Origin of the sequence: Nitrosococcus halophilus Nc 4 (genome assembly GCF_000024725.1) — a bacterium.
Taxonomy (GTDB): domain Bacteria; phylum Pseudomonadota; class Gammaproteobacteria; order Nitrosococcales; family Nitrosococcaceae; genus Nitrosococcus; species Nitrosococcus halophilus.
Genome location: NC_013960.1, coordinates 3,977,637 through 4,079,427, shown reverse-complemented (window position 1 = coordinate 4,079,427; position 101,791 = coordinate 3,977,637). Strand labels below are relative to the sequence as shown.

The window sequence follows — 101,791 nt, the reverse complement described above, 5'->3', positions numbered from 1 at the left end:
TTTCGCACGGGTATCTAGCCAGTTATGGCTGTTAAATAGGTTCAACAAAGATGAAGCGTACCTTCCAACCTAAAAACTTAAAGCGTAAACGCACCCACGGGTTTCGTGCTCGGATGCGGACCCAGGGCGGTCGCGCTGTGATCAATAGGCGCCGCGCTAAGGGGCGGAAGCGCCTTAGTGCTTAAAACTCAATTCAAATAGACTTTGTCTCAGCATGAAACAATTCGGGTTCACTCGCTCGATGCGGCTGGTGGACCCAGGCGACTTCAAGCAAGTGTTTGCGGCTGGGAAGCGGGCTAGCGGCAAAGCGTTTACTGTACTTTATCGCTCTAATAGCTTAGATCATCCCCGTCTAGGGATGGCTATCCCCCGCAAACACTTTTCCCGAGCAGTTGATAGAAATCGGATAAAGCGCCTGATTAGAGAGAGCTTCCGTCAATGGCAACGAGTATTGGGTGGGCGGGATCTGGTGGTGTTGTCTAGGCCAGGTATTAACCAGCGTTCAAATTCGGATCTGCTCCGTTGCCTAGAGGGCCAATGGATGCGCCTAATCGAGCGGCGTAATGATTCCTAAATCTTTTTCCTGCAATGTTATGGCTGTTCTATAGGCTGTCATGAAGCAAATAGGCTGCCAATTTTAGTCGTTCTGTTTAATTCATTGAGGTTATCTGCGATAGAGGCTGAATAATCGCTATCGCTGGCATTTAGGGGATATTGTTCTCCATGCCGGAAACCCAACGGAAAAGGTGTCATGGAAAACTATCGGTTGTTTCTATTCTCTGCTTTGATTCTAGTATTGTTTTTGATGTGGGATGCTTGGCAAACGGATTATGGCCCCATCCCGCTTATGCCCCCGCCGCCGCAACAACCCTCGGCTAGTTTGAAAGATTCTTCTCCGGCTCTGCCAGAGGAGGTTCCAGATGCGCAGCTACCTGAGGGGGTTCCCGGTACGACGCCGCCCGAAATGGCGGATATGGATACGACCCCCATCCAGCCAGGGCAAACTATCGAGGTAAAAACGGATCTCCTCACCGTCAAGATTGAAATGGCTAGCGGCGATCTGTATGAAGTACAGCTATTGGATTATCCGGTTTCCCTCAAAAAACCCAACGAGCCGGTGTCTTTATTGCATCAAGCCGATCCTGATCTTTTTGTTACTCAATCAGGATTACGAGCGGTTTCGGGCCCTTCTGTCACCCATGAAACAGCGCAATTTTCAGCGTCCAAGGCCTATTATGAATTGGTACCGGGTGAGGACAGCTTGGTTGTTCCCCTCACTTGGGAGGATGAGAACGGGATTAAGGTGACGAAGACCTACATATTCCATAGGGATAGCTATGAGGTTGATCTAAAACTCAAGATCGAAAATGGAACAGATCAAGTTTGGACGGGACGGCCCTATGCTCAATTTATCCGTACTCCTCCTAAGTCTGACAGTTTCTTTGTCCGCTCCTATATAGGTGCGGTTTTTTCCACAGAAGAGAATGAGTACCAGAAAGTTGATTTTGGTGACTTAGCTTCACAATCCTTTGAGCGCCACAGCTCGGGGGGATGGGCAGCCATGCTCCAACACTACTTCGTGGCCGCCTGGATCCCTCGGGAGGAGGGAAGCAATTATTATTACGGTAAGCATGTGCGAGGCTCCCGCTATATTGCCGGGGTAATGCCTTCCCAGCAGACGGTGGCTCCAGGGGAGAACGGAGAGTTCAATTTGAGTTTGTTTGCGGGTCCCAAGATTCAGGACCGGCTGGCAGCTACAGCCCCAAAACTTAACCTAACCGTAGATTATGGCAAATTGACCATCCTTGCTGAGCCCCTCTTCTGGCTGATGAGCTGGTTCCATAGTTTGGTGGGCAACTGGGGATGGGCTATCGTGCTGTTGACCGTGGTGGTCAAGCTGATTTTCTTCAAGCTTTCCCAGACCAGTTACCGCTCTATGGCCCGCATGCGCAAATTACAGCCTCAGCTTCTTGCTCTCAAGGAACGGCATGGGGATGATCGACACAAAATGGGTCAAGCCATGATGGAGCTATATAGGAAGGAGAAGGTCAATCCTATGGGGGGATGTCTTCCTATCTTGGTGCAGATCCCCGTATTTATTGCGCTCTATTGGATGTTAATAGAATCGGTTGAATTACGGCATGCGCCATTTGTTTTCTGGATTCAGGACCTCACTGCGAAAGATCCTTATTATATCTTGCCCCTATTAATGGGGGTAAGCATGTTTGTCCAGCAGAAGCTGAGTCCAGCACCAACCGACCCTATACAGGCGAAGGTTATCTCTTTGATGCCGGTGATGTTTACTATCTTCTTTGTTCTGTTTCCGGCGGGATTGGTCCTGTATTGGGTGGTCAATAATATCCTTTCCATTGCCCAGCAATGGTACATTACTCGCCAGATCGAAAAGGAGGGCTGAGCGATACCATCGCTGCGATAGCCACCCCACCCGGTCGAGGTGGCATTGGGGTGGTTCGCGTTTCAGGCCCGCTTTGCCGTCAAGTGGCAAAACACATTACGGGGCGGCTTCCTCCGCCCCGTTACGCTGCTTTCTCTCGTTTTCGCGATGGCGAGGGAGAGACCATCGATCGGGGGCTCGCTCTCTATTTTCCTAGCCCACACTCTTTTACCGGTGAAGATGTACTGGAGTTGCAGGGGCACGGAGGGCCTGTCGTGATGGACTGGCTTTTGAGCTGTGTTCTCCAGTTAGGCGTTCGTTTAGCGCGTCCTGGTGAGTTTAGTGAGCGGGCCTTTCTTAATAATAAAATTGATTTAGCCCAGGCTGAGGCGATTGCCGATCTTATTGAAAGTGCCTCTGAGCAGGCTGCCCGCAGTGCCCTACGTTCTCTCCACGGTGAATTTTCAGCCCAGATCCAGGATTTGCGAGATCAGTTAATCGAACTACGCTGTTTGGTAGAGGCGGATATTGATTTTAGCGATGAGGATATTGATTTTATTGAACAAGGGGCAGTGGCAGAGCGTTTACAAGAACTCCAATCCATATTAAGGAGAATCCATCGCAGCGCCCGGCAGGGGGCTTTACTTCGGGAAGGAATAAGGGTGGTGCTGGTAGGCCGGCCCAACGTCGGTAAATCCAGCCTGCACAATCGCTTGGCGGGATTTGAAGCTGCCATTGTTACGGATGTCCCTGGAACTACCCGGGATCTTTTGCGCGAGCATATTACTATCGACGGTTTGCCTATACGCCTTTCTGACACTGCGGGGCTTCATGATTCCATGGATATCATCGAACAGGAAGGAATGCGTCGTACCCGTGAAGAGTTTACTAACGCTGACCATGTGTTGCTGATTGCCGATGATCAGGTGGGTTTAACGGAATTAGAGCAATCGATTCTCGGTGAATTACCTGATAATGTGTCCCATACCCTCATACTGAACAAGATTGATCTGAGTGGCGCGTCAGCAGAGCGCAGAGAAGATTCTCAGAGGGTAGTGCTCCGGCTTTCCGTGCTAACCGGCGCCGGCATGGATTTGCTCCTACAGCGGCTCAAAGAGTGTGCGGGCTTTGATGGGGAAGGGGAAGGATACTTCTTAGCCCGGCGACGTCATTTAGAAGCTTTGCAGCGGGCGGGAGCCGCTGTGGCGGCGGCGGGGGAGATCCTCAAGGAGGAAGGGCCTGAAGAAATGCTTGCCGAAGAGCTGCGTCAGGCTCAAAATGCCTTGGCAGAAATTACGGGCGAGTACCGTTCGGATGATTTATTGGGTGAGATATTCTCAACTTTTTGTATCGGCAAATAGTCCATGAGTTCTTCTTATCAATATGAGGTCATTGTTGTGGGAGGTGGCCATGCGGGCACTGAAGCCGCTTTGGCCGCTGCCCGGCAAGGTGCGCGAACATTGCTACTGACCCACAATCTTGAAACTCTGGGTCAGATGAGCTGTAACCCCGCTATCGGTGGCATTGGTAAAGGGCACCTTGTTAAAGAGATTGATGCTTTGGGCGGGTTAATGGCGCAGGCGGCGGATCGGGCTGGAATTCATTTTCGGGTGCTGAATGCTCGCAAGGGTCCGGCTGTCCGAGCTACTCGGGCCCAGGCAGATCGGGCCTTATACAAGGCGGTGGTGCGCAAATCCCTAGAACAACAGCCTCATCTATCCCTTTTCCAGCAGGCAGTCGCCGACCTCCTAGTGGAAGGGGAGCGGGTGATTGGGGTAAAGACTCAACTGGGGCTTACCTTTTATGCTCCGGCAGTTATCCTTACCGTGGGGACTTTTTTGGGGGGACGCATTCATGTGGGATTAACTCATCATGAAGGGGGGCGAGCGGGTGATCCTCCAGCCAACGCTCTGGCTTGTCGGTTGCGGGAACTTCCCTTCCGGGTTGCTCGTTTAAAGACCGGGACTCCTCCCCGTATCGATGGGCGCAGTATTGACTATTCTCAACTGGAGGTACAACCTGGGGATAAACCGGTACCAGTATTTTCTTTCCTGGGTTCAGCGCAGGATCATCCATCCCAGGTACACTGCCATATTACTCGGACTACTCCCCAGACCCATGAAATTATCCATGCCAATCTGGATCGATCTCCCATGTATAGCGGGGAGATTGAAGGGATGGGGCCTCGTTATTGCCCCTCCATTGAGGATAAGGTGGTTCGTTTTTCTGATAAAGAATCCCATCAGATTTTTATTGAACCTGAAGGATTGGAAACCTTCGAGGTCTACCCTAATGGCATCTCCACTAGCTTGCCCTTTGATGTTCAGGAAGCGCTCGTGCGTTCTATTCCAGGATTTGAGCAGGCCCATATTACCCGTCCAGGCTATGCTATTGAGTATGATTTCTTCGACCCCCGGGATCTAAAGCCTTCCTTGGAAACTTCTTTTCTGCAAGGGCTCTATTTTGCTGGCCAAATCAATGGGACCACAGGTTATGAAGAGGCAGGGGCCCAAGGGTTGATTGCGGGGCTTAATGCTGGCCTTCAAATCCGAGATCAAGCGCCCTGGTGTCCACGAAGGGATGAGGCCTATGTGGGGGTGCTCATCGATGACCTGATCACCTGCGGAACTAGCGAGCCTTATCGGATGTTTACCAGCCGCGCCGAGTATCGCCTGCTGTTGCGCGAAGACAACGCCGATCTGCGTCTGACTCCCAAAGGGCAGGCATTAGGGGTGGTAGACGAGACTCGTTGGAGGCAATTTAATGCCAAGTGGGAAGCAATTGAAAGGGAAAACCAGCGGCTCTCCCAGCAACGAATTGGACCGGATCAGGTTGCCCAGGAAGAGGCAACTACCCTCTTGGGTGAGCCCCTACGCCGTGAGTACCGCCTTATTGAGCTGTTGCGGCGGCCACAAATCAGTTATGAAAAGCTGATGCGTTTGATTGGCGAGCCGGTAGCAGTAGACTTAGTCGTGGCGGAACAAATTGCTATTCAAGCCAAATATGCGGGTTATATCGAACGCCAACAACAGGAGATCAATCGCCAGCAGCGCCATGAAGGCCTACGCCTCCCTTTAGATTTGAATTACCATCAGGTTAAGGGGCTTTCCGCTGAGGTCCAGGAGAAACTGGCACGGGTGCGGCCAGCCACCTTGGGGCAAGCAGCGCGGATACCGGGAGTGACTCCTGCTGCGGTGTCACTTTTATTAGTTTACTTAAAGCGTGCCCGTGTCTTAGAAGAGGCGGAGGTTTAGGTCTTATTGCTAACAAATTTTTTCCCGTTAATGTCCCAATCTAGAGAAAAATAAGCTTAGCTTTAATGGGAACAGATATTCTTGAGAAAGGGTTGTTAATCTTAGGGTTCAAGCTGGAGCAGAGGCAAGTAGGGGGATTGCTGGCCTATGTCCGGTTGTTGGAGAAGTGGAACCAGCGTTATAACCTAACGGCTATTAGAAATCCTGCAGAAATGATTTCAAAGCACTTGTTTGATAGCCTTAGTATTGGGCCCTCTTTGGGAGAGGGCCGAATCCTAGATGTGGGTAGCGGCGCGGGATTGCCGGGTATTCCTCTAGCGATAGCCTATCCTGAGCGTGAATTCGCCTTACTTGATAAGAGCGCTAAAAAAACTCGATTTCTCATTCAAGCATCCATTGAATTAGGATTATCGAATGTCTCGGTCGTTTGTGAGCGGGTTGAGGCCTACCATCCCCCTGACCTGTTTGATGTTGTCGTGACCCGAGCTTTTGCCAAATTGGCTGATTTTGTAGTTCAGGCAGGACATTTATGCAAACCATCGGGGTATTTGCTGGCGATGAAAGGGGCGTTCCCGGAAGAGGAACTTAAGGCATTGCCCGCAACCTTTGAAATTGTAGACGTCTGTGCTTTATCGGTACCGGGGCTTAATGCTCAACGCCATTTGGTAAAGTTAAGACCGAGCAGGGCAGGAGATCATTGAGATGGGCCGTATTATTGCCATTACTAACCAGAAGGGGGGGGTGGGCAAGACAACCACCAGCGTCAATCTAGCCGCTTCGCTTGCTGCCCATAAACGCGGCGTCTTGCTGATTGATATGGATCCCCAAGGGAATGCCACCACTGGCAGTGGTATCGATAAATCCTCCTTATCAGCGACTACCTATGATGTCCTATTGGAAGACTTTGCTCCCCATGATGCCCTGATTAAACTTGAGGAGTCGGGCTATACTGTATTGCCCGCCAACGGCGATTTGACAGCCGCTGAGGTGGAATTGCTTTCAGCATCAAAACGGGAATCTCGATTGCGGTTAGCCCTTGAAAAAATTCGTTATGACTACGACGAGATCCTTGTTGATTGCCCGCCCGCCCTCAATATGCTGACAATCAATGCCTTAACCGCAGCCGATGGGGTGATTATTCCAATCCAGTGTGAATATTATGCCCTTGAAGGCTTATCGGCTTTGCTGAATACCATTGAAGGGATTCAGCAAAGACTCAATCCTGAATTGCATATTGCCGGCTTGCTTCGAACGATGTTCGATCCGCGCAATAATCTTGCCAATGAAGTGTCCAATCAGCTGGTAAGTCATTTTGGGCAACAAGTCTACAGCACCATTATCCCGCGTAATGTTCGTTTAGCGGAAGCGCCAAGTTATGGTAAACCGGTTATGCTGTATGATCGTGCTTCCCGCGGCTCTGTTGCTTATTTGGTCCTGGCAAAAGAGGTACTCATGCGAGAGGTGAGAGAAGAACCCTTACAGGCGGAGGTGAGGTAATTCCACGATGGCAGTAAAAAAACGGGGATTGGGACGGGGTTTAGATGCCTTATTGGGTGCTGCTGACTTGCCTATCGATATCGGTGAAAGTAAGGCCAAAGAGGAATTGCGGCGCCTTCCCCTGGATCAGATCCGGCTTGGAAAGTATCAGCCGCGGATGGAAATATGTCCTACGGCCCTAGAAGAGTTGGCTGACTCTATTCGTGCTCAAGGAATAGTTCAGCCCATTGTCGTGCGTCCAGGAGGGAGTGGCACCTTCGAACTCATTGCTGGTGAGCGCCGCTGGCGGGCAGCGCAGATGGTAGGCCTTGATGAAATTCCGGCCGTAGTACGGGATGTGCCTGATCAAACTGCTGTGGCAATGGCGTTGATTGAAAATATTCAACGAGAGGATCTCAATCCCATTGAAGAGGCGAATGCCTTGCAACGGTTGATTAATGAATTCGGTATAACTCACCAAGAAGCTTCCCAGGCAGTGGGTCGTTCCCGGGCTGCAGTATCTAACTTGCTACGCCTCTTGACACTAGAAAATGAAGTCAAGCACTTGGTGGAGAAAGGGGATCTCGAGATGGGACATGCACGTGCCCTGCTCGCGCTTAGCGACGAAGTTCAGCGGAAAGCAGCACGTACGGTTGCCCAGCAAGGATTATCAGTGCGGGAAACAGAGCGTCTCGTAAAGCGCTTGCAGCAAGCACCCCCCCCCCGGCGTTCTAAAGAAAAATCGTTAGATCCTGATATTCGTCGGTTGCAAGAGGAACTGGCCGAGCGGTTAGGTGCAGTGGTTCGTCTTCAGCACCATCCTAGTGGCAGCGGTAAACTTTTGATTCATTACCATAGTGTCGATGAGTTAGATGGCATATTGGCCCATATCAAGTGATCTTTTGAGTGCGGGATTGTTTTAACAAGGAAAAATAAGTTAGGATAGCTGCCCTAAAACAAAACCTCAACCAATAAAGTAAAGAGAGGTTGCGCGGTTATCATTGACCCTGGCGCTTCCAGTCATTATACTGCGCGCCCCGTAACGGGCGGCAGAAAATAATCAACACTAACGACATCTTGATGAAGAAGCTGGCACCTCAGTTTTGCTGGATTTGTAGAAGATACAGGTTATGAGCTATGCAGCGAAAGTGCTGCGCGCGACTTTGCGCAGACTGCTGGTTGTTCAGCTGTTTTTAGTACTCCCGGTAGTACTGGCTTATGCTGCTATTAAGGGTGGCGAAAGTGCGCTGGCAGCGGGATATGGTGGGGGTATTGCCTTAATCAATACCGCCATCATGGCCTGGCGAGTAAGTCGGACTAACAGCAAGCGAGCTTTAGCTGAACTCTACATCGGAGCGAGCATTCGCTTTGGGGGAACTTTGCTTTTGATGGCAATTGGTATGGGAGTGTTGAAGTTAGATCCGTTAGCGTTATTGCTTGGCTTTGCTGCGGCCCAGTTAGGCTACCTGTTTAATCGCGTACCTATGAATACGCCCCATTAGCATTTTGGGATAGCAAAGAATATTTGTAATAACTCGTTATAACCAACCAGTGGGAAGAAAAAGTTGAGCGCCGAAAGCAACCCCGTAGAATACATCAACCACCATCTCACGAATTTGTGTATTGGCCAATGCGAGAGCATGGGATTCTGGAGCTTAAAGCTCGATACCCTATTTATCAGCCTCGGCTTGGCAGCGCTGCTAGTCTACGCCAGCTACCGTGTCGGCCGTAATCTCAATTTGTCGGAACCTAGCGGTATGCAGAATGTGCTAGAGGCCGTTGTTGAGTTTGTGGATCAGCAGGTTAAGGATATTTTCCCGGGGCGTAACCCACTCATAGGACCGCTTGCCATTACCATTTTCCTATGGGTGATTTTGATGAACGCCATGGATTTAATTCCCGTGGATTTACTGCCTAAGCTTGCTGAGGTAATGGGGATCCATAGCCTTAAAGTGGTGCCAACCACTGAGCTTGATACCACCTTTGCCTTGGCATTGACGGTATTTGCCCTCATTGTTTATTACAACATCAAAATTAAGGGTCCGTTCGGCTACCTCAAGCAATTCCTTTTTCATCCATTTGGTAAGTATTTGGTCCCTGTTAACATCGTCATGACGACCATTGAAGAGGTCGCCAAACCTGTCTCTCTTGGCTTGCGCTTGTTTGGCAATATGTTTGCTGGCGAGCTTATTTTTCTGCTCATCGCCCTATTGTCCTTGGCGGGTTTTGGAGCGGCCTGGTTGCCGCAGATCATGCTGGATACCCTGTGGGCTATTTTCCATATTCTGGTGATCACGTTGCAGGCGTTTATTTTTATGTTGCTTACCATTGTTTACCTGGGAATGGCCCATACCGAGGAAGAACATTAATCAACACCAGTTTTTCTAAATAAACATTTTTTCATCTTATTTCATTACGAGGAGAAATTTCATGAATCCTGAATTGCTTGTTTCTATTTATGCCTCTACTGCGATTGGTGTGGGAATCATCCTTGCTGCTGCCGGTCTTGGCTCCGCACTGGGTTGGGGGCTTATTTGCTCCAAGTATATTGAAGGCATCGCTCGGCAGCCTGAAATGCGCCCACAGTTGATGGGGCAAATGTTGTTTACAGGCGGTCTGATGGAAGCTTTTCCCATGATTGTTCTGGGTATGTCCATGTGGTTTGTTTTTGCCAATCCCTTCACCGGTGCTGCTCAGGCGGCTCTTGGGGGTTAAGTTAATAAAATAGATCAGCCACAACTATACGAAGTAGAGGAGTGCCGCCATGAATGTAACTGCTACGCTCATCGGCCAGATGGTGGCCTTCGGGATTCTAATCTGGTTTGTCAACCGCTACCTTTGGGGGCCTTTGACACGCCTGATGGAAGAACGGAAGAAGCGGGTTGCTGACGGCTTGGCTGCGGCCGAGCGCGGCAAGCATGAGCAGGAGTTGGCAGAAAAACGCGCCAAGGAGACCCTGCACGAGGCCAAAGAAAAGGCTGCCGAGATTATCTCTCAGGCCCAGAAACGCGCCAATGAAATTGTTGAGGAAGCTAAGGAATCTGCTCACGCTGAGGGAGAACGGTTAAAGGCCGCGGCCAACGCCGAGATCCAGCAGGAGATGAATCGTGCCCGTGAGGATTTGCGAGGCCAAGTGGTGTCGATTGCCGTCGCCGGGGCTAGCAAGATTCTCAAACGGGAACTCGACGAAGAGGCAAACCAAGCCTTGGTAAAAGAGTTGGTGGGCCAGATTTAAGGATCTTATAAGTTAATGGCTGAAAAGATAACGATTGCTCGACCGTATGCCAATGCGGTGTTTGAGCTAGCCCAGGCACAGGGGAACTACGATCAATGGTCGGGTGCGCTAAATGCATTTGCGGACCTAGCTAGAGACCCGGAAATACAGATTTTGATCGACGATCCGCGCTACACTTCCGATCAGCTCATTGAGTTGTTTGTTGAAATCGGAGGCGATACGGTCACTGACGCCGCTAAAAACTTTCTCAAAGTATTAGCCGACAATGATCGCCTGTCCGTGCTTCCGGAAATTGCTACCTTGTTTGAGCAGCTGCGGGCTGAAACCGAAGAAACAATAGAAGCCGAGATTATCTCGGCTAAGCCGCTGACCGAAGATCAATTGAATGAAATTGCGACCGCCCTCAAACGTCGGCTAGGACGTGAGGTGACCTTTTCCTGTAAAACCGATGAATCCCTGCTAGGTGGCGTTGTTATCCGCGCCGGCGATTTGGTTATTGACGGTTCTGCTATTGGGAAACTTAATCAGTTGGCCACCTCGTTGCTGCACTAGAGCGGGCCGAATAAGAGGACATAGCCATGCAACTGCAACTCAACGCTGCAGAAATTAGCGAACTTATTAGAAAACGTATTGAAGGATTCGAAGCCAAGGTAGAAGCCCGTACGGAAGGTACGGTGGTCAGTGTGACTGACGGTATTGTCCGTGTTCATGGGCTTGCCGACGTTATGTTTGGTGAAATGATTGAATTCCCGGGCAACACCTACGGTCTTGCCATGAACCTAGAGCGGGATTCAGTCGGTGCCGTAGTACTTGGCCCTTACCAACATATCTCTGAAGGTGATCGAGTCAAGTGTACTGGCCGGATCTTGGAAGTGCCGGTTGGAGAAGCATTACTCGGTCGGGTGGTCGATTCTTTGGGTATTCCCATTGATGGGGGGGGACCTATTGAGGCAGAAGCAACCTCCCCAATTGAAAAGGTGGCACCCGGCGTTATTACCCGCCAGTCGGTTTCGCAACCGGTGCAAACGGGTTTGAAAGCCATTGACTCCATGGTGCCCATTGGTCGGGGTCAGCGGGAGCTGATCATTGGGGATCGGCAAACGGGAAAGACAGCGGTCGCCGTAGATACCATCATCAATCAAAGAGGCACCGGTATTAAGTGTATCTATGTAGCCATCGGCCAAAAGGCTTCCTCCGTTGCGGGTGTGGTGCGCAAACTGGAAGAACATGGAGCCCTAGAACATACTATTATCGTTGCCGCAAATGCTTCTGAATCGGCTGCGCTGCAATTTATTGCGCCCTATGCCGGTTGTGCCATGGGTGAATATTTCCGTGATCGGGGAGAGGATGCCCTGATTATTTATGACGACCTTACCAAACAGGCCTGGGCCTATCGGCAGGTCTCCTTGTTGCTCCGTCGCCCACCGGGGCGCGAGGCGTTTCCTGGCGACGTCTTTTACCTCCATTCCCGCTTATTGGAGCGGGCTGCCCGGGTTAATGCCGAGCAAGTGGAAAAATTAACTGATGGCGAGGTTAAAGGGAAGACCGGTTCTTTGACCGCCTTACCTATTATTGAGACTCAGGCGGGGGACGTCTCCGCTTTTATCCCCACTAACGTTATTTCTATTACGGACGGCCAGATTTTCTTGGAAACGGATCTATTTAACGCCGGTATCCGTCCAGCTATAAATGCGGGCCTTTCGGTGTCACGGGTGGGGGGATCAGCCCAGACTAAGATCATCAAAAAGCTAGGGGGCGGGGTTCGCCTAGATCTTGCTCAGTATCGGGAGCTTGCGGCCTTTGCCCAGTTTGCTTCCGATTTGGACGAGGCAACCCGGAAGCAGCTTGAGCGTGGTCAGCGGGTGACGGAGCTCATGAAGCAAACACAATACTCGCCAATGAGCGTGGGTCAAATGGCGGTGTCATTGTTCGCTGCTAATGAGGGCTTCTTGGATGATATTGAGGTCGAGAAGATCCAGGACTTCGAAGCCGCTTTACAGGGCTATATGAAATCCAGCCATCCAGAGCTCCTGGACAAGATCACCCAAACGGGTGATTACGGTGACGAAATTGCAGCAGAGATTAGAGCTGCCATTGAGAACTTCAAAACCACTAGCACGTGGTAAGCGGGAGCATCATCCATGGCAAGTGGTAAAGAAATACGCGGTAAGATTGGCAGTGTTAAGAATACGCAAAAGATTACCCGCGCGATGGAAATGGTGGCGGCGAGTAAAATGCGTAAGGCCCAAGATCGGATGAGGGCTTCCCGCCCCTATGCGGATAAAGTCCGCAATGTAATCCGTCACTTGGCCCAGGCTCATCCAGAATATCAACATCCCTATCTGATTAGTCGTGAGGTCAAGAAGGTCGGTTTCATTATTGTCTCTAGCGATAGAGGGCTATGTGGTGGTCTGAATACCAATTTGTTCAGAAGCCTTTTGCGGACCATGCGGGAATGGGATGGAAAAGGCGTGCCCATCGAACTTTGCACTATTGGCCAAAAGGCAAGTGTCTTCTTTCGCCGATTTGGCGGCAAGATTGTGGCTCAGGCGACCCATCTTGGAGATAGCCCCCATGTGGAGGATTTGATTGGGACCGTTAAGGTGATGCTTGATGATTACCAAGAGGGGAATATTGATCGCCTCTACTTGGTATTTAATGAATTCGTCAACACCATGACCCAGCGCCCAGGGATCGAGCAGTTGTTGCCTATTGATGCCGGAGAGATGGATGAAAAGCTAGAGCATCATTGGGATTATCTCTATGAGCCGGAAGCGAAGGAAGTTCTGGACCAATTACTCGTTCGATATATTGAATCATTGGTCTATCAGGGTGTGGTAGAGAATATCGCTTGTGAACAGGCTGCCCGAATGGTTGCTATGAAAGCCGCTTCGGACAATGCTGGGAGCCTGATTAATGATCTCCAGTTGGCCTACAACAAGGCCAGGCAGGCGGCAATTACCCAGGAACTATCAGAGATCGTGGGCGGCGCCGCTGCTCTTTAGATCCTGTCCCTGGTTCCAGGCCTAAGGGCAAGCGGGTAACAGAGACACACTATTATCGCTAAGAGGAACAGATTATGAGCACCGGAAAGACTGTGCAGATTATTGGCGCAGTAGTTGATGTGGAATTTCCACGTGAATCTATGCCCAAGGTGTATGATGCCCTGAGGATCGATGACGTGGGTTTGACCCTGGAAGTACAGCAGCAGCTTGGGGATGGTGTCGTTCGCACCATTGCCATGGGAAGCTCCGATGGTTTGAGCCGGGGAATGGCGGTGACCAATACCGGATCGCCAATCTCGGTGCCGGTGGGGGCTAAGACGCTAGGTCGGATCATGGACGTGCTAGGTGATCCTGTGGACGAAGCAGGGCCAGTTGGCGAAGAAGAGCGCTGGGCGATTCATCGTAAAGCGCCTACCTATGAGGAGCTATCCCCAGCCACGGAGTTGTTGGAAACCGGTATTAAGGTGGTTGACCTCATATGCCCCTTTGCTAAGGGGGGTAAGGTCGGCCTGTTTGGGGGTGCCGGGGTGGGTAAGACTGTCAACATGATGGAACTTATCCGTAACATTGCGACCGAGCATGCTGGCTACTCGGTATTTGCAGGCGTTGGTGAGCGTACTCGGGAAGGCAATGACTTCTATCACGAGATGAAGGAGTCCCAGGTTCTCGATAAGGTTTCCCTTGTCTATGGGCAAATGAATGAACCCCCTGGAAACCGTTTGCGAGTAGCTTTGACCGGGCTGACTATGGCGGAATATTTCCGTGAAGAAGGCCGTGACGTATTGTTGTTTATCGATAATATCTACCGCTATACCCTGGCGGGTACGGAGGTCTCAGCGCTTCTTGGCCGGATGCCCTCGGCGGTGGGTTATCAGCCTACGCTGGCGGAGGAAATGGGGGTTCTGCAAGAGCGCATTACCTCAACCAAGACGGGGTCTATCACCTCTATCCAAGCGGTCTATGTGCCTGCGGATGATCTCACTGATCCCTCGCCGGCGACGACCTTTGCCCATTTGGACGCTACGGTGGTGTTGTCCCGTCAGATTGCAGAACTTGGAATTTATCCAGCGGTGGATCCCCTGGACTCGACCAGCCGCCAGCTTGATCCCCTCATTGTGGGACAGGAGCATTATCAGGTCGCCCGGTCGGTGCAAGGCAATTTGCAGCGCTATAAGGAGCTTAAGGACATTATCGCCATTCTCGGTATGGATGAGTTGTCGGAAGAAGACAAACTTATCGTGGCCCGGGCGCGAAAGATCCAGCGTTTCCTTTCTCAGCCTTTCTTCGTGGCTGAGGTGTTTACGGGCAGTCCCGGTAAGTACGTACCCCTCAAAGAAACCATCCAAAGTTTCAAAGGTATTGTGGAAGGTGAATATGATCATCTACCGGAGCAGGCCTTTTATATGGTGGGTACTATTGACGAGGCAGTAGAAAAAGCTAAGAAACTCTAATCGGGAACGCGTGAGGAGAAGGGAATGGCCATGACTATGCATGTGGACGTTGTGAGTGCCGAGAGGGAAATCTTCTCCGGAACGGCCAATATGGTGTTCGCACCCGCAGAGATGGGTGAGGTGGGTATCATGCCTCGCCACACCCCTTTGCTGACCCGGCTTAAACCTGGGGAGGTCCGAGTTCAGCGTCCGGAAGGCCAGGAGGATTTATTTTATGTCTCCGGTGGGTTGCTTGAGGTCCAACCCCACGTGGTTACGGTGTTGGCGGATACTGCCCAGCGGGCCACGGATATTGATGAAGCCGCTGCCCTTGCCGCTAAACAACGGGCAGAGGAGGCGCTCCGTAACCGAGAAGGGGAAATGGATTATGCCCGAGCCGAAGCCGAGCTTGCTGAGGCTATTGCCCAACTCAGAGCCATTGAGCGGGTGCGCAAAAAGCTCGGCCAAAGAAGGTGAGCAAATTTTCTTAAGGAAATAAAAAAGGCCGTCAATTGACGGCCTTTTTTATTTCCATATCCTGGCCTAATATAACACTCAAGAAACATAAAAATGATAATTCATAATGCTGGTTTTCAATCTTGAGTAAACGCTCAGGGGGAAATAAGTACTCTCCCATCAAGCCTAATTAGAGGGGAAATAGTGGCTGTTAGCGTTATTATCTTGGCAGCGGGGCAAGGAACCCGCATGCGTTCAACCTTGCCAAAAGTGCTCCATCGACTCGCGGGTCGGCCGCTATTGAGTCATGTGATTGCAAAGGCACGCCAGCTCAATCCAGAGCAGATTAGTATAGTCTACGGTCATGGCGGAGAAACCGTTCCAAAGGCTATTGGGGTAACCGATATTGCTTGGGTGCGGCAAGAGTCCCAACTTGGCACGGGCCATGCCGTGGCTCAGGGATTGCCCCATGTCAACCCGGAAGCATTGCTACTAATCCTTTATGGGGATGTTCCCTTGGTCGAGGTTCAGACCCTCCAAAGCCTGCTTGCCACGGCTGGCGAGGGGGGAATAGGGCTACTTACGGTTGAACTGCCGCATCCTAAGGGCTATGGCCGAATTATTCGGGACAGGTCGGGAAGGATATCTAAAATTGTTGAGGAGGCTGATGCAAGCCCGGAGCAACGGAAAATCCGGGAAGTCAACACGGGCATCATCGCTATAGAGGCTGGTTATTTAGGACAGCTCATTCCCAAGCTTAGCAATAACAATGCTCAGGGAGAATATTACCTGACAGACATTATTGAGCACGCTATTGCCGACAATCATAGGGTTGAGGCAGTCTCAGCAACCGATCCAGTGGAGGTGATGGGTATCAATGATCGCGGGCAGCTGGCTCGTTTAGAGCGCGCTTACCAGGCCCGAGAGGCGGCCCGTTTAATGGGGGAAGGGGTTAGCCTCAGTGACCCAGCCCGCTTTGACCTGCGAGGAGAGCTGGAGGTGGGACAAGATATTGATATTGATATTAACGTAATTTTTGAGGGTCGCGTAGCCCTTGGTGACGGAGTGACAATCGGGCCTAACTGCTATATCCGCAATGCAGTGCTGGGGGAAGGGGTTGAGGTGCTGGCGAATTGCGTCATTGAGGACGCCACCATTGATGCCTATGCTCGGATTGGTCCCTTTGCTCGTATCCGCCCTGAAACAAAGTTAGGTGAGGGGGTACATGTGGGCAATTTTGTGGAAATTAAAAAATCCACCATCAACCAAGGTTCTAAGGTTAATCACTTGAGTTATATTGGGGATGCTACTATCGGCAAGGATGTCAACATCGGCGCGGGTACCATTACCTGTAATTACGATGGCGCTAATAAACATCATACAATTATTGAAGACCATGCCTTTATTGGTTCAGATACTCAGATTGTGGCCCCGGTGAAAATCGGTACAGGTGCTACCATTGGTGCCGGCGCGACAATTACCCGGGATGCACCTCCTGGTGAATTAACCCTAAGTCGGGTGCCGCAACAAACGCGCTCTGGATGGAAGCGGGCTACTAAAAATAAGAGTGATGGATAATCTGGCCTAAAAACAACAAGGGAGGATGGGGCAATGTGTGGTATCGTCGGAGCGGTTGCGCAGCGGGATGTGGTTCCCATCCTACTGGAAGGGTTGCGGCGTTTGGAATACCGCGGTTACGACTCGGCAGGGATGGTTGTCATTGATGGGGGAAGTGCGGACCTGCGGCGGGTGCGGCGGCGAGGCAAAATAGTAGAACTTGAGCAGGGCCTTTCGGGTGCCGCCCTGAACGGTCCCATAGGTATTGCTCATACGCGCTGGGCGACTCATGGCGAGCCTAGCGAAGCCAATGCCCATCCCCATATCTGTCGGCAGACGGTGGCCTTGGTTCATAACGGTATTATTGAAAACTACGAAGAACTGCGAACGCAGCAACGGACTGCCGGTTTTGAATTTACTTCAGACACTGATACGGAGGTCATTGTCCATCAGATCTATCACTACCTAGAGCAGCATAACAATCTCTTGGCGGCAGTCCAGAATGCCCTCGAAGACCTTAAAGGGGCCTATGCCTTGGGAGTGATTTCAGCGAGGAAGCCCGACCATTTAGTGGCGGCTCGCCGGGGTAGTCCCCTGGTCATTGGGATAGGGATTGGGGAATACTTTATTGCCTCTGATGTAGCCGCTCTGCTTCCGGTGACACAGCGTTTTATCTTTTTGGAAGAAGGGGATATTGCCGAGTTGACCCGGGAGGGCGTGACCATTTACGACGCCAGGGGTCGGCGGGTGGAGCGGCCAATCCGGGAAAATAAACTCCGCGCCGATGCCATAGAGCGGGGAGAATTCCGCCACTATATGCTCAAGGAAATTTTCGAGCAGCCCCGGGCAATCGCGGAAACCCTAGAAGGCCGGATTAGCGAGCAGCGGGTTTTGGATGAAGCCTTCGGGCCTAAGGCAGGAGAAATATTGGACAAAATCCAATCCGTGCTGATCCTGGCCTGTGGGACCAGTTACCACGCGGGTATGGTTGGCCGTTACTGGCTAGAATCCATTGCCAATATTCCTTGCCAGGTGGAGATCGCCAGCGAGTTTCGCTACCGTCGCCCCGTCGTTACCCCTGACACTTTGGTGGTGACTTTGTCCCAGTCAGGGGAGACCGCTGATACGATTGCCGCCCTTAAAGAAGCTCAGCGGTTAGGGTTTGGTCCCAGTTTAAGTATCTGTAATGTTCCAGAAAGCTCGTTGGTTCGAGAATCTGATTTGGTTTTAATGACACGGGCGGGTCCTGAAATTGGCGTGGCCTCCACCAAGGCTTTTACCGCCCAGTTGACAGCATTGCTACTTCTGGTCATCGCCTTGGGACGGCGTCACGGATTAGCTGCGGGGGAGGAAGCGCGCCTAGTTTTCCAGCTAATGCTTCTCCCTGCCCGAGTAGAGCAGATATTGCAGTTGAGTCCAGCTATTGAGGAACTTTCCCAGCAATTTGCAGAGATTCGGAATGCCTTGTTCCTGGGGCGGGGGACCCATTACCCTATTGCAATGGAGGGGGCCCTCAAGCTCAAAGAGATTTCTTATATTCATGCCGAGGCTTATCCTGCGGGGGAGCTAAAGCATGGTCCCCTGGCATTGGTAGACGCAGATATGCCGGTGATCGCGGTCGCGCCTAATGATCAGGTTTTAGAGAAATTGAAGTCTAACCTGCAAGAAGTTCGGGCCCGCGGTGGTCAGCTCTATGTGTTTGCCGATCAGGCTGCAGAGGTCAAATCTGGTCCTGGGATGAAGGTCTTGGAGATGCAGCCGGTAGAGGATGAGACTGCCCCCCTGATTTACACTATCCCATTGCAATTGTTGGCCTATCATGTTGCCGTGATTAAGGGGACAGACGTGGATCAGCCTCGTAATCTGGCCAAATCTGTTACTGTCGAGTAGGCTTTAGGGAGTTCTTGAACTTGGAAATTTAGATTATAGAGACTATGGAAGAGCAACCATTGCCGCGGCCTTTTGTCTTTGGGGAAGTGCTTTTCGATTGTTTTCCCGATGGAGCCCAGGTGTTGGGGGGAGCCCCTTTCAACGTTGCTTGGCACCTGCAAGGTTTGGGATTAGCGCCTCTGTTGATTAGTCGGGTGGGTACCGATGAACAGGGTCAACAGGTGTTGGCTGCAATGGAAAAATGGGATATGGATTGCAGCGCTATTCAACAGGACCCTATTCATCCCACAGGCAAAGTAGAGGTTACCCTCCAGGGGGGGCAGCCCAGCTTCAATATCCTCCCTAACCAGGCCTACGATTTTATTGATCCCGCTTCTCTCTTAAAAGTGTTATCCGGTGAAGCTCCTCCCTTGCTTTATCGGGGCACATTGGCAGTACGTTCTTCTACCTCCAGAAGCGCACTGGAAACCCTGTCAAAGATTGGTAATCCGCCGGTTTTCCTGGATCTTAATCTTCGTTCCCCCTGGTGGCAGCGTGATTCAATGGAGCAAGCCTTGCATACTGCTCGTTGGGCTAAGCTCAATGATGCCGAGTTGTTTACCCTCCTTGAAGAGAGAGCTGAAAACCAGGAAGAGCTGGTAAAGCTGGCCCAGTCGGTTTGCCATCGTTTCCAGTTGGAGTGGTTACTGGTTACATTAGGCGAAAAAGGGGCGTTGCTGGTGACAGCAGACAATCAATCCCATTGGGCCGAAGCCAACTCCGTTAAAGTAGTGGATACGGTGGGTGCAGGTGATGCCTTTAGCGCGGTGATGATACAAGCGCTTCTACAGGATTGGCCACTTAAGCAGGCTCTAGAGAGAGGGGTGGATTTTGCCGCTACGGTCTGTACGATGCAGGGGGCCGTGACCCAAGATCCCCAGTTCTATGCTAGGGCTATGGCCAGCTGGCAGGAGATCTAATGAAGCACCCTGATGGTTTGTACATTGTTTTAATCAGCATCCATGGGCTTATTCGCGGCCATGAGCTAGAGCTAGGCCGAGATGCCGATACCGGTGGACAGACCAAATATGTCATTGAATTGGCGCGGGCGCTTGCGGAAAATCCCCAGGTGAGCCGGGTCGATTTATTAACGCGAAGAGTCATTGATCCTAAAGTAGACAGGGATTACGGGGAATCGATAGAACATCTTTCCTCTCGGGCCCAAATTATACGCTTATCCTGCGGCCCGCGCCGGTATCTACGTAAAGAGGTCCTCTGGCCTTATCTGGGCAGTTTTGCCGATTATGCCCTTCAGCACATTCGTCGCGTCGGCCGCCTGCCCGATGTCATCCACTCCCACTATGCGGATGCCGGTTATGTGGGGTTACGCCTGTCAGGCCTGTTAGGCATCCCCTTGGTGCATACCGGACATTCCTTAGGCCGAGTAAAACATCAACGGCTTCTTGAAGGGGGGACTAGCAAGGAGAGCATTGAGGCTCGATACAATATAAGCCAACGGATCGAGGCCGAAGAGCAGGCCCTCGGTGCTGCCGCTCTGGTCGTTGCCAGTACTCAGCAGGAGGTGGATGAACAATATGCCCTTTACGATAATTATCAGCCAAAGCGGATGGTAGTGATCCCCCCAGGCACTGATCTGGAGCGGTTTCATCCCCCCTCTCGTTTCTGGCGTAATCCACCGATTGAGGGGCAAATCAATCGTTTTCTATCCTACCCCCGTAAGCCCATGATCTTAGCTTTGTCCCGGCCGGATGCGCGGAAAAATATTGCGACTTTAATCCGCGCCTATGGGGAAAACCCGGCCCTGCGCCAGAAAGCTAACTTGGCCGTGGTGGCGGGTAACCGAGATGATATCAGCACCATGGAGAAAGGGCCGAGGACGGTGCTAAAGGAGATATTGCTATTAATTGATCGCTACGATCTTTATGGCAGTATTGCCTATCCCAAGCACCATGATATTAGTGACGTCCCAGACTTATATCGTTTGGCGGCCCGGTCCAAAGGTATTTTTATCAATCCGGCGCTAACCGAACCTTTTGGCCTCACATTGATTGAGGCAGCCGCTAGTGGCCTGCCTGTTATTGCTACCCATGACGGGGGGCCCCAAGAAATATTGGAACACTGCAAGAATGGGAATCTCATCGACCCCTTGGATGCAGATCGCATGGGTGAGGTGCTGCTTGAGGCCCTTTCTGATCGCAGCCGGTGGCAGCGTTGGGCAAAAAATGGCCTTAAGGGAGCCCATCAACATTATTCCTGGCCAGGGCATGTGACAAAGTATTTGCGCGAGGTAGGCAAAGTCATCCGGAAGGCGAAAAAACCGAGGCTCCAGGCGAAAAAAAAGAGCCGCTTGCCCGTTTCCGAAAAAGTCCTGGTCTGCGATATCGATAACACCTTAACCGGAGATAGGGAAGGCCTGCGCAATTTATTTAAAAACCTTAAGGAAGCGGGTACTGAAATCGGTTTTGGCATTGCCACGGGAAGAAATTTCACCAGTACCCTGAAGGTACTTAAGGAATGGGAAATTCCTTTGCCGGATCTTTTGATCACGGGGGTAGGGTCTCAGATCTTCTATGGACCCAATCTGGTGGAGGATCAAAGTTGGCAGCAGCATATCCGTTACCGCTGGAAACGGGAGGCCATCCTCGAGGCAATGGGTGATGTCCCCCATCTCCGTTTTCAGCCCCGTAGTGAACAGTTGCCTTGCAAAATCAGCTATTACGTAGACCCTAAAAAAGGAATCGATCTAGCGGCGATTGCTCGCCATCTGCGGCGACTGGATTTGAGTGCCAATATTATTTACTCCCACCAAGCTTACCTGGATTTATTGCCGGTGCGGGCTTCCAAAGGAAGCGCGGTCCGTTTTTTTTGCGACAAATGGGGCATCCCCCTAGAGCACCTTCTGGTGGTAGGTGACTCCGGCAGCGATGAGGAAATGTTGTCCGGTAACATCCTAGGGGCGGTAGTGGGTAACTATAGCCCTGAGCTTGAACATCTGCATGAGGATCCAAGCATTTATTTTGCCAAGGGGCACCATGCCTGGGGGATTTTAGAAGCTTTAGAGCACTACGGTTTTATTGAACAGGAGAGGGTGGTAGCGGCCAAAGAAAGGGCAATATAATGGAATTGGTTGATTTCGTGGGCAAGCATAGGGACGTGGTTTACTTATTGTTGCGCCGCTATTTGGCCCTCCAAAAGCCTTTTTTGCTGAGATCCGACCTTATCGATGAGTTCGATAACTTCTGTGATGAGAAGGAGGTAGGGTCGGTACTCCGCAATTCCCCCTTGGCTGCTATGATTCAAGCCGTTCAGGAGGCGGCAGTGGATCCCGAGTGGATTTATTTGTCGATACGTCCTGGAATCGCAAGCTGGGAATATTACCGCATTCATGCAGAGGTCATCCAGATTGAAACGGTGACCATTTCCCAATTTCTAGAGTTCAAGGCGCGCCTAGTGCTCGGTCCTCAGCAGGATGAGCCATGGCCGCTGAAGGTGGATATGGGGCCCTTCAACCGGGAGTTCCCCCGCCTTAGTGAGACTCGTTCCATTGGCCGCGGAATGGATTTCCTCAACCGGCATCTTTCTAGCCAGTTATTTAAAGAGCTGGAAACAGGAGGACAATGTTTACTCAACTTCTTAAGTGTCCACCACTGCCGGGGACAACCCTTAATGTTGAATGATCGTATCCAGGATTTACGGGGATTACGCCGTGCCCTGCGCCGGGCGGTGGATTTTCTCGGTGGCTTCCCAAAGGCTGCTGAATGGGAAGCCGTGGGGCATAAATTGCAGGAGTTGGGGTTTGAGCGTGGTTGGGGTGGGACTGTGGCTCAGATGGAGGATTCCTTTAGCCTCTTAATGGATATTCTCGAAGCCCCGGATCCGGGCAATTTGGAACGTTTCCTAGCCCGTATTCCGATGATTTTCAATATCGTTATTCTTAGCCCCCATGGGTATTTTGGCCAAGGCAATATTCTGGGATTGCCAGACACGGGGGGGCAAGTGGTCTATATCTTGGACCAGGTTCGGGCTCTAGAGAAGGAAATGCGCCGCCAGCTAAAAGAGGAGGGGCTTGATATTGAGCCCCAGATTTTAGTGGTGACTCGCTTGATCCCGGAGGCCCAGGGCACCCGTTGCGATCAACGCTTAGAAGCCATTGTCGGGACGGAAAATGCCGCTATCTTGAGAGTGCCCTTTCGCAGTGCCGCTGGCGAAGCACTGCCCTATTGGCTCTCCCGCTTTGAGGTTTGGCCTTACCTTGAACGCTACGCCATGGATGTAGAAAGAGAAATTCTCGCCGAGCTTGAGGGAAGCCCGGATCTTATTATCGGCAACTACTCGGACGGAAACCTGGTGGCTACTCTCCTTGCCCACCGTCTGCGGGTGACCCAGTGTAATATTGCCCATGCCTTGGAAAAGACCAAGTATCTTTATTCCGATTTGTATTGGCGGGAAAATGATGCCCAGTATCATTTTTCCTGCCAATTTACCGCTGATTTCATTGCCATGAATAGTGCTGATTTTATTATCACCAGTACTTATCAGGAAATCGCAGGGGATCGGAGCAGCGTGGGTCAGTATGAAAGCTATGGTGCCTATATTTTGCCCGGCTTATATCAGGTGGTTCAGGGGATTGATGTCTTTGATCCCAAATTCAACATTGTCTCCCCCGGTGCCGATGCGGAAGTTTATTTTCCCTATAGGGAGAGGAAACGGCGTTTAAGGGGATTGCGTCGGGAAATCGAAGAGTTAATATGGGGCAACGGGCGACCTGATGCCCGCGGCAGGCTCCAGGATAAGGGCAAGCCGTTGTTGTTTACCATGGCGCGCCTTGACCGAATCAAGAATATCACCGGTTTGGTGGAATGGTACGGACGCTGTGAGCGGTTGAGAAAACAAGTCAATTTGGTGGTGGTCGCCGGCTATGTGGATGAGGCGCAATCGGCAGACAGCGAAGAACAGGCGCAAATTGCCCGCATGCATCAGTTGATGGAAGAATATGAATTAGATAACCAAGTACGCTGGTTAGGAACTTTGCTGCAAAAAAATTTGGCGGGAGAGCTTTACCGTTTTGTCGCTGATTCCCGCGGCGCTTTTGTTCAGCCGGCACTCTTTGAAGCCTTTGGCTTGACGGTGATAGAGGCAATGAGCAGCGGATTGCCTACTTTTGCCACTTGCTATGGGGGACCCTTGGAGATTATCCAGGACGAAATATCAGGTTTTCACATCAATCCTAACCATGGTGAAGAGGCTGCTGGCTCCATCGCCGACTTCTTCGAGCGCTGTCAAGTTGAGCCTGAATATTGGGAAAATCTTTCCCAAGGCGCATTGCGGCGGATTAGACGCCGTTATACTTGGGATCTTTATGCCGAGCGGATGATGACCTTGTCTCGCATCTATGGTTTTTGGAAATATGTGACCAACTTGGAGCGGGAGGAAAGCCGTCGTTACCTGGAGATGTTCTACAATCTGCAATTTCGCCCTCTTGCTCAACAGATGGAGCACTAACCTCAAAACCCCTTTTTTTCTCCACTACAACCATTAAGAATAAGGCGCTATTTTTCCAGGTGCCGATGTTGTCGTGATTTTCTTAATGGTGATGGTCAGGTGGATCTCTTTCCCATTACGGAGTACGGTAAGATTGATTTGTTTCCCTGCCCGAGATAGACCAATTAAGTTGCGCAGTTGGTCGGCGTTGTGAACCGGCTGATCATCGACGGCCACGATAATGTCGCCTACCTCAAGTTCACTTTCTGCGGCTGCCGAGTTGGGGAGAACTTGAACAACTACCGCTCCCTGACGAATATCGATACCGAAAGCCTTAATCAGCTCAGGTGTCAGATCTTGGACAGCAATCCCGAGCCGACCACGGTGCACCTCACCATACTTAAGGAGTTGTTCCATAATTTCCCGAGCCATATTACTGGGAATAGCAAAGCCGATGCCCACATTGCCGCCATCGGGGGTAAAAATAGCCGTATTGATCCCTACCAGCTCTCCCCGGAGATTGACCAATGCCCCACCTGAATTGCCAGGGTTAATGGAGGCATCGGTTTGAATAAAATTTTCATATCCTTCGATTCCAAGGCCGCTGCGGCCTAAGGCGCTGACAATTCCTGAAGTGACGGTTTGCCCAAGGCCAAAGGGATTGCCGATGGCAATCACGAAGTCCCCTACCCGGAGAGTATCGGAATTGGCCATGGGCAAAGCGGTAAGATCTTGAGCGGGAATCTTAATGACCGCGATATCGCTAGGGGGATCGGTACCGACTACCTTTGCGGAAAGTTGGCGCCCGTCACGGAGGGTAACCGTAATCTCATCGGCTTTATCAATCACATGATTATTGGTGAGGACAAGGCCTTCGCGGGCACTGATGATGACTCCGGAGCCAAGACTTTGCCGGGGAATCGTTTTAGGGGAGTCGGGTGGATTAAAGAAAAAACGGAAAAAGGGATCTTTGAATAAGGGATTTCCAGGAACAGGCGTTCGGTTGCGAGTTGCAATGTTGACCACGGAGGGGGTAGCCTTCTCGAGCATGGGTGCAAGGGAGGGAAGTTCCTCTGAATCCTCGAACAAACTCAAGGGCAAACCAGCGTTAGCGCTGGGGTTCCCAAGGGCGATACTCAGCAGGCCGACTATAAAGAATTTCCCGATCCTCAAGGTTCTTTAACTCCTTCAATTACTTACCTTGCCATTAAATCCACGTCTTATTACCATCTGAAAAACTGTTTGATATCGGCTATCACTCAGAGGTGATGCCGGCAACAGCAGCGGTTGTGGAAAGATAGCCTTCCATCCCCTTCTGGGCTGTGTCATAGTTAATATACATGAGGAGGAGCTTGTAATGGGAAAACATACCGCGATATTTGAACAGCACCGCTCAGCAGGGGGTCGGTTGGTGGATTTTGCCGGCTGGGACATGCCCCTGCATTACGGCTCACAGGTGAGAGAACATCAGGAAGTGCGCCGGAGCGCTGGGATATTTGATGTTTCCCATATGGCGGTGATTGATCTCAAGGGGGAGAAGGTACGCCCTTTTTTACGCCGCTTGCTGGCCAATAACGTGGATCGTTCAACCGTCCCTGGAACAGCACTTTATAGCTGCATACTTAATGAGCAGGGGGGGGTGATTGATGACCTTATTGTTTACTTTATGGCAGAGCAGAAATTCCGTATCGTGTCTAATGCGGGCACCCGGGATAAAGACCTGACTTGGATCGAAACCCAGGCGGATCCTTTTGATGTTCAAGTGGAGGAACGATCTGATCTGGCAATGATTGCCGTACAAGGACCTGAGGCGCGCACCAAAGTCCATGAGCAACTGCCAGAAACCTTAAAGGAAAAGGTTTCTAGCCTGAAGCGCTTTCAGGCGGTGTGGGAGGATGAACTCTTTGTTGCCCGTACGGGCTATACGGGGGAAGATGGTTATGAATTGTTGCTACCTGGGGCCAAGGCCCAAGACTGGTGGCAACGCCTGGTGGCCAGTGGCGTGACACCCTGTGGTCTTGGCGCGCGGGATACCTTGAGGTTAGAAGCGGGCATGTGTCTTTATGGCACCGATATGGATGAGACGACGACCCCTCTGGAGTCGGGTCTTGGATGGACCGTTGCATGGGAACCCACCGAGCGGGATTTTATCGGTCGTGATGCCTTAGAAGCCCAGCAAGCTGCCGGTTGCCCCCGCCAGTTAGTGGGCTTATTGCTCCAGGGAAAGGGCCTTATGCGCAATGGACAGCGGGTAGTCACTCCCGTAGGTGAGGGGGTAATCACCAGCGGCGGGTTTTCTCCTAGCTTAGAGCGATCCATTGCCCTTGCCCGGGTGCCTGCCGAAGCTAAGGGTCCCTGTGAGGTCTATATCCGGGATCGGGCGGTGGCGGCCACTATTGTCAAGCCGCCTTTTGTTCGCCAGGGGCGTGCCTGCCTCCCTCCAGAGCTGATGGGACAAATCGAGGCCAGTTAGGGTTGGGGGCTTAGTTTCCTCCGCGCCCGTTGGATGGCAGCGCGTACTTGGGTAGGCGCGGTGCCTCCTAAATGGTTTCTTGCCGCCACCGAACCCTCCAATGTGAGGACTGAGAAGACATCTTCCTGGATAAGAGGGGTAAAGCTTTGGAGGGTTTCCAGATTGAGTGCGGCCAGATCCTCGCCCTGTTCAATGGCATGGGCGACGGCTTTGCCTACTATTTCATGGGCATCTCGGAAGGAAGCGCCTTTACGCACCAGATAGTCAGCGAGATCAGTCGCAGTGGCATAGCCTTTAGCGGCTGCTTCGCGCATTTTATCGGAATTAGCTTTTATGGCCGGAACCATATCGGCAAAAGCCCGCAGGGATCCCAGGAGAGTGTCAATAGTATCGAATAGGGGCTCTTTGTCTTCCTGGTTATCTTTGTTATAAGCAAGAGGTTGGCTTTTCATTAGGGTGAGAAGACTGATGAGGTGGCCGTTGACTCGGCCTGTTTTTCCTCTCACCAGTTCTGGAACATCAGGGTTTTTCTTCTGGGGCATAATAGACGATCCCGTACAGAACCGATCCGGGAGAGTGACAAAGTCAAACTGGGCTGAGGACCATAGCACTAATTCCTCAGCAAAACGGGACAGATGGGTCATGAGGAGAGCACCAACAGCGGTAAATTCAATGGCAAAATCCCGATCGGAGACTGCGTCCAATGAATTCTCTGTGATAGCCTCAAAGCCCAGCAGTTCGGCCGTATAGGCGCGATCGATAGGAAAGGTGGTTCCCGCTAGGGCCGCCGCCCCCAAGGGCAGGATATTCACCCGGCGGCGGCAATCCGCAAGGCGTTCGTTATCCCTTGCCAGCATTTCGAACCAGGCCATCAAGTGATGACCAAAGGTCACGGGTTGTGCCGTTTGCAGGTGGGTAAACCCTGGCATGATCGTTTCTGCCTCGCGCTCGGCTAGATCTAGCAAGGCTTCTTGCAGGTGTCTCAGTTGGGTTGCAATGGCATCGATGGCATCACGTAGATACAAACGGATATCCGTGGCAATCTGGTCATTTCGAGAACGGCCTGTATGCAGCTTTTTGCCGACGGGACCAATACGCTCGGTAAGGGCGGCCTCGATATTCATGTGCACATCTTCAAGCGTGACGGACCAGGAAAACTGTCCCTTGTCGATGTCTTGGGCAATGGCTTCTAAGCCCTGCACAATGGCCTCGGACTCCTCCGTAGAGAGCACCCCTACTTTGCTTAGCATGTGCGCGTGAGCGATAGAACCCCGGATATCCTGTCGATACAGTCGGCGGTCAAAGCCGACAGAGGCGGTGAATTCTTCAACAAAGGCATCGGTGGGTTCATTGAAGCGACCGGACCAGGGTTTACTGTGGGTAGTGTCGTGACTCATATAAAATAGCATTCTCCGCGTGTTGGAAGTGGAAAAGTTTTGGGTATAGGGGTATCTTGCGGTAATTTTACGCCAAATATCCGTCTTGGTGCTGCATTCGGATAAGGTCTGTATTCAAGCTTTGCAATTCCATACCCGGTCCCATTTCCTCTTTAAAGCAGCTTTAGCCTATTAAATCGATATAAAATGGTGTTTATATTATGAGTGCAAAGACTTGTCTTCGTATTGCCACACGTAAGAGTCTCCTTGCTTTGTGGCAAGCTGAATATGTTGCTGATACATTGCGTCATCACCACCCTGGCTTGAGTGTAGAATTGGTTCGAATGAGCACCCAGGGCGATAAAATCTTGGATACTCCCCTGGCCAAGGTAGGTGGTAAGGGATTGTTTGTTAAGGAATTGGAACAAGGTCTGCTTAGCGGAGAGGCCGATATTGCCGTTCATTCCATGAAAGATGTACCAGTGGTTTTGCCGGAAGACCTCCACATCTCGGTAATTTGTGAGCGAGAGGATCCCAGGGATGCTTTTGTCTCCAACCACTGGCAGCAATTGGATAGTCTTCCGGAAGGTGCGCGCGTGGGAACTTCGAGCCTACGCCGACAAAGTCAAGTACGCGAACGTCGCCCAGACTTCCATGTTTTGGATCTGCGCGGTAATGTTAATACCCGCTTAGCCAAATTAGACAACAATGAATTTGATGGCATTGTTTTGGCGGCTTCGGGTTTAAAACGTTTAGGGCTGACTGACCGAATAACAGAATTGCTGGCCCCTGAGGTCAGTCTTCCTGCTATCGGCCAGGGGGCTATTGGCATTGAGTGCCGAAAGGGCGATACCGCTACGGAGGAGCTATTAAAAGTGCTTGAACATACCCCAACGCGGACTACCATTCGTGCTGAACGGGCGTTAAATGAGCGGCTTGCGGGTGGCTGCCAAGTTCCCATTGCTGCCTATGCTGAACTTGATGGTGAGCGGCTGCGATTACGTGCTCTGGTGGGACAACCGGATGGGGGTAAAGTCATTCGAGGTGAAATGTGGGGAACGCCTGAGGAAGCAGAGGTGTTAGGGGTATCCCTGGGCGAGGATTTGCTGCGGCGGGGGGCGGATAAGATCCTGGCGGAGGTCTACGGTGACTGAAAAGGAGACCCTCTCACGGCAACGGCTTGCGGGTCAGTGGATATTGGTCACCCGTCCTGCAGAGCAAGCTGAAGGGTTATCTCAATTAATCGAAGCCGAAGGAGGGCAGGTTTTGCGCTTCCCGGCGGTGGAAATTGGCGATCCCAAGGAGCCTTTTGCGGTAGAGGAGGTTATTCGCCGCTTAGAGGGTTTTCATTGGGCTGTGTTTGTGAGTGTTAATGCAGTCAAACGGGGGTTGTCGTGGGTACTTTCCCGGCGAGAAGTGCCAGCAGATCTTAAAATTGCAGTGGTAGGGCAAGCTACTGCCCAGGCTTTGGCCGCCTTCGGGCTGCATCCCCACCTTTGCCCTACCTCCGGCTATAACAGCGAAGCGTTGCTCGCCATGGATGAATTGCAGCATATGAAAGGGAAGCGGGTAGTCATTTTCCGCGGCAGTGGAGGACGGGAGCTTTTGGCGGGAACGTTGGCCAAGCGTGGTGCCCAAATTGAATATGCTGAGGTGTACCGCCGCAGCTTACCTCCTCCATCAGTGGCAGCCAATCTCCGCCAAGCCCTGGCGCACCGTCCCCTCGATGTAGTGATTACCACCAGTAAAGCCGTTTTAGAAAATCTTTGTTATCTGGTCGGGGAACCTCTGTTAGAAAAACTTCGCCTGACCCCCCTTGTAGTCATCGGCTCGCGGCAAGCGCAGCAAGCAAAAGAGCTTGGATTTACCCAAATATGGGTGGCACAGGAGCCTAGCGATACCGCTCTTGTCCAGGCCATCATTGAACATGAGGATAAATTATGAGTGATGATAAAGAAGAAAACTTGCCAGGACGTCGACGCGCGAAAGGAGCACACCGCAGCAAAAAGAAGCAAAAGAAGGCCGGCTCATCAGCAGAAACAACATTTAATGAGGTTAACTCAGCGGTAACGGGGGAAGCCAATGCAAAAGCCCCGGAGCCAGAAAGGCCAGAAACCCAGCCTACTGCACCCAAAGCAGAATCCACAGTGGAGAGTCCTGAGGAAAAGGGGGTTTTTTCTTCAGAAACAGAAAGTAATCAACCGGCTTTTGTAGCGCCAGGAGGAACTATGGGTAACTCCTCTGACAAACCTTCACCAGAAGCGGCCTCAGAAGAAAGTGATTTCCAAAAAACAAAGGAGGCGGAGCAGGAATCAAAAACTCTAGAACCAGAACAGCCAATGTCCGAGGGAGTTGCTGCAGGGGCAGCAGCAGAAGCTTCCCCAGCCGAGGGTGAGGATGGCAAGCCGGCGTTTAAGCCTTCTAAAGCGCCGGCAAGCGATGGCCGTGGCCGAGGCAGGTCTATGGCAGGGTTTATGATTCTGGCCGTTGCCCTCATTTTAGTTGCTGCGGGGGATGCCTACTACGCGCGCTCCTTGGCGGAGAAGGAACGGGAGGCGCGAGAGGCCCTCTCTAAGAAATTGACGGAACAACTAGATAGTCAAGTAGATTCCCGAGTAGCCTCCCAGGTGGATGAACGGCTTGCGGGCAGAGAAGAACCCCTCCAGCAAGCGGTTAGCTCCTTGAAGGGAGAACTTGAGGGGAATGCCAATGAGCTTGAGATGATCCAGAAGGAAATGGCCGCTCTGGAATCCGCTCTGCGTATTCTCCGCACGGAAATAGAACAGGGCCCGCAGCCTGGGAATTGGGACATTGCCGAGGCTGCTTACCTCATGCGTATCGCCAATGAACGGTTGCAATTGGAACGGGATGTAAACACCGCGCTTGTGGCCTTGCAGACGGCTGATCAGATTCTCCGCGAGGTGGCCGATCCGGCGTTAACGCCAGTGCGAGCTAAATTAGCGGAAGAAATCAGTTCCTTAAAAGCGGTGCCCGTTCCTGACATTGATGGCATGGCGCTATCTCTTACTAGCCTCATTGATCGGGTAGAAGAATTAGAACTCAAAGAAACGGTGTTAGAGGAGCCGACGTCGACTCCAAAGGTGGAAGAGCAGGCCTCTGAGCAGGCGCCGGAAGCAGAAGGGAATACTTATATCGCTAAGGCCAGGGAGTTTTTGCAGGTTATCTGGAGCGATCTCAAGAATTTGGTCGTCGTCAGGCGCCGAGGTGAAGGGGAAGGGGGAGGTATTCCCATATTACCACCGGAAGAGCGCTACTTTCTCTACCAAAATCTGCGGCTTGAATTAGAATCAGCTCGGCTGAGCCTATTACAAAAAAATGAGGGTAGCTTTCGGCAAAGTCTCCAGCTAGCTCAAAGTTGGTTGCAGACTTATTTCCAAGGGCCTGAAGCTAAGGTTATGGAGGACACCCTCGTTGAGCTGGAACAGACGGCAATTAAACCCGCGTTACCAGAAATTTCTGGATCGTTAAAGGCGTTGGAGCGGGTGCAGGAGCATATTGGGCCGCAAGCTGCCGGAGGTGGCGAAGGAGGTAAGGCATGATGAAAGCAGTGATCTTTGGCTTGATTGTTCTGATCCTGGCGGTAGGTTTGGAACTGCTCACCCATGATGACTCCGGTTATCTCGTTGTCGGATATGGCCAATGGATGGTGGAAACAACTCTGACTCTGGCAGTGATTGTGGCAGGGTTAGCCTTTATCGGAGGATACTTAGCCCTGCGCTTTTTTTCCAACATGTGGCGAGCCCCCCAGCGGCTAGGAGAAACACGGCAACGGCGGCGGAACTCGCGCGCGAGCAAGATGTTGATTGAAGGTTTGATCGACATAGAGGAAGGGAATTGGGATCGGGCAGAGCGTGCCTTGGTTAAGGATATCGCTCATAGCAATACCCCGTTACTCAATTATATTGCCGCTGCCCGTGCTGCCCAGAATCAAGGCGCTTATGAGCGGCGAGATCATTATTTAGATTTGGCCCGAGAGACTACGCCTGCCGCTAATTTTGCCGTCGAACTTGCCCAGGCGGAACTACAGATTAGCAGTGGGCAGTTTGATCAGGCATTGGCTACGATAAGACATCTGCGGGCTTTAGATCCGAGACACCCCCAGCCACTTAAATTGCTAAAATCTCTTTACTCCCAACACCGAGATTGGGGCCAGTTGCTCGGCTTGTTACCAGAATTACGCAAGCGGCGCTTAGTGAATAAGGAGGAATCCCAGTCATTAGAAGTGATGGCCCATGTGGAGCTTTTGCAAGAGGCTGCTCGCAGCGAAAGCGATGCTTATTTGATCGAGGCATGGAAAGCAGTTCCCAACCGCCTGCGGAGACATCCCCGGATTGTGGCCGCCTATGTCTATGCTCTTCTTGAGCGTAATGAGCTAGATCTGGCGGAACAACTTCTCCAGGAAACCTTGAAAAGGAATTGGAGTGATGAATTAATCTATCTTTATGGATTGGTTCGGTCATCGGATCTGGTGGCACAGCTTACGCGGGCAGAAGCTTGGCTCTCCCAGCAAGGAAACAACCCTTGGTTATTGCTCACTCTGGGGCGGCTGGCGCAATATAATGGTTTATGGGGCAAGGCGCGGCAATATCTAGAAACCAGTATTGCTTATGCCCCCAGGCCAGAAGCTTATCGTGAATTGGGGAAAGTGTTGGAAGAGATAGGCGATTCTGAGGCGGCACTTGAGTGTTATAGTAAAGGATTGTCTATGACTACCGGCGGTGTGACGGAGGAAGGCGGCAAATTCAGTTTGCCGGAAGCAGCACGGGAGGTTTCCCTGCCCCTTAGGGAGCCTACTCCTCAGCTGACGGGGCCCGCTAGTTAGTCACGTTTAGGCAAATTCTAAATCATCTTAAGGGTGGCTCCCAATTCCTATAGGTGTGGCGTATGTGAGCTAGAACGATAAGTAAGCCAGGGATATGAAGTCATTTAGGATGTCGTCGTGGGTTTCCTTCTGAGCGAACTGAAGGAATGGCGCGCTCGCAAGAAAAGGTGTGCAGCTTTATGGCAGGCGCTAAACGCCGAGATCGAATTCTATAAAGAACGAGCTAACACATATGCAGTCACTCGGGTGCGGAAATGCTGATGTTGAATCCTAATCATTTGCTCCACTCGGACGCAGCAAAAAGCGCCGCACTAGTAAGTTGGGTCGATAGGGGGAGCCATTCAAAAGATTGCTTGATTAAAAAAAGCGTCGAAATGCTTCTTCGCCCACATGGAAGAGAGGTAAGATTTCAACAACCTGGCAGCCGACTACTTTTGGAATAACCCAAGAAACAGCTGCTTAGACCCCTATCGAAAAGCTACTGCTTAGAGGAGCAATGGCTCTCGGGTAGAGGAGGAGTATCGGGCATATCGGGCATATCGGGCAAGTGGATATTCAAGGCGAGAACATCCATATCGCCCTCCTGTTCCATTTGGATTTTAACGTGGTCTTCATCGACTGAGACATATTTACGAATAACCTCCAGAATGTCTTGCCGTAGTCTAGGTAGGTAAGACGGACCACATCGATCTATTCGTTCATGAGCAATTACAATCTGCAATCGTTCTTTGGCCCTGCGAGCCGAATTTCCCCGTGTTGTTCGAAAATAGTCGAGCCAACTCATTTTTAATTACCCAAAAAGCCGTTTAAAGAAGGGCTTGCGCTGGAGATGGATGAACCGGTGGGGAACATCCTCACCCAAAAAGCGACAGACCACATCCCAATAGGCCTGGCCGGCATCAGTGGCGTCATCCATGATAACAGGTATTCCCGCGTTCGAGGCTTGCAGAACCTCTTTGGACTCGGGAATGACGCCTAGCATGGGAATAGCAAGGATATCGAGTATATCATCGACGCTCAACATCTCGCCCTGCTTGACCTGCTCAGGGCTATAGCGACTGATGATTAAATGTTCTTTGACCGGTTCTTGACTTTGTTCAGCCCGCTGGGATTGACTTTGTAGGATACCAAGAATTCGGTCAGAATCGCGGACTGCTGAAATTTCAGGATTAGTCACCACCAAAGCCTCGTCTGCGAAATAGAGGGCCATGAGCGCCCCATGTTCAATACCGGCTGGTGAATCACAAACAATATAATCAAAATCAAGTTCCCGTAATTCGTCTAAAACCCGGGTGACCCCTTCCCGGGTTAAGGCATCTTTGTTACGGGTTTGAGAAGCAGGGAGTATATATAAATCTTCAATGTGCTTATCTTTAATAAGGGCTTGGTTGAGGCGCGCTTCTTGATTAATGACATTGACAAAATCATAGACTACGCGTCGCTCACATCCCATAATAAGGTCAAGGTTGCGTAGACCTACATCAAAATCAACCACTGCGGTCTTATAGCCTTGCATGGCGAGTCCTGTGGAAAACGAGGCACTCGTCGTTGTTTTGCCCACGCCGCCCTTGCCAGATGTGACGACAATTATTTTGGTCACGTTCGATCCTCCCTCGCCTGTGGATCCGCGTTTTTCATTATAGGGGTGAAATCATTAGGTGATCCTCCTGCAAATAAATTTGCACAGGACGACCCTTGAGTGACGTTTCTGCATCGTCGATTAGTTTGTAATTGCCTGCGATAGCAATCAATTCCGCTTCCAAACTTTGACAAAAGATCCGCACCTCCGTATCTCCATGGACTCCTGCCAGTGCACGCCCTCGTAAGGGGCCGTAAACATGAATGTTACCGTCTGCGAGCAGCTCTGAGCCAGGGCTAGACTGGGCTAGCACCACAAGATCACATTCCCGGGCGTAGATTTGCTGGCCTGAGCGAACGGGCCGGGTGATCATCAGGCTTTTGCGGGGAGGGGGCGGCGGTTCAGGATCCCATTGGCGGCGCTGAGGCCTAGAATTATCAGCATTTCCAAATGAGGAGTATTCAGCAGGATCGTTCCTAAGTAAAGCCAGCCCTGCTTGGATTGCCGCTTCTTGTTCCTTTGCCTCGGCATTACGCACCCCTATGGGCACTAGTCCATGTTTAATGAGCGTGATCTTGAGCCCAGTAAAATCAAGCAGGGCCTCGCTGCTATTCAAGTCCTTAAGGTCAATGATAATGGGGGTATTGGAAAAGAAGCCGGGGGCAATTTTGACTTTGGCCGCAAGCTCACGGGTTATTCGCCCCATGTCCGTATCCTGCAATCGCAGTACGCTTAGGGTACATAGCTCACCTTTAAGTTCAAAAGCACGCTTTGGATCAGAGACCATGGATGACATAAAGCGGTAATTGCAGGTAAGAGCTGCTAGCTCTGCATTTGAAATTACCGGACTGATAAAAAATAAATTTTGAGAGAAGCACTTTTTATACAGGCGTGGATGCTGAAACGCAAGGGGAAAAGCGGAATTCCCATCTCCTGTTTCCCAAGGCTTCCTGCTCCCTATCTGTATTCATCACCTAACGCCGCCAATTGATCGGCTTGGTATTCTGCAATCAATGGATCAATCACCGCATTGAGATGGCCTTCTAAAATTTCATCAAGCTTATAGAGGGTTAGATTGATCCGGTGGTCAGTGACCCGCCCCTGGGGAAAATTATAAGTGCGAATTCGCTCCGATCGGTCTCCGCTGCCTACAAGGCTGCGTCGGGTTGCGGCTTCTTCGGCCGCTAATTTGGTTTCCTCCTTCGATTTTAGCTTAGCCCGCAGTAGTGACATTGCCCGGACGCGGTTCTTATGCTGGGAACGTTCGTCCTGACATTCTACGACGATCCCGGTAGGAAGGTGGGTGATCCGAATGGCCGAGTCGGTTTTGTTGACATGCTGTCCGCCTGCCCCGGAAGCACGAAAAGTATCAATGCGCAGATCCGAGAGATTAATGTCAATGTCATCAATTTCCTCAGCCTCAGGCATAATGGCAACGGTGCAAGCGGAGGTATGAATCCGCCCTTGGGATTCGGTTTGGGGGACCCGTTGGACACGGTGGCCGCCAGATTCAAACTTTAAACGCGAATAAGCGCCCTCGCCCACGATTCGTATAATCACTTCCTTATGCCCTCCATATTCTCCAGGGCTATCACTGATGATCTCTTTCCGCCAGCCCCGCTGTTCGGCGTAGCGCAAATACATACGCAAGAGGTCACTAGCGAACAACGCGGCCTCATCGCCGCCAATGCCCGCACGAATTTCTAAGAAAATATTACGTTTATCATTGGGGTCAGAAGGTAGCAGAAGGGTTTGCAGTTCTTGGTCGAGTTGTTCAAGTTTCCTCTCTGCTTCGGCCACCTCTTCCTGGGCAAGGGTCCGAAGTTCTGGATCCTGATCCTTGAGCAGTGCTTTAGCTTCGTTAAGGGCGTTTTGAGTCTCTTCAAAGTCTCGAAAACAGCCAATGACCGGCTCTAGTTGGGCATATTCCTGGGAAAATTCGCGAAATTGCTTTTGATCGTTAGCTATCTCCGGCTCAGCTAATAGGGCAGCTAGCTCTTGCTGTCGCTCAGCCAAGTTTTCTAGCTTACTCCGAATAGAGTCCTTCATGGACAGATCTCTTTAAGCTTTAAAATGATTAACATCGAAAATTTTAAGTGCGGTTTGTAACGCCAACTCATCGCCTGCCGCACCCAGGCTCCGTAGTTGCCTACTGGGCGCATGTAATAACTTGTTCGTCAAGTTATGGGCCAGCATGGTTAATACTTCGTTAGGGTCATGACCTTGGGCCAAGCGGCGGCGGGCCTTTTCTAAGGCCTCTTGGCGCAGTTGATCGGCTTCCTCACGGACAGCGCAGATGACCGGTACAGCATCTTGGGCTCGCACCCATTCCATGAAATGCTCCACCTGGGTGTCAATAATTTCCTCGGCCTGTAGCGCCGCTGCCTGGCGAGAGCGGAGGTTTTCTTGGACGACCTCTTGCAAATCGTCTACGTTGTAGAGGTAGATGTCCTGCAACTCTCCTACTTCAGGCTCGATATCCCGAGGGACGGCAATATCCACCATAAAAATAGGGCGATGCTTGCGGACCCGCAAAGCTCGTTCCACAGCACCTTTACCCAGAATAGGCAACTGGCTCCCAGTGGAGGAGATAACGATATCCGCCTCCGCTAGGTGCTTCGGTATCTCCGCAAGGGGAATAGCATAGCCGTTGAATTGGCTAGCCAACTGATAGGCTTTTTCAAGATTCCGGTTGGCTACGATGATATGGCCCACCCCATTCGTAAACAGATGGCGCGCTGCCAACTCAATAGTCTCCCCCGCCCCAATAAGAAAAGCGGTGGTGGAACCCAGGTCGCCAAAAATTTGTTTTGCTAAACTGACTGCGGCAAAAGCCACCGAGATGGGACTGGTGCTAATTGCTGTGTCGGTGCGAACCTGTTTGGCTACATAAAAGGTGTGTTGAAATAAACGTCCCAGGACGCGGCCAAGGGTTCCTGCTTCCAAGGCATAGCTATAAGCCGCCTTAATTTGGCCTAAGATTTGGGGTTCCCCAAGGACCATGGAATCCAGGCCGCTGGCAACCCGAAGCAAGTGGCGTACCGCCAAGTGATCGGGATGGGTATAGAGACAGGTCTCAAGGGTCTTGGGCTGCATGTGATGATATTGATGTAACCATTCAATAATGGCCTCCTGCTGCCCCGGTACACAGCCGCAGTAAAGCTCAGTCCGGTTGCAGGTAGATAGAATGGCCGCTTCTTTGGCACCACTGTAGCCCACTAGTTCCGTCAGCGCTGAGGGTAGATGTTCTGGCGTAAACGTGATCTGTTCTCGGATGGCTACCGGTGCAGTTTTATGGTTGACACCAAAGGCAAGCAATTGCATAGGAATAAGAAGAAGCGCTGTTTAGTTCTGGTATTGGGTTAATCTTAACAGAGCGCGTATTCTCATTTAGGTTCGAAATCGTCCTTCGCCTGGAACCAGGGTACGCGCCGGGACTCTCACTTTAAATAAGTTTAATCGCATTCTCATAGGGGACCTTAAGATTAAGTATGCGAAAATATTATGCAAGTTAATCCTATATACTACCAAAAATGAAGCGCATTATTCGCATCTATGGAATATAGTTTCCAGGAGTGATGGAGATATAGATGAAGCAAGCTCCTTACCGATTAGTTATTGGGTTGATGTTGCTCCTGCTTGTAGTAGGCTGTGCTACCCCGGAGGCACGCCCAGTAGCCATAGAGAATAGCACAGGACTGCCGGCAGAAATGGCGGTGCCTGAAAAAAGGTACCCCTCTGTTGAGCTGAGTTCTGAGTTGCTCTATCAATTGCTTTCCGCTGAAATTGCAGGCCAGCGCGGTCAAATCGGTTATGCCATGAGAAACTACCTGCAGGCGGCGGAGGATACCCGCGATCCCCGCTTGGCTGAACGGGCAACCCGTATCGCCCTCTTTGCCCGGGAGATCCACTATGCCACCCGGGCGGCTAGGTTATGGGTGGAGACGGATCCGGGCAATAGGGATGCTCGCCAGGCTTTGACCTCCTTGCTCCTTGGGTTGCAACGATACGATGAGGTTGAAAACCACCTAGAGCATTTAATTCTCTTGAGCCCGGAAGTAAGGGAGCAAATTTTTTTGAAAGTGGCGACCATGCTAGCGGGGAGTGCGGACCCAGAAACGGCGTTAACCTTAATGGGCAATCTTTCAGCCTTTCAAGCTCGCGATCCAGATGCCCTCTATGGTTACGCCTATCTGGCTTTGCAGCTAAATCAACTGGATATTGCCCTGGGCACCGTAGAGCAGGTGATTGCCCAACGCCCGGAGGCAGATAGGCCTCTCATCATGCGGAGTCGAATTCTCCAGCAGCAGGGCAAGGAGGATGTGGCCCTGGAATCATTGGAAACCGTCATTGAGAAGGGAGAAGCAAGCTTTCCCCTACGCTTAGCCTATGGCCAAATACTGATGGAAGCCAATCGGTCGGCTAAAGCTCAGGCCCTGTTCAGGGAGCTAGAACAGGAGCAGCCCGAGAGCCCGGACGTCTTGATAGCCCAGGGCCTTTTAGCTATGGAACAGTTGGAGTATGAACGGGCGAAAAATTACTTTCAGCGGTTACTCCAAATAGGTGAGAGTGCCGCGCAAGCCCGCTTTTACTTGGGACGGTTGGCTGAATTACAGGGCGATCCCCAGAGGGCCATTAAGTGGTACGGCTCAATTACCAGAGGTGGGCTGGTGGTGGATGCCCAGGTCCGCCAAGCGGTAGTGATAGCACGGCAGGGCAATATGCAAGCTGCACGCCAGCGCTTGCAATTATTAAGCAAAAAATTTCCTGAGCAGGCCGCACGCTTTCAGCTTGCAGAAGGAGAGATCCTGGTCAATGCCGAGCGCTATGGGGAGGCGATGACCCATTATGATGACGCGCTGCAAGAGCGGCCGGAGGACACCAACCTGCTCTATGCTCGCGCTCTGGTGGCGGAAAACCTCGGCCGGCTGGATATTCTTGAACAGGATTTGCAACTGATTCTAGAGCTGGATCCCAATAATGCCGAGGCGCTTAATGCGCTCGGCTATACGCTTGCGGATCGAACTGAGCGTCTTGAGGAAGCTTTGCACTATATTTCCAGGGCAATGGAACTACAACCCAACAATGCTTTTATCCTGGACAGTATGGGCTGGGTGCATTATCGCTTGGGGAATTACGATGAGGCGGAAAAATACTTGCGTGAAGCGATAGAGCTTCGTAAGGACCCCGAGATTGCTGCCCATTTGGGAGAGGTGTTGTGGATAAAGGGGGATAAGACGGGTGCTCGCCAGGTCTGGCGTCATTCTTTGAAAACGAACCAAGGCAGTAAAGTGCTCCTGGAAGTTATGCAGCGCTTTCAGGAATGAGCCAGGGCAAGGTTTCACTCATTGGAGTGCTGATGCTTGCACTTCTTGCGGGCTGTATGCCGCTTCGTCAACCTCCTCCTTCTTTTGATCCTGAGCTTACTTGGCAAGAGCGCCGACTTGCTTTGCAAAAGCTTGGTGGGTGGAAACTGAAGGGGCGCTTAGCCATTGATGCCATCCACGAGGCATGGACGGGTACCCTGCGTTGGGTACAAAAGGACGAGAAATTTGAAATTTTATGGATTTCTCCCCTCGGGCAGGGGAGTGTCGAGCTCCAGGGAAACTCGGAAAGGGTGACCCTCCGGGTACCTAAGGAGGCCCCGATAACGGCAGCCTCGGCTGAAGAGCTCCTTGGAATTCGGTTAGGATGGTCGTTGCCTGTGAGTGGCCTGCGCTATTGGCTATTGGGTTTGCCGGCGCCAAATTTGCCCGTGGCCAGTCGGTCCCTCGATTCTTTTGGGCGCCTGCATTCTCTGTCTCAAGGGGGCTGGCAGATCCGCTATCTAGGTTATCAGTCAGTTGAGAATTACCAGCTCCCTGGTAAGGTATTTCTAGACAATCCGAAACTTCGGCTACGTCTAGTCATTGATCGTTGGCATTTGGTGTGAACATTGTATGCTGACCTGGCCTGCTCCCGCCAAATTGAATTTATTTCTCCACATCACCGGGCGTCGTGGGGATGGTTATCATCTCCTTCAAACCGCTTTTCAATTGATTGATTTTTGCGATTGGCTAGAATTTCAGCTCTGTCCGGACGGTAACATCCAACATTTATCACCCTTGCCGGGGGTGTCGGTGGAACAGGATTTGGTGTACCGTGCTGCTCGGCTCTTGCAGCAGAGGACGGCCTGCTCTCAGGGAGCCGAAATCCGTATTCACAAGCGTCTTCCCATGGGAGGTGGGCTTGGCGGCGGCAGTTCCGATGCGGCGACCACCTTGGTGGCCTTGAATCATCTTTGGGCCACTGGGTTATCCACATCACAATTGGCGCAATTAGGGTTGGAATTAGGCGCGGATGTGCCCGTGTTTATCTATGGTCGTGCTGCCTGGGGGGAAGGTGTCGGCGAGCAGTTACAGCCGCTTGAGTTATCCGAGCCCTGGTATCTAGTCTTTACCCCACCGGTCCAGGTCTCCACCCGTGAGATATTTACGGCCCCGGAATTGACACGAGACTGCAAACCTATGACAATATCCAGCTTCCTGAGTGGTGAAGGGCAAAATGTGTGTGAGCCTGTGGTGCGGCAACGATATCCTATCGTTGCTGAAACCCTTGACTGGCTGTCGCAGTTTTCCCCAGCCAGGATGACAGGCACAGGCAGCAGTGTATTTGCAATGTTTGATGAGAAGGCAAAGGCCCTAGAAGCGTTGGCGCAAGCCCCTTCTCATTGGCGGGGTATTGTTGCCAAAGGCTGTAATTATTCTCCATTGTTAGGCTGTTTAGAAGAAGCAGTGGGTAAACAGCGCTAGCATGGTTTTAACTATTTTGGGGTGTCGCCAAGTGGTAAGGCACGGGGTTTTGATCTCCGCATTCCCAGGTTCGAATCCTGGCACCCCAGCCATTTTTATTAACATCATTTTTTCTCCTCTTTGAGAGCAATGGTGCTGACGCGCGCAAGAAAATTTCGTATTTACCCTCCATGGGATTCCAATGCCGGGCCTGAGTCTCCTTCCCGCATGATTATCCTCAGCGGTAATGCTCACCTCCAGTTGGCAAAAGACATTGCTGCCTACCTCAATCTCCCCTTGGCCAAAGCCCTGGTCAGTCGCTTTAGCGATGGGGAAGTGATGGTGGAGTTGATGGAACATGTGCGGGGCAAGGACGTTTTTATCGTTCAGCCTACTTGTGCCCCGACTAACGACAACTTGATGGAATTGCTGATCCTAGTGGATGCTGTCCGCCGCTCTTCAGCGGCCCGAATCACGACGGTGATCCCCTACTTCGGTTATTCCCGCCAGGACCGCCGGCCACGCTCAGCCCGCGTGCCTATCAGCGCCAAAGTCGTCGCTAATATGATTACCGTTGTAGGCGCTGACCGGGTGTTGACGGTGGATCTCCATTCCGATCAGATTCAGGGATTTTTTGATTTGCCGGTAGACAACGTCTATGCTTCGCCGGTCCTTCTGGGTGACATTTGGAAGCATCAATATCCCCATCTAATCGTCGTATCCCCTGACGTGGGGGGCGTGGTGAGGGCACGGGCTCTGGCAAAGCACTTGGAGGCAGATCTAGCGATTATTGACAAACGCCGGCCCCATCCCAATGAGGCAAAGGTCATGCATATTATTGGCGATGTCAGGGAACGGACCTGCGTATTGGTCGATGATCTTGTGGATACCGCCGGTACTTTGTGTGAGGCTGCCCGAGCACTCAAGAGCAATGGGGCCGCCAAGGTCATCGCTTACTGCACCCACCCGGTGCTTTCCGGGCCAGCAGTAGAAAACATTAATAAGTCCGTGTTGGATGAGTTGGTGGTGACGGATACTATCCCGCTCCATGAAGAGGCCCGGGCTTGTAGCAAGATTCGCCAACTCAGTATTGCTGAAATGCTGGCCGAGACTGTGTATCGGATTAGTGCCGAAGAGTCCGTCAGTTCCCTATTTGTGGAATAAGATGCCCTGCATTGTTGCTCGCTACCCTTGGTCGCGGGGGAGGCGAGGGCAGCGTGTAGGGCGCTTTTGATTCGTCGACAGGAGACACTAAAAGACAATGGAAAACCTATTTGAACTCCACGCCGATGTTCGTGGTGAGCAGGGTAAAGGTGCGAGCCGCCGCCTGCGTCGCGCCGGCAAAGTACCTGCTATTCTATATGGTGCCGGGAAAGAACCTGTTTCCCTAACTCTTGATCATAATTTGCTTTTTCAGCACCTGGGCTATGAAGCTTTTTACTCTCATATCTTAACTATCCATGCCAATGGCAAGACGGAAAAGGCTGTGCTTAAGGCCTTACAACGGGATCCGGCGAATCCTAACAAAGTGCTCCATTTGGATTTGCAACGGGTCAGCCCTACCCAAAAACTGTCTATAAGCGTGCACTTGCATTTTATGGGCGATGATGTCGCCCGCGGTGTAAGGCAGGAAGGCGGTGTCGTAGCCCGCCTGTTGAACGATGTTGAAATCACTTGCTTAGCTAAAGACTTACCGGAGTCTATCGAAGTTGATTTGACTGATCTCGGTGCAGGTGAAGCTTTGCACTTATCTGATCTAAAGCTTCCTGAGGGCGTTGAGATTCCAGCCCTGAAACTTGGCGAGGATTACGATCAACCGGTAGTGACCATCCATAAACCACGGGTTGCCGAAGAAGAGGAAGCGGGAACCGAAGGTGGCGCTGAAGCCGCCGAGTAGGCTGCCGCTAGTGAGCCCGGTGGGCACAACTGCTTGGTTGTTGGTGGGCCTAGGTAATCCAGGGGCGAAATATGCTCAGACCCGCCATAATGTGGGGTTCTGGTGGATAGATACTTTCGCTAAGGGATTAGATACGGACTTCAAGCCAGCGGCAAAGTTTTTTGGTGATTTTGCCCGCGTCAGTTGGTGCGGGCAAAATTTACTGCTACTCAAGCCGACGACTTTTATGAACCGCAGTGGTCAAGCGGTGCTTGCCCTTCTGAATTACTACCAACTCCCTCTTGAGCACTTGCTAATCATCCATGATGATTTGGATCTTCCCCCTGGAGGCGCCAAACTCAAGCGCAATGGAGGTCACGGGGGGCACAATGGTCTGCGGGATATTATCAACTGTCTGGGCCGGCGGGATTTTTTACGGCTACGTCTAGGGATTGGCCATCCTGGGAGCGGTCAGGATGTGGTGAACTACGTGCTAAATCGTCCCTCGGCAGCGGATCAACGCGCCATTGAGGCAGCCATTACCGGAGCACTTGAGGTTTTGCCCGAGGTGCTGGCAGATGACATAGAAAAAGCTATGCACCGACTGCACAGCCAAATCTAGGAACCAACCATCCATGGGATTTAAATGCGGAATTGTGGGCTTGCCCAATGTGGGTAAGTCTACCTTATTTAATGCCCTTACCCGGGCGGGTATCGAAGCGCAGAATTACCCTTTTTGCACTATCGATCCCAATGTGGGCGTCGTGCCGGTGCCTGATCCGAGGCTAGATAAAATCGCCGCCATTGTCGGTCCTCAGCAGGTGCTTCCAGCTACCATGATGTTTGTGGATATCGCCGGTTTGGTTGCTGGCGCCTCTCAAGGGGAGGGTCTCGGTAATCAATTCCTGGCCCATATTCGCGAGACGGAAGCCATCGCCCATGTGGTGCGCTGCTTTGAAGATCAAAATGTAGTTCATGTGGCTGGAGAAGTGAATCCCCTGGGGGATATAGAGGTAATCAACACCGAATTGGCCCTGGCAGACCTAGAGACCGTGGAAAAGGCCTTATCCCGCGCAACCCGGGCGGCAAAAGCGGATAAGGAGGCCATTACATTCAAAAACCTGCTAGAGAAAATGGGGGAGCATCTGGATGCCGGTAAACCGGCCCGAGCCCTCGCGCTTGACAAGGAAGAATTAAAAAGTCTCCAGTCTTTGCATTTACTGACCTCCAAGCCGACCCTCTATATCGCTAATGTGGCGGAGGATGGCTTTGAAAATAACCCTTGGCTGCAGGAGGTAGAGGCGTTAGCCGCCAAGGAGGGAGCGGAGGTTGTCCCCGTATGTGCCGCTATCGAAGCGGAGTTGTCCCAGCTGGAAGATACCGAAAAAGAGGAATTTTTAGCAGAGCTTGGCATTGAAGAACCGGGTTTAAACCGGGTCATTCGTGCTGGCTACAAGCTGCTGGGCTTGCAGACTTTTTTCACCGCTGGTCCGAAAGAAGTTCGTGCCTGGACAGTTCCCATTGGCGCAACCGCTCCCCAGGCCGCTGGAGTTATCCATACCGACTTTGAAAAAGGTTTCATTCGGGCGGAGGTCGTCTCCTATGAGGACTTTATCACTTACCAAGGAGAGCAGGGCGCGAAGGAAGCGGGGAAATGGCGCCTTGAGGGCAAGGACTACATCGTTCAGGATGGTGATATCATGCACTTTCGTTTCAATGTATAATCTCTGGCCTTCTGGACAATTTACTGGGAGATAACGTAAAATCTTTCTTCCATCTTGGAGCCGTTTTTAGTTACGGACTCTCATCACAAGTGTTAAAGCTTTTTGGCTATGTAGCTCAGTTGGTTAGAGCGCGGCACTCATAATGCTGAGGTCGGTGGTTCGAATCCACCCATAGCCACCATACGATTTCCATTTAAAAACGGGTAGTTATGGTGGAATCCCATGCCAAAATAAATCTGCCTGTATTCGCCTTAAGATAGCTACAAGTCCACAAGTCCACAACAAGTCCCGCAAGAGTTATTTTCCTGCCCAAAAGAAAACCCCGCCAGGGTAAGCCATAGCGGGGTGTGATGATCTTAACCGCAAGCTCCAACGATGCAGCGCCGTAGTGGGAAAGATGCGGGAGAAGAAAAAAGCGGTTGAAGCCCTGCGCCGGGACGGACACATCCCGCCAGAAAATGCGGGCAGCAAGAAACCCGGACAGCTCTCCATCGCCGATTACCTCAAGCAAAGGGTGATGGGTCCTCGCTTCCTATACCCCCTCCGGGGGCACTCGCAAGGTTTCTAAAGACAGTATAGGTCGGGGTGAAAACGAAAGCCAAGCACTTCGGGCCTGGAATTCCTTTCGAGTAATAGGACAAATCAGCGGGCGTGGCGGTGACACTGCTCCAGCCAAACCGGAGTGGCGCCCGTTTCCGCTGACACTTTCAGTTTAAGGCGGTGGGTTGCCGCGATCAACGCCGGCGATCCTTTCCAACAGACCTTGAAGGAATACAGGGACGTATGACAACCCCCCAGCGAGAGTGCGCAGCGTAGCGGAGCCGCGAGCGCGAGGGCCGCATTATACCATTTCTTTAAATATTTGCATGCTTTAAAGCGGAGAGGATAAAGGGGTAACCGGTTAAAGAACGAATCGTTTGTGGAGTGAGGTCCTGGAGGATTTCCCCGACAGTCTGTCGAAGGGAGTCCAGTGTGCTAAAGAGAACCCAACTGAGCTGATCTTTCATGTGTTGCCAAAGTCGCTCGATAGGGTTGAGCTCGGGGCTATAGGGAGGCTGGAACATCAACACGATATTCTCAGGCAACTCCAGCTTCTTGGCCCAATGAGAGCTGGCATTATCAAGTTGAACGATATGGAGAGCGTGGGGATAGCGTTGAGCGAGGTGATCCAAATAAATCTGAAAACAGTCGCTATCGTGATGAGAGAACTCCAAAAAGAAGCTTTCCCCGCTCAGCGGCTCCACTGCCCCATAGAGATAGAAGGCTTTAAATTGCCATTGCACCGGCGCTAGGGGCTTGGTGCCGGTCAACGTAATCAGTCGCCGAGGGATGGTTTTAAGCCCAAAGCGCGTCTCATCGTAACACCAATACCGCACCGCTAAAGCGGGGTCTTCCGCCCCGTAGAGGACCGGCAAAACTTCTAGGCGCCGCGGGAGTTTTTTTTAAAGTCCACCCCCGCCGCTTCCTCTCGATGAAGGTGGCTCGGGCGCGCCACTTTGAGCTTGGCTTTGAGCCGGTAACGTACTGTCTGATGTACCGTTTTATACTTAATCTGCAACCCGTATTCTTCCCTCAGCCACTGTTGAATCGCCCCATAGCTCTTAAAACCCGGCGGTTCTTTCAAACGCTGCTTTAAGGCCTGCTCCACCGCCGGCGGTATAGCTCGGGCACACCCATTATGCGCCGTCCCAAGCTCAAGCAAGCCTGCTAACCCTCGGGCCCGATACCCCTCAAACCAGCGATAAAGGGTGGAGGGATTGCGCCCTAGCACTTTCCCCAAAGCTTTGAGTTCGGTGACCTGCTCGCTCTTGAGCAAATATAACGCCTGAACTCGTTCTTTGAGTTTCACCTCGCTCTGCTGGTGAAGCAGCGCTTTTAATTCCTCGGCACTCTCCGTGATTTCTAGCTCTAGGCGGCGACTCATCAACCTCGCTCCTCCCCATAAACTCGCTTTCAAACCTCCTCATTATAACATGCGGGGTCAGTACGAATTGGTATTACTTGCGCTTCGCCATGAATTCGCGTTTCGCGTAGTTGCCCAGCACCGTTTCGACGAAGTTCGACAGCGTTCGGTTTTCCCTCTTAGCCAACTCTTGAAGTTGCTTTTTGAGATCGGAATCAACCCGTACATTTAAATATTCCCTTGCCATTGTTATTAAAGCCCTGTTGTATTACGATTGGGATATGGTAACGCAACGGGCCTACAAATTCAGGTTTTACCCAACGCCCCAGCAGAATGGTATGGCCGAGAAGTATTTATCGTGGACCGTTGGGCGCCCACCAGTAAGACGTGCTCTGAGTGTGGCGCGGCGCAAGAGATTCTGCCGCTCAATATTCGTGAGTGGACCTGTAGCTGTGGCGCTACCCACGACCGGGACATTAACGCGGCCAAAAATGTGTTGAGGTTGGGTACGGCGGGGAGCGCCGGAACCGATAAAGCGCGTGGAGCGGTAAAGACCCCAAGGGCCGTGGCCTAGCCACCGCCCAAGGACCGCGAGGAAACGCGAATTCTCCAGACTGACAAGGTGAGGAGGGACCGAACCGCAGTCAGTCATGGCGAAACTCCAAATATGAAGGTATAGGTCCAGCCAAAGGGTTCGGGTGTGGGCTATTAATGGTAAGACGGATTTAATCATGCTTATCAATTCCCATTCCATTGAAGTGACCAGGTGGAAAATTGATGAACGAAATTATTTTTATTGTGGAAGAAGCCCCTGAGGGTGGATACCAATTGCGGGCGCTTGGGGAATCGATTTTTACCGAAGCCGATGATTTGGAAAGCCTGCATGCTCAAGTACGGGAGGCTGTATCTTGCCATTTTGAGGAAGGCGAAGCCCCAAAAATAATTCGTCTCCATTTTGTCAAAGAAGAAGTCATTGCGCTGTGAAGCTTCCTCGTGACGTTAGCGGGACTGACTTAGTAAAAGCCCTCCATCGAGTTGGCTATCGAGTGACTCGGCAGACAGGTAGCCATATTCGACTGACCAGAGAAGGAGAAGGTGCTCGACAACATCATATTACTATCCCCAACCATAGTCCATTGAGGGTGGGAACGCTATCCGCCATTATTACTGATGTTGCCACGCATTTAAGGATTTCCAAGGATGAGGCGATAAAGTATCTATTTGGCTAATTATTTAACTATTAGTGGATGGATCCAATATGCTTTCGCCTCTCAAACCGATCGCTATGAAAGAACGTGTATCTCTCTTATTTATTGAATATGGTCAAATCGATGTATTGGACGGAGCCTTTGTTGTCATCGATAAAAACGGGGTCCGAACCCACATTCCAGTGGGCAGTATTGCCTGTCTGATGTTGGAACCAGGTACCCGGGTTTCTCATGCGGCGGCGGCTCTGGCGGCACGGGTAGGTACGTTGCATAGACCAGTTACGCGGTATCGAAGGGGTACGGGTCCGTAAGATGTATCAATTGCTTGCTCAGCGTCATGGCTTGAAATGGAGTAAGCGCCATTATGATCCCAAAAACTGGGAGGGCAGTGATATGCTCAACCGCTGTGTCAGCTCGGCTAATGCCTGTCTGTATGGCATCACTGAAGCGGCCGTGCTGACAGCAGGTTATGCGCCAGCAGTTGGATTCATCCATACCGGCAAGCCACTTTCATTTATCTACGATGTTGCTGACCTGTTTAAATTCGATACGGTAATACCCATGGCCTTTCAAGTTGCTGCTAAGGATCCAAGAGAGCCCGAGCGGATGGTGCGTCTGGCATGCCGCGATGTTTTTAGGCAGACTAAGCTCTTAAAGAAAATTATTCCCAGCATTGAGGAAGTCTTGGCCGCTGGGGAACTTAAACCACCTTCGCCTCATGAAGAGGCTGTTCCTGTTGCTATCCCTAATCCAAAGAGCCTTGGTGATGCTGGTCATCGTGGCTGAAAATGCTCCTCCCAGGCTGCGTGGTCGATTGGCGTTGTGGCTATTGGAGGTGCGGGCTGGAGTGTATATAGGTGATTTGTCTTCACGAGTCCGAGAGATGATCTCGAATCAGATAGAAGAAGGTATCGAAGATGGCAATGTTGTTATGGCGTGGAGCACCAATACAGAATCCGGCTTCGATTTTGTCACCCTGGGTAAAAATCGGCGTATGCCAGTTGAGATGGATGGTCTAAAGTTGGTTTCCTTTTATCCGCCTGAGCAAGGTGAAGAGAAGGAAAGTGCTCTTTAACAATAGGGGATATTATGGTAGTTCGATTTTTAATTGATGACTAAAGCACTGGAGATTCGTTGGTAGAAATAAGACTACTATTTTTTTCTTATTTTAATAGATAGTTACAGGAAGTGTGTTCCCCTCAGGCGCGGGGATGAACCATGCTTGGCATAAGGTTGCCAGGGCTTGGTCATAGCTCCACGGCCTCCTTCAATATCTGGTCACGAAGATGGCGATTGAGTTCATGCTCCGTGATCACCTCCACCCGCCGCTGGAGCAACGCCTCTAATCGCTCCGTCAAGGGCAAGCGTTGCGCGAATAGATCATAGCCCCGGGGAAACTCCACCAGAAAATCCACATCGCTATCGGGCCGTTCCTCGCCCCTGGCGACGGAGCCAAAAACCCGGATGTGGCAGGCCCCATACTGATCCCCCAACGTGGCGATGACCTCTTTTTTAGCACGCAGCTCATCCAGTAACATGGCAGTCCCTGATTGATCTACCTTATTCACTCCTCATTGAAGCGACCGAGGAACCGGATTACTTTGGTTTCTATTCACCGGATCTCGAGGGTTTCACGGGTGTGGGCCACTCCGTGGAGGATTGTCTTTATAAAGCGAAGTGGGGGATGAAAGAGCATGTGGAATTGCTAAAGGAGCAGGGATTACCGATACCGCCGCGAAATCCCGATCCCAAGATCACTATCCAGAACGAGCGCAAGGTGGCTTAGCACTTGAGCACACCCCCCACAGGACGAAGATGATTGACCCGAAACGCCTTCTCGATGATCTGAAAAAGTTGCTCAAACATCTGGAGATAGTTTCTTGTGTCCATGCGTAATGGTCTTAGTTTGGGTTGGTCATCTCACCGCCTCCTGTCCCGCGATCCTCATAGGACATTAAGGCACGTACCGCCGTGCCCCGACTAAAAACCCTCTAAAGAGGGTAAGCGCGTCGTCTCTCTTCAACCAGAGGGTAAATGGTAGGATTCCAGATCGCCCCTAATTCCTGGCTTCTTTCGAGATTCTCATGAATTTTAGGCCAGTTTTTCTCCGTTATATTGAGCATCCCATAGGCACTGAACATTGAGTTTAAAAGGGTGTTGTTTTTCCTTCGAATAGCCCACTTCCGCCATAGCCACCAGCCGGTGATCCCTATCCAAATGAGCGGTCCTATGGGTGAAGCGGGGGAGACGGCAGCAAATATGATGAACCAGGCAGTAATTTTCAGTATCAATAAAGCCCCTCTCCAGACTTCAGCTAACATTCTGAAGCTGGTTTTGCCTGATTTTTTGGATTCATAACGACTGAAAGGCATGGTGCGAGCGCGAACTGTATCCAGCGTCGTTAGATAATCCCCGTAGACTAAAGTGTTGAGCAACAGCCAATCCAGCTCTGGAAAATGGAGCCACGGAGCTTGCAAATAACGTTCAGCAGCCTGTTGCAGCTCTTCTTTGTCGAAGTTCAAGTAGCGCCAATCAGTTTCCCGGTCGCTCATGGTCCGATGGTGCCAGGCCGTGAGGGGTTTTTGGGGGACCTCTGGGTCATTCTCGGTGTTTCTCCAATGGATGGAGCGAAAGATGTCCGCGATAATTGCTTGGGCTTCGGTTTGAAGTTGTTCCTTCGCGGAATTGCCCAAATGGCGCTTATTGGCCTCTATTAACGCTTGGTGAGTGGCTTGTTTAAGGAGTTCTGCTTTGGTGACCATTGAGTCATCCCCTTGGGGAGTTTGCGATTAATCAACGATTGCCTGGTTATTATGCTCGGGCATTTTCCCCCATGAGGGGAAAGTTTTCCATGGGGCGTGGGATAGTACGATTTTTCCCTAATGGGGGCATTGGAAACACTGGACGGGCAAGGTGCCTATGGAGATTATTTCAAAGAAGGGTGAGGGGGACAGTGGTTTGGATTGTAGCTGGAGGGCTATGAGCACAAAATTATGGAGAGCCCAGGCCAGATGGCCTTTGTCTGGGAACTGTTGCTGGGGCGTAGTGTTATTGGTTGGTGCTTGATCCCGAGTGGGCTAAGAAATATCCCACCAAGGTTCCAAACAATGCCGCCAATGCCTCGGTATTGAATTCTGTCACAATCGCCAGGATTAATAGCGTTGGGACAAATAAAACGATGCCTATGGCGCGCAAAGAGCTTGGCCCAAAGCTTTGACCTTTTGCTTTTAGCCTGGAGAAGATAAGGAATAGGCCGGTAATCATCGCCGTAATGGCGCCGATGACCGCTAATAATTTGGCTAGTGGTTCCATTGTTTTATCGCGCTTAACTCATTCATGCTTTCTTTTAGTATTTTTACCCCATTGTAATCTAAAAGTTCCCGAATGGGATATGGTAAGGAGGCTGGTAGAATGGGCTTTAGCATATCCTACCAGCCTAATTTTAGACTCTTCTCTAAGGTATTTGGTGAAGCGAATACCTAGGGGCTGCTTACCTCGTTCATCAAGGGCGGGAGCTGGGTGCTGGTGACCGTGAAGTTGTATTGGTGCCATGGAGGCTCAACAATCAATATTCTCTCATCAGGGTTAGGACAATCTTTTAGGGGCATGGCAGGATCAATGGCACAGACATAAGTTATTCCGCTGCCTTTACCACCTTCTTCATCCAATCTTGGGGCAACACCAATTCGTATAAAGTACCTGCCTGGGTTGCGGATGCCGAGATCAAACCTTTTTTCCATATCAGTCCGCATATCAACCAAGGTTAGTTCATTTTCATCGAGCACAGTCACTTGCCAAGCGCTGCCCTGGCAGTCCTTGCGGACACAGAATTCTACACTCAGAATTTCATTGCCCTCTGTTTCATAGACAAACCAATCCTTCTCGAATTCAAATGCTGGAACTCCCGGTATTGGGGTACCTGAAAGTAGCCCTACCATAGTGACATTGGAAGCTAGTGGACTAGAGAAAGATAATGGGTTGGCCTCAATACGGAAATCATTGGGCTCCACTTCCGCATCAAAAAAGTTGACATCGATGGGTTCTGTGGTGACTTGAGAATTTCCTATAAAAGCGGCTAGGCGGTAATCATGGGGCAGGTGCTCATAGATCAAATCGGCTTCGCCGTTTTGGTCCGAAGATCTTGTCTCCTCCTGGGCTTGCTTCAAGGATTTTACCACCACATAATAGGTGCCCGCACGGGATAGGATTGTCTGTAATAGGCTTTCTGGCGCGAAGTCAAACCCGGTATAGACCTCCGAGAAAATGTTACCGCCGCTATCCCGTACGGAGATATTCCACCCCGTGATGTCTTCTAATCCAGGGACGTTAAAATTAACGGTGAGTATTTGATTGGGTTCCGTGGTGGTGATGTAGAACCAATCCTGGTCCTCTGGGCTATAGAGTTGACCCACATATTCAGCGCCAAATTCCATGGGGTCGGCACCCATGACATGGTTGTTGGGTTCGGTCTCGCCAAACCCGGTGCTGTCTAGAAAACTGGATAAAGTAACCCCGCAGCTTGCAGGATCGGCGGCACACTCAGCTTTGGTTGCAGCAACGATTTCATCGGTGCTTTTCGGGGTTGCCCCGCTGGAATCGATATTAGCATCCGAGTCGTTGCTAAAATTCTGAGTATTTCCTTGGTTGGTATTATTGCTGTTATTATTTGAATCCGAATCGGGAAAGGCGTTTAAACCGGCCGATCCGATGCTAGGAGCAAGAATCAAGCACAAAAGAAAAAAACAGTGACGGGCTAAATTTTTCACCATGACTACTCCCTACTATCTTGAGCCCAATGCAATTTAAGTCCCGGTGGTAGTACGGCCAGCCCTGTCCTGCCTCCAGAAGGGGTTGCTGGACTTTATAAATGGGGGCCATCCTCTCTCTGGGGGTTAAACTTCTAAGCCAAGGTAGCGGTTGGGGGTTGAATTTCTTGAGCCTTGAGCAAGGATTATGATGATTAGTTATCCTAATATTGACCCAGTTGCCTTTTCCTTGGGCCCCCTCAAGGTTCACTGGTATGGCATCATGTACCTGATCGGCTTTTTGGGGGCCTGGGGGTTGGGCCGCCTTCGCGCCAAGCGCCCTACCTCAGGTTGGCGCCCTGAACAGGTGGATGATCTGATTTTCTATGGGGCCCTCGGGGTCATCCTCGGGGGTCGGCTCGGCTATGCGCTTTTCTACGATTTTGACAATGTCCTGGCTGAACCCCTCCGTATCTTTAAGATTTGGCAGGGGGGGATGTCTTTCCACGGGGGGCTATTAGGCGTTTTGGTGGCCCTGGCCATCTATGCCCGCAAAGTGGACAAGCGCTTTTTCCAGGTGACGGATTTTGTTGCCCCACTGGTGCCGATTGGGTTGGGGGCAGGCCGGATTGGCAATTTCATCAATGGTGAGCTCTGGGGAAAGGTCACGGACGTGCCTTGGGGGATGGTGTTTCCTGATCCCCGGGCCGGCGGCCTGCCTCGGCATCCCTCGCAGCTTTACGAGGCGGCCTTGGAGGGCGTTGCCCTTTTTCTTGTTTTATGGCTGTTCTCGAGCCGTTCTCGGCCCACCATGGCGGTATCGGGCCTGTTTCTGCTCTGCTACGGGCTATTTCGCTTTACCGTGGAGTTTGTGCGTGTGCCTGATGCCCATTTGGGCTATCTTGCCTTTGACTGGCTGACCATGGGGCAAATTTTAAGCCTGCCCATGATCTTAATCGGCGTCACCCTGCTAGGGTGGGCCTACCTGAGGGCCAATCGGCTGGAGAAAGCTTAGCGGTGAAACCCTATCTTGACCTTATCCAGAAAATACTCGATACGGGGGTCGAGCGGGATGATCGGACCGGTACCGGGACCTGGTCCATCTTCGGGCATCAGATGAGATTTGATCTTCAGCAGGGTTTCCCTCTGGTCACCACCAAAAAGCTTCATGTTCGCTCTATTTTCATCGAGCTACTGTGGTTCCTTCGGGGCGACACCAATGTGCAATACCTCCATGATCATGGAGTGACGATTTGGGATGAGTGGGCCGATGAGCAGGGGGAGCTGGGCCCCATTTACGGCTATCAATGGCGCTCCTGGCCCCTGCCCGATGGGCGGCATCTAGATCAGATTTCGAAAGTGCTAGAGCAGATACGACATAACCCCTATAGCCGGCGCCACATGGTGGTGGCCTACAATCCCTCCAATGTGGATGAGATGGCACTACCTCCCTGTCATGCGTTGTTTCAATTTTATGTGGCCCAGGGCCGTTTGTCTTGCCAGCTCTATCAACGCAGCGCCGATGTTTTCCTGGGGGTTCCCTTCAATATTGCTTCTTATGCTCTGCTGACCCATCTAATGGCCCAGCAATGTGATTTGGAAGTAGGGGAGTTTATCTGGACGGGAGGGGATGTTCATTTGTATCGGAATCATCTAGAGTTGGCACGGTTGCAACTCACTCGGGAGCCGCTTCCCCCGCCCCGTCTCCGGCTCAAGCGCAAACCCCCTTCTTTGTTCGAGTATCAATACGAAGATCTGGAGGTTGTAGGCTATCAAAGCCACCCCCATATTAAGGCGGAAGTTTCGGTGTAAGCTGAGAAAGATGATTATCTCGTTCGTCGTCGCCATGGACGATCACCGCTTAATTGGCGCCAATTGCCGGCTGCCTTGGCATTTATCGGCGGATCTCAAATATTTTCGTCGCCTTACCATGGGTAAACCCATTCTGATGGGACGTGGCACCCATGAGTCCATTGGCCGCCCCTTGCCGGGGCGGCATAATATTGTGGTGACCCATAAGCTCCATTATAAAGCGCCGGGATGCACCGTAGTCCACTCGGTGGAAGCGGGTTTGCAGGCCGCAGGAAAAGCTGAAGAGGTGATGGTCATCGGTGGGGCTTCCCTTTACCAGCAACTGTTTCCCCAGGCCCATCGCATTTACCTCACTTTGGTTCGGGGGACTTTCCGGGGGGATACTTGGTTTCCCGACTTCGATCCTGCTGATTGGGCCGAAGTCTGGCGAGAGGACCATGATCCGGATTCCCAAAACCCTTATCCCTATAGCTTCATTCGCCTTGAGCGGGCCACTGGAAAACAGCAAAGGGAAGGGGAAAATCAGTGTTAAGAAGCTGTTTTCAAAATTTCTTAGAGGAGGCCTCGCTCGGCAAAGGAGAGGGTTTCTCCATCTCCCACAATAATGTGATCGAGAACCCGAATGTCCACCAGCGCCAAAGTCTCCTTGAGCCGTTGAGTAATCAGCTCATCGGCTCGGCTGGGTTCTGCCACCCCAGAGGGATGGTTGTGGGCCAGGATAACGGCCGCGGCATTATGGGCGAGGGCGCGCTTGATCACCTCCCGAGGGTGAACGCTGGCGCCATCGATGGTCCCTCGGAATAGTTCTTCGAAAGCGAGAACCCGGTGGCGGTTGTCAAGAAAGAGGCAGGAGAAAACTTCGAAAGGATAGGCCCGCAAGCGTGCCACGAGGTAGCGCTGTGTGGTTATCGGATCGGTTAGGGCGTCACCCCGTTTGAGGGTAGCTTCTAGATGTCGGCGTCCCATTTCCAGGCAAGCTTGCAATTGCGCATACTTGGCTAGTCCTAGTCCTGGGGCACGGCAGAACTGGTTGAGGTCCGCCTCAAGCAAGGCTCGTAGGCTGCCGAAGTCTTCTAGGAGCTCTCGCGCCAGGTCGACAGCGGTTTTCCCGGTGACCCCGGTACGGAGAAAGATGGCTAAAAGCTCCGCATCAGACAAGGCGCCGGGGCCCCGCTGGAGTAGTTTTTCTCGGGGCCTTTCGTGGGCAGGCCAGTGGTTAATTGCCACGGAAATGGTTTCTCCAAATAGTGAGGGAGATCTTTAATATATCAGCCTATATTAAATAAGTAGCCCTGGATTGTGTCCTAGTTCGCTCTTGTCATCGTAAGCTTTGGGTGGGGTCGAAGAGGGGGGCTGGAACTTCAAGACGGAGCGTAGTATTGTGAAGTGTGTATTAAATGGCGATTGGAGGAATCGGTAAGCATTTTCATGGCCAAGAAGCTTTATATTAAAACCCATGGTTGCCAGATGAATGAGTATGACTCCACCAGGATGGCGGATGTACTCAGGCAGTCCCATGGGCTGGAGCTCACTTCTGACCCTGAGCAAGCAGAGGTGCTATTGCTTAATACCTGCTCCGTGCGGGAGAAAGCCCAAGAAAAAGTCTTTTCTCAATTAGGCCGATGGCGGCAATGGAAACAAGCGCGCCCCGAATTGATTATTGGCGTGGGCGGCTGCGTTGCCAGTCAAGAAGGGGAAACGATTCGTGCTCGGGCGCCCTATGTGGATCTGGTTTTCGGGCCCCAGACGATACACCGGCTCCCCGCGATGCTGACCCAGGTCAGTGGCAATCACCAGCCGGTGATTGACATCTCTTTTCCCGAGATCGAGAAATTCGATAAATTACCTGAACCCCGCGCTGAGGGTCCGATGGCCTTTGTCTCCGTGATGGAAGGGTGCAGCAAATACTGCTCCTTTTGTGTGGTCCCTTATACCCGTGGCGAGGAGATCAGCCGGCCCCTCGATGATGTGATCGCCGAGATCGTGGATCTGGCGGAACAGGGGGTGCGGGAAGTGACCCTTTTGGGCCAAAACGTCAATGCTTATCGGGGGCCGATGGGGGAGGGTGATATTGCCGACCTGGCCCTATTGATTACCTATGTGGCTTCTATTGAGGGCATTGAGCGCATCCGTTTTACCACGTCCCACCCGGTAGAATTCTCCGACAGCCTAATCCAGGCCTTCGCTGAGGTGCCAGAGCTGGTTAGCCACTTGCACTTACCCGTACAGAGCGGCTCGGATCGGATTCTCAGTCTAATGAAACGGGGCCACACTGTGCTAGAGTATAAAGCAAAGCTGCGGAGATTACGCCAAGTGCGCCCTGATATCAGCATTTCAAGCGATTTTATTATCGGCTTGCCCGGGGAGACCGAGGCTGATTTCCAGGCGACGTTGGCCTTAGTGGATGAGGTAGGGTTTGACCATTCCTTCAGTTTTATCTACAGTCCGAGACCAGGGACGCCAGCAGCGAGCCTTCCGGATGAGGTGCCGATGGCAGTTAAGAAAGAGCGGCTTGGGATCTTGCAGGAACGTCTACGTGCTTCGGAAATGACTATTAGTCAGGGAATGGTGGATACCGTGCAGCAGGTACTCGTTGAACGTTCCTCGAAGAAGGATCCTGCCATGCTAGCGGGGCGTACGGCGAATAACCGGGTAGTGAATTTTCCCGCTACTCAAGGTCTAATTGGTAAATTTGTTAATGTGAGGATTACAGAGGCATTGCCTAACTCTTTACGGGGTGTAGTCATTGACAACGAAAGGCAATGTGCTTGATGGGATGGGAAATAGGCGGCGCGAAGCGCCGGTCTAGCTTAGAGCTAAGGTCCAAGCTGCCGACTATTGTGGGAACGCTTTCCCCTAGCCTAATGTTGCCAATCCATCTTGAAATAAGATTGAAATAAGCAAGTATTTTAATAGATAGAGCTATTGCAATTATTAAGTAGATAAGCAAGCAACGAAATATGCTTACGCTGGCTTTTTCTGTTTCCCTTCTCCTGTTTTGGTGTCTGAGTTCGACCTGCGTTTCCATCCTGGGCCCTAGGTGGCGCAAGGGATCAGGAACCTCTTATAGTGTTTGAGCTATTGATATACCCTTGAACGAACACCCTCCTTCTGATCATCCTGAAAGTAACGATTTTGTCCTGGAACCCCTGGACAATGAACGGTTGGCCAATCTCTGTGGGCAGATGGATGAGCATCTGCGCCAGATAGAGAGAGGTTTGGGAGTAGAAATCAACAACCGGGGAAATCTTTTTCGGGTTCTCGGCGACAGTCCTTCGGTGCAAACGGCCGGTGATGTGATAAGGCGTCTTTATGATGATGCCGATGAAGCTCGGGTGACTCCGGCTCGGGTCCATCTTCTCCTGCAAGAGGCGGGGCACCAAGAATATCCTCTCTTGGAAGAGCAGGAAGAGGTCCTGATTCGAACTCGGCGGGGGACGATTAAAGGCCGTAGTCCGCGGCAAATTCGTTATTTACGCAATATTCTCACCCATGATATTAATTTTGGCATTGGTCCGGCGGGAACGGGTAAGACTTACCTGGCCGTGGCCTGCGCGGTGGAAGCTTTGGAGAAAGAGCGAGTGCGGCGATTGCTTTTGGTGCGGCCTGCGGTGGAGGCCGGCGAGCGTCTAGGTTTCTTGCCAGGGGATTTAGCTCAGAAGATTGATCCCTATCTTCGCCCCCTCTACGACGCTCTTTATGAAATGCTGGGTTTTGAGCGAGTGGCTAAGCTTATTGAACGCCATGTGATTGAAGTGGCTCCTCTGGCTTACATGCGTGGCCGGACGTTAAACGAGTCTTTTATCATTTTAGATGAAGCCCAGAATACGACCATTGAGCAGATGAAAATGTTTCTCACCCGTTTAGGGTATGGCTCAATCGCTGTGGTGACGGGGGATGTTACCCAAATTGACTTGCCTAAAGGTCAACCTTCAGGTTTGCGTCATGTCACTGAGGTACTAAAGGATGTCAATGGGATTAGCTTTACTTTTTTTCAAGCTCGCGATGTGGTGCGGCATCCGTTGGTGCAGCGAGTTGTGCAGGCCTATGAGCGTTTTGGTCGTGGCAATGGGCCGGGGCTATGAGTATCGCCGTCCAGGTTCAGTATGCTGTTTCTAGAACGGGCATTCCTCTGCAAGTGGATTTCCAGCGCTGGGTAGAGGCGGTGTTGGTAAACCAATCAAAAGAGGGGGAAGTGACTATTCGAATCGCAGATGAAGCTGAGGTGGCAGAGCTTAATTGGCGGTATCGCTACAAGGAGGGGGCAACCAACGTCCTTTCCTTTCCCTTTGAGCTTTCCGCGCCCCTGCCTTTTCAAATTTCCCTTTTAGGGGACTTGGTAATTTGTGCTCCAGTGGTAGCGCGTGAAGCTCTGGAACACGCTAAAGAGGAAAGGGCCCATTGGGCTCACTTGGTGGTCCATGGCGTACTCCATTTGCTTGGTTTTGACCACCAGCAAGAGGCGGAGGCACAGCAGATGGAGGCTATGGAAATTACCATACTTAAATCATTGGGTTATCCCAATCCTTATGAGAGTGCATAAAGAGGATTTATGAACGAAGGCCGACCTAGTCATAGTCTAGCAGCCCGCTCTTGGCGAGAACGCTTGGGGCAGGTGTTGCTGGGCGAACCCCAAGACCGAGAACAACTCGTTGAATTTCTGCGTAATGCTTCCGACCGCCGTCTCCTTGATCCAGAGACTCTCAGTATGATTGAAGGCGCCTTAGTCGTAGGTGAGATGCAGGTGCGTGATATCATGGTGCCCCGTTCACAAATGGTGGTTGTGGAGCGAGATAACCCTCCAGAAGAAACCCTGGAGGTCATCACTCAATCAGCCCATTCCCGGTTTCCAGTGATTGGCGAAAGCCGTGATGACATTGTGGGGATCTTGCTGGCTAAGGATATGCTTCTTTATTGCCAGCAGCGGGAAGCGCGCTCTTTCAATATTCGAGATATTTTGCGCCCGGCGGTCTTTATCCCAGAAAGCAAGCGTCTCAATGTGTTGCTAAGGGAGTTTCGTGCTAGCCGTAATCACATGGCTATTGTCGTGGACGAATACGGGGGAACCGCAGGTCTTGTGACCATTGAGGATGTACTGGAGCAGATTGTGGGCGAAATTGAAGATGAGCATGATATTGCCGAAGATGCCTTCATCTTTCACCGGGGGGATGATAATTATACGATAAAGGCCCTCACGCCCATTGAAGATTTCAATGAATATTTTGGGACCGATTTTAGTGACGAGGAATTCGATACCATTGGCGGTTTGGTGCTAAATGGATTTGGGCGAGTCCCGGAGCGAGGAGAAGCCATTTCTATTAGCGATTTTGAGTTTAAAGTCCTGCGCGCCGATAGCCGGCGCATCCACTTATTAGAATTATACCTCTTGTCGAAAGCCGATGGCATTGAAAGCTCGGCAGTGAAGGTAGGCGGCTAATCCCTCGATAGCGGCCGGCTATTTTATTAGAGGGATGCCAATAGGGGGTTGGCAGGGGAGGTAGTATGGGCCGTTCGCCTGAGCAAAATCCATCTTATGATAAGGCGCCGCAGGAAAAATCTTTTTCCGTGCTTGCAGTGACAAAGGCATGGAGCGGCGATGCCTTAGCCTTGACAGGGGGGCTTCTCGGTCCGCTCGCTTTTTCTCCTTACGATCTCTATCTTCTAGCGATTATCGTTCCTGCGTTGTTATTTGCCGCTTGCCGGAATCTGTCCATTCAACGGGCCTTTTGGCGCGGCTGGTTGTTTGGATTGGGGTGGTTTGGCGCGGGGATCTCCTGGGTCTATGTGGCCATTCACGATTTTGGCTATGCCAGTGTGCCCCTAGCCTTGTTATTGACGGCATCGTTTGTGGCCTTTCTGAGCCTTTTCCCGGCGGCATTGGTGGCTCTGGTTACCTTTTGGTTTCCCCAGGAGAATAGGTACAAATACCTGTTGGTATGGCCGGCGGCTTGGGTAATGATAGAGTGGTTCCGGGGCTGGTTTCTCACGGGTTTTCCCTGGCTGAATCTGGGGTACAGTCAAATTGAAAGCCCCCTTCACGGGCTGGCTCCAATCCTTGGAGTCTACGGGTTATCTTTAGCTGCAGCCCTCAGTGCGGGATTGCTCCTGGTCGTTTGGTACAAACCGGGTCGAGGGCGGTTCGCCGCCCTCAGTGGGTTGGGAGTCCTATGGGGGGCAGCGGTGTTGCTTTCCTACGTGCCTTGGACAATGCCGGTGGGCAAGCCGCTGCAAACAAGCCTGATTCAGGGGAATATTCCCCAAGCGGTAAAATGGCAGCCGGAGCAAGTAAAGTCCACCTTAGAACGGTACTGGCGATTGACGGTCAAGCATTGGGAAAGTGATCTGATTGTCTGGCCGGAAAGCGCCCTCACTGTGTTTTACCACCAGGTGGCCGACGGTTACCTGGCTGATTTGGCGGCTGAGGCTCAAGCCCATAAAACGGATCTGCTCATTGGTTTGCCAGTCTTTCACCAAGAGACGGGAAAGTATTTCAATGGCATGTTAAGCCTTGGCTCCCAGCAAGCTTTCTATTATAAGCAACATTTAGTTCCTTTTGGTGAATATGTCCCTTTGGAAGAGTATCTAAGGGGGCTCATCCGTTTTTTCGATTTACCCATGTCTTCCTTCAGTGCCGGACCCCAGGGGCAACCATTGCTGCAAGCGGCGGGCTATCCGGTGGCCACCTCCATTTGCTATGAGGACGCTTTTGGGGAAGAAATTATTGCCGCATTGCCCGAGGCCAATTTATTAGTGAACGCCACCAACAATGCCTGGTACGGGGATTCTTTGGCGCCTCATCAGCATTTGCAGATTTCTCGCATGCGCGCCCTAGAGACAGGACGGGATCTGGTTCGAGCCACCACCAATGGCATTTCGGCCATTATTGATGCCAAAGGCGCTTTGCAAGCCACCACCCCCCAGTTCCAAACGACTGTCTTGACGGGGAGTGTTCAACCGCGAGCAGGGGCTACTCCCTATGTCCTCTGGGGTAACGGGCCGATCCTAGGGCTATGCCTGTGCATGTTGGCCATCGGCAGGTACGCTCAACGTTCCAAAGGGAACTAGGAGCGTTATGCAACTTGTTGTCGTCCAGCGGATTTTGGGGTTATTGCTAACCCTATTCAGTACCGCCATGCTCCCGCCAGTGATAGTGTCTCTATTTTACCAGGATGGTGCGGCGGAAGAGTTTCTAAGCGCCTTTGGTCTGATTCTAAGTCTTGGCCTGTTGTGCTGGTTACCCGTGCGTCATTATCAGCGAGAGCTGCGATTGCGGGATGGATTTGTGGTGGTCGTCATGTTTTGGGTGGTGTTAAGCCTCTCTGGGGCGCTTCCTCTCTTTTTAACTACTGAACCCCGCTTGTCCTTTACCGATGCCGTATTTGAGTCTGTTTCTGGCCTGACGACTACCGGAGCTACGGTGATTACTGGATTGGATAGCCTACCCAAGTCGGTATTATTTTATCGTCAAGAACTGCAGTGGCTCGGAGGCATGGGCATTGTCGTTTTGGCTGTGGCAATTTTACCCATGCTGGGTATTGGGGGGATGCAGCTTTACCGGGCGGAAACTCCAGGCCCCATGAAAACCACCAAGCTTACCCCCCGTATTGCTGAGACAGCGAAGGCGCTATGGTTGATTTATTTGGGCTTGACGGTGACCTGTGCGGCCGCTTACTGGGTAGCGGGTATGACACTTTTTGATGCGATTGGTCATAGTTTTTCAACCATCGCCATTGGTGGCTTTTCTACCCATGATGCCAGCATAGGTTATTTCAATAGCCCCCTGATTGAGATGATCGCCGTATTTTTTATGTTGCTTGCGGGAGTCAACTTTTCTCTTCACTTTCTTGCCTGGCGGCATCTGACAGCCCGCCATTACTGGGAAGATGAGGAGTTTCGCGCCTATTTACTGGTGCTCACCGGGGTAGCGGTACTGACTTCCGCTTACCTTTGGATAACGCATCGTTTTGACGACCCCCTTTTGGCTCTCCAGCACGGTATTTTCCATGCGGTCTCTATCGGCACCACCACAGGATTTACTTCTAGCGACTATTATAGTTGGCCCGGCTTTCTCCCTATTCTATTGTTGATGACCAGCTATATTGGAGGGTGTGCTGTTTCTACCGGTGGCGGTATGAAGGTCATCCGGGTTTTGTTGCTCTACAAACAGGGCGCACGGGAGATCAAGCGCCTGATTCATCCTAGCGCCATCGTACCCATTAAGATTGGGAATAAAAGTTTACCGGATCGGGTAGTAGAAGGGGTGGCGGGCTTTATGGCCGTCTACGTGGCCTGTTTTAGTGTCATGTACCTCCTTTTGCTGTCCACCGGGCTGGACATGATTACCTCGTTTTCTGCAGTCACCGCGTGTCTTAACAATTTAGGTCCCGGATTGGGGCAAGTAGGCGCCCATTACGAGGGTATTAACGCCACCTCCAAATGGATTTTGTGTTTTGCCATGTTGCTTGGGCGTCTGGAGATCTTTACCCTCCTTGTTATCCTGAGTCCTACTTTTTGGCGTCGATAGGGCTATGGCAGAAAATACTCGCCAAAGGTTTTCGTAACCAAGCGATGTTGATTGGCGAAAAAGCCCTCTAACCTAAAGTTAGGACTTGTAGCAGGAAGGGTAGCCCGGTAAAATTTTGTAGCTTAATATAATCGAAAGCAAATTTTAAGTCTTTAGAGAACCCCTATGAAGCAGGATATTCATCCCCGATACAGTGAAATTACGGTGACTTGCAGTTGCGGTAACAGTTTTACCACCCGCTCCACAGCGGGTCATGACCTTCATATAGAAGTTTGTTCCGCCTGTCATCCCTTTTACACCGGTAAGCAAAAGTTGCTGGATACGGCGGGTCGCGTCGATAAGTTTCGCCAAAAATATAAATTGAAATCATAATATTAAAATCCCAATAAACTGTATCCTACCCTAGCCTGATCCAACGCTACCTGCGGTTGGGTACCGCTGTTGCGGCCTCCGCTTTTTGATCGTTGGGGCAGGTCAGTCCTGGGCTTGTTTAAGCGCTATTGTCATTGACCAAACATAGGTTTGATATGCATCTGTTGAATCAACAGGAATTGACATCCTCTAGTACGGACTTAGAAACGCCTTCTGGAGATGTTGCGAAAGAGCAAAAGCCAGCACAGGATTTAACCGCTACCGCCCTAGCCTATCATGGGGAACCGCGACCGGGAAAATTAGAGATCAGTATCACCAAGCCTTGCGCAACTCAGCAACAACTTAGTTTAGCCTATAGTCCTGGAGTTGCCGCGCCGGTTGGGGCCATCGTGTCCGATCCTGAAGCGGTTTACCGTTACACGGCCAAGGGTAATTTGGTTGCGGTTGTTACCGACGGCAGTGCGGTGTTGGGCTTGGGAAATACTGGGCCTTTGGCAAGCAAACCCGTGATGGAGGGCAAAGCGGTCCTGTTTAAATCTTTTGCCGGGTTAGATGCCATTGATATTGAGGTGGAGGCGGAATCTCCAGAGGCATTTGTGGATACGGTAGCTCGTATCGCACCTACCTTTGGGGCAATTAATCTGGAGGATATTGCTGCTCCTCACTGCTTTAAAATTGAGCAAGCACTGATTGAACGCCTCGATATTCCCGTCCTCCATGATGATCAGCATGGTACGGCGATTACCATTGCTGCAGCCCTTCAAAATGCCCTGGAATTGCAGGGGAAAGTTTTGCCAGAAGTCCGAATCGCTTGCGTCGGTGCTGGCGCGGCTGGAATTGCTACGCTGCGGCTGTTGACCGCCTTAGGAGCGCCCAAGGAAAATATTTTGCTCATTGATCGCCAAGGGGTTATTCGTGAAGAAGAGCGACTGCTGCATCCCTATTGTCGTCCTTTTGCCTCTTCCACGATGAAGCGTACCCTCGCAGAGGCAGTCAAAGAGGCGGACGTCTTCATTGGAGTGGCAGCCCCCGACCTGTTGACTGTAGAGATGCTAAAATCCATGGCCCCACGGCCTATAGTCTTTGCCCTCTCCAATCCAGATCCGGAGATTGATCCAACCTTGGCTCATAGGGTTCGGAGTGATTTAATCTTGGCTACAGGACGCACTGATTATCCTAATCAGGTGAATAATGTCTTGGTCTTTCCTTTCCTGTTCCGTGCTGCCCTGGATGTTCGCGCCAGCTGTATCAATGATCCGATGAAAATTGCTGCTGTCCAGGCTCTGGCTGAGTTGGCCAAGGAACCCGTTCCTGAGCAAGTGCTGGAAGCCTATAGCGAGAGTCACCTTGGTTTTGGGCCAGCTTATATCCTTCCCAAGCCGCTGGATCCCCGTTTAAGAGAGTTTGTGACGGCTGCTGTCGCCCAGGCAGCTGTTAAATCAGGGGTGGCGCGAATTAACCACCTATAATGGCGTTTCTGCCTCTAATAAAGACTGGACTTCTTTGCGGTCTGCTCGGCACATGGGTTTTCCATCTATAGGGCTAAGTGGTGCGTGGCGAATACCCCTAGGGGGAAATACAGTGAGTTCCACGGTGACTTCTCCCGCTACGAACCGAAAAACCGGCAAGCTTTGAAGCATCTTAGGGGAAAAGGATAACTGCCGAGATTTCAGTTGGAAAGGAATTCCGGCTTCTGTGAGAAATAAGGCAACCTCTTCTTCTGTCTCAGCAAAGAGATGAAGATTGATATCCGAATGCTCGGAAGCTAGTCCGCTGAGTACCGGTCCAACCAAGTGTGGATTGAAGCGGTGAAAAAAATCCATCGCTTCTAAAGCTATCTGGCGTAATTTTTCCAAGGTAGCAGGCTGAGAATCTGATTTAAAGAGGCGTAAATAAGCCCCTACAGCCTGCTCTATTTCTTGATTAGTGGGCAAATTTCGGGTATCTGCGGCCCCTAAAACCGTGGCTGCCTTGCGCTTGGCTTGATAGTAGCTTTTAATTCCGTGTTCGACCATAAGCCGGGCCGCTTCTGTGGCGATATATTCTCTCATCTGCTGGTCTTTTTTAGACATAAGCCCTGCTATCCTATTTTGTTTAAAATAGCTGCTCGGTAATAGGTGTGTCTGTTTTCGCGCTGCTGTCGCTCTGGCGGCTTGAGGTGGCGTACTTGACAGGAGCATGCTCGGCGAGAAAAGTCTCAAAAATAGCATTAGGGGTATTGGGCCTTGCAAGCAATCCAGTTTCAGGATCAATGCGCACCGTAACGATGCCCTTCGGGGGGATAAGCGGTTTTTCTGGTTCGCCGTCAAGCACGGCATCCATATAATTTATCCACATTGGAAGTGCTGCCCGTGCGCCCGTTTCGAAGCTTCCTAAGGACTTCGGTTGATCAAAGCCTACCCAGCAGACAGCAACGAGTTCCGAATTAAAACCTGAAAACCAAGCATCGTGTTGATCATTGGTGGTTCCTGTTTTACCTGCTAGATCATTTCGTCCGAGTTGTTTAGCCCGTCTCCCTGTGCCGTGGCGAATAACGTCTTGTAGCATGCTATAGATAAGATAAGCATTTTGAGGGGTGATTACCTGCGGGGCTGGGAGAGGCTGGCTGATAAGTTTGGCATCTTGGAGAGGAAGCGATGTTAGGTTGGGGATAGGGGCTTGTTCTGCTTCCAGTTCTTCGCAATGTTGACAAACTTGGGGAGAGCGTGCTTGGAAGATGATTTGCCCATTGGCGTTCTCAATTCGTTCAATCAAATGGGGTTTGATGAGATGTCCCCCGTTGGCGAAGACGGCAAAGCCACGGGCCATTTCAAGGGGAGAAGCACTACCACTGCCTAGTGCTAGGGATAAGCTCTGGGGTAATTGTTCCGGTTCAAATCCAAAACGTTGGATATATTCGATGGCATAATCAATGCCGATGGCACGCAGTAATCGGACAGAAACCAGATTTCTGGAATGGATTAAAGCTACCCTGAGGCGGGTCGGGCCGTAAAAACGTCCGCTATAGTTCTCTGGCCGCCAGACATTCTCTAGCCCAGGTTCATCTAATACTATCGGTGCATCATTGATAACGCTGGCAGCGGTATAGCCTTTATTTAGGGCAGAGGAATAGAGAAATGGCTTGAAACTGGATCCGGGTTGCCGTTGAGATTGAATTGCCCGATTAAATTTGCTTCGATAAAAATCGAAGCCCCCACTGAGGGCGGTGATCCCCCCATTATCAGGGGAAAGGGAGACAATGGCACCCTCCACTTGGGGTGTTTGCGCTAATCGCCACCCCCCTTCAGGTAGCGCTTCTAGTCGAATGAGATCTCCCGCCTGGAGAATATCCGCAGCTTGTTTTGGTTTTTTCCCTAGGGCGTTAACGCCTAGATAAGGACGGGCCCAAGATAAGCCCTCCCAAGAAAGGAGAACTTCACCATCAGTTTTGGTGTAGACCTGGCTGGTTTGCTCCTCAGTAGCAAGCACCAGGGCAGGCACTAAGCCGTTGGCTATTCTGTATTGGGATAGGACCTGACGATAAAATGCCTCATCAGCCCCTTCCGGTAACTCAACCTGCTGTTTTGTCCCCCGAAAGCCATGTCGTTGATCATAAGCAAGCAGTGCGGAGCGTAAGGCGTTAGTCGCGGCTTCCTGATGTTCAGCCTTGATAGTCGTATAAACGTTATAACCGGCCGTATAAATATCTGGGCCGTATTCCTCAAACAATTGACTTCGCGCCATTTCTGCCACAAAAGGGGCCTCTAGTTCGACGGGTAAGCCATGGAATTTTGCCGTAATCGGTTGGGCCACGGCATTTTGGTAGGTTTTATCATCTATGTAACCAACTTCATGCATGCGTCGGAGCACGTAGTTCCTTCGTAGTAAGGCTCGCTCCGGGTTTGCTAGGGGATTGTAACGGGAGGGAGCTTTGGGTAAGCCTGCCACCATGGCCAGTTGTGATAATTCAAGTTTATCCAGAGTCGTGCCGTAATATACCTGGGCAGCGGCTGCAACTCCGTAAGCGCGGTTGCCTAGATAGATCTTGTTTAAATAGAGTTCGATGATGTCCTGTTTACTAAGCTCTCGTTCGATCTGTAGAGCTAGCAGAATTTCATTGAGCTTACGTAAGTAGGTTTTTTCCCTACTTAAAAAGAAATTGCGGGCAACTTGCATAGTAATAGTGCTGCCGCCCTGGCCCTTTTTACCGGTCTTTATCAAATATAAGGCAGCGCGGAGGATACCTTGATAGTCGACACCAGGATGCTCATAGAAGCGATCATCTTCTGCGGCTAGTACGGCTTTAACCAGCAAGTCTGGAAATTGTTCAAAAGTTAAAGGAGTGCGGCGTTTTTCTCCATATTCGGCAATAAGCTTTCTTTCCTGGGAATAAACGCGTAGAGGAACCTGAAGCTGAACATCCTTGAGCGCTTCAGTAGAGGGTAGTTGGGGTACCAGATAGAAGTATATCCCTAGGGCAATAAGGATACCAATTGTTGTGGCAGTAAGCAACAAAGCCACCATCCAGCGGAGCAGGCGAGGGAAATATGTCATGAAAGTTAATGGACAAACATGTGATTTATATCAAAGGAGCATGGTTAGGAACAGTATAAAACGTGTATCCAACTTAAGCTACGACCTTGGTCTACCACCTGAGTTCAGCACAAGCAGAGCTATTCAGTCAACTCGTTGTTGTAATTATCAAAAGTCTTCATAGGACTTAGGTGAGGTAAAGAGGTTGTCTTGGGGTAAAGGCAGGCAATATCGACGGGTGCACTTATGCTAAATTCATTGGATCGTGTTAGTAATTCACTTGACTTCGGGAAAAAATCATTAAGCTTGTTTTCTCGGAAATCCCCTTTTCTATTGGGGATAGATATAAGCTCATCAGCCGTTAAGCTGCTTGAACTTAGCCGAAAGGGAGAACGCATTTGTGTAGAAAATTATGCGATTGAGCCTTTGCCACCTCACACTGTAGTTGAAAACAAGGTTGAGGATGTGGAAGCCCTGGGCGAGGCGATAAAAAGGGCGGTTAAACGTTCGGGAACCCGAATTAAAAAAGCGGCGGCTGCAGTCGCCGGCTCAGCAGTCATTACCAAGATTATCTCCGTTCCAAATACCCTTTCAGAGCGGGAACTCGAGAGTCAGATCGAGTTAGAGGCAGGACAGTATATTCCATATCCCCTGGAGGAGGTTAATCTGGATTTTGAGGTGTTGACTCCTTCGGAAAAAGATCCCGAAGCAGTGGATGTGCTGCTTGCCGCTTGCCGCAGTGAGAACGTTGAAGCACGGGTAGCCGCATTGGAACTGGCTGGCTTAACACCCGCAGTGATGGATGTAGAGGCATATGCCATGGAAAAAGTTTTTCCTTTGATTGCGAGCCAGATGCCGAGCCGAGGGAAAGGGCAAACCATTGCTGTTGTGGATGTCGGCGCAACCTTAACCACGATTAATGTGTTGCATGATTACAGGATTATCTATACCCGGGAGCAAATCTTTGGTGGTAATCAGCTTACGGAAGAAATACAACGGCGATATGGGCTGTCCTATGAGGAAGCTAATTTGGCAAAGCGTCAAGGAGGATTGCCAGATAATTATGTTCCCGAGATCTTAGAGCCTTTCAAAAAGGCCATCGCCCAACAGGTCAGCCGTGCCTTTCAATTCTTCTTTTCTTCAACCCAATATAACAGCGTTGATCATGTGGTATTGGCAGGTGGATGTGCTTCTATCCCGGAAGTAGACGAGCTGATTGAGCATATGGCGGGTACTACCGTTTCGATTGCAAATCCTTTTGCTGATATGGCGTTGGGATCTCAGGTTAAAGCTAAGGCGTTGTACAGTGATGCTCCAGCTTTGATGACTTCCTGTGGCTTAGCACTTAGGAGTTTTGATTGATGGCTCGTATCAATTTATTGCCTTGGCGTGAAGCTCAGCGCAAAGAACGGGAAAAACAATTTTATCTCGTTTTGGCTTTCGGGGCGGTTCTAGCGGCTAGCATTGTCTTTTATGTTAATTCATATATTAATGGCTTAATCGATAACCAAATTCAGCGCAATCAATACTTACAAGATCAGATAGCCATTGTAGATAAACAAATACATAAAATTAAGAATTTGGAAAAAGAGAAAAAGAAACTTCTGGCACGCATGGAAATAATTCAGAAGCTTCAGGCTAGTCGCCCCCAGATAGTTCATCTTTTTGATGAGATAGTTCGAACTCTTCCCAATGGGATTCATTTGGAGAGCATAAAGCGTCAAGGACATACCAATATGTTACACGGTGTGGCCGAGTCAAATGCTCGGGTTTCTGTCTTTATGCGTAATCTAGATGCTTCTCCAGCATTCGAAAATCCTCGATTAGATGTCATCGAGAGAAGAGGAGATAACCAGCGAGCTGTGCGTAATTTTACGCTTCGTGTGCATGAGAATAAGCAATCTGCAAATAGCCAAGACGACACGGGGGCGCTGTGATGAACCTATCAGAACTCAATGAACTTGATTTCAGCGAGGTGGGTGATTGGCCAATTGTTGCTAAGGCCATTGCAGTTATTTTGCTCTGTGCCTCGGTGGCAGGTGGCGGTTATTGGTTTTTCACTAAAGACAAACTGCTACAGCTTGATGAGCTTGAAAATAAGGAGCCAGAACTGAAAGCCACTTTTGAAGCTAAGCAGAAAAAGGCAGCCAATTTAGAAGCCTACGAGAAACAGATGGAAGAGATGAAACTTTCCTTCGGGGCCATGCTGCGGCAATTACCTAGTAAGACGGAGGTTGCTGACCTATTGGTTGATGTTTCTCAAACAGGACTGTCAAGCGGGTTGGAATTTGAGTTATTCAAACCGAGTTCTGAAATCCCAGCAGATTTTTATGCCGAATTACCTATCCAAATTCGAGTCCTTGGTGACTACCACCAATTTGGAGAATTCGTGAGCAAGGTAGCGGCTCTTCCCCGTATTGTGACCTTACATGATTTCTCTATCGAAGGGGGAAAGAAGGAAACAGGGGAGTTGGCAATGAACATTACCGCCAAGACTTACCGTTATTTTGATGAAGGCGAGGTAGTAACGGGCCAAAAGCGGGGTAGAAAATGAACAATGCGCAGCATATTAAGAGAAGAGATAAACTAAAGCCTCCAGCAGGAATTGTGGGTTTGCTTAGTCTCCTGTCGGTAACAGTATCAGGCTGTAACGATGAGCAGTTGATGGATCTAAAGCAATATGTGAAGGAGGTAAAGTCTCGTCCTAAAGGAACGATCGAATCTTTGCCAGAAATCAAACCCCATGAAACCTTTACTTACCAGGCGGCTGAGCTGCGCAATCCTTTTATCCCCACCGTGGTAGAACTCCCTCCAGGACCCATGGCAAAGACAGGTCCAGGATCTGAGAATAGCCTCAAGCCTGATCTGAATAGGCACAGAGAAGCTTTGGAGGAATATCCCCTCGCTTCGCTTAAGATGGTAGGTCTACTTGAACAAGGGGAGGAAGTTTGGGCGATTGTTCGAGCCTCCGATGGAATTTTATATCGTGTTAAAAAAGGTAATTATATGGGCCGAAACTATGGAAGGATTACCCACATTAACGAAGAAATGATTGAACTCACCGAGATCGTCTCTGATGAGCAGGGCGGTTGGTTAAAGCGCCAGAACATGCTGGCATTGGCGGAGTGATAATAAGGGGAAGCTAATGAAGTCCACGCACACAGTCGTTCCATCTATTTCGAGTCAGGCGTGCGGACAGCGCTGTTTCCTCCACGCTTTAATAGGTCTGCTGCTCCTGTGTTTGTTGCCCTGTACAGCCTGGGCTGCTACCGAATTGCAGGACATTGAATATTCATCCTTACCGGGTGAGGGAGTCCAGCTTCAGTTAGAGTTCTCAACGCCGGTTTCTGAACCTAAGTTCTTTGCAATTGATAATCCAGCTCGCATTGTATTAGATTTTCCAGGAGTCAAAATTGGCACAACGCCTCGATCCCAGAATATTGGAGTAGGGATGACCCGAAGTGTCACTATGGTGGAGGCAGCCGATCGTACCCGGGTCGTGATCAATTTGGTTCAGAGCGCGGCTTTTGAAACTCGGGTAGAGAAAAATATCGTTTATGTCACTGTAAACGGTTCTTCTATAGTCGCTTCAGCTAGACCAGATACGGCTGCTAATGACGAGCGGTATTTGATTAAAAATATTGATTTCCGGCGTGGCGAGGACGGTGAAGGCCGAGTGATTGTATCTCTTTCGGATGCCCAGACTCCAGTGGATATCCGGGAGGAAGGGGAGCGTATTATCGTTGATTTTATGAATACTTCCCTGCCCAAGGAGTTTGAGCGGCGCCTTGATGTTTTGGACTTTGCTACGCCGGTTAAACTTGTCGACACCTTTGCCAAGGATGGGAGTGTGCGCATGATTATTAGCCCCACTGAAGCAGAACATGAGCACCTTTCTTACCAGTCCGAGGATACCTTAATTATCGAACTCAAGCCGCTCACGAAAAAGGAAAAGGAACTGGCCAAGAAAAAGGAGTTTGGTTATGTGGGCGAAAAACTTTCTCTGAATTTTCAGAATATTGAGGTACGCGCTGTTTTACAGTTGATTGCCGATTTCACGGACCTCAATCTGGTGGCAAGCGATACCGTGCAAGGCAATGTGACGTTGCGGCTCAAGAATGTGCCCTGGGATCAGGCCTTGGATATCATCCTCAAAACTAAAGGGCTGGATATGCGCCGTACGGGTGATGTGATCTTAGTGGCGCCGGCTGCTGAAATCGCAGATCGTGAGAGGCTGGAGCTAGAAGCTAGAAAGCAGATGGAAGAATTAGCGCCGCTGCACTCTGAATTTATCCAAGTAAACTTTGCCAAGGCGAGTGATCTTGCGGCGCTTATCCAAGCTGAAGAGAATACTCTTTTGTCACCGCGAGGCCACGTGACGCTTGATGAGCGCACTAACACCTTGTTGGTGATGGATACGGCCGATAGGTTAGCGGATCTTAGAAAGTTGGTGGCTCGCCTCGATATTCCGGTGCGCCAGGTGCTCATTGAATCCCGTATTGTCATTGCCAATAGTGATTTCAGCAAGGATCTGGGGATTCGGTTTGGTTTGAGCAAGCGAGAAGATACTGGCGGGGCTTTTGATGAAGTTGTGACCTCGGGTTCGCTCAATGGCACTACCCAAATCATCAATAGGGAGACCTTGGAGCTACAGGATCGGATGAATGTTAATTTGCCTGTAACCCGGCAAGACGCGGCGCGGATTGCCCTTGCCCTGACCAAGCTGCCTCTGGGGAACCTATTGGAGTTGGAGCTTTCCGCCCTTCAGGCAGAAGGACGTGGCGAGGTGATTTCCAATCCACGAGTGATCACCTCTAATCAGAATGAAGCGTTGATTGAGCAGGGTACCGAAATTCCTTTTCAGCAAGCCACCTCCAGCGGTGCTACTTCCGTCTCCTTTAAGAAGGCCGTGCTGAGTTTAAAGGTGGTTCCTCAAATTACGCCTGATGATAGAATTATCATGGACTTAACGGTGAACAAAGACAGTGTGGGGCAAGTTTTCAACGGGGTGCCCAGCATCGATACCCGCGAGGTTGCGACCCAGGTGCTTGTCGATAATGGTCAAACCGTCGTGCTCGGCGGAATTTATGAGCAAGAGCAGAACCGGGCTAGCCGCCGGGTACCCTTTTTAGGGGATTTGCCCTATGTAGGGACTTTATTCCGGGACAAATCGGAGGTGAACAATAAGGATGAACTCCTCATCTTCGTGACCCCTAAGATTATCAAGGAGGGATTAAAACTATAATCCCCAGTATACCGTTATGTCCGAATAAGAAGGTCGAGTTCCTCTAGAGGGCTCGACCTTCTTATTTTAGCCGTCGTTACTGTACAATAGTCATTATTTGGCGTCTCTTCCCGTTAGGCATGAGCTATTCTCTAGGCAGGTTGCCTAATTAGCGGTTTGTGGATTCATTATGGCTAGAAATATTTTCCTCGTGGGTCCAATGGGGGCCGGTAAAACGACCCTTGGTCGGTACTTGGCAAAGATGCTGGGTAGAAAATTCCATGATAGCGATCGTGAAATCGAATGCCGCACCGGGGTCAGTATTCCCGTAATCTTTGAAATCGAGGGGGAGGCCGGTTTTCGGCAGCGTGAGTGTAAGATGATTGCTGAGCTTACCCAGCTAAGCAATATTATATTGGCAACTGGCGGGGGAGCGGTGCTTGCCATTGAGAATCGACAGAGGTTGGCGCAGGGAGGAACCGTCGTCTATTTGTATGCATCACCAGAACAACTCTATCGCCGTACTGTCCATGATAGCAACCGCCCTTTATTGCAGACGGAAAATCCGTTAGAGCGCCTGAAACGCTTACTCAAGGAGCGCGATCCCCTGTATCGAGAAGTGGCGGATATCACCATCAAAACAGGTGAACGACCCATCAAGGCCGTTGCCAATGAGGTGCTCCGGCAGCTTAAACGGTATGGAAATGTTCACGGGCAGAAGTTTTCCGCCATACGCTAAAGGTATAGAGGGCAACATTACTTTAATGAAGCTAGTTCGCCTTATTGCAAGGCTATAGGTATTCGTTGTTTTATGATTACAGTACAAGTCGACCTTCAAGAACGTAGTTATCCCATCTATATTGGCAGCGGCCTGCTAGACCAAGGCCACCTTTTGGTAAAGCATATCGTGGGACCTGAGGTCATGGTCGTCACTAATGAGACGGTGGCGCCTTTATATCTAGAGACCCTTTTGAAGGGGCTCAAAGACTACCGTTGTGCCCAAGTAATCCTGCCTGATGGCGAGCAATATAAGACTTTGGAGGTATTGGGGCAAATTTTTGATGGGTTGCTCAAAGCCCCCTTTTCCCGTCGTTGCACCGTGATTGCCTTGGGTGGCGGCGTTATTGGTGACATGGCGGGATTCGCTGCGGCCTGTTACCAGCGGGGAGTTGCCTATATTCAGGTTCCTACCACCTTATTAGCCCAGGTGGATTCCTCTGTCGGGGGAAAGACAGCGGTTAACCACCCTCGGGGAAAGAATATGATCGGTGCTTTTTACCAGCCCCGCTGTGTTTTGGCTGATACGGATACCCTCAATACCCTGGATGAGAGGCAGTTGCGGGCGGGAGTGGCTGAGGTGATCAAATATGGCCTTATTCGGGATGCGGAGTTCTTTGCCTGGTTAGAGGAGCATATTAGTGAGTTATTGGCGCGAAACCCCTTAGCATTGGCACAAGCCATTGAGTGGTCTTGCCATAATAAGGCCGAGGTCGTTGCAGCCGATGAGCGAGAATCAGGGATACGGGCAATTCTTAATCTAGGCCATACTTTTGGCCATGCGATTGAAACAGGTCTGGGGTATGGTACCTGGTTGCATGGTGAAGCGGTGGCGGTGGGTATGGCAATGGCAGCGGATTTGTCAAGGCGGCTAGGGTGGTTGTCGACTCCAGAAGTAAAGCGGGTGCTTAATCTATTGGAGCAGGCGGGGCTTCCTAGGCATGCCCCGCGAGAAATTGATAAGGCTCGCTTCATGGAGTTGATGGCAGTGGATAAAAAAGTCATCGATGGGCATTTGCGCCTGGTATTACTGAAACAGTTGGGGCAGGCTACGGTGACCGGTGATTTTAGACCCGAGCTGCTAGAAGCTACGATAGAGGATTGCCGTTAGGGAGCCTAGCCAAATTCCGCTGGGATTTTTAGCCTCTTCGTGCGCACAGCGCACGCTACTTGTCGGCTCGTAGGGGCGGTTGAGCAATGCGAAACCGACCGTTGGGTGGCTTTTTGCAAACTTATTTTTTCTGCTGTAAAAAAAAAGCCGCAAGCTCCTCCTTATTTCTTCATTCCATAATGCCAGCCCGTCCCAAAATACCGTATATTTTACAATTAGTTATTCAGCTATGTTTATTTGGGTGCCTTAATTTTTAAATTTTACGGATATAAACGGCATAAAATATGCCTAATAAATAGAGGGGGAAATTTACCCTCCAGTAAATAGCAGAGGTATTTACTATGGTTAATATGCAAAGACGTCGGTTTCAAGGAACGTTGACCATCAAAGAGGAAGAGTCCGTGATGAGATTATTCAAATCATGCGGGGGCTTTGTTCTTTTCATAATGGCAACATGGCTATTGGCATTATAACAATATTTATAAATTAAATTTTTTGAGATAATTTATGATATTGTGCCCAGTTAAGCTTTTGTTTTTTAAGCTAACTGGGCAATTTATTTATCTGGACAGATCCGGGTTCCCATATTAGCCATACCTGTCCGGGTGATTTGGAGGTAGTCATCGGCGGTAATGCAATAGCAGGGAACCGTCAGAGAATGAAGAAAATGAGGGAAAGCGGCGTCAACGATCCCTTGGGCAGCAAGGGCGCGGGCGCTGATCACCGGTTCCGATAGCCGCGCTTGTTTAATCAAGACGAGACGGCGGGCTTTTAGTTGGCCGCTAAGCCAAACCGCTAGGCTGTCAGAGGTAACCTCCCAACTTTCTGGAATGGCAGGTTGATCCAATAGCTCGGCTGCGGGCAACCAAATCGGGACTCGCTGCTGGCTGAGTGCTTGTTTAATGTCTTTACGACTAGCTGCGAGACAAAGTCTAGGCTCTAAGCCCTGTAGCAAGCGGCCAAATTGCTCCATGGCAAGCAAGGCCATAGCATGGGCGCAGGCATCGGCTATCCTCCAGCGGTTTTGGGCGTGGCGTACTTGATCAGCAAAGGGGCCGCCACCCGGTACAATGACAATTTGGCCTTCATAGGTGGCGAGCCGCTGAAGCCAGCGGGGTAAGTAGTGACTTTCGTAAAGGCTGCCGCCGAGCTTGACAACCCACATTTTTAAGTACCCATGAATAAAAGATGAGGTAGGAGCGAGCCGGTGGGCGTGGAGCCAGGGGACAGGGAAGTCCCCGCACCGATTCGCCGGGAGCGAATCGGGACATCCGGAGGATGCCCCCAGGGGGTGCGCCAGGGAGGGCGCGCATCAAGCCCTTTTTTCATGGAGGAAAAACGGGTTTGCGGAACACCACCAGCTCGCTCCAGGAACACTTCAAAACTTTTACTGAGGTACTTATATTACTCTGCCCGATGCGGGAGCGGTATACTCACTCAAGGTTTGCAAGATAGCTGCGGCTTTATCTAGGGTTTCCTGGTATTCGGCCTTTTCCACCGAATCGGCGACAATTCCTCCTCCTGCCCAGAAGCGCAAAGAGTTGTGATTGTAAACTAGGGTGCGGATCGCAATGTTGGTGTCCATGTTGCCTTCAAAACCAATATAGCCCAGGCTGCCACAATAGATCCCGCGGCGGTGGGGTTCTAATTCCTCAATGATTTCCATGGCGCGCACTTTGGGGGCGCCGGTGACTGACCCCCCAGGAAAGCAAGCTTGCAGCAAATCAAGGGAATCTCGTCCCGGTGCCAGTTGACCGCGTACGGTGCTCACCAGGTGGTGGACAGTCGCGAAGGACTCGATAGCACAGAGGTTAGGCACATGAATTGAGCCTGGGAGGCAGACTCGGCCTAGGTCATTACGTAAAAGATCGACGATCATTACGTTTTCTGCTCGGTCTTTGGGGCTATTTTGAAGTTCCAGCGCAAGCCTATGGTCTCTCCTAGGCGAAGATGATCGGGGCCGAGTGCCCTTGATGGGACGGGTTTCAACCCGGCCTCCATTGACGAGCAAGAAGCGTTCCGGCGAGGTACTCAACACCCCCCCTTCTGGGGTAGAAAAGTAGGCGCTGAAGGGAGCGGCATTGCGCAAGCGTAAGCGACGGTAGAGGGTCCATGGATCCCCTTGGGCCGGTACTTCAAACCGTTGTGCTAAATTTACCTGATAGCAATCACCCTCATGGATATAGTGTTGAATCCTTGCAAAAGCCTGGTGGTAGCCCTCTCGATTCATATTGGACTCAATCTGGCCACATAGCCGAAAGGTTGACCCGGTGGGGGGGCGGCGGATCTGGCTAAGATGAAATTTAAGCGCTTCCCAGCGTTCCCAAGTGCGGGAATCATAACCTTGTCCTACGAGAAAGCAGCGTCGTTGGTGGTGGTCGACGACAATGACCCAATCATAAAGCCCGATGGCCATCTCCGGCATGTGCTCGGCGTCAAGGGCAAGGGTGGGCAATTGCTCTAGGCGCCGTCCTAGGTCATAACTGAAATAGCCCATGGCGCCACCCCCTAGAGGAAGCTCGGGAAAGACAAGAGGAGGCTTTTTATTGTGGCAGCGGCGCAACTCAGATTGCAGCAGGGCAAAGGGATTTTCAAGGCTTAAAAGGGTATCATGGCGTTTGCAAACCGTAGTTTCAGAACCTCGGCAACTAAAAGTGACAAAGGGATCCGCGGCAATAATGTCAAAGCGCCCAAATGGACTCGCGGGCCTGCCGCTGTCTAAAAATATGGGCCAGGGCTCTCGTCGTATCGCCTCGAATAGCGGTATCGAGTCCTCGGAGTAGGGAAGTTCCGCATACAGGGGGTGTGGCTTCATAATTAAATTAGTCGGTTTTATCTTGCAGCTGTTCCCAGGCAAGCCGGGCAAGAGCAGCGGCTGGAGCATGGTCAGCGCTCATGGAGGCCTGGGGATTGGTTTCCAAAGCGGTAGCAAGATCCCCATAGGGCCGATGAAGCCGCCGAGCACATTCGGCAGCGAGGAAACGGCCTATTCCCGCACCGATAACGGGGGCTTCTGGTGAAAGCTCCGCCTTTGAGAGCACCTGGAAGCTGGCGTTGGTCAGTTGTTGGCACTGTTGCTCGGCAAAGTAGGCTGCTAACCCCCGCCAGGTTTGGAGGGGCCAATGTTTGCTATCCGCCCCTACCATTCGGGCTAGGCGCCGAGCGCAGTCTTCCGGGTGTTTGCCCCGATTATCGGCGCTTGGATGAAGATCCACACCTACTGAAAGCCAGCCCAATAGATGGTAGACATCGGCCGTGGTGGCAAAGTATTCGGCGGCTAATCGCACCCAGTGTCCTTCCAGGGGAGCTTGCCGGGCCAAGGCCATGAGGGGGGTACGTGTCACCCCGCTATAGAGCAGTTCGCCACTGCTAAGGCGTTCCTTATCATTGTTGCCTTGAGGGCAGGGGATCCCCTCCTTGTAGGGAATGAGATCGCTGGTGGTGCTGCCAATGTCCAGGAACAGTCCCTGCGTCCAATGCCGGGCAGCTAACTGGCTAGTGGCAAGATAGTTAGCGGAGGCAATGGCTTCTGTATGCTTGGGGGCTTGTTCCAGCGGGATGAGCCCCTGCGCCCCAGCAAATACGTATATCGGTATATTCTGAAAATGCTGTGAGGTATATTCTAGGATCTTGATGACTCCCTCATCCCGGTCGTTAAATAAATCAACCAGTTCTCCGGTTATGGTAATGGCGGCTAAGTTACCCCTATCCCCCAGTTCAATCTGCATCTGGCTGAAAGCCTGTTGTAATTTTTCTAGGCCTTGCCAGAGGGGACAGGGGAGTTGGGTGCATGCCGTAATTCGACCCTGGGAATCAGTCAATGCTGCTTTGAGATGGGCACCGCCAATGTCCCAGCCGCTAACAGTGAGTTGCTTGGATAGCAAGCCCTTCCTCCACTGAAACGGTCACTTTTGGGTTGGGTTGAGGCGGCAACTCTACTGCTCCCATCCCTTTATGCAGCAGGGTCAGCAGCCAGGTAGCAGGGTTCATTCCGTAAGCTGCCCCCAACCCTACGTAGCTGGTGGTGAGGCGAGGGTTGATCTCCAGCACCACCGGCTGGGGACTCAGCACAAGATCCACCCCGACAAAACCCCATAGCCCAGGGAGGACGCTGGCGATAGTCGCGGCGACATTCTGGAAGATTTTGTGATCCAGTTTTGAATACTCCATACCATTGACCGTAATGTTGGTAAGGCGCATTGCGCCATTTTCAATTTGGATTTGTTGGTGATTCCCGCATAATAAATGGGCTTCAGCTTCGGCACAGAGCAGGCAGAGACTGGCCGCTGTTCCTCGGATATAGGGTTGGACAATTTCCTTTTCCCAAGTCTCAGGGGACCTGTGTTGCTTCCAGGTATTCAACGCGGTAGCGTTCTCAAAATATAGAACACCGGTACTTCCTGCACCATCGTCCGGCTTGCAGACGAGGGCGTTCCCTGGGAAAGTATTGGGCTGCCAGTCCTTAAGCCAGACTGTGGGGGCCGTGGTAAGTCCTGCTGCAGCCAGACATTCGGCAGTCCGGGTTTTGCTCGCGGCGATGGCGGTTGCCTCGGGGCGGCAGCCGAGTAAGCGTTTGCCAGTCTTGAGTACCCAGGACTGGATCTCGGCCAATAGGCCATCGGTCTCTGGAGCAATGGGCAAGACTCCATCCACATAGTCTAAGCAGGCGAGCCAGCGGCGGCGAAAATCGTCCAGGTCGCGAACATAGTGGCAGCGGTGGGTGTGGGAAGGAATATCTAGGCGGAAATCCCGAAGAATGACGGGCTGTACCCCTTGATTTCCTGCCAAGTCCTTGAGCAACGCTTGCAGCATGGCATTGCCTTCTCTCACCGGCTGGCCGGGTAAAGGCTCTGTACAGAGAGCACCGCTGGTCATGTGTTCATAAACTAGGATTTTCATTGTTGAGTACTCGCCTAGGATAGGGTAGGTATTTATTGTAAAGGATTTGGGAAATGAAACTTCTTCCTGTCCTTGATTTATTGGGTGGGGTGGTCGTCCACGCCAGCGGCGGGCAACGGGATAGCTATCGGCCCTTGGTTTCTCCCCTTGCCCCCGATTCCTCACCATTAGGGGTGGTGGCAGGATTACTGCAACTTTATCCATTCCCCCATTTATACATTGCCGATTTAGACGCTATTATGGGGCAAGGTGATAATAGCGCGGCGATAGGGTCTATCGCCGAAAACTATCCTGGCTTGGCCTTATGGGTAGATGCAGGAATGGTGAGCCCCAGCGCTATAGTCCAGTGGCTTGCCCTCGGGGTGGCACGGCCAGTTGTGGGAACGGAAACCTTACCTACCTTAGAGTCCTGGCAAGTACTGCAAACCTCCCCTTGGGCGGAACGCTTAGTATTGTCTTTGGATCACCGCAGAGGGGAATTTCTGGGTCCTGTGGGACTGGATCAGCAACCGGAGCTGTGGCCTGAGACGGTCATTGCCATGAGCTTAGATCAGGTTGGAAGGGGAGAAGGGCCGGATTGGGCTCTCTTGGAACGGCTGAAGCAAGAACGTCCCCAAAGGGGAGAGTTATTGGCGGCAGGTGGAGTCCGTGGTCTTGAAGACTTAAGGCGATTGGCAGCCGGGGGAGTTCAGGGAGTCTTGCTGGCGAGCGCCTTGTATGAAGGAAGTTTAAAGGCGGCAGATATTATAAAAATCGTCCCCTCTTGAGAGGGGACGATGTCAGATTCTTTGTGGATTCAAGGAATCCAAGGGTTTAGGGGTGAGCTTCAAATGGGTGTTGGACTTTCCCCTTTTGTTCCACCACCTCAGAGGCCTTGGGCTCGCGGGCTATGGCGCGTTTGATGGATAATTTAGTGGCCTGGTAATTCCAGTCCTGGATACGGGTATCATTATCAGCCTTGGAATCAATAAAGACGCCTACGCAGATAAAGATGTCGTCGGCTTCATTGGCAGGAATAGTCCCGTCTTCAACGCAGTCGGCCACCGCCATGGCAACCCCGCGCTGGGCAGGACCAAACATCTGGACGGCCTGCTTGCCGCCTTTGATAGTGACCTTGTTAAACATCACGGTAGCCGGTTTGACCATCAGGTTGGGAGCGACTAGCGCTAGTAAAGAATTATGGCCCTCTTTCTGGTTGGTCAGGGCGTTGCAGAAGGCATCTTCTGCCGCGCTACCGCGGGGTCCCATGATGATATCAATATGGGCGACGTTTTTCAGATCATTGTCTTCAATGACTAGCGCTTCACCAACGAGTATGCGATCTACAACGGGCATTTTTTGTTCCCCCCTAGAAAACAGTTTGTCGAAAAACCCCATGAGATTATCTCCCACTGGAAATAATAGGTTGCAACATGCCTCAAAGGACACGTGCCCCTCACTATTGAAGAATCCAAGCGTGAGTTCTTCAAGCCTCCAAAAATTTGAGTGCGCTGGGCTGGCATAGACCTCCCACAAGTAGTGTTGCCGCAGTCAAATCAGCGCTGGTTCCTGGATTAATGAAGTCTCGCTTAAGGGCCTGATCCCAGGCCCTTAAGCGAGACTTCATTTGGGATACCGGTCCTTGATTTATAAGCTTTTTTTGTAATTCGGAAGCTTTTTGTGCAACTTGCGCTGCAACAGTAGCACCATATTTTCGCCTTACCAAGCTATCCGGGAGAGTAGCGAGGAAGGTAAGATACGCCAATGTGGTTGCCCACTCAATATTTTCCCATTTGGAGAACCCTTCAAGCAGACTAGGTATTCCCAGCTCAAAGATATCCCCGAAGCCGTTATGGTATTGCCGCGCGATGCTATCCCACTCAGCAGCCCATTGCATGGCTTCCAGCAGCGTAACTTGGGGCTCCTCGGCAATATCATGTGCTGAGCTATGCCCTATGCCTCCAGGCTGAGCGAGGCGAATCGCCTGGTAGGCCAGCCGGGCATCATCGATGCCCAGGCGGGCCAGCACAGTGGTCAACGCCGGTCTCAATGTGGCTGGCTTCTCCGCCTCAAGTGTGGCCCTTGCTAAAGGGGAAAACAGCAAAATGATTCCCAGGTTGGTATTCGTGTTGACTGCGGTTTTGGTCGCGATCACCGCAGCGAGTATGCGCTCGCCGACCCCTTTACCGGCGGTGCTTAATACCGGGGCGATAGCCTGGGCACTGTGCAGAAAATCCTCTAATTTCATGCCGTGTCCGCTACTATAGGCATTCACATTACCAGGCTTGGGGGCTAATACTTCAACTCGGCAAGCCCACTCAATGACCCTCGCCAAGTTGGGCCAGGTGACTTGAAGCCCAGGTTTTGTCACCAACTGCTCTGCTCCAAATAAGGATGCTGTAGCCGCTTTAGTAAAGCTTCTGCTAAGGCTTTAGCAATATTGATCCCCGTGGTTTGTTGCAGGGCCTTCCAGGAGGGAACGCTGTTAACCTCTAGTACCTGAAAACCTTTGTCTGGGGTTTGGATGATGTCCACGCCCGCATAGTCAACGGCGACTGCCCGGGTGGCTTGGCAGGCTAAGGTGCCCATTTCCCGATCTAAAGCGGCTGGGAAACATTCAGCCCCTCGCGCAACGTTGGTGATCCAGCTTCGACCACGGCGAACCATCGCAGCAATACAACGGTGGTCGACTACAAAGAGCCGCCAATCCTGCCACCTATTGGGCTGAGCCGGGGGTATAAATTCTTGCAGGTAGTAAAGCCCTCCGCTGACCTCGCAGGTCTCCAGATCGGCAGTCTTTCCTATCCGGGTAATTCCCTGTCCTTGGCAACCAAATAATGGTTTTAGGACGAGTTCATGTTTTTCCTGATGTGCTTGGGCACTGACGAGGCGGGCTTGTTCCCAATCTTCGCAAGCCCAGGTACGGGGGGTGGGTACGCCCTTATAGCGTAGGAGCAGTGAAGTTCGTGCCTTGTCTACCGTGCGTTCAATGGCCAATGGACTATTCAATACGGGGACTCCCAGTTCGGCCAAAGCATGCAATACATCCAGCCGCAAGGTGATTTGTTCAAAACTCCCGGCGGCGACACCGCGGACGAGTACCCCATCCGGTAACTCCGCCCCTAGTCCGGGAATATGGAGCCCTGTGGGCCGATCCAGATCAATCCGGCATTGGGCCAAGTTGGAGCGGATAAGGGTTATCCCATAGGGGGCCAGGGCGGCCTCTAGCTGGTCACTGTGCCAGCCGTGGCCATCATTAAAGATGACCACCCGCGTCATGGTGACAGGCCAAAAGTTTTGGCTAACAACCCAGGGTTCAGGCTGCCTGCCTGGAAACTTTTACCGCTTTTTATCGAGGTCACCATGACTTTGGCGGGACTAAAGAGCATCGGATCGATTTGAAAAAAATCATAGCGGTAGGATTTGAATATTTCCGCAAAGGGACGGCCATAATCCCGCGACATGGTGCTGGGCATCTGCTTGGCAAGATCTTGAGCCTCACTATCACCACAGTCCACAAAAAGGTGCACTTGGCCGCCAAGCAAAATAGCATCATTAGTTCGGCCCATGGCGGTCATAAAATCACCCCCTGGTGGCGCCACAGGGGTAACTCCATAACCATCGACGATCTGTTCCAGGGGGAATTTCAGGGTATGGGCTTTGTGTATAGCCACCTCTAAGACCCGGATAGCAATTTGCATTACCCCCGCTAAGCGGGTTGTCGGGGTCAGGATAAGGGTCAAATTCTCCGGTTTAATTCCGCAGGCCGTGGCGATTTTATCGGCGATGGCCACCGGGGGATATTGATCCACCTCCATGACTAGACAAGTGGCTTCGGCCTTATCTCGATAACCCAGCTCCTTGAACAGTTCTTCTTTTCCCGCTAAGGCCCGTCCCGGCCCTGAGCCCAGGGCATGAAATTTACTTCCCTCTTCGCTTTGGTGGGACAGGCTCCAGCCCGCATACTGGCTGCCTAGGCAACAGAGAATAGGGGTTGCGGTATGAACATTGACCGACCAGGGCCAAGCCTCAAAACCGCTCACGGTGCCTAAAGTGGCGCAGCCTAAACCCCCCATACAGATTTCCCCAATCCGTCTGCCTGCTTCCAGACCCCCAGGAGCCTCAATCCCCGCATCCACGACTCGAGTGCCGTTATCAAGGTCATGAAGCTTGAGTCGAAGGGATTCCGCCTCATGCACGAGTGCTTCCACGAGGGGGTGGCAGAGCGCATTAATGCTGGGCCATTGTGCTCCAATATTGCTCATAGCCAATTTCTATCATTGATTGGGCAGAGGGTGGTAGGGAAATAATAGTCGAAATCTCGGAATGTTGCTTGGTTGTGGGAAGATTAAAGGGGGATTTCATTTGGAGTTAGCAGTTTCAGCACTTGCTGTTGGCGCCGCCGAAGCAGTTGCCGACATTTTTCGATGCTAGCTCCCCTGGCGTGGATGGAACAAATAGGTTCTTCTCGCTCGATTTTGAGCCTCGCAACCGGGAGGTCATAGCAAAAGCTTGGCCAGAGGATATTGGGGGGGATCTGCAATGGGTGAGGCGCATAGAGAATGGAAAAGGCATGGGCTGTGGTCATGGGGGTAACCCTTAAGGGTAAGGGAGCCTCTAGACACGCTTTGACATGGGCGTCAAAGGGGTTAAGGAGATCCTGGTAGAGGTTGAGGGAGGCGGGAGGCCGGGGGTTGATTTCAAGGATCTGGAGCCCCCCCGGTTCCTGGATAAAATCCAATCCGTTGATGCCCCGCAGTCCAGTTGCTGTCACCATTGCGTGGAGATAGTTTCGCAAAAGGGTAGCGGCTGCGGGCGTTAAGTTGAGGGGGGCGGCAACTCCGCCATAACGGTAAGGTGCGGCAGGGGTGGCAGCGGTCCATAGGCGGTTATAGCCGAGGATTTGCGTTTCCTTGCCATTGGCAAGAAATAGCACCGATCCTGGCTGCCCTTCTAGCTTCCGTTGATAGTAATAGGAAGATGTAGTAGAGGCGCGCCGTTCTTGAGCCAGGGGGCGTCCTTCTTGTCTTCTAACCTGCTCCCAGCGGGTCGCCGGTAATACATGATAGCCACCCGTGCCGCCAATAGCCTTGCACAGCCATCCGTGGGGAAGAGCAGGGGGGGAGAAGCGGATTTCCGGTGCCGGGATGGCGAGTTTCCACAGCAAGGAAAAAAAACGGCGCGGATCTTTAAGCAGGCGAACGCAGTGGGGAGTATTACCCAATAATACTCCCCGTTGACTCAATTCTTCCATGAGTTCGGGGCGGTTTTCGAAGCCGCTCCCAAAAACCAGGCCCGCCGGGTTGGTTTCTGCCTTGAGGAGCTGCGTTATCCCTTGATGCCAATGCTCGGCGTCAGCGCCGGGAGGGATTTGGATCCAGGCAGAGGCCGCCTGCCGGGTTTCTCTATCGGCGTAGCAGTCGGCGACCAACACGCGGTATCCGCCAGCGGCGGCGGATTGGGCTAGCGCGCGCCCGCTGGTGCCTAGAATGAGGATGGGGTGGGCTAGGTCCCACTCCCCCAGATTACAGTAGGTTTCGAGCTTGTTTGAAGGCGTCACGAAAATCTAAATAGACCGGCTGTTGACTTTCCAGCAAGGCCCGTAAAAGAGTTTGTTGCAGTTTGTATTTCACATCTCCAACGGCCAGGGCGCCGATGCCTACCGCTCCTGTTGCGCCCGCATATTTAAGCGGGGTGCCGAAATCTTTAAGTTTTATGCCCTCGATGCCAAGGGGAGGAACGGCGTTGACATCACCCGCCACTTTAAGTTTTTTGGCATCGGCGAGGACAGAGGCATTGAGTATTTGGATCCCAGCCTTGGCGGTGCAAAAGATGAGGTCAGCATCGGCCAAGAGGCGAGCCTTGTCGGCACCGGAGCTGGCATAGGTGCCGTGCAAAGAGCTCTCAAAGCGCCGGTTATACTCGCTAGCTTTTTCTAAAGCTGTATCAATGGAGAGATGGTCCACCAGGTGAGTGTCGGCTCCCGCGAGGGCGGCAATAATGCCGGTAGCTATCCCCACCGGGCCGGTGCCACCGAAAACCACGGCCCGGCAGCCTTTTAGTTCAGTTTCATGTTTGGTTTTGAGTTCTTTTTCCACACAAGCGACGAGGGCAGCGGCAGTGGTGAAGGCACCACTGGGATCGACGAGTATTGAAACCTCAAAAGGAGGAACCATGGCCTTTTTTGCCGCCTCCAGCATTTCCAGCGCCAGGCCGATGTCTCGTCCACCCATGAAAATTGCAGTTCGTTTTACTCCCCCTGGACCCCGGGAGAAGATGGTATCCTGCACCAGGCCATTGATTTCCTCAAGTTTGACATGGGGGTAGGGAACGATCACCTCAAATCCCGCATCCACCGCCATATTGATATCAAACGGGCTGACATGGGGCATGGGGTCTAGCATGTGAATGATAGAGCGTTTTTCCACGGAGCACCCTCCTCCATATATTAGGGTTGGGTCTTTACCCATGTACTTTAGCTCAAGCCTGGAGTGTTAGTTTGAATCTTTCACTTGGACAGGCAGGAAGAAAAGCGGATATTTTATCTAGTGTGGGGTCACATTCGATTTACTTTTTTGAATCCACTAAAGATTCCACCCTGCCACCCTGATTGCGGGCACGGGTAATGATAAATTGCAATTTTGGCCCCCCCTGGAGGGCCTCCTTAGCCCATTGGATGAGACGGGCCTGGAGGTTACGTACTGCGGTTTCTCCTTCGACCAAGGCAAACCCCGTAGGTCCCCAAGAACTTTGGCCCACGGCAGGAACCCCCCACTGTTGGGCCTGTTGCAAGGCGGCTGCTATCCAGGGACTGGCAAAGCGGGCTCCCTGGGCCGGGGCAAAATAGTCTCCTATGGCGGCTTGGATAGCATTGAGCGCTTGGCCGAAAGCTTGAATATCCCGTTCCACCAGGGCCGGTAGAGCTTGCATCAGGGTCAGACGACATAAAACTGCCGCTTGTTCCGCGGGAAAGGGGGGGAGGCTGTGGAAAGCCCTGGTTTCGGCTGTTCCATGGAGACCCTGCAGGGTGGGCTCGATGATTAAAAGCACCCACCATTCTTCAGGAAAGTCATGGCGGCAGATAATAGGCGGTATTTGTCCCTTGGGTTTCAGACCACCGTCAACCAGAAACCCTCCCTTGAGAAAGCTTCCAATACCAATACCGGAGCGCTTACCCCGATCGAGCAGGGCGGCAATCTCAGGTATGCTCAACGGCAGATGATTGACTTGGCTGATGGCTCGGCCTATGGCGAGTGCGAGCTGGGTACCGGAGCCGAGTCCCGAGTGGTCAGGGATGGCCTCTTTGATAGTCAGATGAACGGCATGGTTAACCTGCAGGCGCTGCTCCGAGAGTACTTTATAAAAGCGTTCAGTTATTCGCTGGGCTCGATGGCTAACGGGGCCTTGGCAGCAGAGGCGGGGGGCCGGTACCGCTTCTACAACGGTGCGAGGCCATTCTAAGGTCAGTCCGATGCTGCCAAACTTCCGCCCTAAACCCCCATGCAGGTCAAGGAACCCCAGGTGGAGGCGAGCTGGGGCGGATACCCGAACACCATTCCCCAGTGGGTGCGGCATTATCTAGGGGGATAATCCCATGGGTTACTTGTCAATTTCACAAGCAATATCGTAGATCGTTATCTCATCCAACAAGCAATCATTGCTTTTAAAAAGGGAGGCGATGCTGCTCCGGTGGATCTTCATTTTCAAATTGCCGATGGCGATGGCACCGTAGAAGCGCTTACCAAAGCGTTCCACACCATCATCTGTGACTTCCATTTCTTCTACCCCCAGGGGGGGCACGGCATTGACATCTGCCATGATTTCTAAAGTCGAGGCGGCTGACCATACGGATTGGGGTAGAAGGGAAACACCCGGAGGCCCACAGGTAATGGCCACGTGGGCATTTTCTAATAGGGCTCTGGTATCTTCGGTGGAGTGGCTCTCGGCAGGTGTGATCTTGGCTTGGTAGCGGGATTGCATTTCTTCGGCGATCGCCATTGAGCGGCTGATATGGCGGGAGGTTAGGACAACTTCGCTGGCCCCTTCCTTGAGCAGATAGAGGGCACAGCGCTGCCCTACAGGACCGGTGCCGGCGAGGATAACGGCTTTCTTGGCGCGAATATCGTAATTTCCCACGATTTTCCGGGCTAGGGCCGCCGCCGTGGTATTCGCGCCATTGGGATCAAGCATGACCGAAACCCGCACCGACCCAAAGAAGCATTTTTTGACCGCTTCGGCAAGCTGCTGACTATCCGAGACATGGGAGCCTCCGAGGAAGATGGCGCTATTGGCCAATTGCTTACCGCCTCGGGTGAACATAAGACCATGGACCAGGCCTTCGACTTTGTCGGGCGTTACTCCACCATAGCTCATGATGTGGTCAACCCCGGAGTCGTAGGCCACCACCTGATCGAAGACACTTGGAATTGGGTCTGTGTCAAGTTGAAGTAATAGCTTCTTCATCTCGGTTGGCTTTGGAAATTTTAAAATAACGAGTCAAAGCCTTTCTTTTGTATCCTTTTTGTAAAGTGGCTTCCATTAGGGAAAACCCTAAAGCTAAGTTTAGTTGGCGGCAGCACGATAGGAAGCGGTTTCTTGAGTATCCTTATGGAGATGGGAGAGCACCGTATCCAGACTTTCCTTGGCATCGCCGAAAAGCATGCGCGTGTTTTCTTTGTAGAACAACGGATTATCTACACCCGCATACCCCGTCGCCATGCCTCTTTTCAGCACGATGGTGGTTTTTGCTTTCCACGCTTCAAGCACCGGCATGCCGGCAATGGGACTATCGGGAATTTCCTGGGCGGAAGGGTTGACAATGTCATTGGCGCCAATCACCACCGCCACGTCCGTGGTGGGGAAGTCCTGGTTAATCTCATCCATTTCCAAGACGATGTCGTAGGGGACCTTGGCTTCGGCCAGCAATACATTCATATGACCTGGCATGCGCCCAGCAACGGGATGGATTGCAAAGCGGACATTAATGTTTTGCTCACGCAATAATTTGGTGATTTCATAAACGGTATGTTGGGCATGAGCCACGGCCATGCCATAACCGGGGATAATGGTGATGTTTTTAGCCGTTTCCAACAGATGGGCAGTTTCTTCAGCAGTAATGGCCACGACCCCCTGGGCGTCGCCAGGGGCGGTAGCGGTAGCGCCTCCCCCTTCGGCACCAAACCCCCCCATAATTACACTGATGAAATTGCGGTTCATTGCCCGGCACATGATATAGCTGAGAATGGCGCCGCTACTGCCTACCAAGGCTCCGGTAACAATCAATAGATCATTGGCAAGCATAAAGCCCGTGGCTGCTGCCGCCCATCCTGAGTAGCTATTGAGCATGGAGATAACGACGGGCATGTCTGCGCCTCCAATAGTCATCACCATGTGGACGCCAAACCCCAGTGCAATGATCGTCATCAGGAAGAGGTAGAACAACCCTCCACCCGTTGATTCAGCTCCCACAAAGGCCTTACCTAGCCAAATTGCTAAAATCAAAAGCCCTAGATTTAACCAGTGACGGGCAGGAAGCAACAATGGTTTGCTGCTGATACGTCCGCTCAGCTTGCCAAAAGCAATGACGGAACCGGAAAAGGTGACGGCCCCAATAAGCACGCCGAGATAGGTTTCAATGTCATGGATTGTTTTTTCGACCCCGGTGGGGTGGGCCTCTGGAGCAATAAAGTTGGTATAGCCGACTAAGACGGCAGCAAGGCCAACAAAACTATGGAGTATGGCCACCAGTTCCGGCATTTGGGTCATCTTGACTTGCTGGGCCACTTTGACCCCCCCGATTGCGCCGATAATCATGGCGATGACTATCCACACATAAGCGCCGATACCGGTAACTGCTTCGCTGAGGATCGTGGCGAGGATGGCGATGGCCATGCCCACCATGCCGTAGAGGTTGCCGCGCCGCGCTGTTTCCTGGTGGCTCAAGCCTCCCAGACTGAGGATGAACAGGATAGTTGCGCCAATATAGGCCATGGTAACCAAGCCTTGGGACATGATGTTGTGCCTCCTATTTCCTGAACATCCGCAGCATACGCTGGGTCACGAGAAAACCGCCTGCAATGTTGATGCTGGTGATTAAGATGGCGATTCCGGCCAGGAGTGCAATCAGAATCCCCGATTTAGACACCTGTATCAGCGCTCCGATGATGATAATGCTACTGATGGCATTGGTGACACTCATCAGTGGGGTGTGCAAAGAGGGCGTTACATTCCAGATAACCTGATAGCCCACGAAGCAAGCTAACACGAATACCGTGAAATGGCTCATGAAGGAGGGGGGAGCCACTGTCCCCAGGCCCCATAAACCTAGGCCGCCTAGGGCCATAATTAAAGCAATTCGCCATTCCGTGGGAAGTTTCCACTTTGCTTTTGCCTCGGCTGGGGCAGGCGCTGGTTGTGGTTGCTCTGGTTTGGGAGCAGGTGCGGCTGATATCTTAGGTGGCGGTGGGGGCCAGGTAATTTCTCCTTCTTTGATCACCGTGAGGCCCCGAAGCATCTCGTCTTCCATATTCAAATGGACGGTGCCATCCTTTTCCGGGCACAATTCTTCCAGCAGGTGACGCAAGTTGTTGGCGTAGAGTTGGCTCGATTGGGTGGGGAGGCGGCTCGGTAGGTCAGTATAGCCAATAATGGTCACCCCGTGTTTAACGACGACTTCATCAGGCTTCGTTAAGGCGCAATTGCCTCCCTGCTCGGCTGCCAGGTCAACAATGACACTGCCATCTTTCATCGACTCCACCATGCCTTCAGTAATGAGTACGGGAGCTTTTTTGCCGGGTATTAAGGCGGTGGTCACGATAATATCCACATCCATAGCCTGATGGGCGAAGAGGTCCATTTCTGCTTGAATGAACTCCTTAGTCATCTCCTTGGCATAGCCGCCCTCTCCAGCACCTTGCTCTTCAAATTTGAGTTCAAGGAATTCAGCCCCCATGCTCTGGACTTGTTCCTTCACCTCAGGCCGAGTATCGAATGCCCGCACGATAGCCCCAAGTCCTACGGCGGTCCCGATTGCTGAAAGTCCGGCAACGCCCGCACCGATGACTAGAATTTTAGCGGGGGGAATTTTTCCTGCAGCGGTAATTTGCCCCGCAAAGAAGCGGCCGAAATGATGGGAAGCTTCGATAATGGCCCGGTAGCCTGCAATGTTGGCCATTGAGCTCAGGGCGTCAAGCTTCTGGGCGCGGGAGATTCGAGGGACGCTGTCCATCGCTAGTACGTTGGCCTTTTTGGCTGCTAGGCGCTCCAGCAGCTCCGTATTTTGGGCTGGCCAGATAAAGCTGAGCAGGTAGCTGTCTTCCCGCAACAGCTCTAGTTCATCAATGCACAATTCGGGGTGCATTTCCGGAGGGCGGACTTTGAGGATGATATCCGAGTTTGACCATAAAGATTGGGGGTCCTCAACGATTTCAACCCCTGCTTCACGGTAGGCTGCATCGGAGAAATTGGCATTGAGGCCGGCACCGGTTTCCAGCGCCACTGAAAACCCTGATTTTTGCAAGCGCTCGGCTGCATCGGGGGTAGTGGCTACGCGCTTTTCACCCGTATGGATTTCTTTAGGAATTCCAATTCGCATTTTTATTACTTTAATCTATTGCTCCCGCTAAAGACGAAAAATTATCGCATACTTGCCAAACTTTGCAATTCTTGGCTGTAGCAATAAAGTTTGAGTTCATAAGTGAATTAGTGAATTGCCCCCAATTCCAGAGAAGAGATAGCGTAGAATAGAACTATTGCGCTAGGAACTGCTTTCTGGTGGGGTAGTCTGAAATTCCTGTGAGGAAACATCATCAAGAACCGAGCCAGAGGTGCAAGAGATGAGGACACTCAAGGTGCTAATTTTGGGGGCAAGCCTTATGGGCTCAGCCCTAGTGATAGCGAATGATTATCCTACTGCTATGCGAGTGGAGTATGTATTGCAGTGCATGGCGGCTAACGGCAACAAACCCGAGATACTGTATAAGTGTTCCTGCAGCATTGACGAAATTGCTCGTCAGGTGAGTGTCGACACCTATGTGGAGGGAAATACCGTACTTCAATTGATGAATGTGGGAGGGGAGAAAGGAGGCCTCTTCCGGGATCCAGAAGAGGGTCGGCGCAAGGCGGGGTTGCTCAAAAAGGCCCAGGCATTGGCCAATAAGAAATGCTTTTTCCAATAAGGCCGTTCAAGAATAAACGCCGCTTCTAGGGCGGCGTTTCTCAATATAGAGTTCTTTAATCACTGCCTAGCTTTGATAGCCTGCTTAGCCTTCCTGAAGGCCCGTTGGACCGCGCCATGGGCGCTTTTCACCTTTTCTTCCAGTTCAGCAAGGTTGTTAGGCTCACCGACCACAATGGCTCCCGTCATGCCCAGACCGATATGAGGGCTACATTCGTATAGATAAATACCTTCTTCTTCAAGGGTGATGTTAAAATTCTGGCCCATCTGGGATTGCCAAGGTTCAGCGCCTTCGGGGATAAGGCCATTGATTGATCGGGTGTCATGGGCGGACATATTGGTCCAGGTAATGGTATCGCCGGGTTCGGCGAAGACCACCATGGGGTTAAATGCCGGTCCTATGGTTTTAATGACATGGGTCTCGGCGGTGGCCATGCCCGAGAAGGCCAAGGCCATGATCAATGCTACACTTAACAAAGCGTTTTTGGCATTTATCATAAAGTTATCCCACTCTATCTTAAGGGTTAAACGGAGAGCCCGATTTTTTTGAGGATAATAATCATACCGATAATTCCCCTTTAAAGTCTAAGTCTTTACACTCTTGCCATGATCAAGGGGAAAAGAAGATTTGAGCACTATGAACGGCCATTTTCTCAGCTTAATTTTCTATCATACGGGCCATTGGGCTATGACTCATCGGTTGAGTTAGTCACCTCTGTCTAGGGAAAGTTCCTAAATTTAAGGTTTTCCAGGCCAGGGGCAAAGCACTAGCATCTTGCTAAAATACTCATTAGATATCCGGCGTTTACTTCATAAATCAGGTGATTTCCACGATGACAGTTTGTACCCGTTTTGCCCCTAGTCCCACCGGCTATTTGCATGTGGGAGGGGCTCGCACAGCGCTTTTTTCCTGGCTTTATGCGCGCAAACATGGGGGGCGTTTTATCCTGCGTATGGAAGATACCGACCGGGAGCGGTCTTCTGTCGAGTCGGTCAATGCCATCCTCGAAGGAATGACTTGGCTCGGTTTGGAATATGATGAAGGACCTTTCTACCAAACCGAACGTTTTTCCCGCTACCGGGAGATCGTTGAACAACTGTTGGCTTCCGGTCATGCTTACCTTTGTTACTGTACCCGAGAGGAACTGGAGGCGAGACGGGCTGAGCAGATAGCACGTAAGGAAAAGCCTCGTTATGATGGCCGTTGCCGGGAACGGCAGTCTCCACGGGAAGGGGTCTCCCCTGTGGTTCGTTTCAAAAACCCTCTGGAAGGCCAGGTCCTGATACGAGACTTGGTTCGCGGTACGGTGGTTTTCCAGAATAGTGAGTTGGATGATTTGATTCTGGCCCGTGCCGATGGTACCCCTACCTATAACTTAACCGTAGTGGTGGATGACATGGATATGGGAATGACCCATGTCATTCGGGGTGATGATCACCTCAACAATACTCCCCGTCAGAGCAATATTTTCTATGCCCTGGGCAAGGAACCGCCGGTTTATGGCCATGTGCCTATGATTTTAGGTCCGGATAGACAGCGCCTATCAAAACGCCATGGTGCCGTCAGTGTCATCAGCTACCGGGAGGCGGGATATTTGCCCGAGGCACTGTTGAACTATTTAGTTCGCCTGGGCTGGTCCCACGGGGACCAGGAAGTGTTTAGCGTGGATGAAATGATCAAATTATTTGACATCGCAGATGTCAATCAATCGGCCTCTATTTTTAACCCAGAGAAATTGCTCTGGCTCAATCAGCAGTACATAAAGAAGAGCGAACCCGCCCATATTGCCCACCATTTGAGCTGGCACTTGGGGCGGTTGGGGATTGATCCTTCCGAGGGGCCTGATTTGATTGCGGTCGTTCAAGCCCAGCAGGAGCGGGCCAAAACCCTGGTGGAAATGGCCCACAACAGCGTGCCGTTTTATCGTGATTTTGATGGCTATGAAGAAACAGCAGCCAGGAAACACCTTAAGGCTTCCGTACGGGAACCCTTACAAGATTTACGTGACCGTTTTGAAAAAGCCCAGTGCTGGGAAGCTTCCACCTTGCATGAAATTCTCCTCGCAACGGTGGAGAGGTATGAGCTGAAGCTAGGTAAATTAGCCCAACCTTTGCGGGTCGCGGTGATGGGGCGTCCTATTTCGCCCCCCATTGATGTCACCCTTGAATTGATAGGACGGGAGAGGACGCTTGCCCGCATCGACCAGGCCTTGGCCTGGATGAGTCACCGTGAGACCTCAACAGCGACTCCATCTGGACATGAAACGGCGTAGTTTCCGTATCCTTTAAGAGCAAATTTTTCTTATAAAAAGCTTTTCAATCAAAGCAGTGATTTCAGGAGTGGAGTTGACTTGGCGTAGAGCTGGTCTATGTTTACTCTCACACAGGAAGCGAATGGGGGGCGCCTGCTGCTATCGGCACTAGCTTTGCTTAGCTTACGGCAATAATAGCAGTAAGGCAATGAATTTCAAGCCAAATTCTTGCTGGAGAGGGTGATGACGATGAAGCTGAGAACGGTCTCATTGGCGATACTGGCATTGATAATGTCAGGAATGGAACTGGCCGCTGCTGATGAACTCCTGGAGATGCAGAAAAATTCTGATAACTGGATAATGCCTGCGGGTACCTACGATAACCAGCGTTACAGCAAGCTCGATCAAATCAACACCGACAACGCCCAGGATTTGCGAGTAGCATGGACTTTTTCCACCGGTGTATTACGGGGGCATGAGGGTAACCCCTTGGTTATCGATGGCACGATGTATGTTCACACCCCTTTTCCTAATAAGGTGTTTGCCTTGGATCTGGATGAGGATGGGGCGATTAAGTGGAAGTACGAGCCGGTGCAGAATTATGAGGAAACCGTTCCCGTCATGTGTTGCGATACCATCAATCGGGGACTGGCCTATGGGGACGGCAAGATTTTTCTAGCCCAGGCTGACACTACCCTGGTGGCGCTGGATGCCAAGACCGGCAAGGTCGTCTGGTCGGTCAAGCGTGACGATCCAAAGCAAGGGGCAACTTCAACCGGTGCTCCCCATGTTTTTAAGGACAAAGTTTTGGTGGGTATCTCCGGTGGTGAGTTCGGTGTTCGCGGCTATCTCGAAGCTTATGATGTGAACTCTGGTGAGAGAATTTGGAAAGCCTATAGCACTGGGCCGGACGAGGAGATGCTCATAGACCCTGAAAAGACCACCCATCTTTTAAAGCCGGTAGGTAAAAATTCTAGCCTTGAAAGTTGGGAGGGGGAGCAGTGGAAAATTGGCGGTGGCACTACCTGGGGTTGGTTTGCCTATGATCCGGAACTAAATTTGGTGTATTACGGGACCGCCAATCCCGGTACCTGGAATCCCGTACAGCGACCGGGTGATAATCGTTGGTCTATGACTATTTTTGCCCGGGATCTTGATACGGGTGTTGCCAAATGGGCTTACCAGATGACTCCCCATGATGAATGGGACTATGACGGCGTCAATGAGATGGTGCTGGTTGACCAGAAGATTGACGGGGAGGAGCGTAAACTTTTGGTGCATCTGGACCGCAATGGCTTTGGTTACACTCTCGATCGGGTCACGGGAGAGCTACTGGTTGCTGAGAAGTTTGATCCTGTAGTGAACTGGGCCACCCATGTTGATATGGAGACAGGGCGCCCCCAGGTGGATCCCCGCTACTCGACCCACCAAAATGGACAAGACGTTAATACCACCAATATCTGCCCGGCTGCCCTGGGTTCTAAAGACCAACAGCCGGTCGCCTTCTCACCCCGGACGGGCCTGTTCTATGTGCCTGCCAACCACGTGTGCATGAACTATGAGCCCTTCGAGGTAAGCTACACCGCAGGTCAACCCTATGTGGGGGCGACGTTGACGATGTTTCCGGGCGGCAAGGTATCGGGGGATGGCTCTACCCATCTAGGTCGGTTCTTCGCTTGGGATGCTCGGAAGGGGAAAGTCGTTTGGGAAATCCCTGAGCGCTTTTCCGTATGGAGTGGTACCCTGGCTACCGCAGGTGATATTGTGGCCTATGGGACTCTAGAAGGTTATCTCAAAGTGGTGGATGCCAAGAGCGGTCGTGAGCTCTATCGCTTCAAAACCCCTTCGGGCATTATTGGTAATGTGATGACCTATCAACACAAGGGTAAGCAGTATTTGGCCGTCCTCTCCGGCCTTGGTGGCTGGGCGGGGATTGGCATGGCTGCCGGTTTACAAGGAGAGACGGAAGGTCTGGGGGCGGTGGGCGCTTACCGCTCTCTTGAAGATTGGACCAATTTAGGCGGGACCCTGACGGTCTTTACCCTTCCATGATCAGCTTCCTGGTGACTGATAGAAAATAGGAAACAGGCGCCTGGTCCCGTGAAAAGGGTACCAGGCGCTTCTCTATTAGAAACTCCTTCCTGGTATTAGCCTCGGCTAAATTAAGCAATGATGGTTTTATGCCCCATAATACTTGCTTGGAGTCTAGAGAAATGGGTGAGCATGTAAAGAAAATTTTTGTGGTTTTTTGGATAGCCCTACTCGCTATAGCACCTGACCTCTCCCAAGGGGTAGAGGGGAGTAAGGAAAAAGTTCTAAGGGTCTGTGCTGATCCTAGTAACTTGCCCTATTCTGATCGCCAACAGGGCGGATTTGAAAATAAAATTGCCGAGCTTTTTGCGAAAGATTTGGGGTGGGATTTAGAGTATGTCTGGTTTCCACAGCGAATAGGGTTTATTCGGAATACCCTTAAAAAACCCGTTCCTACTGAGAAACGATATCGTTGCGACTTGGTCCTGGGCGTACCGACGGGTTATGACTTGGTTGCGACGACCAAACCTTACTATCGATCAACTTATACGATGGTTTATCGCAAGAAAAGTGGACTGGACCTCAAAAGTGTTCAGGATATCGCAACCCTTCGACAGGAGCGGGGCAAGCATCTGAAGGTGGCGGTCTTTGACCGCACGCCGGGGGTCGATCTACTGGTGAAATACCGTATTTTGGATCAGGCTCTCCCTTATCAGCTCCAATCAGGTGATGTAGAGGCTTACCACGGGCAGATATTGGAAACCGATCTTTTGGAGGGCAAATTCGATGTGGCATTGATTTGGGGACCCATTGCGGGCTACTTTGCCGCTAAAAGTCCTGAAAGCTTAGTCCTGATCCCCTTACACAGTGAGCCGAATATACGTTTAGAATATGCCGTCTCGATGGGAGTCCGTCGAGGTGAGGCCGCTTGGAAAGCCACGGTTCAAGATTTTTTGGATCGCAAAAAAGAACAGATTGACGCCATTCTTACTGATTACCATATTCCGCTACTAAGAATCTATGAAAATCCCATAGATTCGTTCGCGCCGTCTCTGCCATTGCCAAGCTTTAAAACCGTGGTCTTATATAGCTCTTGCGCGCATTTAACGTCTCGCCGTAGCCTGTCGGGACGGTGCTTAAGAGCACGGAGCCATGATAAACGCGAGGATTTAGGCGTGTCAAGGGCGCGGCAAAAACTGATATTTTCAGAGAAAACCATAATCAAACAGTTAAGAGCCCTTGGTGAAAAAGAAGGAATCAAGATAGCCAGTTATTTGACTACTCGTAAGGAGGGTTTGCGGCCCCCCGTATCGGAAGAGGGTGGAGAGGGAGGACCGCCGCCGTCATCGCCGTTACCCTCTTCTGGGAATACCATTCCCTGTCCGTTCTCCCGAGCATAAATAGCCAAAGTAGCACGAACGGGAAAGATCACTTTATAGGGGGCGCCGGAAAAGCGGGCAGAAAAGCTGATCCAGTCATTTTCTAGGGAGAGCTCACGCACCGAATTGGGATGGACATTGAGAACGATTTTGCCATCAGAGACATGCTGCGAAGGAACATTAACATCGGGCATCGAGGCATCTACCAATAGGTGGGGGGTTAAACCATTATCTACAATCCACTGGTATAAAGCCCGAATTAGGTAGGGGCGGCTGGAGGTCATGGGGGGGGTGGCGTTATCGACCATGACTTGCTTGAGTTCCTTCAGATGCTGCTGGTGGTTTTGGCTTGGATTTCCCGTTCCGCATTGCTTAAGCTTTTCTGGAAAGAATCCCGGGCGAAAACACGATTAGCGTACTCCTCAATAAGCTTAGCTTGGGGGGGAAGCTTGATATCTAGAGCGGGTAACCGCCATAGCAGGGGCGCTAAGGTACAGTCTAACAAAGAAAACTCTTCATTCATGAAAAAAGGCGTTTTTTCGAAGACTGGGGTCAATACAGTGAGATCCTCGATCAGCATTTTGCGCACTTTAGGCGTTATGCTAGAACGAGGTGCATTGCCAAGCAAGCGGTACCACTCCTGATCAATACGGTAAAGCATGAGTCGAATACGGGCTCTGGAAATAGGATCTACCGGCATTAAGGGGGGGTGGGGAAATCGTTCATCGAAATATTCCATGATGACCTTTGATTCGTACAATACCAGATCCCGATCCACAAGGGTCGGAGTCGAGTTGTACGGATTGAGCTGAACCAAATCCTCCGGCAAATGATCGGGTTCTACGTCGATGATGTCGGTGGAAATATTTTTTTCTGCCACGACGATACGGGTGCGGTGGCAACGCGGGCACAAAGGATCTGAATATAAGATTGTTACCGAACGCTTGCTAGGTGAAAGGGCCATAGAACCTTCTTCCCCACATTCCTGCTCCTGTGAGCACTCCTATGAATATTTTGATTTATAGTCACAGGGCTTGGGACAGTTTTTGCCAGCTGACGACCCACCTTCAAACCTTACCCCATTGAAGCCAATTTGAAAAAGGTATCACTGGCATTTGCTTAATTGGATCAGGTTGAATCATGGGTTGCGCTGGTCAAAAACTGTCCGAATTATCCTACCTCAATGAATGTCTTTCCAATATTCCTTTTTGAGGAAATAGGCGACGCCACAAAAGAGCGCAATGTAGAGCAGCACCCAAGGGCCAAGTTTTTCCCGCTCGAGCCGAGCAGGTTCGCCCACATAGGTCATAAAATTAACCAGGTCATCCAGCATCTGTTCGTACTCGCTGGGAGTCAAGGTTCCTTCAACCGCCAACTCAAGCTCTGTACTATGGGCTTCGCCTTCTTTATCAGCCAGTTGTTGCCACCCCTGTAGGGGCCATAGCACATGGGGCATGGCCGTATCCTTGAATACCAGGTTATTGACCCCGGTAGGGCGGTTTGGATCCAAATAAAAAGTTCGCAGGTAAGTGTGCAGCCAGGCAGGACCCCGGGAACGAGCCACCAAAGATAAGTCCGGCGGAGTGACACCAAACCAGCGTTCGGCATCCCCGGGTTTCATAGCGATTGTCATGGTGTCATGGATCTTATCCGTAGTCAGCATTAGGTTATCCGTAACCTGCTCTTCGGTCAGGCCCAGGTCCTCTGCCATTCGGCTATAGCGCATGTATTGAGCTGAATGGCAGCTGAGGCAGTAATTAACGAAAACCTGTGCGCCCCGTTGCAATGAGGCCTTATCGTTGAGATCGATCTCCACACTATCTAAAGGATAGCTGCTTGATACGGCCCAAACTAACGTGGTCGATGAGAAGAAGAGGAATAAACAAGCAATAATTCTTTTCATTTTGAGGTCACCCTTTCTGGAACGGGTTTGGTTTTGTCCAGTTTGGTGTAGATCGGCATTAGCAGGAAGAAGGCAAAATAAAGGATTGAAAACACCCTGGCAAACATGGTCAGCAGCGGTGTGGCAGGTTGCGTGCCCAGGTAGCCTAATGCCAAAAAGCTAACGACGAAGAGCCCTATGGCAGACTTAAAAAGCAATCCCCGGTAACGGATAGATTTGACCGGACTGCGATCCAGCCAGGGCAGGAAAAACCATAGGAAGATGGCGGCATCCATGGCGATGACGCCTAATAGCTTGTCGGGTATCGATCGCAATATGGAGTAGAAAGGGGTCAGATACCACAGGGGCCTGATATGTTCTGGCGTAGCGAGTGGATTGGCCGGCTCGAAGTTAGGATGCTCCAAGAACCATCCTCCTAGCTCAGGCGCGTAGAAAACGACCCAGGCAAATAGGAACAGAAAGATCCCAAATCCCCACAGATCCTTGACAGTATAGTAAGGGTGGAACGGAATGCCGTCTAAGGGGAGGCCATTGGGGTCTTTTTTCTCTTTGATTTCCACGCCGTCTGGATTGTTGGAACCTGTTTCGTGGAGCGCCATAATATGAGCGACGACCAGCGCAATCAGCAGTAAGGGCATCAGAAACACATGGAAGGCGAAGAAGCGGTTTAAGGTAGCGTCGGAGACCACATAATCGCCTCGAATCCATTCGGCTAAGCCTTCACCAATCATTGGGAAAGCTCCAAAGAGGGAGATGGTGACCTGGGCACCCCAGTAGGACATTTGCCCCCAGGGTAGCAAATAACCCATAAACGCCTCTGCCACCAGGGTAAGGTAGATTAGTACCCCAATGATCCACACCATTTCCCGGGGTTTTTTATGGGAGCCATAAATTATTCCACGGAACATGTGGAGATAGATCAGAATAAAAAATGCGGAGGCCCCGGTAGAGTGCATATAGCGGATCAACCAGCCCCACTCCACATCACGCATGATGTATTCAACAGAGCCGAAGGCTAGATCAGCCGCCGGTTTATAATTCATGGTCAAGAAGAGTCCAGTGAGCAACTGGATCACCAACACCAACATGGCCAGAGAACCAAAAAAATACCAAATGTTGAAATTTTTTGGTGCGTAGTATTCCGACGCATGCTCCTTCCATAGTTTGGAGATTGGAAGGCGGCTATCAATCCAAGTAAAAGTTTGGCTTATAATATTTTTCATTAGGCTGTCTCCCCTGGGGTTTCACCAATCAGAAGACGGTTTTCTGCAAGGAAACGATAGGGCGGTACCACCAGGTTTGTCGGCGCGGGGACCCCTGCATAGACCCGACCCGACATGTCGAAACGAGAACCGTGGCAAGGGCAGAAAAATCCACCTTGCCAATCAGGACCTAAGTCAGGCGGGGCCACCTCCGGGCGGAAGGTAGGGGAGCAACCCAAGTGGGTGCAAATCCCGATGACTACTAAGATTTCAGGTTCAATGGAACGATAGACGTTTTGGGCGAAGGGCGGTTGTTGAGCTTCTTCTTCGCTTAAGGGGTCGCGTAGTGTACTGCTCTCAGTAAGCGCCTCTACACTTTCTATCTCTTCCTGGGTTCGACGGAGAATCCAGACCGGTTTACCGCGCCATTCGACGGTCATAAGCTGGCCAGGTTCAAGATTGCTGATGTCGACTTCTACAGGGGCGCCAGCGGCTTGAGCTCGCTCGCTAGGTTGCATGGACTTGACAAAGGGTACTGCTGTAAAGCCCATGCCAACTCCTCCGACTACTGTTGCAGTAGTCGTCAAAAAGCGGCGTTTGCCCTGATCGACGCTATCTGTGCTCATAATTTTGCTCCCTTAACTAAAGGCAGATGACGAGAATTGTTATTTAATAATTGCTTTAATATTCATAAAAGAAGTCTGGAGCGTCGTTTGCATCGCGCAATTCTACCATAAAGAGCCGGAAAACTTGGCAATGATGGCGATAATGGGGGGTTAGGCCAGCAGAACGGCGATGATACCGGTGATGAAAATACCGTCAAACGTACCGGCGCCGCCGATGGAAGCGATTGGCGTGCCCATCCGGCGAACATCCTTGAGACGAAAAATATCTGCGCCGAGTAAAACCCCTAGGGTCCCGGCAATATAAGCGAGAGGCGCCCGATACTCAGGAGTGATGAGC

General features: G+C 51.3%; 99 protein-coding genes, 2 tRNA genes and 5 pseudogenes (1 of these 106 running past the window's edge). 66 read left to right on the top strand and 40 right to left on the bottom strand.

Going from position 1 to position 101,791, the window contains the following annotated elements; translation table 11 throughout:
* Positions 1-50: 50 nt before the first annotated feature.
* From rpmH to NHAL_RS19110, 22 genes are all read left to right on the top strand, one after another.
* On the top strand, positions 51-185 hold the full coding sequence (gene rpmH / locus NHAL_RS20770) for a 50S ribosomal protein L34 (protein ID WP_013034820.1): 135 nt from the start codon (positions 51-53) through the stop codon (positions 183-185).
* 29 nt (positions 186-214) lie between these two features.
* A complete protein-coding gene (rnpA, locus tag NHAL_RS19210; protein ID WP_013034819.1) occupies positions 215-574 on the top strand; it encodes a ribonuclease P protein component in 360 nt (119 codons plus the stop codon).
* 177 nt (positions 575-751) lie between these two features.
* Positions 752-2,416, top strand: coding sequence for a membrane protein insertase YidC (gene yidC, locus NHAL_RS19205; protein ID WP_013034818.1), 1,665 nt, complete (start codon positions 752-754; stop codon positions 2,414-2,416).
* The gene (mnmE, locus tag NHAL_RS19200; protein ID WP_013034817.1) at positions 2,380-3,756 is read left to right on the top strand and encodes a tRNA uridine-5-carboxymethylaminomethyl(34) synthesis GTPase MnmE; all 1,377 of its coding nucleotides are present in this window, start codon (positions 2,380-2,382) and stop codon (positions 3,754-3,756) included. The genes yidC and mnmE overlap by 37 nt, the downstream gene beginning before the upstream one ends.
* A 3-nt stretch (positions 3,757-3,759) precedes the next feature.
* Positions 3,760-5,649 (top strand): tRNA uridine-5-carboxymethylaminomethyl(34) synthesis enzyme MnmG, encoded by a 1,890-nt coding sequence (mnmG, locus tag NHAL_RS19195; protein ID WP_013034816.1) that lies wholly within the window; start codon positions 3,760-3,762, stop codon positions 5,647-5,649.
* A 65-nt stretch (positions 5,650-5,714) separates the two neighbouring features.
* Positions 5,715-6,350, top strand: coding sequence for a 16S rRNA (guanine(527)-N(7))-methyltransferase RsmG (gene rsmG / locus NHAL_RS19190; protein WP_013034815.1), 636 nt, complete (start codon positions 5,715-5,717; stop codon positions 6,348-6,350).
* Position 6,351: 1 nt separating this feature from the next.
* A complete protein-coding gene (locus tag NHAL_RS19185; RefSeq protein WP_013034814.1) occupies positions 6,352-7,146 on the top strand; it encodes a ParA family protein in 795 nt (264 codons plus the stop codon).
* 7 nt (positions 7,147-7,153) lie between these two features.
* On the top strand, positions 7,154-8,023 hold the full coding sequence (locus tag NHAL_RS19180; RefSeq protein WP_013034813.1) for a ParB/RepB/Spo0J family partition protein: 870 nt from the start codon (positions 7,154-7,156) through the stop codon (positions 8,021-8,023).
* Between the two features lie 232 nt (positions 8,024-8,255).
* Positions 8,256-8,627: an ATP synthase subunit I gene (locus NHAL_RS19175; RefSeq protein ID WP_013034812.1), complete on the top strand. Its 372-nt coding sequence runs from the start codon at positions 8,256-8,258 to the stop codon at positions 8,625-8,627.
* A 63-nt stretch (positions 8,628-8,690) separates the two neighbouring features.
* Positions 8,691-9,494: a F0F1 ATP synthase subunit A gene (atpB, locus tag NHAL_RS19170; RefSeq protein ID WP_013034811.1), complete on the top strand. Its 804-nt coding sequence runs from the start codon at positions 8,691-8,693 to the stop codon at positions 9,492-9,494.
* A 61-nt stretch (positions 9,495-9,555) separates the two neighbouring features.
* Positions 9,556-9,840 (top strand): F0F1 ATP synthase subunit C, encoded by a 285-nt coding sequence (atpE, locus tag NHAL_RS19165; protein ID WP_013034810.1) that lies wholly within the window; start codon positions 9,556-9,558, stop codon positions 9,838-9,840.
* A gap of 49 nt (positions 9,841-9,889) precedes the next feature.
* Positions 9,890-10,360, top strand: coding sequence for a F0F1 ATP synthase subunit B (locus NHAL_RS19160; RefSeq protein WP_013034809.1), 471 nt, complete (start codon positions 9,890-9,892; stop codon positions 10,358-10,360).
* A 15-nt stretch (positions 10,361-10,375) separates the two neighbouring features.
* Positions 10,376-10,912: a F0F1 ATP synthase subunit delta gene (locus NHAL_RS19155; RefSeq protein ID WP_013034808.1), complete on the top strand. Its 537-nt coding sequence runs from the start codon at positions 10,376-10,378 to the stop codon at positions 10,910-10,912.
* 26 nt (positions 10,913-10,938) lie between these two features.
* Complete coding sequence (gene atpA, locus NHAL_RS19150; RefSeq protein WP_013034807.1) at positions 10,939-12,486, top strand: F0F1 ATP synthase subunit alpha; 1,548 nt, start codon at positions 10,939-10,941, stop codon at positions 12,484-12,486.
* 15 nt (positions 12,487-12,501) lie between these two features.
* A complete protein-coding gene (atpG, locus tag NHAL_RS19145) occupies positions 12,502-13,365 on the top strand; it encodes a F0F1 ATP synthase subunit gamma (protein ID WP_013034806.1) in 864 nt (287 codons plus the stop codon).
* A 74-nt stretch (positions 13,366-13,439) separates the two neighbouring features.
* On the top strand, positions 13,440-14,816 hold the full coding sequence (gene atpD / locus NHAL_RS19140) for a F0F1 ATP synthase subunit beta (RefSeq protein WP_013034805.1): 1,377 nt from the start codon (positions 13,440-13,442) through the stop codon (positions 14,814-14,816).
* A 24-nt stretch (positions 14,817-14,840) separates the two neighbouring features.
* On the top strand, positions 14,841-15,272 hold the full coding sequence (locus tag NHAL_RS19135) for a F0F1 ATP synthase subunit epsilon (RefSeq protein WP_013034804.1): 432 nt from the start codon (positions 14,841-14,843) through the stop codon (positions 15,270-15,272).
* 183 nt (positions 15,273-15,455) lie between these two features.
* On the top strand, positions 15,456-16,829 hold the full coding sequence (gene glmU / locus NHAL_RS19130) for a bifunctional UDP-N-acetylglucosamine diphosphorylase/glucosamine-1-phosphate N-acetyltransferase GlmU (RefSeq protein ID WP_013034803.1): 1,374 nt from the start codon (positions 15,456-15,458) through the stop codon (positions 16,827-16,829).
* A 33-nt stretch (positions 16,830-16,862) separates the two neighbouring features.
* Complete coding sequence (gene glmS / locus NHAL_RS19125) at positions 16,863-18,698, top strand: glutamine--fructose-6-phosphate transaminase (isomerizing) (protein ID WP_013034802.1); 1,836 nt, start codon at positions 16,863-16,865, stop codon at positions 18,696-18,698.
* A 44-nt stretch (positions 18,699-18,742) separates the two neighbouring features.
* Positions 18,743-19,657: a carbohydrate kinase family protein gene (locus tag NHAL_RS19120; protein ID WP_013034801.1), complete on the top strand. Its 915-nt coding sequence runs from the start codon at positions 18,743-18,745 to the stop codon at positions 19,655-19,657.
* Positions 19,657-21,816, top strand: a complete 2,160-nt coding sequence (locus tag NHAL_RS19115) for an HAD-IIB family hydrolase (protein ID WP_013034800.1) — start codon at positions 19,657-19,659, stop codon at positions 21,814-21,816. Before NHAL_RS19120 ends, NHAL_RS19115 begins: the two co-directional genes overlap by 1 nt.
* Positions 21,816-24,200 carry a sucrose synthase gene (locus NHAL_RS19110; RefSeq protein WP_013034799.1) on the top strand — a complete coding sequence of 795 codons (2,385 nt, stop codon included), beginning with the start codon at positions 21,816-21,818 and terminating at the stop codon, positions 24,198-24,200. The genes NHAL_RS19115 and NHAL_RS19110 overlap by 1 nt, the downstream gene beginning before the upstream one ends.
* 54 nt (positions 24,201-24,254) lie before the next feature.
* Here the strand turns inward: NHAL_RS19110 and NHAL_RS19105 are convergent.
* Positions 24,255-25,352: pseudogene (locus NHAL_RS19105) on the bottom strand (Do family serine endopeptidase); the annotation flags it as partial.
* 184 nt (positions 25,353-25,536) lie between these two features.
* Here NHAL_RS19105 and gcvT point away from each other — a divergent pair.
* Positions 25,537-26,652 (top strand): glycine cleavage system aminomethyltransferase GcvT, encoded by a 1,116-nt coding sequence (gcvT, locus tag NHAL_RS19100; RefSeq protein WP_013034797.1) that lies wholly within the window; start codon positions 25,537-25,539, stop codon positions 26,650-26,652.
* On the opposite strand, the gene argH is transcribed toward gcvT, so the two are convergent.
* Positions 26,649-28,049 carry an argininosuccinate lyase gene (argH, locus tag NHAL_RS19095; protein ID WP_013034796.1) on the bottom strand — a complete coding sequence of 467 codons (1,401 nt, stop codon included), beginning with the start codon at positions 28,047-28,049 and terminating at the stop codon, positions 26,649-26,651. The genes gcvT and argH overlap by 4 nt on opposite strands.
* 200 nt (positions 28,050-28,249) lie before the next feature.
* Between argH and hemC the strand changes: the two genes are divergently transcribed.
* The 4 genes from hemC to NHAL_RS19075 are packed head-to-tail and all read left to right on the top strand — an operon-like array spanning position 28,250 to position 32,871.
* The gene (gene hemC / locus NHAL_RS19090; RefSeq protein ID WP_013034795.1) at positions 28,250-29,182 is read left to right on the top strand and encodes a hydroxymethylbilane synthase; all 933 of its coding nucleotides are present in this window, start codon (positions 28,250-28,252) and stop codon (positions 29,180-29,182) included.
* A complete protein-coding gene (locus NHAL_RS19085) occupies positions 29,175-29,972 on the top strand; it encodes a uroporphyrinogen-III synthase (protein ID WP_013034794.1) in 798 nt (265 codons plus the stop codon). Before hemC ends, NHAL_RS19085 begins: the two co-directional genes overlap by 8 nt.
* Complete coding sequence (locus NHAL_RS19080; RefSeq protein ID WP_013034793.1) at positions 29,969-31,588, top strand: uroporphyrinogen-III C-methyltransferase; 1,620 nt, start codon at positions 29,969-29,971, stop codon at positions 31,586-31,588. The genes NHAL_RS19085 and NHAL_RS19080 overlap by 4 nt, the downstream gene beginning before the upstream one ends.
* Positions 31,585-32,871 (top strand): heme biosynthesis protein HemY, encoded by a 1,287-nt coding sequence (locus NHAL_RS19075; RefSeq protein ID WP_013034792.1) that lies wholly within the window; start codon positions 31,585-31,587, stop codon positions 32,869-32,871. The genes NHAL_RS19080 and NHAL_RS19075 overlap by 4 nt, the downstream gene beginning before the upstream one ends.
* Before the next feature lie 478 nt (positions 32,872-33,349).
* Here the strand turns inward: NHAL_RS19075 and minE are convergent, their stop codons facing one another.
* From minE to hemA, 5 genes are all read right to left on the bottom strand, one after another.
* Positions 33,350-33,655, bottom strand: coding sequence for a cell division topological specificity factor MinE (minE, locus tag NHAL_RS19070; RefSeq protein ID WP_013034790.1), 306 nt, complete (start codon positions 33,653-33,655; stop codon positions 33,350-33,352).
* Between the two features lie 6 nt (positions 33,656-33,661).
* Positions 33,662-34,471 carry a septum site-determining protein MinD gene (gene minD / locus NHAL_RS19065; protein ID WP_013034789.1) on the bottom strand — a complete coding sequence of 270 codons (810 nt, stop codon included), beginning with the start codon at positions 34,469-34,471 and terminating at the stop codon, positions 33,662-33,664.
* Positions 34,472-34,508: 37 nt separating this feature from the next.
* On the bottom strand, positions 34,509-35,237 hold the full coding sequence (gene minC, locus NHAL_RS19060; protein WP_013034788.1) for a septum site-determining protein MinC: 729 nt from the start codon (positions 35,235-35,237) through the stop codon (positions 34,509-34,511).
* A gap of 170 nt (positions 35,238-35,407) precedes the next feature.
* Positions 35,408-36,499, bottom strand: coding sequence for a peptide chain release factor 1 (gene prfA / locus NHAL_RS19055; protein WP_013034787.1), 1,092 nt, complete (start codon positions 36,497-36,499; stop codon positions 35,408-35,410).
* A gap of 12 nt (positions 36,500-36,511) precedes the next feature.
* A complete protein-coding gene (gene hemA, locus NHAL_RS19050) occupies positions 36,512-37,774 on the bottom strand; it encodes a glutamyl-tRNA reductase (RefSeq protein ID WP_013034786.1) in 1,263 nt (420 codons plus the stop codon).
* A 266-nt stretch (positions 37,775-38,040) separates the two neighbouring features.
* Here hemA and NHAL_RS19045 point away from each other — a divergent pair, with 266 nt between their 5' ends.
* The 9 genes from NHAL_RS19045 (at position 38,041) to NHAL_RS19005 (ending at position 45,001) form a co-directional block, all read left to right on the top strand.
* Positions 38,041-39,777, top strand: coding sequence for a tetratricopeptide repeat protein (locus NHAL_RS19045; protein WP_013034785.1), 1,737 nt, complete (start codon positions 38,041-38,043; stop codon positions 39,775-39,777).
* Between the two features lie 32 nt (positions 39,778-39,809).
* Entirely contained in the window at positions 39,810-40,382 is a 573-nt protein-coding gene (gene lolB / locus NHAL_RS19040; RefSeq protein ID WP_238985399.1) for a lipoprotein insertase outer membrane protein LolB, read from the top strand.
* Positions 40,383-40,389: 7 nt separating this feature from the next.
* Positions 40,390-41,241, top strand: coding sequence for a 4-(cytidine 5'-diphospho)-2-C-methyl-D-erythritol kinase (gene ispE / locus NHAL_RS19035; protein WP_013034783.1), 852 nt, complete (start codon positions 40,390-40,392; stop codon positions 41,239-41,241).
* A gap of 17 nt (positions 41,242-41,258) precedes the next feature.
* Positions 41,259-41,333: transfer RNA gene (locus NHAL_RS19030), tRNA-Gln, on the top strand.
* 115 nt (positions 41,334-41,448) lie between these two features.
* Complete coding sequence (locus tag NHAL_RS19025) at positions 41,449-42,384, top strand: ribose-phosphate diphosphokinase (protein ID WP_013034782.1); 936 nt, start codon at positions 41,449-41,451, stop codon at positions 42,382-42,384.
* Between the two features lie 97 nt (positions 42,385-42,481).
* Positions 42,482-43,117 carry a 50S ribosomal protein L25/general stress protein Ctc gene (locus tag NHAL_RS19020; protein ID WP_013034781.1) on the top strand — a complete coding sequence of 212 codons (636 nt, stop codon included), beginning with the start codon at positions 42,482-42,484 and terminating at the stop codon, positions 43,115-43,117.
* 19 nt (positions 43,118-43,136) lie between these two features.
* Entirely contained in the window at positions 43,137-43,718 is a 582-nt protein-coding gene (gene pth / locus NHAL_RS19015) for an aminoacyl-tRNA hydrolase (protein ID WP_041356019.1), read from the top strand.
* A 13-nt stretch (positions 43,719-43,731) separates the two neighbouring features.
* On the top strand, positions 43,732-44,820 hold the full coding sequence (gene ychF, locus NHAL_RS19010) for a redox-regulated ATPase YchF (protein ID WP_013034779.1): 1,089 nt from the start codon (positions 43,732-43,734) through the stop codon (positions 44,818-44,820).
* Between the two features lie 104 nt (positions 44,821-44,924).
* Positions 44,925-45,001: transfer RNA gene (locus tag NHAL_RS19005), tRNA-Met, on the top strand.
* 12 nt (positions 45,002-45,013) lie between these two features.
* On the opposite strand, the gene NHAL_RS19000 is transcribed toward NHAL_RS19005, so the two are convergent.
* From NHAL_RS19000 to NHAL_RS18985, 4 genes are all read right to left on the bottom strand, one after another.
* Complete coding sequence (locus NHAL_RS19000; RefSeq protein WP_041355215.1) at positions 45,014-45,331, bottom strand: hypothetical protein; 318 nt, start codon at positions 45,329-45,331, stop codon at positions 45,014-45,016.
* Positions 45,332-45,674: 343 nt separating this feature from the next.
* On the bottom strand, positions 45,675-46,235 hold the full coding sequence (locus NHAL_RS22165) for an IS630 family transposase (RefSeq protein WP_157862509.1): 561 nt from the start codon (positions 46,233-46,235) through the stop codon (positions 45,675-45,677).
* Positions 46,236-46,240: 5 nt separating this feature from the next.
* Complete coding sequence (locus NHAL_RS22160) at positions 46,241-46,744, bottom strand: helix-turn-helix domain-containing protein (protein WP_041355213.1); 504 nt, start codon at positions 46,742-46,744, stop codon at positions 46,241-46,243.
* A 73-nt stretch (positions 46,745-46,817) separates the two neighbouring features.
* Positions 46,818-46,970, bottom strand: a complete 153-nt coding sequence (locus NHAL_RS18985; protein WP_013034776.1) for a YlcI/YnfO family protein — start codon at positions 46,968-46,970, stop codon at positions 46,818-46,820.
* 81 nt (positions 46,971-47,051) lie between these two features.
* On the opposite strand from NHAL_RS18985, the pseudogene NHAL_RS20765 reads away from it, so the two are divergent.
* From NHAL_RS20765 to cas2e, 6 genes and pseudogenes are all read left to right on the top strand, one after another.
* Positions 47,052-47,297 (top strand): annotated as a pseudogene (locus NHAL_RS20765) (zinc ribbon domain-containing protein); the annotation flags it as partial.
* A 92-nt stretch (positions 47,298-47,389) separates the two neighbouring features.
* Positions 47,390-47,452: pseudogene (locus tag NHAL_RS22565) on the top strand (type I-E CRISPR-associated protein Cas6/Cse3/CasE); the annotation flags it as partial.
* 48 nt (positions 47,453-47,500) lie between these two features.
* Positions 47,501-47,707: a hypothetical protein gene (locus NHAL_RS18980; protein ID WP_013034774.1), complete on the top strand. Its 207-nt coding sequence runs from the start codon at positions 47,501-47,503 to the stop codon at positions 47,705-47,707.
* Positions 47,704-47,952 (top strand): type II toxin-antitoxin system HicA family toxin, encoded by a 249-nt coding sequence (locus NHAL_RS20760; RefSeq protein WP_013034773.1) that lies wholly within the window; start codon positions 47,704-47,706, stop codon positions 47,950-47,952. The genes NHAL_RS18980 and NHAL_RS20760 overlap by 4 nt, the downstream gene beginning before the upstream one ends.
* A gap of 29 nt (positions 47,953-47,981) precedes the next feature.
* Positions 47,982-48,717, top strand: a pseudogene (cas1, locus tag NHAL_RS18975) (CRISPR-associated endonuclease Cas1).
* Entirely contained in the window at positions 48,698-49,006 is a 309-nt protein-coding gene (cas2e, locus tag NHAL_RS18970) for a type I-E CRISPR-associated endoribonuclease Cas2e (protein WP_013034772.1), read from the top strand. The pseudogene cas1 and the gene cas2e overlap by 20 nt, the downstream one beginning before the upstream one ends.
* Before the next feature lie 172 nt (positions 49,007-49,178).
* Here the strand turns inward: cas2e and NHAL_RS18965 are convergent, their stop codons facing one another.
* Entirely contained in the window at positions 49,179-49,499 is a 321-nt protein-coding gene (locus NHAL_RS18965; RefSeq protein ID WP_238985398.1) for a nucleotidyltransferase family protein, read from the bottom strand.
* Positions 49,500-49,570: 71 nt separating this feature from the next.
* Here NHAL_RS18965 and NHAL_RS22155 point away from each other — a divergent pair, with 71 nt between their 5' ends.
* The gene (locus tag NHAL_RS22155) at positions 49,571-49,717 is read left to right on the top strand and encodes a type II toxin-antitoxin system HicB family antitoxin (protein WP_238985397.1); all 147 of its coding nucleotides are present in this window, start codon (positions 49,571-49,573) and stop codon (positions 49,715-49,717) included.
* A 205-nt stretch (positions 49,718-49,922) separates the two neighbouring features.
* Here the strand turns inward: NHAL_RS22155 and NHAL_RS18955 are convergent, their stop codons facing one another.
* The 3 genes from NHAL_RS18955 to NHAL_RS18945 all read right to left on the bottom strand — a co-directional run bounded on the left by NHAL_RS18955 (position 49,923) and on the right by NHAL_RS18945 (position 52,700).
* Positions 49,923-50,693: a hypothetical protein gene (locus NHAL_RS18955; protein ID WP_013034770.1), complete on the bottom strand. Its 771-nt coding sequence runs from the start codon at positions 50,691-50,693 to the stop codon at positions 49,923-49,925.
* A 286-nt stretch (positions 50,694-50,979) separates the two neighbouring features.
* Positions 50,980-51,243 (bottom strand): hypothetical protein, encoded by a 264-nt coding sequence (locus NHAL_RS18950; RefSeq protein WP_013034769.1) that lies wholly within the window; start codon positions 51,241-51,243, stop codon positions 50,980-50,982.
* Positions 51,244-51,410: 167 nt separating this feature from the next.
* Positions 51,411-52,700: a hypothetical protein gene (locus tag NHAL_RS18945; protein ID WP_013034767.1), complete on the bottom strand. Its 1,290-nt coding sequence runs from the start codon at positions 52,698-52,700 to the stop codon at positions 51,411-51,413.
* A gap of 187 nt (positions 52,701-52,887) precedes the next feature.
* Between NHAL_RS18945 and lgt the strand changes: the two genes are divergently transcribed.
* The 3 genes from lgt to folA are packed head-to-tail and all read left to right on the top strand — an operon-like array spanning position 52,888 to position 55,020.
* Positions 52,888-53,691 carry a prolipoprotein diacylglyceryl transferase gene (gene lgt / locus NHAL_RS18940; RefSeq protein WP_013034766.1) on the top strand — a complete coding sequence of 268 codons (804 nt, stop codon included), beginning with the start codon at positions 52,888-52,890 and terminating at the stop codon, positions 53,689-53,691.
* A 2-nt stretch (positions 53,692-53,693) separates the two neighbouring features.
* Positions 53,694-54,488: a thymidylate synthase gene (locus NHAL_RS18935; protein ID WP_013034765.1), complete on the top strand. Its 795-nt coding sequence runs from the start codon at positions 53,694-53,696 to the stop codon at positions 54,486-54,488.
* Between the two features lie 10 nt (positions 54,489-54,498).
* Positions 54,499-55,020, top strand: coding sequence for a type 3 dihydrofolate reductase (gene folA / locus NHAL_RS18930; protein ID WP_013034764.1), 522 nt, complete (start codon positions 54,499-54,501; stop codon positions 55,018-55,020).
* A 20-nt stretch (positions 55,021-55,040) separates the two neighbouring features.
* Here the strand turns inward: folA and radC are convergent, their stop codons facing one another.
* Positions 55,041-55,715: a RadC family protein gene (gene radC, locus NHAL_RS18925; RefSeq protein ID WP_013034763.1), complete on the bottom strand. Its 675-nt coding sequence runs from the start codon at positions 55,713-55,715 to the stop codon at positions 55,041-55,043.
* 201 nt (positions 55,716-55,916) lie between these two features.
* Here radC and miaB point away from each other — a divergent pair, with 201 nt between their 5' ends.
* From miaB to NHAL_RS18885, 8 genes are all read left to right on the top strand, one after another.
* A complete protein-coding gene (gene miaB / locus NHAL_RS18920; protein ID WP_013034762.1) occupies positions 55,917-57,260 on the top strand; it encodes a tRNA (N6-isopentenyl adenosine(37)-C2)-methylthiotransferase MiaB in 1,344 nt (447 codons plus the stop codon).
* A 320-nt stretch (positions 57,261-57,580) separates the two neighbouring features.
* Positions 57,581-58,573 carry a PhoH family protein gene (locus NHAL_RS18915; RefSeq protein WP_013034761.1) on the top strand — a complete coding sequence of 331 codons (993 nt, stop codon included), beginning with the start codon at positions 57,581-57,583 and terminating at the stop codon, positions 58,571-58,573.
* The gene (ybeY, locus tag NHAL_RS18910; protein WP_013034760.1) at positions 58,570-59,031 is read left to right on the top strand and encodes an rRNA maturation RNase YbeY; all 462 of its coding nucleotides are present in this window, start codon (positions 58,570-58,572) and stop codon (positions 59,029-59,031) included. The genes NHAL_RS18915 and ybeY overlap by 4 nt, the downstream gene beginning before the upstream one ends.
* Positions 59,032-59,040: 9 nt before the next feature.
* Positions 59,041-59,925 (top strand): HlyC/CorC family transporter, encoded by an 885-nt coding sequence (locus NHAL_RS18905; protein WP_013034759.1) that lies wholly within the window; start codon positions 59,041-59,043, stop codon positions 59,923-59,925.
* Between the two features lie 65 nt (positions 59,926-59,990).
* A complete protein-coding gene (gene lnt / locus NHAL_RS18900; RefSeq protein WP_013034758.1) occupies positions 59,991-61,553 on the top strand; it encodes an apolipoprotein N-acyltransferase in 1,563 nt (520 codons plus the stop codon).
* Positions 61,554-61,560: 7 nt separating this feature from the next.
* The gene (locus tag NHAL_RS18895) at positions 61,561-63,012 is read left to right on the top strand and encodes a TrkH family potassium uptake protein (RefSeq protein WP_013034757.1); all 1,452 of its coding nucleotides are present in this window, start codon (positions 61,561-61,563) and stop codon (positions 63,010-63,012) included.
* 165 nt (positions 63,013-63,177) lie between these two features.
* Positions 63,178-63,384, top strand: a complete 207-nt coding sequence (gene rpmE / locus NHAL_RS18890) for a 50S ribosomal protein L31 (protein WP_013034756.1) — start codon at positions 63,178-63,180, stop codon at positions 63,382-63,384.
* A 155-nt stretch (positions 63,385-63,539) separates the two neighbouring features.
* Complete coding sequence (locus tag NHAL_RS18885) at positions 63,540-64,853, top strand: malic enzyme-like NAD(P)-binding protein (RefSeq protein WP_013034755.1); 1,314 nt, start codon at positions 63,540-63,542, stop codon at positions 64,851-64,853.
* Here NHAL_RS18885 and NHAL_RS18880 read toward each other — a convergent pair.
* Both NHAL_RS18880 and NHAL_RS18875 read right to left on the bottom strand, forming a co-directional pair.
* Positions 64,848-65,456, bottom strand: coding sequence for a hypothetical protein (locus tag NHAL_RS18880; RefSeq protein ID WP_013034754.1), 609 nt, complete (start codon positions 65,454-65,456; stop codon positions 64,848-64,850). The genes NHAL_RS18885 and NHAL_RS18880 overlap by 6 nt on opposite strands.
* A 22-nt stretch (positions 65,457-65,478) precedes the next feature.
* Positions 65,479-67,917, bottom strand: a complete 2,439-nt coding sequence (locus NHAL_RS18875) for a penicillin-binding protein 1A (RefSeq protein WP_013034753.1) — start codon at positions 67,915-67,917, stop codon at positions 65,479-65,481.
* 225 nt (positions 67,918-68,142) lie between these two features.
* On the opposite strand from NHAL_RS18875, the gene NHAL_RS18870 reads away from it, so the two are divergent.
* From NHAL_RS18870 to aroB, 7 genes are all read left to right on the top strand, one after another.
* Positions 68,143-69,258: a pilus assembly protein PilM gene (locus tag NHAL_RS18870; RefSeq protein WP_013034752.1), complete on the top strand. Its 1,116-nt coding sequence runs from the start codon at positions 68,143-68,145 to the stop codon at positions 69,256-69,258.
* Positions 69,258-69,833, top strand: coding sequence for a PilN domain-containing protein (locus tag NHAL_RS18865; protein ID WP_013034751.1), 576 nt, complete (start codon positions 69,258-69,260; stop codon positions 69,831-69,833). The genes NHAL_RS18870 and NHAL_RS18865 overlap by 1 nt, the downstream gene beginning before the upstream one ends.
* The gene (locus NHAL_RS18860) at positions 69,833-70,450 is read left to right on the top strand and encodes a type IV pilus inner membrane component PilO (RefSeq protein WP_013034750.1); all 618 of its coding nucleotides are present in this window, start codon (positions 69,833-69,835) and stop codon (positions 70,448-70,450) included. Before NHAL_RS18865 ends, NHAL_RS18860 begins: the two co-directional genes overlap by 1 nt.
* Positions 70,447-71,025 carry a pilus assembly protein PilP gene (locus NHAL_RS18855; RefSeq protein ID WP_013034749.1) on the top strand — a complete coding sequence of 193 codons (579 nt, stop codon included), beginning with the start codon at positions 70,447-70,449 and terminating at the stop codon, positions 71,023-71,025. The genes NHAL_RS18860 and NHAL_RS18855 overlap by 4 nt, the downstream gene beginning before the upstream one ends.
* Before the next feature lie 16 nt (positions 71,026-71,041).
* Positions 71,042-73,141 carry a type IV pilus secretin PilQ gene (locus tag NHAL_RS18850; protein WP_013034748.1) on the top strand — a complete coding sequence of 700 codons (2,100 nt, stop codon included), beginning with the start codon at positions 71,042-71,044 and terminating at the stop codon, positions 73,139-73,141.
* Between the two features lie 166 nt (positions 73,142-73,307).
* Complete coding sequence (gene aroK / locus NHAL_RS18845) at positions 73,308-73,859, top strand: shikimate kinase AroK (protein WP_083761428.1); 552 nt, start codon at positions 73,308-73,310, stop codon at positions 73,857-73,859.
* Between the two features lie 72 nt (positions 73,860-73,931).
* Entirely contained in the window at positions 73,932-75,008 is a 1,077-nt protein-coding gene (gene aroB, locus NHAL_RS18840) for a 3-dehydroquinate synthase (RefSeq protein ID WP_013034746.1), read from the top strand.
* 556 nt (positions 75,009-75,564) lie between these two features.
* Here the strand turns inward: aroB and NHAL_RS18835 are convergent.
* Genes NHAL_RS18835 through NHAL_RS18820 form a run of 5 tightly spaced genes read right to left on the bottom strand, consistent with a single transcriptional unit; the run spans position 75,565 to position 79,907 of the window.
* Positions 75,565-76,173, bottom strand: coding sequence for an amino acid kinase family protein (locus tag NHAL_RS18835; RefSeq protein WP_013034745.1), 609 nt, complete (start codon positions 76,171-76,173; stop codon positions 75,565-75,567).
* 2 nt (positions 76,174-76,175) lie between these two features.
* Positions 76,176-76,385, bottom strand: coding sequence for a hypothetical protein (locus tag NHAL_RS21335; RefSeq protein ID WP_162010835.1), 210 nt, complete (start codon positions 76,383-76,385; stop codon positions 76,176-76,178).
* A 22-nt stretch (positions 76,386-76,407) separates the two neighbouring features.
* Complete coding sequence (pabB, locus tag NHAL_RS18830) at positions 76,408-77,823, bottom strand: aminodeoxychorismate synthase component I (protein WP_013034744.1); 1,416 nt, start codon at positions 77,821-77,823, stop codon at positions 76,408-76,410.
* A 7-nt stretch (positions 77,824-77,830) separates the two neighbouring features.
* The gene (locus NHAL_RS18825) at positions 77,831-78,892 is read right to left on the bottom strand and encodes a hydantoinase/oxoprolinase family protein (RefSeq protein WP_013034743.1); all 1,062 of its coding nucleotides are present in this window, start codon (positions 78,890-78,892) and stop codon (positions 77,831-77,833) included.
* On the bottom strand, positions 78,867-79,907 hold the full coding sequence (locus tag NHAL_RS18820) for an ATP-grasp domain-containing protein (RefSeq protein ID WP_013034742.1): 1,041 nt from the start codon (positions 79,905-79,907) through the stop codon (positions 78,867-78,869). Before NHAL_RS18820 ends, NHAL_RS18825 begins: the two co-directional genes overlap by 26 nt.
* Before the next feature lie 53 nt (positions 79,908-79,960).
* Between NHAL_RS18820 and NHAL_RS18815 the strand changes: the two genes are divergently transcribed.
* Positions 79,961-80,674, top strand: coding sequence for a HisA/HisF-related TIM barrel protein (locus tag NHAL_RS18815; RefSeq protein ID WP_013034741.1), 714 nt, complete (start codon positions 79,961-79,963; stop codon positions 80,672-80,674).
* A 46-nt stretch (positions 80,675-80,720) separates the two neighbouring features.
* On the opposite strand, the gene fae is transcribed toward NHAL_RS18815, so the two are convergent.
* From fae to NHAL_RS18765, 10 genes are all read right to left on the bottom strand, one after another.
* Positions 80,721-81,242: a formaldehyde-activating enzyme gene (gene fae, locus NHAL_RS18810; protein WP_013034740.1), complete on the bottom strand. Its 522-nt coding sequence runs from the start codon at positions 81,240-81,242 to the stop codon at positions 80,721-80,723.
* 130 nt (positions 81,243-81,372) lie between these two features.
* Positions 81,373-82,257 (bottom strand): triphosphoribosyl-dephospho-CoA synthase, encoded by an 885-nt coding sequence (locus NHAL_RS18805; protein ID WP_013034739.1) that lies wholly within the window; start codon positions 82,255-82,257, stop codon positions 81,373-81,375.
* A complete protein-coding gene (locus tag NHAL_RS18800) occupies positions 82,254-83,165 on the bottom strand; it encodes a RimK family alpha-L-glutamate ligase (RefSeq protein WP_013034738.1) in 912 nt (303 codons plus the stop codon). The genes NHAL_RS18805 and NHAL_RS18800 overlap by 4 nt, the downstream gene beginning before the upstream one ends.
* Complete coding sequence (mch, locus tag NHAL_RS18795; RefSeq protein WP_013034737.1) at positions 83,162-84,151, bottom strand: methenyltetrahydromethanopterin cyclohydrolase; 990 nt, start codon at positions 84,149-84,151, stop codon at positions 83,162-83,164. Before mch ends, NHAL_RS18800 begins: the two co-directional genes overlap by 4 nt.
* A gap of 83 nt (positions 84,152-84,234) precedes the next feature.
* Positions 84,235-85,446 carry an ATP-grasp domain-containing protein gene (locus tag NHAL_RS18790; protein ID WP_013034736.1) on the bottom strand — a complete coding sequence of 404 codons (1,212 nt, stop codon included), beginning with the start codon at positions 85,444-85,446 and terminating at the stop codon, positions 84,235-84,237.
* Positions 85,412-86,314, bottom strand: a complete 903-nt coding sequence (locus NHAL_RS18785; protein WP_013034735.1) for an NAD(P)-dependent methylenetetrahydromethanopterin dehydrogenase — start codon at positions 86,312-86,314, stop codon at positions 85,412-85,414. The genes NHAL_RS18790 and NHAL_RS18785 overlap by 35 nt, the downstream gene beginning before the upstream one ends.
* Before the next feature lie 139 nt (positions 86,315-86,453).
* Positions 86,454-87,461, bottom strand: coding sequence for a beta-ribofuranosylaminobenzene 5'-phosphate synthase family protein (locus NHAL_RS18780; protein WP_013034734.1), 1,008 nt, complete (start codon positions 87,459-87,461; stop codon positions 86,454-86,456).
* 24 nt (positions 87,462-87,485) lie between these two features.
* Positions 87,486-88,349, bottom strand: coding sequence for an NAD(P)-dependent methylenetetrahydromethanopterin dehydrogenase (locus tag NHAL_RS18775; RefSeq protein ID WP_013034733.1), 864 nt, complete (start codon positions 88,347-88,349; stop codon positions 87,486-87,488).
* Between the two features lie 99 nt (positions 88,350-88,448).
* The gene (pntB, locus tag NHAL_RS18770) at positions 88,449-89,897 is read right to left on the bottom strand and encodes a Re/Si-specific NAD(P)(+) transhydrogenase subunit beta (RefSeq protein WP_013034732.1); all 1,449 of its coding nucleotides are present in this window, start codon (positions 89,895-89,897) and stop codon (positions 88,449-88,451) included.
* A gap of 13 nt (positions 89,898-89,910) precedes the next feature.
* The gene (locus NHAL_RS18765; RefSeq protein ID WP_013034731.1) at positions 89,911-91,479 is read right to left on the bottom strand and encodes a Re/Si-specific NAD(P)(+) transhydrogenase subunit alpha; all 1,569 of its coding nucleotides are present in this window, start codon (positions 91,477-91,479) and stop codon (positions 89,911-89,913) included.
* 241 nt (positions 91,480-91,720) lie between these two features.
* Here NHAL_RS18765 and NHAL_RS18760 point away from each other — a divergent pair, with 241 nt between their 5' ends.
* Complete coding sequence (locus NHAL_RS18760; protein ID WP_013034730.1) at positions 91,721-92,062, top strand: hypothetical protein; 342 nt, start codon at positions 91,721-91,723, stop codon at positions 92,060-92,062.
* Positions 92,063-92,121: 59 nt separating this feature from the next.
* Here the strand turns inward: NHAL_RS18760 and NHAL_RS18755 are convergent, their stop codons facing one another.
* Positions 92,122-92,559 carry a plastocyanin/azurin family copper-binding protein gene (locus NHAL_RS18755; protein WP_013034729.1) on the bottom strand — a complete coding sequence of 146 codons (438 nt, stop codon included), beginning with the start codon at positions 92,557-92,559 and terminating at the stop codon, positions 92,122-92,124.
* Between the two features lie 335 nt (positions 92,560-92,894).
* On the opposite strand from NHAL_RS18755, the gene gltX reads away from it, so the two are divergent.
* The 3 genes and pseudogenes from gltX to NHAL_RS22150 all read left to right on the top strand — a co-directional run.
* Entirely contained in the window at positions 92,895-94,334 is a 1,440-nt protein-coding gene (gene gltX / locus NHAL_RS18750) for a glutamate--tRNA ligase (RefSeq protein ID WP_013034728.1), read from the top strand.
* Between the two features lie 228 nt (positions 94,335-94,562).
* Positions 94,563-96,365 (top strand): methanol/ethanol family PQQ-dependent dehydrogenase, encoded by a 1,803-nt coding sequence (locus NHAL_RS18745; protein ID WP_013034727.1) that lies wholly within the window; start codon positions 94,563-94,565, stop codon positions 96,363-96,365.
* A gap of 128 nt (positions 96,366-96,493) precedes the next feature.
* Positions 96,494-97,345: pseudogene (locus NHAL_RS22150) on the top strand (quinoprotein dehydrogenase-associated putative ABC transporter substrate-binding protein); the annotation flags it as partial.
* A gap of 269 nt (positions 97,346-97,614) precedes the next feature.
* On the opposite strand, the gene NHAL_RS20755 reads toward NHAL_RS22150, so the two are convergent.
* The 6 genes from NHAL_RS20755 to NHAL_RS18715 form a co-directional block, all read right to left on the bottom strand.
* The gene (locus tag NHAL_RS20755; protein WP_203434419.1) at positions 97,615-98,007 is read right to left on the bottom strand and encodes a ClpXP protease specificity-enhancing factor; all 393 of its coding nucleotides are present in this window, start codon (positions 98,005-98,007) and stop codon (positions 97,615-97,617) included.
* A gap of 41 nt (positions 98,008-98,048) precedes the next feature.
* Positions 98,049-98,687 (bottom strand): glutathione S-transferase N-terminal domain-containing protein, encoded by a 639-nt coding sequence (locus NHAL_RS18735; protein ID WP_013034724.1) that lies wholly within the window; start codon positions 98,685-98,687, stop codon positions 98,049-98,051.
* 216 nt (positions 98,688-98,903) lie between these two features.
* Positions 98,904-99,626 carry a cytochrome c1 gene (locus NHAL_RS18730; protein WP_013034723.1) on the bottom strand — a complete coding sequence of 241 codons (723 nt, stop codon included), beginning with the start codon at positions 99,624-99,626 and terminating at the stop codon, positions 98,904-98,906.
* Complete coding sequence (locus NHAL_RS18725) at positions 99,623-100,849, bottom strand: cytochrome b (RefSeq protein ID WP_013034722.1); 1,227 nt, start codon at positions 100,847-100,849, stop codon at positions 99,623-99,625. Before NHAL_RS18725 ends, NHAL_RS18730 begins: the two co-directional genes overlap by 4 nt.
* Positions 100,849-101,454: a ubiquinol-cytochrome c reductase iron-sulfur subunit gene (petA, locus tag NHAL_RS18720; protein WP_013034721.1), complete on the bottom strand. Its 606-nt coding sequence runs from the start codon at positions 101,452-101,454 to the stop codon at positions 100,849-100,851. The genes NHAL_RS18725 and petA overlap by 1 nt, the downstream gene beginning before the upstream one ends.
* Before the next feature lie 150 nt (positions 101,455-101,604).
* Positions 101,605-101,791, bottom strand: the final stretch of a protein-coding gene (locus NHAL_RS18715) for a DUF1614 domain-containing protein (RefSeq protein ID WP_013034720.1). Its footprint extends 476 nt past the window's final position; 187 of the gene's 663 nt are visible here — the last part of the coding sequence; its start codon lies beyond the right edge, outside the window; its stop codon occupies positions 101,605-101,607.

Coding starts and splice junctions, on each gene's coding strand:
- rpmH (WP_013034820.1), top strand. CDS start 51: ATGAAGCGTACCTTCCAACCTAAAAACTTAAAGCGTAAACGCACCCAC.
- rnpA (WP_013034819.1), top strand. CDS start 215: ATGAAACAATTCGGGTTCACTCGCTCGATGCGGCTGGTGGACCCAGGC.
- yidC (WP_013034818.1), top strand. CDS start 752: ATGGAAAACTATCGGTTGTTTCTATTCTCTGCTTTGATTCTAGTATTG.
- mnmE (WP_013034817.1), top strand. CDS start 2,380: ATGGTACATTACTCGCCAGATCGAAAAGGAGGGCTGAGCGATACCATC.
- mnmG (WP_013034816.1), top strand. CDS start 3,760: ATGAGTTCTTCTTATCAATATGAGGTCATTGTTGTGGGAGGTGGCCAT.
- rsmG (WP_013034815.1), top strand. CDS start 5,715: ATGGGAACAGATATTCTTGAGAAAGGGTTGTTAATCTTAGGGTTCAAG.
- NHAL_RS19185 (WP_013034814.1), top strand. CDS start 6,352: ATGGGCCGTATTATTGCCATTACTAACCAGAAGGGGGGGGTGGGCAAG.
- NHAL_RS19180 (WP_013034813.1), top strand. CDS start 7,154: ATGGCAGTAAAAAAACGGGGATTGGGACGGGGTTTAGATGCCTTATTG.
- NHAL_RS19175 (WP_013034812.1), top strand. CDS start 8,256: ATGAGCTATGCAGCGAAAGTGCTGCGCGCGACTTTGCGCAGACTGCTG.
- atpE (WP_013034810.1), top strand. CDS start 9,556: ATGAATCCTGAATTGCTTGTTTCTATTTATGCCTCTACTGCGATTGGT.
- NHAL_RS19160 (WP_013034809.1), top strand. CDS start 9,890: ATGAATGTAACTGCTACGCTCATCGGCCAGATGGTGGCCTTCGGGATT.
- NHAL_RS19155 (WP_013034808.1), top strand. CDS start 10,376: ATGGCTGAAAAGATAACGATTGCTCGACCGTATGCCAATGCGGTGTTT.
- atpA (WP_013034807.1), top strand. CDS start 10,939: ATGCAACTGCAACTCAACGCTGCAGAAATTAGCGAACTTATTAGAAAA.
- atpG (WP_013034806.1), top strand. CDS start 12,502: ATGGCAAGTGGTAAAGAAATACGCGGTAAGATTGGCAGTGTTAAGAAT.
- atpD (WP_013034805.1), top strand. CDS start 13,440: ATGAGCACCGGAAAGACTGTGCAGATTATTGGCGCAGTAGTTGATGTG.
- NHAL_RS19135 (WP_013034804.1), top strand. CDS start 14,841: ATGGCCATGACTATGCATGTGGACGTTGTGAGTGCCGAGAGGGAAATC.
- glmS (WP_013034802.1), top strand. CDS start 16,863: ATGTGTGGTATCGTCGGAGCGGTTGCGCAGCGGGATGTGGTTCCCATC.
- NHAL_RS19120 (WP_013034801.1), top strand. CDS start 18,743: ATGGAAGAGCAACCATTGCCGCGGCCTTTTGTCTTTGGGGAAGTGCTT.
- NHAL_RS19115 (WP_013034800.1), top strand. CDS start 19,657: ATGAAGCACCCTGATGGTTTGTACATTGTTTTAATCAGCATCCATGGG.
- NHAL_RS19110 (WP_013034799.1), top strand. CDS start 21,816: ATGGAATTGGTTGATTTCGTGGGCAAGCATAGGGACGTGGTTTACTTA.
- gcvT (WP_013034797.1), top strand. CDS start 25,537: ATGGGAAAACATACCGCGATATTTGAACAGCACCGCTCAGCAGGGGGT.
- argH (WP_013034796.1), bottom strand. CDS start 28,049: ATGAGTCACGACACTACCCACAGTAAACCCTGGTCCGGTCGCTTCAAT.
- hemC (WP_013034795.1), top strand. CDS start 28,250: ATGAGTGCAAAGACTTGTCTTCGTATTGCCACACGTAAGAGTCTCCTT.
- NHAL_RS19080 (WP_013034793.1), top strand. CDS start 29,969: ATGAGTGATGATAAAGAAGAAAACTTGCCAGGACGTCGACGCGCGAAA.
- NHAL_RS19075 (WP_013034792.1), top strand. CDS start 31,585: ATGATGAAAGCAGTGATCTTTGGCTTGATTGTTCTGATCCTGGCGGTA.
- minE (WP_013034790.1), bottom strand. CDS start 33,655: ATGAGTTGGCTCGACTATTTTCGAACAACACGGGGAAATTCGGCTCGC.
- minC (WP_013034788.1), bottom strand. CDS start 35,237: ATGGTCTCTGATCCAAAGCGTGCTTTTGAACTTAAAGGTGAGCTATGT.
- prfA (WP_013034787.1), bottom strand. CDS start 36,499: ATGAAGGACTCTATTCGGAGTAAGCTAGAAAACTTGGCTGAGCGACAG.
- hemA (WP_013034786.1), bottom strand. CDS start 37,774: ATGCAATTGCTTGCCTTTGGTGTCAACCATAAAACTGCACCGGTAGCC.
- NHAL_RS19045 (WP_013034785.1), top strand. CDS start 38,041: ATGAAGCAAGCTCCTTACCGATTAGTTATTGGGTTGATGTTGCTCCTG.
- lolB (WP_238985399.1), top strand. CDS start 39,810: ATGCTTGCACTTCTTGCGGGCTGTATGCCGCTTCGTCAACCTCCTCCT.
- ispE (WP_013034783.1), top strand. CDS start 40,390: ATGCTGACCTGGCCTGCTCCCGCCAAATTGAATTTATTTCTCCACATC.
- NHAL_RS19025 (WP_013034782.1), top strand. CDS start 41,449: ATGATTATCCTCAGCGGTAATGCTCACCTCCAGTTGGCAAAAGACATT.
- NHAL_RS19020 (WP_013034781.1), top strand. CDS start 42,482: ATGGAAAACCTATTTGAACTCCACGCCGATGTTCGTGGTGAGCAGGGT.
- ychF (WP_013034779.1), top strand. CDS start 43,732: ATGGGATTTAAATGCGGAATTGTGGGCTTGCCCAATGTGGGTAAGTCT.
- NHAL_RS22160 (WP_041355213.1), bottom strand. CDS start 46,744: ATGAGTCGCCGCCTAGAGCTAGAAATCACGGAGAGTGCCGAGGAATTA.
- NHAL_RS18985 (WP_013034776.1), bottom strand. CDS start 46,970: ATGGCAAGGGAATATTTAAATGTACGGGTTGATTCCGATCTCAAAAAG.
- NHAL_RS18980 (WP_013034774.1), top strand. CDS start 47,501: ATGAACGAAATTATTTTTATTGTGGAAGAAGCCCCTGAGGGTGGATAC.
- cas2e (WP_013034772.1), top strand. CDS start 48,698: ATGCTGGTCATCGTGGCTGAAAATGCTCCTCCCAGGCTGCGTGGTCGA.
- NHAL_RS18955 (WP_013034770.1), bottom strand. CDS start 50,693: ATGGTCACCAAAGCAGAACTCCTTAAACAAGCCACTCACCAAGCGTTA.
- NHAL_RS18950 (WP_013034769.1), bottom strand. CDS start 51,243: ATGGAACCACTAGCCAAATTATTAGCGGTCATCGGCGCCATTACGGCG.
- NHAL_RS18945 (WP_013034767.1), bottom strand. CDS start 52,700: ATGGTGAAAAATTTAGCCCGTCACTGTTTTTTTCTTTTGTGCTTGATT.
- lgt (WP_013034766.1), top strand. CDS start 52,888: ATGATTAGTTATCCTAATATTGACCCAGTTGCCTTTTCCTTGGGCCCC.
- folA (WP_013034764.1), top strand. CDS start 54,499: ATGATTATCTCGTTCGTCGTCGCCATGGACGATCACCGCTTAATTGGC.
- miaB (WP_013034762.1), top strand. CDS start 55,917: ATGGCCAAGAAGCTTTATATTAAAACCCATGGTTGCCAGATGAATGAG.
- ybeY (WP_013034760.1), top strand. CDS start 58,570: ATGAGTATCGCCGTCCAGGTTCAGTATGCTGTTTCTAGAACGGGCATT.
- NHAL_RS18905 (WP_013034759.1), top strand. CDS start 59,041: ATGAACGAAGGCCGACCTAGTCATAGTCTAGCAGCCCGCTCTTGGCGA.
- lnt (WP_013034758.1), top strand. CDS start 59,991: ATGGGCCGTTCGCCTGAGCAAAATCCATCTTATGATAAGGCGCCGCAG.
- NHAL_RS18895 (WP_013034757.1), top strand. CDS start 61,561: ATGCAACTTGTTGTCGTCCAGCGGATTTTGGGGTTATTGCTAACCCTA.
- rpmE (WP_013034756.1), top strand. CDS start 63,178: ATGAAGCAGGATATTCATCCCCGATACAGTGAAATTACGGTGACTTGC.
- NHAL_RS18885 (WP_013034755.1), top strand. CDS start 63,540: ATGCATCTGTTGAATCAACAGGAATTGACATCCTCTAGTACGGACTTA.
- NHAL_RS18880 (WP_013034754.1), bottom strand. CDS start 65,456: ATGTCTAAAAAAGACCAGCAGATGAGAGAATATATCGCCACAGAAGCG.
- NHAL_RS18875 (WP_013034753.1), bottom strand. CDS start 67,917: ATGACATATTTCCCTCGCCTGCTCCGCTGGATGGTGGCTTTGTTGCTT.
- NHAL_RS18870 (WP_013034752.1), top strand. CDS start 68,143: ATGCTAAATTCATTGGATCGTGTTAGTAATTCACTTGACTTCGGGAAA.
- NHAL_RS18865 (WP_013034751.1), top strand. CDS start 69,258: ATGGCTCGTATCAATTTATTGCCTTGGCGTGAAGCTCAGCGCAAAGAA.
- NHAL_RS18860 (WP_013034750.1), top strand. CDS start 69,833: ATGAACCTATCAGAACTCAATGAACTTGATTTCAGCGAGGTGGGTGAT.
- NHAL_RS18855 (WP_013034749.1), top strand. CDS start 70,447: ATGAACAATGCGCAGCATATTAAGAGAAGAGATAAACTAAAGCCTCCA.
- NHAL_RS18850 (WP_013034748.1), top strand. CDS start 71,042: ATGAAGTCCACGCACACAGTCGTTCCATCTATTTCGAGTCAGGCGTGC.
- aroB (WP_013034746.1), top strand. CDS start 73,932: ATGATTACAGTACAAGTCGACCTTCAAGAACGTAGTTATCCCATCTAT.
- NHAL_RS18835 (WP_013034745.1), bottom strand. CDS start 76,173: ATGTGGGTTGTCAAGCTCGGCGGCAGCCTTTACGAAAGTCACTACTTA.
- pabB (WP_013034744.1), bottom strand. CDS start 77,823: ATGAAGCCACACCCCCTGTATGCGGAACTTCCCTACTCCGAGGACTCG.
- NHAL_RS18820 (WP_013034742.1), bottom strand. CDS start 79,907: ATGAAAATCCTAGTTTATGAACACATGACCAGCGGTGCTCTCTGTACA.
- NHAL_RS18815 (WP_013034741.1), top strand. CDS start 79,961: ATGAAACTTCTTCCTGTCCTTGATTTATTGGGTGGGGTGGTCGTCCAC.
- fae (WP_013034740.1), bottom strand. CDS start 81,242: ATGCCCGTTGTAGATCGCATACTCGTTGGTGAAGCGCTAGTCATTGAA.
- NHAL_RS18800 (WP_013034738.1), bottom strand. CDS start 83,165: ATGACGCGGGTGGTCATCTTTAATGATGGCCACGGCTGGCACAGTGAC.
- mch (WP_013034737.1), bottom strand. CDS start 84,151: ATGAGCAATATTGGAGCACAATGGCCCAGCATTAATGCGCTCTGCCAC.
- NHAL_RS18780 (WP_013034734.1), bottom strand. CDS start 87,461: ATGCCGCACCCACTGGGGAATGGTGTTCGGGTATCCGCCCCAGCTCGC.
- NHAL_RS18775 (WP_013034733.1), bottom strand. CDS start 88,349: ATGAAGAAGCTATTACTTCAACTTGACACAGACCCAATTCCAAGTGTC.
- pntB (WP_013034732.1), bottom strand. CDS start 89,897: ATGTCCCAAGGCTTGGTTACCATGGCCTATATTGGCGCAACTATCCTG.
- NHAL_RS18765 (WP_013034731.1), bottom strand. CDS start 91,479: ATGCGAATTGGAATTCCTAAAGAAATCCATACGGGTGAAAAGCGCGTA.
- NHAL_RS18760 (WP_013034730.1), top strand. CDS start 91,721: ATGAGGACACTCAAGGTGCTAATTTTGGGGGCAAGCCTTATGGGCTCA.
- NHAL_RS18755 (WP_013034729.1), bottom strand. CDS start 92,559: ATGATAAATGCCAAAAACGCTTTGTTAAGTGTAGCATTGATCATGGCC.
- gltX (WP_013034728.1), top strand. CDS start 92,895: ATGACAGTTTGTACCCGTTTTGCCCCTAGTCCCACCGGCTATTTGCAT.
- NHAL_RS18745 (WP_013034727.1), top strand. CDS start 94,563: ATGAAGCTGAGAACGGTCTCATTGGCGATACTGGCATTGATAATGTCA.
- NHAL_RS20755 (WP_203434419.1), bottom strand. CDS start 98,007: ATGACCTCCAGCCGCCCCTACCTAATTCGGGCTTTATACCAGTGGATT.
- NHAL_RS18735 (WP_013034724.1), bottom strand. CDS start 98,687: ATGGCCCTTTCACCTAGCAAGCGTTCGGTAACAATCTTATATTCAGAT.
- NHAL_RS18730 (WP_013034723.1), bottom strand. CDS start 99,626: ATGAAAAGAATTATTGCTTGTTTATTCCTCTTCTTCTCATCGACCACG.
- NHAL_RS18725 (WP_013034722.1), bottom strand. CDS start 100,849: ATGAAAAATATTATAAGCCAAACTTTTACTTGGATTGATAGCCGCCTT.
- petA (WP_013034721.1), bottom strand. CDS start 101,454: ATGAGCACAGATAGCGTCGATCAGGGCAAACGCCGCTTTTTGACGACT.